The sequence below is a fragment of the Streptacidiphilus sp. MAP12-33 genome (genome assembly GCF_041261265.1).
GTDB lineage: Bacteria > Actinomycetota > Actinomycetes > Streptomycetales > Streptomycetaceae > Streptacidiphilus.
On the sequence record NZ_JBGCCA010000026.1, the window covers coordinates 1 to 114,428 of the forward strand.

At 72.0% G+C, this 114,428-nt stretch carries 94 protein-coding genes, 2 tRNA genes, 1 other RNA gene and 3 pseudogenes (1 of these 100 running past the window's edge); 22 read left to right on the forward strand and 78 right to left on the reverse strand.

The window, feature by feature from the left end; translation table 11 throughout:
* Positions 1-144: 144 nt before the first annotated feature.
* The 6 genes from ABH931_RS24315 to ABH931_RS24340 all read right to left on the reverse strand — a co-directional run bounded on the left by ABH931_RS24315 (position 145) and on the right by ABH931_RS24340 (position 6,362).
* A complete protein-coding gene (locus ABH931_RS24315) occupies positions 145-825 on the reverse strand; it encodes a phosphonatase-like hydrolase (protein WP_370116975.1) in 681 nt (226 codons plus the stop codon).
* 4 nt (positions 826-829) lie between these two features.
* The gene (locus tag ABH931_RS24320) at positions 830-1,951 is read right to left on the reverse strand and encodes a TIGR03364 family FAD-dependent oxidoreductase (RefSeq protein WP_370116978.1); all 1,122 of its coding nucleotides are present in this window, start codon (positions 1,949-1,951) and stop codon (positions 830-832) included.
* A 137-nt stretch (positions 1,952-2,088) separates the two neighbouring features.
* A complete protein-coding gene (locus ABH931_RS24325) occupies positions 2,089-2,874 on the reverse strand; it encodes a GntR family transcriptional regulator (protein WP_370116980.1) in 786 nt (261 codons plus the stop codon).
* Positions 2,871-3,704: a class E sortase gene (locus ABH931_RS24330; protein WP_370116982.1), complete on the reverse strand. Its 834-nt coding sequence runs from the start codon at positions 3,702-3,704 to the stop codon at positions 2,871-2,873. Before ABH931_RS24330 ends, ABH931_RS24325 begins: the two co-directional genes overlap by 4 nt.
* Positions 3,705-3,753: 49 nt before the next feature.
* Positions 3,754-4,791: an adenosine deaminase gene (locus ABH931_RS24335; RefSeq protein ID WP_370116985.1), complete on the reverse strand. Its 1,038-nt coding sequence runs from the start codon at positions 4,789-4,791 to the stop codon at positions 3,754-3,756.
* 296 nt (positions 4,792-5,087) lie between these two features.
* The gene (locus ABH931_RS24340) at positions 5,088-6,362 is read right to left on the reverse strand and encodes a DUF445 domain-containing protein (protein WP_370116988.1); all 1,275 of its coding nucleotides are present in this window, start codon (positions 6,360-6,362) and stop codon (positions 5,088-5,090) included.
* 110 nt (positions 6,363-6,472) lie between these two features.
* Between ABH931_RS24340 and ABH931_RS24345 the strand changes: the two genes are divergently transcribed.
* Positions 6,473-7,645: an aminotransferase class V-fold PLP-dependent enzyme gene (locus ABH931_RS24345; protein WP_370116991.1), complete on the forward strand. Its 1,173-nt coding sequence runs from the start codon at positions 6,473-6,475 to the stop codon at positions 7,643-7,645.
* Between the two features lie 96 nt (positions 7,646-7,741).
* Positions 7,742-9,865, forward strand: coding sequence for an alpha-galactosidase (locus ABH931_RS24350; protein ID WP_370116993.1), 2,124 nt, complete (start codon positions 7,742-7,744; stop codon positions 9,863-9,865).
* A 214-nt stretch (positions 9,866-10,079) separates the two neighbouring features.
* Here the strand turns inward: ABH931_RS24350 and ABH931_RS24355 are convergent, their stop codons facing one another.
* From ABH931_RS24355 to ABH931_RS24375, 5 genes are all read right to left on the reverse strand, one after another.
* On the reverse strand, positions 10,080-11,678 hold the full coding sequence (locus tag ABH931_RS24355) for a beta-N-acetylhexosaminidase (RefSeq protein ID WP_370116996.1): 1,599 nt from the start codon (positions 11,676-11,678) through the stop codon (positions 10,080-10,082).
* 64 nt (positions 11,679-11,742) lie between these two features.
* A complete protein-coding gene (locus ABH931_RS24360) occupies positions 11,743-12,867 on the reverse strand; it encodes a hypothetical protein (RefSeq protein WP_370116999.1) in 1,125 nt (374 codons plus the stop codon).
* 111 nt (positions 12,868-12,978) lie between these two features.
* Entirely contained in the window at positions 12,979-13,974 is a 996-nt protein-coding gene (locus ABH931_RS24365; protein ID WP_370117001.1) for an ATP-binding cassette domain-containing protein, read from the reverse strand.
* A 25-nt stretch (positions 13,975-13,999) separates the two neighbouring features.
* Complete coding sequence (locus ABH931_RS24370; protein ID WP_370117004.1) at positions 14,000-14,881, reverse strand: ABC transporter permease; 882 nt, start codon at positions 14,879-14,881, stop codon at positions 14,000-14,002.
* Positions 14,874-15,683 (reverse strand): ABC transporter permease, encoded by an 810-nt coding sequence (locus tag ABH931_RS24375; RefSeq protein ID WP_370117005.1) that lies wholly within the window; start codon positions 15,681-15,683, stop codon positions 14,874-14,876. Before ABH931_RS24375 ends, ABH931_RS24370 begins: the two co-directional genes overlap by 8 nt.
* 385 nt (positions 15,684-16,068) lie before the next feature.
* Here ABH931_RS24375 and ABH931_RS24380 point away from each other — a divergent pair, with 385 nt between their 5' ends.
* Positions 16,069-18,396 carry a transglycosylase domain-containing protein gene (locus ABH931_RS24380; RefSeq protein ID WP_370117008.1) on the forward strand — a complete coding sequence of 776 codons (2,328 nt, stop codon included), beginning with the start codon at positions 16,069-16,071 and terminating at the stop codon, positions 18,394-18,396.
* Here the strand turns inward: ABH931_RS24380 and ABH931_RS24385 are convergent.
* Together ABH931_RS24385 and lpdA are read right to left on the reverse strand one after the other, a co-directional pair.
* On the reverse strand, positions 18,386-18,919 hold the full coding sequence (locus ABH931_RS24385; protein WP_370117011.1) for an N-acetyltransferase family protein: 534 nt from the start codon (positions 18,917-18,919) through the stop codon (positions 18,386-18,388). The genes ABH931_RS24380 and ABH931_RS24385 overlap by 11 nt on opposite strands.
* A 95-nt stretch (positions 18,920-19,014) precedes the next feature.
* Positions 19,015-20,418: a dihydrolipoyl dehydrogenase gene (gene lpdA, locus ABH931_RS24390; protein WP_370117014.1), complete on the reverse strand. Its 1,404-nt coding sequence runs from the start codon at positions 20,416-20,418 to the stop codon at positions 19,015-19,017.
* Positions 20,419-20,583: 165 nt separating this feature from the next.
* Here lpdA and ABH931_RS24395 point away from each other — a divergent pair, with 165 nt between their 5' ends.
* Positions 20,584-21,321: a hypothetical protein gene (locus ABH931_RS24395; protein WP_370117017.1), complete on the forward strand. Its 738-nt coding sequence runs from the start codon at positions 20,584-20,586 to the stop codon at positions 21,319-21,321.
* Between the two features lie 16 nt (positions 21,322-21,337).
* Here the strand turns inward: ABH931_RS24395 and ABH931_RS24400 are convergent, their stop codons facing one another.
* From ABH931_RS24400 to ABH931_RS24410, 3 genes are all read right to left on the reverse strand, one after another.
* Complete coding sequence (locus tag ABH931_RS24400) at positions 21,338-21,691, reverse strand: hypothetical protein (protein ID WP_370117020.1); 354 nt, start codon at positions 21,689-21,691, stop codon at positions 21,338-21,340.
* A 22-nt stretch (positions 21,692-21,713) separates the two neighbouring features.
* On the reverse strand, positions 21,714-22,019 hold the full coding sequence (locus ABH931_RS24405) for a co-chaperone GroES (RefSeq protein WP_042385844.1): 306 nt from the start codon (positions 22,017-22,019) through the stop codon (positions 21,714-21,716).
* A 95-nt stretch (positions 22,020-22,114) separates the two neighbouring features.
* Positions 22,115-22,456, reverse strand: a complete 342-nt coding sequence (locus tag ABH931_RS24410) for a DUF3618 domain-containing protein (RefSeq protein WP_370117023.1) — start codon at positions 22,454-22,456, stop codon at positions 22,115-22,117.
* Between the two features lie 132 nt (positions 22,457-22,588).
* On the opposite strand from ABH931_RS24410, the gene bcp reads away from it, so the two are divergent.
* Positions 22,589-23,056: a thioredoxin-dependent thiol peroxidase gene (gene bcp, locus ABH931_RS24415; RefSeq protein ID WP_370117026.1), complete on the forward strand. Its 468-nt coding sequence runs from the start codon at positions 22,589-22,591 to the stop codon at positions 23,054-23,056.
* A gap of 59 nt (positions 23,057-23,115) precedes the next feature.
* On the opposite strand, the gene ABH931_RS24420 is transcribed toward bcp, so the two are convergent.
* Complete coding sequence (locus tag ABH931_RS24420) at positions 23,116-25,485, reverse strand: glycosyl hydrolase family 18 protein (protein ID WP_370117029.1); 2,370 nt, start codon at positions 25,483-25,485, stop codon at positions 23,116-23,118.
* A 118-nt stretch (positions 25,486-25,603) separates the two neighbouring features.
* Positions 25,604-27,166: a carbohydrate binding domain-containing protein gene (locus ABH931_RS24425; protein WP_370117031.1), complete on the reverse strand. Its 1,563-nt coding sequence runs from the start codon at positions 27,164-27,166 to the stop codon at positions 25,604-25,606.
* A gap of 364 nt (positions 27,167-27,530) precedes the next feature.
* On the opposite strand from ABH931_RS24425, the gene ABH931_RS24430 reads away from it, so the two are divergent.
* Both ABH931_RS24430 and ABH931_RS24435 read left to right on the forward strand, forming a co-directional pair.
* Positions 27,531-28,205 (forward strand): HNH endonuclease, encoded by a 675-nt coding sequence (locus tag ABH931_RS24430; protein ID WP_370117034.1) that lies wholly within the window; start codon positions 27,531-27,533, stop codon positions 28,203-28,205.
* A gap of 16 nt (positions 28,206-28,221) precedes the next feature.
* Positions 28,222-28,304: transfer RNA gene (locus ABH931_RS24435), tRNA-Leu, on the forward strand.
* A gap of 55 nt (positions 28,305-28,359) precedes the next feature.
* Here ABH931_RS24435 and rdgB read toward each other — a convergent pair.
* From rdgB to ABH931_RS24450, 3 genes are all read right to left on the reverse strand, one after another.
* Positions 28,360-28,971 (reverse strand): RdgB/HAM1 family non-canonical purine NTP pyrophosphatase, encoded by a 612-nt coding sequence (gene rdgB / locus ABH931_RS24440; RefSeq protein WP_370117038.1) that lies wholly within the window; start codon positions 28,969-28,971, stop codon positions 28,360-28,362.
* Positions 28,972-28,976: 5 nt separating this feature from the next.
* Entirely contained in the window at positions 28,977-29,702 is a 726-nt protein-coding gene (gene rph / locus ABH931_RS24445) for a ribonuclease PH (protein WP_370117041.1), read from the reverse strand.
* A 143-nt stretch (positions 29,703-29,845) separates the two neighbouring features.
* The gene (locus ABH931_RS24450) at positions 29,846-30,082 is read right to left on the reverse strand and encodes a glucose PTS transporter subunit EIIB (RefSeq protein ID WP_370117044.1); all 237 of its coding nucleotides are present in this window, start codon (positions 30,080-30,082) and stop codon (positions 29,846-29,848) included.
* Positions 30,083-30,312: 230 nt separating this feature from the next.
* Between ABH931_RS24450 and ABH931_RS24455 the strand changes: the two genes are divergently transcribed.
* From ABH931_RS24455 to ABH931_RS24465, 3 genes are all read left to right on the forward strand, one after another.
* Entirely contained in the window at positions 30,313-31,560 is a 1,248-nt protein-coding gene (locus tag ABH931_RS24455) for a PTS transporter subunit EIIC (protein ID WP_370117047.1), read from the forward strand.
* A 156-nt stretch (positions 31,561-31,716) separates the two neighbouring features.
* Entirely contained in the window at positions 31,717-32,970 is a 1,254-nt protein-coding gene (locus ABH931_RS24460) for a PTS transporter subunit EIIC (RefSeq protein WP_370117050.1), read from the forward strand.
* A 143-nt stretch (positions 32,971-33,113) separates the two neighbouring features.
* Positions 33,114-34,346 carry a PTS transporter subunit EIIC gene (locus ABH931_RS24465; RefSeq protein ID WP_370117053.1) on the forward strand — a complete coding sequence of 411 codons (1,233 nt, stop codon included), beginning with the start codon at positions 33,114-33,116 and terminating at the stop codon, positions 34,344-34,346.
* 16 nt (positions 34,347-34,362) lie between these two features.
* Here ABH931_RS24465 and ABH931_RS24470 read toward each other — a convergent pair whose 3' ends face one another.
* From ABH931_RS24470 to clpS, 8 genes are all read right to left on the reverse strand, one after another.
* Complete coding sequence (locus ABH931_RS24470; RefSeq protein ID WP_370117056.1) at positions 34,363-35,109, reverse strand: MBL fold metallo-hydrolase; 747 nt, start codon at positions 35,107-35,109, stop codon at positions 34,363-34,365.
* 154 nt (positions 35,110-35,263) lie between these two features.
* Positions 35,264-35,455, reverse strand: a complete 192-nt coding sequence (locus ABH931_RS24475) for a helix-turn-helix transcriptional regulator (RefSeq protein ID WP_370117059.1) — start codon at positions 35,453-35,455, stop codon at positions 35,264-35,266.
* Positions 35,456-35,629: 174 nt separating this feature from the next.
* Positions 35,630-36,598 carry a PLP-dependent cysteine synthase family protein gene (locus ABH931_RS24480; protein ID WP_370117062.1) on the reverse strand — a complete coding sequence of 323 codons (969 nt, stop codon included), beginning with the start codon at positions 36,596-36,598 and terminating at the stop codon, positions 35,630-35,632.
* A gap of 1 nt (position 36,599) precedes the next feature.
* Positions 36,600-36,878: a MoaD/ThiS family protein gene (locus tag ABH931_RS24485; RefSeq protein WP_370117065.1), complete on the reverse strand. Its 279-nt coding sequence runs from the start codon at positions 36,876-36,878 to the stop codon at positions 36,600-36,602.
* Between the two features lie 115 nt (positions 36,879-36,993).
* Positions 36,994-37,098: a putative leader peptide gene (locus tag ABH931_RS24490; RefSeq protein ID WP_342342530.1), complete on the reverse strand. Its 105-nt coding sequence runs from the start codon at positions 37,096-37,098 to the stop codon at positions 36,994-36,996.
* A gap of 128 nt (positions 37,099-37,226) precedes the next feature.
* Positions 37,227-37,649 carry a Mov34/MPN/PAD-1 family protein gene (locus ABH931_RS24495; protein WP_370117069.1) on the reverse strand — a complete coding sequence of 141 codons (423 nt, stop codon included), beginning with the start codon at positions 37,647-37,649 and terminating at the stop codon, positions 37,227-37,229.
* A gap of 169 nt (positions 37,650-37,818) precedes the next feature.
* On the reverse strand, positions 37,819-38,385 hold the full coding sequence (locus ABH931_RS24500; RefSeq protein WP_370117071.1) for a DUF2017 domain-containing protein: 567 nt from the start codon (positions 38,383-38,385) through the stop codon (positions 37,819-37,821).
* Positions 38,386-38,395: 10 nt separating this feature from the next.
* The gene (gene clpS, locus ABH931_RS24505) at positions 38,396-38,707 is read right to left on the reverse strand and encodes an ATP-dependent Clp protease adapter ClpS (protein WP_370117073.1); all 312 of its coding nucleotides are present in this window, start codon (positions 38,705-38,707) and stop codon (positions 38,396-38,398) included.
* A gap of 183 nt (positions 38,708-38,890) precedes the next feature.
* On the opposite strand from clpS, the gene ABH931_RS24510 reads away from it, so the two are divergent.
* The 3 genes from ABH931_RS24510 (at position 38,891) to ABH931_RS24520 (ending at position 41,529) form a co-directional block, all read left to right on the forward strand.
* On the forward strand, positions 38,891-40,204 hold the full coding sequence (locus ABH931_RS24510; RefSeq protein WP_370117076.1) for a nicotinate phosphoribosyltransferase: 1,314 nt from the start codon (positions 38,891-38,893) through the stop codon (positions 40,202-40,204).
* A 146-nt stretch (positions 40,205-40,350) separates the two neighbouring features.
* Positions 40,351-40,944, forward strand: a complete 594-nt coding sequence (locus ABH931_RS24515) for an isochorismatase family protein (RefSeq protein ID WP_370117079.1) — start codon at positions 40,351-40,353, stop codon at positions 40,942-40,944.
* Between the two features lie 327 nt (positions 40,945-41,271).
* Positions 41,272-41,529: a hypothetical protein gene (locus ABH931_RS24520; RefSeq protein WP_370117082.1), complete on the forward strand. Its 258-nt coding sequence runs from the start codon at positions 41,272-41,274 to the stop codon at positions 41,527-41,529.
* An 83-nt stretch (positions 41,530-41,612) separates the two neighbouring features.
* Here the strand turns inward: ABH931_RS24520 and ABH931_RS24525 are convergent, their stop codons facing one another.
* Together ABH931_RS24525 and ABH931_RS24530 are read right to left on the reverse strand one after the other, a co-directional pair.
* Positions 41,613-42,143 (reverse strand): RDD family protein, encoded by a 531-nt coding sequence (locus tag ABH931_RS24525; protein WP_370117085.1) that lies wholly within the window; start codon positions 42,141-42,143, stop codon positions 41,613-41,615.
* A 63-nt stretch (positions 42,144-42,206) separates the two neighbouring features.
* Positions 42,207-44,048 carry an RDD family protein gene (locus tag ABH931_RS24530; RefSeq protein WP_370117088.1) on the reverse strand — a complete coding sequence of 614 codons (1,842 nt, stop codon included), beginning with the start codon at positions 44,046-44,048 and terminating at the stop codon, positions 42,207-42,209.
* A 227-nt stretch (positions 44,049-44,275) separates the two neighbouring features.
* Between ABH931_RS24530 and ABH931_RS24535 the strand changes: the two genes are divergently transcribed.
* A complete protein-coding gene (locus ABH931_RS24535; RefSeq protein WP_370117089.1) occupies positions 44,276-44,737 on the forward strand; it encodes an SsgA family sporulation/cell division regulator in 462 nt (153 codons plus the stop codon).
* 58 nt (positions 44,738-44,795) lie between these two features.
* On the opposite strand, the gene ABH931_RS24540 is transcribed toward ABH931_RS24535, so the two are convergent.
* From ABH931_RS24540 to ABH931_RS24555, 4 genes are all read right to left on the reverse strand, one after another.
* The gene (locus tag ABH931_RS24540; protein ID WP_370117091.1) at positions 44,796-46,115 is read right to left on the reverse strand and encodes a glycosyltransferase 87 family protein; all 1,320 of its coding nucleotides are present in this window, start codon (positions 46,113-46,115) and stop codon (positions 44,796-44,798) included.
* A gap of 161 nt (positions 46,116-46,276) precedes the next feature.
* On the reverse strand, positions 46,277-47,788 hold the full coding sequence (locus ABH931_RS24545) for a cellulose binding domain-containing protein (RefSeq protein ID WP_370117093.1): 1,512 nt from the start codon (positions 47,786-47,788) through the stop codon (positions 46,277-46,279).
* Positions 47,789-48,023: 235 nt separating this feature from the next.
* Positions 48,024-49,385 carry a sensor histidine kinase gene (locus ABH931_RS24550; RefSeq protein ID WP_370117096.1) on the reverse strand — a complete coding sequence of 454 codons (1,362 nt, stop codon included), beginning with the start codon at positions 49,383-49,385 and terminating at the stop codon, positions 48,024-48,026.
* A gap of 1 nt (position 49,386) precedes the next feature.
* Positions 49,387-50,091, reverse strand: coding sequence for a response regulator transcription factor (locus tag ABH931_RS24555; protein WP_370117099.1), 705 nt, complete (start codon positions 50,089-50,091; stop codon positions 49,387-49,389).
* A gap of 74 nt (positions 50,092-50,165) precedes the next feature.
* On the opposite strand from ABH931_RS24555, the gene ABH931_RS24560 reads away from it, so the two are divergent.
* A complete protein-coding gene (locus tag ABH931_RS24560) occupies positions 50,166-50,687 on the forward strand; it encodes a hypothetical protein (RefSeq protein WP_370117102.1) in 522 nt (173 codons plus the stop codon).
* 16 nt (positions 50,688-50,703) lie between these two features.
* Here the strand turns inward: ABH931_RS24560 and ABH931_RS24565 are convergent, their stop codons facing one another.
* The 8 genes from ABH931_RS24565 to ABH931_RS24600 all read right to left on the reverse strand — a co-directional run bounded on the left by ABH931_RS24565 (position 50,704) and on the right by ABH931_RS24600 (position 59,076).
* The gene (locus ABH931_RS24565) at positions 50,704-52,068 is read right to left on the reverse strand and encodes an FAD-binding oxidoreductase (protein ID WP_370117104.1); all 1,365 of its coding nucleotides are present in this window, start codon (positions 52,066-52,068) and stop codon (positions 50,704-50,706) included.
* 26 nt (positions 52,069-52,094) lie between these two features.
* Positions 52,095-53,498 carry a M1 family metallopeptidase gene (locus tag ABH931_RS24570; RefSeq protein ID WP_370117107.1) on the reverse strand — a complete coding sequence of 468 codons (1,404 nt, stop codon included), beginning with the start codon at positions 53,496-53,498 and terminating at the stop codon, positions 52,095-52,097.
* A gap of 87 nt (positions 53,499-53,585) precedes the next feature.
* Complete coding sequence (locus ABH931_RS24575) at positions 53,586-54,497, reverse strand: hypothetical protein (protein WP_370117110.1); 912 nt, start codon at positions 54,495-54,497, stop codon at positions 53,586-53,588.
* Positions 54,498-54,592: 95 nt separating this feature from the next.
* Positions 54,593-55,165, reverse strand: a complete 573-nt coding sequence (locus tag ABH931_RS24580) for an RNA polymerase sigma factor (protein WP_370117112.1) — start codon at positions 55,163-55,165, stop codon at positions 54,593-54,595.
* A gap of 213 nt (positions 55,166-55,378) precedes the next feature.
* Positions 55,379-56,491, reverse strand: a complete 1,113-nt coding sequence (hppD, locus tag ABH931_RS24585) for a 4-hydroxyphenylpyruvate dioxygenase (RefSeq protein WP_370117115.1) — start codon at positions 56,489-56,491, stop codon at positions 55,379-55,381.
* A 180-nt stretch (positions 56,492-56,671) separates the two neighbouring features.
* The gene (locus ABH931_RS24590; protein ID WP_370117118.1) at positions 56,672-57,493 is read right to left on the reverse strand and encodes a S16 family serine protease; all 822 of its coding nucleotides are present in this window, start codon (positions 57,491-57,493) and stop codon (positions 56,672-56,674) included.
* A 78-nt stretch (positions 57,494-57,571) separates the two neighbouring features.
* Positions 57,572-58,225 carry an IclR family transcriptional regulator gene (locus ABH931_RS24595; RefSeq protein WP_370117121.1) on the reverse strand — a complete coding sequence of 218 codons (654 nt, stop codon included), beginning with the start codon at positions 58,223-58,225 and terminating at the stop codon, positions 57,572-57,574.
* A 179-nt stretch (positions 58,226-58,404) separates the two neighbouring features.
* Positions 58,405-59,076, reverse strand: a complete 672-nt coding sequence (locus tag ABH931_RS24600; protein ID WP_370117124.1) for a response regulator — start codon at positions 59,074-59,076, stop codon at positions 58,405-58,407.
* A 335-nt stretch (positions 59,077-59,411) separates the two neighbouring features.
* Here ABH931_RS24600 and ABH931_RS24605 point away from each other — a divergent pair, with 335 nt between their 5' ends.
* Positions 59,412-59,837 (forward strand): SsgA family sporulation/cell division regulator, encoded by a 426-nt coding sequence (locus tag ABH931_RS24605; RefSeq protein WP_370117127.1) that lies wholly within the window; start codon positions 59,412-59,414, stop codon positions 59,835-59,837.
* Between the two features lie 173 nt (positions 59,838-60,010).
* Here ABH931_RS24605 and ABH931_RS24610 read toward each other — a convergent pair whose 3' ends face one another.
* The 3 genes from ABH931_RS24610 to ABH931_RS24620 all read right to left on the reverse strand — a co-directional run bounded on the left by ABH931_RS24610 (position 60,011) and on the right by ABH931_RS24620 (position 64,848).
* Positions 60,011-61,333, reverse strand: coding sequence for an ATP-binding protein (locus ABH931_RS24610; protein WP_370117130.1), 1,323 nt, complete (start codon positions 61,331-61,333; stop codon positions 60,011-60,013).
* A gap of 69 nt (positions 61,334-61,402) precedes the next feature.
* Positions 61,403-63,223 carry a DEAD/DEAH box helicase gene (locus tag ABH931_RS24615; protein WP_370117133.1) on the reverse strand — a complete coding sequence of 607 codons (1,821 nt, stop codon included), beginning with the start codon at positions 63,221-63,223 and terminating at the stop codon, positions 61,403-61,405.
* A gap of 242 nt (positions 63,224-63,465) precedes the next feature.
* The gene (locus tag ABH931_RS24620) at positions 63,466-64,848 is read right to left on the reverse strand and encodes an MFS transporter (protein WP_370117136.1); all 1,383 of its coding nucleotides are present in this window, start codon (positions 64,846-64,848) and stop codon (positions 63,466-63,468) included.
* 159 nt (positions 64,849-65,007) lie between these two features.
* Here ABH931_RS24620 and ABH931_RS24625 point away from each other — a divergent pair.
* Positions 65,008-65,082, forward strand: a tRNA-Cys gene (locus tag ABH931_RS24625).
* Here the strand turns inward: ABH931_RS24625 and ABH931_RS24630 are convergent.
* The 7 genes and pseudogenes from ABH931_RS24630 to ABH931_RS24660 form a co-directional block, all read right to left on the reverse strand.
* Positions 65,051-65,944: a hypothetical protein gene (locus ABH931_RS24630; RefSeq protein ID WP_370117139.1), complete on the reverse strand. Its 894-nt coding sequence runs from the start codon at positions 65,942-65,944 to the stop codon at positions 65,051-65,053. The two genes, ABH931_RS24625 and ABH931_RS24630, sit on opposite strands and share 32 nt — an antisense overlap.
* Before the next feature lie 405 nt (positions 65,945-66,349).
* Positions 66,350-68,689: a xanthine dehydrogenase family protein molybdopterin-binding subunit gene (locus tag ABH931_RS24635; protein WP_370117254.1), complete on the reverse strand. Its 2,340-nt coding sequence runs from the start codon at positions 68,687-68,689 to the stop codon at positions 66,350-66,352.
* 1,312 nt (positions 68,690-70,001) lie between these two features.
* A pseudogene (locus tag ABH931_RS24640) lies at positions 70,002-70,470 on the reverse strand ((2Fe-2S)-binding protein); the annotation flags it as partial.
* A 41-nt stretch (positions 70,471-70,511) separates the two neighbouring features.
* Positions 70,512-71,348, reverse strand: a complete 837-nt coding sequence (locus ABH931_RS24645) for a xanthine dehydrogenase family protein subunit M (protein WP_370117256.1) — start codon at positions 71,346-71,348, stop codon at positions 70,512-70,514.
* Positions 71,349-71,769: 421 nt separating this feature from the next.
* Positions 71,770-73,368 carry a beta-N-acetylhexosaminidase gene (locus ABH931_RS24650; protein WP_370117142.1) on the reverse strand — a complete coding sequence of 533 codons (1,599 nt, stop codon included), beginning with the start codon at positions 73,366-73,368 and terminating at the stop codon, positions 71,770-71,772.
* Positions 73,369-73,466: 98 nt separating this feature from the next.
* A complete protein-coding gene (locus tag ABH931_RS24655; protein WP_370117145.1) occupies positions 73,467-73,754 on the reverse strand; it encodes a DUF3039 domain-containing protein in 288 nt (95 codons plus the stop codon).
* A 60-nt stretch (positions 73,755-73,814) separates the two neighbouring features.
* Positions 73,815-74,393 (reverse strand): YqgE/AlgH family protein, encoded by a 579-nt coding sequence (locus tag ABH931_RS24660; RefSeq protein ID WP_370117147.1) that lies wholly within the window; start codon positions 74,391-74,393, stop codon positions 73,815-73,817.
* Between the two features lie 215 nt (positions 74,394-74,608).
* Between ABH931_RS24660 and murA the strand changes: the two genes are divergently transcribed.
* Positions 74,609-75,928, forward strand: a complete 1,320-nt coding sequence (gene murA / locus ABH931_RS24665; RefSeq protein ID WP_370117150.1) for a UDP-N-acetylglucosamine 1-carboxyvinyltransferase — start codon at positions 74,609-74,611, stop codon at positions 75,926-75,928.
* Between the two features lie 78 nt (positions 75,929-76,006).
* Here murA and ABH931_RS24670 read toward each other — a convergent pair whose 3' ends face one another.
* The 6 genes from ABH931_RS24670 to ABH931_RS24695 all read right to left on the reverse strand — a co-directional run bounded on the left by ABH931_RS24670 (position 76,007) and on the right by ABH931_RS24695 (position 83,537).
* Positions 76,007-76,786, reverse strand: a complete 780-nt coding sequence (locus ABH931_RS24670) for a GNAT family N-acetyltransferase (protein WP_370117153.1) — start codon at positions 76,784-76,786, stop codon at positions 76,007-76,009.
* Positions 76,787-76,889: 103 nt separating this feature from the next.
* Positions 76,890-77,171: an HU family DNA-binding protein gene (locus ABH931_RS24675; RefSeq protein ID WP_370117156.1), complete on the reverse strand. Its 282-nt coding sequence runs from the start codon at positions 77,169-77,171 to the stop codon at positions 76,890-76,892.
* 351 nt (positions 77,172-77,522) lie between these two features.
* Complete coding sequence (locus tag ABH931_RS24680; protein WP_370117159.1) at positions 77,523-78,950, reverse strand: NAD-dependent malic enzyme; 1,428 nt, start codon at positions 78,948-78,950, stop codon at positions 77,523-77,525.
* Positions 78,951-79,257: 307 nt separating this feature from the next.
* Complete coding sequence (locus ABH931_RS24685) at positions 79,258-81,519, reverse strand: UvrD-helicase domain-containing protein (protein WP_370117260.1); 2,262 nt, start codon at positions 81,517-81,519, stop codon at positions 79,258-79,260.
* A 166-nt stretch (positions 81,520-81,685) separates the two neighbouring features.
* On the reverse strand, positions 81,686-82,810 hold the full coding sequence (locus ABH931_RS24690; RefSeq protein ID WP_370117162.1) for a winged helix DNA-binding domain-containing protein: 1,125 nt from the start codon (positions 82,808-82,810) through the stop codon (positions 81,686-81,688).
* 118 nt (positions 82,811-82,928) lie between these two features.
* Entirely contained in the window at positions 82,929-83,537 is a 609-nt protein-coding gene (locus ABH931_RS24695; protein ID WP_370117165.1) for a PadR family transcriptional regulator, read from the reverse strand.
* 64 nt (positions 83,538-83,601) lie between these two features.
* Between ABH931_RS24695 and ABH931_RS24700 the strand changes: the two genes are divergently transcribed.
* Positions 83,602-84,804: an FAD-dependent oxidoreductase gene (locus ABH931_RS24700; protein WP_370117168.1), complete on the forward strand. Its 1,203-nt coding sequence runs from the start codon at positions 83,602-83,604 to the stop codon at positions 84,802-84,804.
* A gap of 51 nt (positions 84,805-84,855) precedes the next feature.
* Positions 84,856-85,218: pseudogene (locus tag ABH931_RS24705) on the forward strand (flavoprotein); the annotation flags it as partial.
* A 235-nt stretch (positions 85,219-85,453) separates the two neighbouring features.
* Here the strand turns inward: ABH931_RS24705 and ssrA are convergent.
* The 5 genes from ssrA to ftsE form a co-directional block, all read right to left on the reverse strand.
* Positions 85,454-85,822, reverse strand: a transfer-messenger RNA (tmRNA) gene (gene ssrA / locus ABH931_RS24710).
* 114 nt (positions 85,823-85,936) lie between these two features.
* Positions 85,937-86,422 carry an SsrA-binding protein SmpB gene (gene smpB / locus ABH931_RS24715; RefSeq protein ID WP_370117171.1) on the reverse strand — a complete coding sequence of 162 codons (486 nt, stop codon included), beginning with the start codon at positions 86,420-86,422 and terminating at the stop codon, positions 85,937-85,939.
* A 61-nt stretch (positions 86,423-86,483) separates the two neighbouring features.
* Positions 86,484-87,617 carry a S41 family peptidase gene (locus tag ABH931_RS24720; protein ID WP_370117174.1) on the reverse strand — a complete coding sequence of 378 codons (1,134 nt, stop codon included), beginning with the start codon at positions 87,615-87,617 and terminating at the stop codon, positions 86,484-86,486.
* A 96-nt stretch (positions 87,618-87,713) separates the two neighbouring features.
* The gene (gene ftsX, locus ABH931_RS24725) at positions 87,714-88,634 is read right to left on the reverse strand and encodes a permease-like cell division protein FtsX (protein ID WP_370117177.1); all 921 of its coding nucleotides are present in this window, start codon (positions 88,632-88,634) and stop codon (positions 87,714-87,716) included.
* 13 nt (positions 88,635-88,647) lie between these two features.
* Complete coding sequence (ftsE, locus tag ABH931_RS24730; RefSeq protein WP_370117180.1) at positions 88,648-89,337, reverse strand: cell division ATP-binding protein FtsE; 690 nt, start codon at positions 89,335-89,337, stop codon at positions 88,648-88,650.
* 219 nt (positions 89,338-89,556) lie between these two features.
* Here ftsE and ABH931_RS24735 point away from each other — a divergent pair, with 219 nt between their 5' ends.
* Positions 89,557-89,751 (forward strand): hypothetical protein, encoded by a 195-nt coding sequence (locus tag ABH931_RS24735; RefSeq protein WP_042458925.1) that lies wholly within the window; start codon positions 89,557-89,559, stop codon positions 89,749-89,751.
* Positions 89,752-89,829: 78 nt separating this feature from the next.
* Here the strand turns inward: ABH931_RS24735 and ABH931_RS24740 are convergent, their stop codons facing one another.
* The 4 genes and pseudogenes from ABH931_RS24740 to ABH931_RS24755 all read right to left on the reverse strand — a co-directional run bounded on the left by ABH931_RS24740 (position 89,830) and on the right by ABH931_RS24755 (position 96,287).
* Entirely contained in the window at positions 89,830-90,378 is a 549-nt protein-coding gene (locus tag ABH931_RS24740; RefSeq protein WP_370117184.1) for an LPXTG cell wall anchor domain-containing protein, read from the reverse strand.
* Positions 90,379-90,570: 192 nt separating this feature from the next.
* Positions 90,571-91,680: a peptide chain release factor 2 gene (gene prfB, locus ABH931_RS24745; protein WP_370117187.1), complete on the reverse strand. Its 1,110-nt coding sequence runs from the start codon at positions 91,678-91,680 to the stop codon at positions 90,571-90,573.
* A gap of 1,105 nt (positions 91,681-92,785) precedes the next feature.
* Positions 92,786-94,066: pseudogene (locus tag ABH931_RS24750) on the reverse strand (serine/threonine-protein kinase); the annotation flags it as partial.
* 160 nt (positions 94,067-94,226) lie between these two features.
* Positions 94,227-96,287: a protein kinase gene (locus ABH931_RS24755; protein WP_370117190.1), complete on the reverse strand. Its 2,061-nt coding sequence runs from the start codon at positions 96,285-96,287 to the stop codon at positions 94,227-94,229.
* A 231-nt stretch (positions 96,288-96,518) separates the two neighbouring features.
* Here ABH931_RS24755 and ABH931_RS24760 point away from each other — a divergent pair, with 231 nt between their 5' ends.
* Entirely contained in the window at positions 96,519-99,461 is a 2,943-nt protein-coding gene (locus ABH931_RS24760) for an FHA domain-containing protein (protein ID WP_370117193.1), read from the forward strand.
* 28 nt (positions 99,462-99,489) lie between these two features.
* Here the strand turns inward: ABH931_RS24760 and ABH931_RS24765 are convergent, their stop codons facing one another.
* From ABH931_RS24765 to ABH931_RS24810, 10 genes are all read right to left on the reverse strand, one after another.
* On the reverse strand, positions 99,490-100,365 hold the full coding sequence (locus ABH931_RS24765; RefSeq protein WP_370117196.1) for a hypothetical protein: 876 nt from the start codon (positions 100,363-100,365) through the stop codon (positions 99,490-99,492).
* A 38-nt stretch (positions 100,366-100,403) separates the two neighbouring features.
* On the reverse strand, positions 100,404-101,633 hold the full coding sequence (locus ABH931_RS24770; RefSeq protein WP_370117199.1) for a hypothetical protein: 1,230 nt from the start codon (positions 101,631-101,633) through the stop codon (positions 100,404-100,406).
* Positions 101,634-101,836: 203 nt separating this feature from the next.
* A complete protein-coding gene (locus ABH931_RS24775; RefSeq protein WP_370117201.1) occupies positions 101,837-102,928 on the reverse strand; it encodes an ABC transporter substrate-binding protein in 1,092 nt (363 codons plus the stop codon).
* A 49-nt stretch (positions 102,929-102,977) separates the two neighbouring features.
* Positions 102,978-103,874 carry an ABC transporter permease gene (locus ABH931_RS24780; protein WP_370117203.1) on the reverse strand — a complete coding sequence of 299 codons (897 nt, stop codon included), beginning with the start codon at positions 103,872-103,874 and terminating at the stop codon, positions 102,978-102,980.
* Positions 103,871-104,707: an ABC transporter ATP-binding protein gene (locus ABH931_RS24785; protein WP_370117206.1), complete on the reverse strand. Its 837-nt coding sequence runs from the start codon at positions 104,705-104,707 to the stop codon at positions 103,871-103,873. Before ABH931_RS24785 ends, ABH931_RS24780 begins: the two co-directional genes overlap by 4 nt.
* 125 nt (positions 104,708-104,832) lie before the next feature.
* On the reverse strand, positions 104,833-105,747 hold the full coding sequence (locus ABH931_RS24790) for a carbohydrate ABC transporter permease (protein WP_370117209.1): 915 nt from the start codon (positions 105,745-105,747) through the stop codon (positions 104,833-104,835).
* On the reverse strand, positions 105,747-106,721 hold the full coding sequence (locus tag ABH931_RS24795; RefSeq protein WP_370117211.1) for a carbohydrate ABC transporter permease: 975 nt from the start codon (positions 106,719-106,721) through the stop codon (positions 105,747-105,749). Before ABH931_RS24795 ends, ABH931_RS24790 begins: the two co-directional genes overlap by 1 nt.
* A 171-nt stretch (positions 106,722-106,892) precedes the next feature.
* On the reverse strand, positions 106,893-108,260 hold the full coding sequence (locus ABH931_RS24800; RefSeq protein WP_370117214.1) for an ABC transporter substrate-binding protein: 1,368 nt from the start codon (positions 108,258-108,260) through the stop codon (positions 106,893-106,895).
* A 202-nt stretch (positions 108,261-108,462) separates the two neighbouring features.
* Positions 108,463-113,349 carry an NAD-glutamate dehydrogenase gene (locus tag ABH931_RS24805; protein WP_370117217.1) on the reverse strand — a complete coding sequence of 1,629 codons (4,887 nt, stop codon included), beginning with the start codon at positions 113,347-113,349 and terminating at the stop codon, positions 108,463-108,465.
* Between the two features lie 251 nt (positions 113,350-113,600).
* On the reverse strand, positions 113,601-114,428 hold the 3' portion of the coding sequence (locus ABH931_RS24810) for an aldehyde dehydrogenase family protein (protein WP_370117220.1). Its footprint extends 789 nt past the window's final position; 828 of the gene's 1,617 nt are visible here — the last part of the coding sequence; its start codon lies beyond the right edge, outside the window — the gene reads right to left on this strand; its stop codon occupies positions 113,601-113,603.

Here is a 114,428-nt window from a genome sequence, read left to right on the forward strand (position 1 = left end):
GCCGCCCACACCTCCACGGCCCCCTCCCCCCCGGGGGGGTGCGGGCACCGGTCCCCCCACTCCGTGCACCCCACCCGCCCCCCCCCCCCCCCCGCCCGGCCCCCCGGGGGGGGGGGGGGGGGCCACGTCCATGAGCGGCAGTCGTCAGAGCACCAGCGCGGGCAGGTCCGCGACGCCGGCGAGCACGTGCGTCGCGCCGTCCTCGCGCAGGCGGATCGCGTCGTGGGCGCCGCTCAGGACGCCCGCGACGATGCCGGCGCCGGAGCGCACGCCGCACTGCATGTCGTAGCCGGTGTCGCCGACGACGGCCATCTCCGTGACGCTGTCGGCCGCGGCCGTGCGCAGGAACGCGGCCAGCGCCAGGTCGGGGTAGGGGCGGCCACGGCCGGCGTCGGCCGGGCACAGGGCCAGGTCGACGAGCTTCTCCCAGCCGAGGGCGGCGATGATGCGCTGCTGCGTCGCACCGGAGAAGCCGGTGGTGAGCACGACCGTCAGGCCGGCCTCGCGCAGCTGGGTGATCGCGGCCTCGGCGCCCTCGATGGGGGCGCAGTGGCCCTCACCGACGAGGCGGTCGTAGGCGGCCTCGAAGGCGATGTTCGCGCGCTGGGCGAGGCCCTCGTCGCCGAAGAGGCGACGGAAGACGGTGATCTTGCTCTCGCCCATCGTGGCGCGCACGTCGGCGAGCATCGCCGCGTGGCGCTCGGTGCCGGCCTCGACGCCGAGGTCGCGCGCGGCCTCCTGGAAGGCGAGTTCGACCAGGCCGCCGTCGGCCACCGTCGTGCCGGCCATGTCGAGGACGACCAGCTTCGTCTGCTTCGCAGCCATCGGTCTACAGCTCCATCTCGTTCGCGGTCGCCTCGCCGATCGCGGGCGAACAGGTCATGCCACGGCCACCAGGGCCGGTCACCAGCCAGACGCCCTCGCGGACGCGCTCGCGGTGGACGACGCGGGTGGTGTCGACGCACTGGGCGTAGACGCCCGCCCAGCGGTGGCGGATGGCCGGCATGGGCCGGCCGAGCAGCTCCTCGACCACGCCGCGCAGGTAGGCGTAGGGCTCCTCGACGACGTCGAAGTTGAAGGGCTGGTCGTACTCGTGGGTGTCACCGACGGTCAGCGAGCCGTCGCGGCGCTGGACCATGAGCAGTTGCATGCGGTGCTCGTCGGCGATCGGGTGCTGCGGCTGACCGGCGTTCAGCCGCTCCAGGGCGGCGCCCTGGTAGGCGGGGTAGTAGCGGAAGCTGTCGCCGTCGGCGACGGAGGTGGTGAGCGGCACGTCCAGCGGCTCGGTCTGCATCATCTGCAGCCGCACCTTGCGGACGGGTAGCTGCGGGGCGAGCTCGCGGACCAGGCCGCCGAGCCAGGCGCCGGTGCAGAGCACGACGCGGTCACCGGTGTGCAGCTCGCCGCGGTCGTCGCGGACGGCGTTCTCGCCGACGACCTCGCGGACCTCGCGGCCGCCGAGGAAGGCGTAGCGGCCGCTCGCGCGCAGGTGCTCCTGGAGGGCGCGCTGGGCGACCCGCGGCTCGACCTGGGCGTCGTGCGGCGACCAGAGCGCGCCGAGGTACTTGCCACCGAGCGCCGGGTTGGCCTCGCGGACGGCATCCGCGTCCAGCCACTCCCAGCCGCGCCGGGCGGCGTCGGGCCGGGTGACGACCTCGGCGGCGACGGCGCGCTCCGCCTCGGTGCGCACGACGGTGAGGGAGCCCGAGGGGCGGAACCCGACGCCCGGCACCTCGGCGGCTATCTGCTCCCACAGCTCGCGTGCCCGCAGCGCGGTGTCGAGCTCGGCACCCTCGGACCGGCCGCCGACCCAGACCAGGCCGAAGTTGCGGACGGACGCGCCGCGCGCCTGCTCCTCCCGCTCCAGGTGGACGACCTCATGACCGCGCTGGACCGCATGCCAGGCATGCATGGTCCCCAGCGCTCCTGCTCCCACAACGATGACCTTCACGCCGACGACCTTCGATCTCCGCGGTTGCGCGACGGGACCTTCCCGGTGAATCCAGCATGAACAGCGGCGGCACGTTTGGACTAGACCCGTTATCGCTTTGTGATTAGAAAGCCGCCCCCTCTCTCTTGCCGGTCCGCCTACTCGGACGCCCTGAGCTCGGTGGAGAAGCTGAACCGGTCCCCGCGGTAGAGCGTGCGAACCCGCTCGAAGGACCGCCCGTTCACGTCCCAACTACGGCGGTGCAGCAGCAACATGGGCAGGGCGGGCGGCGTGCCGATCAGCAGCGCCTCGCGCGGGGTGGCCAGGACGGTCTCGATCCGCTCCTCGCCGCCGCCGGAGACCAGGCCGCCGGCGTCGCGCGCATAGGCGTAGAACGAGCCGACCGGGTCGAACTCGTCGTCCAGGCGCGGCAGCAGCGCCACGGGCGCATAGGTGCTCTCCAGGCCGACGCGCTCGTCGTCGACCAGCAGCACGCGCTCCAGATGCCAGACGAAGTCACCACGCTCGACGCCGAGTTCGTGTGCAGCCACGTCGTCCGCGGCGGCGAACCGCTCCAGCCCGATCAGGCGACGGCCGGGGGTGTGACCCTGCTTGCGGACGCCCTCGGTGTAGGAGCCGAGCGCGAGCGGCTGCTCGATCTTCGGCCCGGCGACGACGGTGCCGCGCCCCTGGCGGCGGACCCGGCCCTCCAGCAGCAGCTCACGCAGGGCCATGCGCAGGGTCTCCCGGGCGACGCCGTAGCGCTCGGCCAGCTCGCGCTCGGCCGGCAGGGTCGCTCCCTCACCCAACTCATCCAGCAGTTCCGTCAGTTGAGCCTTGGCAAGGTAGTACTTGGGCATCCGCCCGTGCTCGGGGATGCCGGCCCGGACGGGTGCGCCGGGCGCGTGGGGCAGGCGGGGCGCCTGCGAGGATGGTGGGCTCACGCCCCCACGGTAACCGGCCGCGGCTGCTCGCCTACCAGATGACCCCAGACCACCATCCGGTAGAGGGAGGTGAACGGGGGCGTGCAGGTGGTGAGCGTGATGTACCGGCCGGGCGTGCGGTACCCGTACCGACTGGAGGGGTGGTCGGTGCTGTAGGGCTCCGGCAGCACCACCGTGCCGTCGGCCGGCTCGGTCTCGGGCAGGATCGAGTCGACCTGGTAGACGTAGTCCCAGCCCGCGACCTCGACGAACACGGCGTCGCCGACCCGGATCCGGTCCAGGTGGCGGAAGGGCTCGCCGTGGGTGTTGCGGTGCCCCGCGACGGCGAAGTTGCCCTGCTGGCCGGGCATCGCGGTGCCCGGGTAGTGGCCGATGTATCCGTGGTTGAGCACGGCGTACTTGTCGACGCCCTCCGCGACGGGGAAGACCAGGTTCAGGGCGGGGATGCGGATCACCGCGAAGGCGGTGAGGTCGCGGGCCATGCTGTTGATGCCGGTCCCGCCGCCGGTCCCGCCGGTCCCGCCGGAGCCGCCCCAGCCACCGGAGCCGCCGGAGCCGCCCGAGGCCGGTGCGGGTGTGACGCCCGAAGAGGCGCCGGGCGCCGGAGCCCCGGACGGCGCTGCGGCCTGCGCCCGGGCGTGCTGCTGGGCCTGCTGGTCCCACTGGTGCTCCAGCGCGGAGACCGTCCGCGCGGCGTTGGCCTCGGCGGAGCGGTTGGTCCACCACAGCTCGTACGTCGCCAGCAGCACCATCACCAACCCCAGGGTGACGGTCAGTTCACCGAAGAGGATGAGACCGCGGCGCAGTCCCCACAGCCACCGCGGTCCCATCCCGGCTCCCCACGCGTCTCACCCCAGAGCTCTCTGACGCGCCGTCAGATTACGCCCGCAGGCGCCAGGCCGCCAGATGCGCGTCGATCTCACCCAGCAGCCCCGCCTTGCCCGCGTCGTCGAGGAAGGAGGATCGCACCGCGTTCCCGGCCAGCTCCGCGACGCCGGCCTCGTCCAGGCCCAGCAGAGCGGCGGCGACCTCGTACTCGTGGTTCAGGTCCGTGCCGAACATCGGCGGGTCGTCGCTGTTGACGGTCACCACGAGCCCCGCCTCGACCATCTGCCGGATCGGGTGCTCGTCCATCCGGGCCACGACGCGGGTGGCGACGTTCGAGGTCGGGCAGACCTCCAGCGGGATCCGGTGCTCACCGAGGTAGTCGACCAGGGCCGGGTCCTTGACCGACTGGGTGCCGTGCCCGATCCGCTCGGCGCCCAGGAAGCGGATCGCGTCCCAGACCGTCTCCGGCCCGGTGCTCTCCCCCGCGTGCGGGACGCTGTGCAGGCCGGCCGCGCGGGCGCGGTCGAAGAACGGCTGGAACTGCGGCCGCGGCACCCCGATCTCGGGCCCGCCGAGCCCGAAGCTCACCAGCCCGTCCGGCCGCAGGCCGAGCGCGAGACGCTCGGTCACCTCGGCGGACTCCAACCCCGCCTCCCCGGGGATGTCGAAGCACCAGCGCAGGGTGACGCCGAGCTCCTTCTCCGCGGCGTGACGCGCGTCCTCGATGGCCTCCATGAAGGCCTCCCCCGCGATGCCACGCTTCACGGAGCTGTACGGGGTGACGGTCAGCTCGGCGTAGCGGATGTTCTGCCGGGCCATGTCCTCCGCGACGCCGTAGGTGAGCGCGCGGACGTCCTCGGCGTCCCGGATCAGGTCGACGACGGAGAGGTAGACCTCGATGAAGTGGGCGAAGTCGGTGAACTCGAAGTACTTCGCGAGCGAGTCCGGGTCGGTGGGCACCTTGGTGTGTCCCTCGTACCGCGCGGCCAGCCCGGCAACGACGTGCGGCGAGGCCGAGCCGACGTGGTGGACGTGCAGCTCGGCCTTCGGCATGGCGGCCACGAACGCTCGGAGGTTCTCACTGATCATGGGATCCAGACTCTCACGAGGGCCAGTTGCAAGCCCCTCCAGGGGCGCTGGGCTCCACCGGTATGCGGCTCCTCCCCCAGCCTTCGGCCGGGAGGTGCCCCCTGCGGGGCACGACCATCCCCCAGCTTCCGGCCGGGGACCCCCTGCCACGACATCGAGATCCCGAGCGAACCGGGCCATCCACCTGCGGTGGGTTGCTCGCACCCACGCAGGGGGCACCTCCGGGGCACCTCCCGGCCGAAGGCCTGGGGAGGAGCCGCAGATCGGCAGAGCCTCGCGCCCCTGGGGCAGTGCAACTAGATCAACGTCGAAATGGTGTGGATCACCAACCCCGCGATCGCGCCGACCACCGTGCCGTTGATGCGGATGAACTGCAGGTCCCGGCCGACGTTGGCCTCGATCTTGCGAGAGGCCTCGTTCGCGTCCCAGCCCGCGACCGTCTCCGAGATCAGCGAGGTGATCTCGCCCCGGTAGGTGTCCACCACGTACTCCGCCGCGTCCTCGAGCCAGCCGTCGACCTTGGCCTGCATGCGCGGGTCGTCCGCCAGCCGCGCGCCGAAGCTGCGCAGGCCGTCCCGCATGCGGACCCGCAACTCGCTGTTCTCGTCCTCCGCGGCCTCCAGCACCATGCCGCGGACCGCCGACCACGCGGAGGCGATGAGGTCCTGCACCTCGGAACGGGAGAGCAGGTCGGCCTTGGCCCGCTCGATGCGCCCGATCATCTCCGGGTCCTCCCGCAGCTCCCAGGCGAAGTCCGTCAGGAAGCTGTCGATCGCGCCGCGCGCCGCGTGGCCGGGGTCGTCGCGGACCTCGGTGGCGAAGCGGAGCAGCTCGCGGTAGACGCGGGTGCCGATCTGGTTGTCGATGAACTTCGGGGTCCAGCCGGGCGCCTCCTCCGAGATGGTGCGGACGACCTGCTCGCGGTGGACGACCAGCCAGTCGTGCAGGCGGACCGCGCACAGGTCGACGACGCCGCGGTGGCCGCCCTCCTCGACGATGCGGGAGAGCATCCGGCCGATCGGCTGGGCGACCGGCTGGGCCGCGGCGCGGCGGGTGACCGCCTCGCCGACGACGGCCTGGACGTCCTCGTCGCGCAGCACGGCCAGCGCGCCGCGCAGCGCGGCCGACGCCTCGCGGGTGACCTTCTCGGCGCTGCCGGGCGCGGAGAGCCACTGGCCGAGCCGCCTGCCGACGCCGAGCGCGCGCAGCCGGGCGCGGACGACCTCGACCGAGAGGAAGTTCTCACCGACGAAGGTGCCGAGACTGACGCCGAAGGCGTCCTTCTTGGTCGGGATGATCGCCGTGTGCGGGATGGGCAGCCCGAGCGGGCGCTTGAACAGCGCCGTCACGGCGAACCAGTCGGCCAGCGCGCCGACCATGCCGGCCTCGGCCGCCGCCTGGACGTAGCCCGCCCAGGAGCCCGCGCCGGAGCGCAGCGCCCAGGTGGTGAGGATGTAGATCACCGTCGCCGCGACCAGGAAGCCCGTGGCGATCGCCTTCATCCGCCGCACGCCACGCCGTTTCACCTCGTCGGAGGCGGTGTAGCGCACCGCACCGGCCCCGGCTGGCATACGGTCTACTCGCGCGTCGGACGCTTCTTTCGGCTTCATCGGGAGCGTATCCACGGAGCAAGTGTCACCCGCCTCTCGTCAAAACGGTCGAACCGTCGGAGAGATCAACGATGGCGTCCCCCCGTTCCGTGCCCACCTCCTCCTACCCGGCTCCCGGAGCCACCGGCGGGCTGACCGGCTATGCCGAGCGCTTCGCCGAGACGGAGGGCTATCTCGACTTCGGCCGCTTCGGTCCGCCCTCGCGGGACGTGCTGGAGGCCACGCAACGGCTGCAGGAGCAGAGCGCCCGCGCGGACGCGTCCACCGTGGACGAGCTGATGCGGCAGGAGCTGCGGGCGCGTCAGGCGGCGGCGCGACTGGTCGGGGACGTGCCGGTGGAGGCGGTGGCACTGCTGCCGAACGCCAGCACCGGGCTGTTCCACGCCGCGTTCGGCCTGCCGCACGGGACCGTGCTGGTGCCCGCGCGCGAGTTTCCCGCCAACGCCTATCCGTGGCTGCGCGCCGCCCGGCTGGGCCGGGTGCGGCCCGTCCCGCTGGAGCCGGACGCGTACGGACGGGTGACGCCGGAGGTGGTCCGGCAGGCGCTGACGGCCGAGACCGTGGCCGTCTCGCTCTCGGCCGTGGACTTCCGCACCGGCTACCGGGCCGACCTGGCCGGCATCCGCGAGGTGATCGGCCCGGACCGGCTGCTGGTCGTGGACGCGATCCAGGGCATGGGCGTGGCGGACCTCCCCTGGACCGCGGCCGACGTGCTGGTGACCGGCGGTCAGAAGTGGCTGCGCTCGGGCTGGTCCACCGGCTTCCTCTACGCCTCCGCGCGGGCGCTGGAGCGGCTGGAGCCGACCCTGACGGGCTGGACCGGCGTCGTCGACGTGGGCGTCTTCGACAGCCAGGAGCACGCGCCCGCGCCGGGGGCGGCCCGCTTCTCGCTCACCAACCTCAGCCCGGTGACGGCCGGCGCGTTCGCCGCCGGGCTGGAGCTGGTGCTGCGCTGCGGGGTGGACCGGATCCAGGCGCACATCGCCGAGCGCACCGCGCAGCTGATCGACACCGTGCGCAGTGCGGGCGGCCTGGTGCTGTCGCCCGAGGCCGAGCAGGAGCGCGCGGGCATCGTGGCGTTCACCATGCCCCGCACCGAGCCCGCGCTGGTCGCGGCGAGCCTGGCCGACCACGGCGTGACCGCGACCGCCCGCCCGGACCAGCTGCGGCTGTCCGCGCACGCCTCCACGACCCTGGCCGCCGTCGACCGGGTGCACCGCGCGCTCACCTCCCTTCCGGTGTGATTCCTCGCGCCCGGCCCCTTTCGCTCACCTCGCCACGGCCCTACGCTCAGAATCACACACAGATCAACAGGTTCCAACAGCGAGGACCTCCCCTTCATGGCTGCTGCGATCGCCCACGACCGTGACACCGACACCTGGCTCCTGAGCACGCGCTCCACGAGCTACGCCCTGCGGGTCGACGACCGGGGCGTCCCCCGGCACATCCACTGGGGCGGCCCGCTGACCCTCGACGCGGCCGCCTCCCTGCCGGCCGCCGGCTCCGCCGTGCACAGCAGCTTCGAGGGCCTGACCGCCGTGGGCGAGGAGCTGACCGTGGACGGCGCCAACCGGTACGGCCCGCCCGCCCTGCGGGTCCGGTTCGCCGACGGCACGCGCGCCCTCACCTGGCGGGCCGACGGCCACGAGCAGCCGGACCGGGTGACGGTGCTGCTGCACTTCCGCGACCCGCACTACCCGCTGCGCACGACCCTCGGCTACCGCGTCCACCCGGACACCGACGTGATCGAACGCTGGACCGAGCTCGCCCACACCGGCGACGCCGACGACATCCTCGTCCTCCGCGCCGACTCCGCGACGCTCTCCATACCCCTGCGCGACGACTACCGGCTCAGCCACGCCGTCGGCCGCTGGGCCGCCGAGACCCAGCTCAAGCGCGAGGCGCTGCCGTTCGGCGAGACCGTCCTGACCAGCCGCACCGGCACCACCTCGCACCTCGCGCAGCCCTGGGTGGTACTCGACGCCGGCGACGCCACCGAGCAGCACGGACAGGTCTGGAGCGCGGCGCTCGCGTGGAGCGGCTCCTGGCAGATGACGCTACAACGCACCTCCGACAACCAGCTCTCCGTCAACGCTGGCGCGGGCCACGACGCCGTCACCGTCACGCTCCGCCCCGGCGAGACGCACGCCACCCCGCCCGTGCTGGCCCTGTACACCCCCGACGGCGGCTTCGGCACGCTCAGTCGCGCCTGGCACGCGCACCTGCGCGCCACCACGCTGCCCCACCCGGAGGAGACCCGCCCGGTCCTCTACAACTCCTGGGAGGCCACCGGCTTCGACGTCACCCTGGAGAACCAGAAGCGGCTCGCCTCGCTCGCCGCGACGCTCGGCGTCGAACTGTTCGTCATGGACGACGGCTGGTTCGGCGCCCGCCGCCACGACCACGCGGGCCTCGGCGACTGGACGCCCCACCCCGGCGCCTTCCCCGACGGCCTGAAGCCGCTCGCGGACGAGGTCCACCGGCTCGGCATGGCCTTCGGCCTCTGGGTCGAGCCGGAGATGGTCAACCCCGACAGCGACCTCTACCGCGCCCACCCCGACTGGGTACTGCACTTCCCGCACCGGCACCGGACGGAACTGCGCAACCAGCTCGTCCTCAACTTCGCCCGCCCGGAGGTCGCGGCCTGGGCCTTCGACTGGCTGGACCGGCTGGTCGGCGAGAACGACGTCGACCACCTCAAGTGGGACATGAACCGCTCGTTCTCCGAGGCCGGCTGGCCCGACGAGCCGAGCGGGCGCGGCGACCGCCTCTGGTTCGACCACGTCCGCGCCTACCACTCCCTGCTGGACCGCTTGCGCGCGGCGCACCCGCACCTGCGGGTCGAGGCGTGCAGCGGCGGTGGCGGCCGCGTGGACCCGGCGGTCCTGGCCCGCACCGACCAGGTCTGGATCTCGGACAACACCGACGCCGCGGACCGGCTGGTCATCCAGCACGGCTACACCCAGCTGTATCCGGTGCGGACGATGGCGGCGTGGGTCACGGACGTGCCCAACCAGCAGACCGGACGCTCGATCCCACTGCGGTTCCGCTTCCACGGCGCGATGAGCGGGGCGCTCGGGATCGGCGGCGATCTGACGCGGTGGCGACCGGAGGAGCTGAAGGAGGCGGAGCAGCTGGTCGCCGAGTACAAGGCCGTCCGGCACCTCGTCCAGCACGGCGAGCTGTACCGGCTGCGCCCGCCCGGCGACCTGCAGAGCCTGACGGCGGTGCAGTACCTGGCCCCGGACGGCGCGGAGGTCGCGGTCTTCGGCTGGCTCCCCCAACCCCGCTTCGGCCTGCGGCCCGCCCCCCTCCGCCTGGCGGGCCTGGCCCGCGACGCCCACTACCGCGAGCCCCGCACCGGCCGCGTCCACCACGGAGCGGCCCTGCTGGAACGCGGCCTCGACCTGCAACTCCCCCCGCAGGACTGGGCGAGCACGGTGGTGCACCTGATCCGCACCTGACGTTGCACGACCCTGGGGCGCGAGGACTTCCGCGCGATGAACCAGTTGCACGACCCAGGGGCGCGGGGGCTGCTGCGCGATGAACCAGTTGCACCATCCAGGGGCGCGGGGAACTGCGCGACAAGCCACCCACGATGGATGGTCCTCAACGCGCAGGGCCATCCGCACAGGGGGGTTGCTCGCGCAGTTCCCCGCGCCCCTGAAGTGAGTGCAACTAACTCTTCGGCCAAGGGACGCCGTCTGCCTTGGTGTACGTCCAGCCCTGGGCCGTCCACAGCGGCGCCTGCGCCGCGAGGCGGACGCGGAAGTCCGACCAGTCGCGGTCGGCCTGCGGGGTCCAGGCGACCTCGGCCAGCGCGGGGACGCGTGGGAGTTCCATGAGCTGGAGGTCCCTCTCCGTGGCCAGCGTCTCCGTCCACAGCAGGGTCTCCACGCCCGCGACCGAACCCGCCGGGGTTCCGGGGAGGACGGTGTCGGGGTTCCAGTCGTAGGCCTTCTCCACGCTGACGTGTCCGGCCCAGTCCAGACCCAGCGACGTGTTCGCGTCGTACTTCTGGTCGATGTAGGCGTGGTCCGCGGGCGACATCAGCAGCTTGGCGCCGTGGTGGGCCGCCGAGGTGATCCCGGAGTCGAGGTCGTCCGACATCTGGAACTGCGGGTGCCACACCTGGACCAGGTCGGGCTGCGCCGGGGCGGCCTCGTCCCAGGCCACGACCTGCTTGCCGTGGGCATGGCCGATCGCGATCGCGCGCTTCATGAAGGCCTGGTAGTCCGAGAGGGCGAGCGTGTTCGCCTCGTCGCCGCCGAGGTGGATGAGCGGGCCGGGGGTGAGCTCGGCGATGGCCGTGACGACGTCGTCGACGAAGCGGTAGGTCGACTCCTTCGTGGTGCAGACCCGGCTGAAGCCGACGCCGATCGCGGTGTACGGCGCGGCCGCCGGATCACCGGGGCAGGCGAGCTCCGGGTAGGAGAGGATCGCCGCGTTGCTGTGGCCGGGCAGGTCGATCTCGGGAACCACGGTGACGTGCCGGGCCTGCGCGTAGCGGACGATGGCGCTGTAGTCGGCCGCCGTGTAGAAGCCGCCGGCGCTGCCGCCCACCTCGGTGCGGCCGCCGACGGCGGTGAGCCGGGGGCGGCTGGAGACGGCGATGCGCCAGCCCTGGTCGTCGGTGAGGTGCAGGTGCAGGTGGTTGAACTTGTACAGGGCCAGCAGGTCGACGTACTCCTCGACCTGGGCGACGGTGAAGAAGTGCCGGGCCACGTCCAGTCCGGCGCCGCGGTACGCGTAGCGGGGGCGGTCCTCGACGGTGACGGCCGGGACCGTGCCGGTTCCCCGCCCTGCGGGCAGGAGCTGGCGCAGCGTCTGTCCGCCGTAGAAGAGCCCGGCGCTGTCGGCCGCGGTGACGAGCACGCCGGACGGCCCCGAGGTCAGCGAGTAGCCCTCGGGACCGGTCCCGGCCTTCGGGTCCAGACGGAGCGTGATCCCCGGCCCGCCGGCGCCCGCTCCGCCGCTGCCCGAGCCACCGCCGGTTCCGCTGCCCGGGCCGGTCGGCAGCTTCAGCTCCGAGGCCAGCAGCGCGGCCGTGGCCTGCGCCTCCGCGCCACCGCGGGCGAGGACGGGCGTGCTCGCGGTGACCGTGAAGCCCGCCCCCGACCCGAGCGTCAGCCGCGCGGGCCGCGGCACGATCGCCGGGCTGCCCTCGCCGCCCGCACCCCCGCCGTGCGGGGCCGACGAGCAGCCCGCCAGCAGTGCCGCCAACAGACCGGCCGCGGCAAGGCCACGGCCGGTCACCTGTCCCCCGTTACGCGTCATGCGGACCATGCTGCACGTGGTCTGGACCAGTTGCAACGAGCGGAACGAAGCGGAGCGGAGCAGCTCAGCTGTAGGGCTTGAGGCACATCACGAAGTCGTCGCCGGTCTGGGTGTGGGTGTACGTGGTCGTGGTGTCGCTGGGGCAGCCGGTGGTGGAGGTGGTGCCGTACAGCTTCTTCTGCACCAGGTAGACGCCGCTGGCACTCGTGCAGTCCACGATCACCAGGTTCGGGCTGGTGTCGGTGCCGAGGTTCTTCACGCACTGGCCGTCGATCGCGAGGTTGCCGGGGATACCGCCGGGGTCCGTCGAGACGGACGTCGGAGTGTCGGTCGGCGTGTCGGTCGGCGTGTCCGTCGGCGAGTCGGTCGGATTGTCCGTCGGGTTGTCGGTCGGCGTCGAGGTGTCGGTGGGGAACGGTCCCGGCGTCGGGTAGTCCGGCGTGGGGGTGCTGCCGCTCAGGCCGACGATCAGGGCCACCACGAAGACCAGGATCGCGATGGCGGGCACCGCGAAGCCGGCCGCCTGCGGGCGCTGCATCAGCGGCTTTCCGGGGTCCATCGGCTGACCCGGCGGGTACGGTGCGGGCTCCGGCAGCGCCTTGATCTTGTTGAAGGCGGAGAGGTTCATGAAGAGGTAGATCGGCACCATGATCGCCGACCCGTACGCCCACCACCCCTGCACCAGCGACTGCCCGGACATGTCGCGCACCGCGGCGGTCCCGCAGGTCTTGCAGTAGGGCCCGGGCAGGCGGGTGTACTGGTAGAAGAACCAGCGGCCCTTGAGCGAGCGCACCATGGCGTCCACCGCCGGGTACCCGCCGCAGAAACGGCAGGTGACGCCGCCCGGCGCCATCGCCGGCTGCCCGTACGGCTGCTGGTCGTATCCGGGCTGCGGCGGCTGCCCGTACCCCTGCTGCGGCGGAACCTGCGGCTGCTGCGGCTGCCCGTACCCCTGCTGCGGCGGAACCTGCGGCTGCTGCGGAGCAGCCTGCGGGTACCCGTAACCACCCTGCTGCGGAACGGCGTTACCGTACGGGTTCGGCTGCGGCTGCCCGTACCCCTGCGCCGGCGGGGCCTGCGGCGGCTGCGGCGCGTAGGGGTTGGGCTGGGGCTGGTCGTACGGGCCCGGCTGCCCGTACGGGTTCGGTGCCCCGTACGGGCTGCCGGGCGGCTGCGGCGGAGTGGCCACGGAAGAAGTCCCCCATCGAACGGTCGACGTCCGCGTCGATCTGACGCACGGACAGACGGGACTTTATCCGCACCTTACGTAACACCGTCGCCCGCCCCCTGGGGTCGACCGTCACCCGACCCGCGCCACCGCCGCGCGGGCCTCGCTCACCTCCCCGTACATCCGGGCGATGACGTCCTCGATCTCGGGCTCCCTGACCGAGAGGTCCCGCAGCTCGTAGCGGCCGGCGAGCGCCGCGACCAGCGGGGCCGCGCTGGCCGAGGCGGGAAAGGCCAGCCACTGACGGGTACCCTCCCGGCGCACCAGCCGGGTGCCCGGCAGCTCGATCGGCGGCAGCTCCTGCTCCAGGTCCACGACCAACGTCCTTTCGCTGCGGCCCTGTTCGTGCAGGCCGTCGAGGCCTCCGTCGTAGACGACGCGGCCGTGGTCGATGACCATGACGCGCGAGCAGAGCTGCTCGATGTCGGTCAGGTCGTGCGTGGTGAGCAGCACGGTGGTGCCCTGCTCCGCGTTGACCTGCGCCAGGAACTCCCGCACCCGCCGCTTGCTGACGACGTCGAGACCGATGGTCGGCTCGTCGAGGTAGAGCACCTCGGGCTGGTGCAGCAGCGCGGCGGCGATGTCCCCGCGCATCCGCTGCCCGAGCGAGAGCTGCCGCACCGGCACGTCCAACAGCTGCTCCAGCTCCAGAAGTTCGACGCAACGCTCCAGGTTGCGGGCGTAGACGGCGGCCGGGATGCGGTAGATGCGCCGGGCCAGCTCGTAGGAGTCGCGCAGCGGCAGGTCCCACCACAGGGTGGTGCGCTGGCCGAAGACGACGCCCATGCGCTGCGCGAGGCGGACCCGGTCGCGCACCGGATCGGCCCCGGCCACGCGCAGCCGGCCGGTGCTGGGCAGCAGGATGCCGGTCAGCATCTTGATGGTGGTGGACTTGCCGGCCCCGTTGGGGCCGATGTAGCCGACCATCTCGCCGCGCCGGACGGTGAAGTCCAGCCCGGCCACCGCGTCCACCACGGTCCTGGTGCGCCGGAACCGGCCGGCCTTCCGCCGCACCACGAAGCTCTTGGTGACGCCCTCGACCTCGATCAACGTCCGGTCGTCGTCCATGATCTGACCCCTCTCTGACGCTCGGTCAACTTCCGGTGCTGCGGTAGGAGCGGATCCCGGCGCGCCACAGCAGCCCGGCGCCCGCGGCGCAGAGCAGTGCGGCGAGCGGGGAGGCGAAGCGGTACCAGGACGGCAGGCCCAACGGGTCGTGGCGGCCCAGCACGTAGAGCGCGGGCAGCCAGTTGACGAAGGCCAGCGGCACTCCGTAGACGGTGCCGCGGACGATGTTGCGGGCGTAGATCGTCGGCGGGTACTGGAGCATGGTGGCGCCGCCGTAGGTGAACGAGTTCTGCACCTCGGCGGCGTCGGCCATGAAGAAGTGGCAGGCCGATCCGCCGACGAAGATCGCGCCGAAGATCACCGTCCCGCACACCACCAGTGAGACGAGCACGAGCGCCCTCAGCGGCGTCCAGGCGAGGTCGAGCCGGGTCAGCGACCAGACCAGGACGGCGCCGGACTGGGTGACCCGGCCCATCCGCCGCAGCGCGAACCGGTCGCCCGCGATCTGCGCGAGGGCCGGGACCGGACGGACCAGCACGGTGTCGACGGACCCGTCGCGCACCCGCACGCCGAGCTGGTCCATGCTGCCCACCAGCAGGTCCGCGAGCCCGAGGGTGACCCCGGAGGTGCCGTAGAGGAAGGCCACCTGCGGCAGGCCCCAGCCGCCGAGGGTGCGGGTGTGCAGGAACATCACGGCGATCACCGCGAAGTCCAGGCCGGACAGGAGCAGGTTGCCGGCGGCGGTCATCCAGAACGACGCCGGGTAGGCGAGCGCGGCCCGGATCCACATCCGCACGATGTACCCGTAGCAGCGCAGCGCGTGGCCGAGCTCGTAACGGCGGCCGAGCTCGTAACGGCGGCCGAGCTCGTGACGGCGGCCCGGCGGCTGGAGGGACGTCTCAGCCACCCTGGACCACCACCTTGAACGCGGCGCGCGCCTGCATCAGCCGGCCGAGGCCGACCAGCACGACCGCCCACACCAGCTGGAGCCCGAGCGCGGTGAGCGTGCCCGCGGTGTCGTAGTGCTGGAGGAGGATGTCGGTGGGCACCTGGAAGACGGCGACGAAGGGCAGCGCCCGGGAGATCGCCTCCAGGACCGGCGGGAAGAGCGAGACGGGCAGGAAGAAGCCGCCGAAGAACGAGCAGGCCAGGAAGTAGACGAGCTGCACGCCACGCACGTCGAGCAGCCAGAAGCCGGTGAGGGCGACGAGGTAGCGGATCGCGTAGCCGACCACGAGGGCCAGCAGCAGCGACAGCGCGAACGCGCACCAGGCTGCCGCGATCTGCAGGCCGGTGCCCTGCGGTACGCGCAGGTGGAAGGCGAGCGAGCCGACCAGGATCGGCACGGCGGCGTTGGCGAGCAGCTGGTAGCCCGCGCGGCCCAGGTCGCAGGCGAGCCACCAGGCCTGCATGTCGACGGGACGGTACAGGTCGACGGCGACGTCGCCGTTGGTGATCCGGGTCTGCAGGTCGGTCAGGGCCCCGAGGTCGTTGAGCGCGGCCACGGAGAGCAGGCCCTGGCCGATCCAGACGTAGGTGAGCGCCGAGGACAGGTCGTAACCACCCAGGTGCGGGCGGACCTGCCACAGGGCGAGGTAGGTGTAGCTGATGATGAAGCCGAAGACGGTGTTGGTGATCACCCGCGCCGCGGTGGCGGCACGGTAGGTGGCGTAGCGCCGGAAGCTGCGGACACAGACTGCGGCGTACATCACACTCCTCTCTCAGAACCTGCTCCGACCTGCCGCTGTGCTGGCACACAGGCGGCAGATGTCGACTTGTTGACAGGCGCGGCGAGGGGCCCGCACGGGCGCGCGGGAACGCCGAAATGGCCCCGTTCGTCGACACCCGGGGGGTGTCACGAAGGGGCTCGCGCTGTCGTTGTTCGGTTGTGCGCGGCTGTGACGCCGCTCTCACAGCGTAGCGAAATCGCCGCGCGGAGTGTCACAGCACCGCCACAAAGGTCCCGCGAGCGGGCCAGGAGGTTCGCCCACCACCGGACAATCCGGCACAGTAGAGCAGAATGCCCCGATTGCGGCGTTTAACGATCAAGCAGACGAGCCAGCACCACCAGACGAACCACCGGAGCACCACCGCATGGGCAGCAGCAACAAGGGCATGGACGATCCGGACAGCCTGGCCAACCCCATGGACGGTGGGACCCTCGAAGCCGAGGACCGGGCCGAAGGAGGCGGAATGGGCGCCAGCGGGCGCGATCGACGCCGTGCCAAGAAGGCGGCACGGAAGGCGAGGCGCAAGGCGCTCCCCTGGTACCGGCGGATCATCCCCACCTGGCGGATGACGCTGGGCGGCCTGCTCACCGCCGTGGTGCTCGGCGTCGGGGCCTTCGTCGGCATCTACCTCTACGTGCAGCCGCCGAACGCCAACGCCGCCGCGATCGCCCAGGCGAACATCTACTACTACAACGACGGCAAGACGGTGATCGGCCAGACGGGCGAGAAGAACCGGATCATCATCCCGCTCGACCAGATCTCCCAGGAGATGCAGCACGCCGCGGTCTCCGCCGAGGACCGTACGTTCTACTCGAACCAGGGCGTCAGCCTCACCGGCATGGCCCGCGCCGCCTGGGACACCGCCCGCGGGCAGGGCGTCCAGGGTGGCTCGACCATCACGCAGCAGTACGTGAAGAACTACTACCTGAACCAGAACCAGACGATCTCCCGCAAGATCAACGAGTTCTTCATCGCGCTGAAGGTGGACCGGACCGAGTCCAAAAGCGACATCCTGGCCGGGTACCTGAACACCTCCTACTTCGGCCGCAACGCCTACGGCGTCCAAGCCGCCGCGCAGGCGTACTTCGGCATCAACGCCTCCCAGCTCGACGCCGAGCAGAGCGCCTACCTGGCCGCCCTGCTGCAGGCGCCGAGCGCCTACGACGTGTCCGTCGCCACTCCGGCCGCCAAGCAGGCCGCGGTCAACCGCTGGAACTACGTCCTGGACGGCATGACCAAGCTCGGCTACCTCAGCCCCGCCGACCGGGCCAAGGCGACGTTCCCGGCCGTCAAGAAGACCCCGGCGGTCAAGGGCCTCGGCGGCCAGGCCGGCTACCTGATCGACATCGCCGACAACTACCTGTACAGCAACAACGTCATCACCAGGGACGAGCTGGCGCAGGGCGGTTGGAAGATCGTCACGACCTTCAGCAAGAACGATCAGAACTCCCTGGCCAGTTCGGTGCAGGACGAGCTGAGCGGCCTGAAGTCCAACTCCGCGAAGGCGAAGTACATCCGCGCGGGCGCCGCGTCCGTGGAGCCCTCGACGGGCAAGGTCGTCGCCGCCTACGGCGGTCCCGACTACGTCACCCAGCCGTACAACGACGCGCTGCGCACCGACATCGCCGAGGGCTCCACCTTCAAGGCCTTCGACCTGGCGGCGGCGCTGTCGAACCACGCCACGACGCAGGACGGGCGCACCATCACCCCCTACACGACCTACGACGGCACCAACCGCCGCCAGGTCGTCGGCCTGCCGCCGAACGTCGCCTCGTACAACCCGCCCAACGAGGACGACATGAGCTACGGCCAGATCAGCGTGGCCACGGCCATGGCGAAGTCGGTCAACTCCGTCTTCGCGCAGATGGCCGCGGACGTCGGCCTGGACCAGGTGCGCCAGGCGGCGATCAACGCCGGGCTCCCGGCGGACACGCCGGCCATGAGCGCGAGCAACGCCTCGATCGCGCTGGGCACCTCGTCCCCGAACGCGATCCAGCTGGCGGGCGCGTACGCGACCTTCGCCAACCACGGCGTGCAGATCACCCCGTGGTCGGTGCAGTCGGTCAGCCACGACGGCGAGTCCAAGACGATGCCGCAGCACACCTCCAAGCAGGCCTTCGACCGCAGCGTGGCGGACACCGTGACGCAGGTCCTGCAGGGCGTCATCAACAACGGCACCGGCTACGCGGCGCAGGCGCTCGGCCGTGACGCGGCGGGCAAGACCGGCACCACGGACGAGAACATGTCCGCCTGGTTCGCCGGCTACACCCCGCAGCTGTCGACCGCCGTCGGGCTCTTCGCCCAGCAGGGCGACGTCAAGCGGATCTCGCTCGCCGACGCGGCGGGCATCTCCCGCGTCAACGGCGGCTCGTACCCGACACAGATCTGGACCAGCTACATGGAGCAGGCCCTCTCGGACCTGCCCGACGTCAGCTTCGACCTCCAGCCGGGCAGCTACTACACCGCCCCGCAGCCGACCACGACGCCGTCCCCGTCGAACTCCGCGTCCACCAACCCGACGCCGAACCCGACGCCGACCCGGACGCTGATCACGCCACTCCCGTACCCGACGGGACAGCCGACCACACCCCCCACCACCCCGCCGACCACGCCGCCGACGACACCGCCGACGACCCAGCCGACCACGCCGACGACGAAGCCGTCGCCGCAGAACGCGGTGCCTACGCCGTAGCCGGGTCCGTCACCGGGTTCGGGTCCGGGTCCGGGTCCGGGTCCGGGTCCGGGTCCGGGTTGGCAGGGAGCGCCGAGGGCTCCAGCCGACGCTCGAAGAGCACGAGGCTGGAGCCCTCGCCGTGGTAGCCGTCGACGGGGCCGGTGATCTCGAAGCCCATGGCCCGGTGGAAGGCGATCGAGCCGTGGTTGACCGGCGAGGTCACCGCGCGCACCACGTCCCGCCCGGCGGCGGCCGCCTCGGCGAAGAACCCGCGGTACAGCCGGGCGGCGAGCCCGCTGCCGCGCAGCGCCGGATCGACGCCGACGAAGTGGATGTACGCCTCGCGCGGCAGCGAGGGCGACAGGAACGCGACCAGGAACCCGGCCAGGGTCCCGTCGGGGTGCTCCGCGACGCGGCTGGTGGCGTGGAAGTGCTCCAGGTAGAGCCGCGGCAGCGTGGCCCTGATCGGCCGCCCCCACCAGGCGTCGACGACGGCGACGATCGCGTCGTAGTCGCCGGGGACGGCGGGGCGGAGAGTCACAGGAGCAGCAAACACGTCATCGGATACGTCAGCGGGCATGTCGGAGGGCATGGAGCCATCCTGCTCCATGCCCTCCGCGGTCAGGCAGTACCGTCTCAGAAGTTGATCATGTGCCCGGCCAGGCCGTGGATGGCCTCCTTGACCGCCTCGCCCAGGGTCGGGTGGGCGTGGACGTTGCGGGCCACCTCGGTGACCGTCAGGTCCCACTGCTGGGCCAGGGTGAGCTCCGGCAGCAGCTCGGTGACGTCCGGACCGATCAGGTGGGCGCCGAGCAGCTCGCCGTGCGTGGCATCGGCGATGATCTTGACGAAGCCGCCGGGCTCCCCGATGCCGTGCGCCTTGCCGTTCGCGGTGAACGGGAACTTCGCGACCTTGACGTCGAAGCCCTTCTCCCGCGCCTGCGCCTCCGTCCAGCCGAAGCTGGCGATCTGCGGCTGGCAGTAGGTGGCGCGCGGGATCATCACGTAGTCGAGCTCCATGGTCTCCTCGTCGGCGATGGTCTCCGCCGCGATGATGCCCATGGACTCGGCGGCGTGGGCCAGCATCAGCTTGGCCGTCACGTCACCGATCGCGTAGATGTGCGGCACGCTGGTGCGGCAGCGCGCGTCCACGTCGATGGCGCCGCGCTCGGTGAGCGCCACGCCGGTGTTCTCCAGGCCGTAGCCGGTCACGCGCGGGGCGAAGCCGATGGCCTGCAGCACCTTGTCGGCCTCCAGCACCTGCTGGGCGCCGTCCTTGCCGGTGACGGTGACGCGGACCTTCTCGCCGCTGTCGTCGATGGAGTCGACCCGGGTCGAGGTGAGCACCTGGATGCCGAGCTTGCGGTAGCGCTTGGCCAGCTCCGAGGAGACGTCCGCGTCCTCCAGCGGGACCATCCGGTCGAGGAACTCGACGATGGTGACCTTGACGCCGTAGTTGTGCAGCACGTAGGCGAACTCGACGCCGATAGCGCCGGCGCCCGCGATGATGATGCTCTCGGGCAGGGAGTCGCTGAGGATCTGCTCCTCGTAGGTGACCACGCGGTTGCTCAGCTGCGTGCCCGGCAGCAGGCGGGTGGTCGCGCCGGCGGCGATGATGCAGTGGTCGAAGGTGACGGTCTCGGTACCGCCCTCGACGAGGGCGACCTGCAGGGTGTTGGCGTCGACGAACTGGCCGCGGCCCTGGAACTGGCGGATCTTGTTCTTCTTCATCAGGAAGTGGACGCCCTTGACCCGGCCGTCCGCGACCTGACGGCTGCGCTCGAACGCGGCCTTGTAGTCGAAGGACACCTTGCCGTCGACCCGGATGCCGAAGGTGTCGGCCTCGTGGGTGAACAGGTGCGCCAGTTCGGCGTTGCGCAGCAGCGCCTTGGAGGGGATGCACCCCACGTTCAGGCAGACCCCGCCCCAGTACTTCTCCTCGACGATCGCCGTCGTCAGACCCAGCTGTGCGGACCGGATCGCGGCCACATAACCGCCGGGACCGGCGCCCAGCACCACCACATCAAAGTGCTCACTCATGCCTGGGACTTTACGCCCAACCGGACCCCGTCACCTGGGCTGTGATCGACGAGACAGCACGGTGGATCTTTACCCGAACGTTGCGCTATCGCGTCGCAAGCATGCACGTGCGCTCGCGAGAATCGGCAGGCCATGAAAGATCGCTTCCAGATTCCGAGGATCCGCATGCTCGCCACCAGGGGGACCCGTACGTCGACGCGACTCGGCGTGCTCGGGCTCGCCGCCGTCGCCATGACGCTGCTGTCCGGCTGCGGGGTGGTGTCCTTCGGCACGCAGAAGACCGCGTCGGCCTCCGTTCCCAGCGTGGCGGCCTCCGCCACGGGATCCGGCTCGACCGCCCCGTCCGCCCCGTCCGCCCCCGCCACCGGCGGCACGGTCACCGGCGCCCAGGCGCAGATCCTCGCGGCGCTGCCCAAGCGCCCGGCCACGGCCAAGGCCTGGACGCTCGCCCAGGACCCCACGGCCGTCGGCCTGCTCACCCCGCAGCAGTTCATCCTGGCCGACTACACCGCTGCCGCGCAGGCCTCGGAGCTCGGCATCCAGAAGGAGCGCGGCCTGCAGTACGCGGCCCGCCAGAACTGGTTCGACCAGGCGACGGGCATCTACGTCGACACCTTCGTCATCCACTACTCGACGGCCTCGGGCGCCCAGAGCGACTACCTGATCCTGCTGAAAGGCGACAGCAAGAAGTACGACGCCCAGGGCTCGTACACCGTCCCGGGCATCGCGCAGAGCAAGGTCTTCGTCAAGGCCAAGCTGGACTCGTACGGCAACTCGATGTCGCTGGGCCTCGCCGTCGTGGGCGACAACGTGCTCCGGACCCTCATGCTCAACCCCGCCGCCCCCGACCACGCCACCCTGACCGGCCTGCTGACGGGTGAGTACAAGGCCCTCGGCCAGTGACTACATCCTGCTGCTGCTACTTCATCTGACAGGTCAGGTCGACCTTGACGGTGCCACCGCCCGTGATCCGGAACGACGCAGGCGAGCACGGGGCCCCGGCCCCGGCTACGGTCAGCGTGTACGAACCGGAGCGGAGGGTGAGTCGATAGCCCCCCGCGGCGTCGAGCCGCACACGGGCGACTTCACCGCCGGATGCATCCTTGACCACGGCGTCTCCGGACATCGGAGCGGGCGTCGCTCCGACCGGCCCGCCGACGGCGGTGGCAACCCCGGAGACGGTGCCCGAAGCCGCGGACGGCGCGGCAGGACCGCTGGCGCAGGCAGCGCACAGGAGGCCCACGGTTGCGACGGTGAACAAGCTGCGCAGCATGGTCAGGGTTCTCCCGGCGTGTCTACAGGTACAGCCCCGTGCTCGTGCCGTCCGCGTCGCTCACGCGTTCGGAGGCGACCGCGTGGATGTCGCGTTCGCGCAGCAGCACGTAGATCGTGCCGCGGACCTCGACCTCGGCGCGGTCCTCGGGGTCGTAGAGCACCCGGTCCCCCGGCTCGATGCTGCGGACGTTCTGGCCCACGGCCACCGCCTCGGCCCAGGCGCAGCGCTTGGAGAGTTCCGCGGTCGCCGGGATCAGGATGCCGCCGGTGGAGCGGCGCTCCCCCTCCGGGCCCTCGGTGCGGACCAGGACGCGGTCGTGCAGCATCCGGATCGGCAGCTTCTCGCCGAAGGAGGAGTCGTGCTTCTTCTTGCTCACAGTCGCGTCCGCGTTCACGCAGAAACCGTACAGCCAGCCGTCGGCTACTTCTTCCGGCGGAGCAGCACCAGGCCGACCACCACCGCGCCGGCCACCGCCACGACGGGGATGATCCGCTCCTTGCGCGGCTGCCCCTTCTCGTCCACGAACTGGGCGCGGACCTGCTCCACGCCACGGTTCACCGCCACGTAGGCCTGGCCGACCGTGCGGTCGACGGAGGCCTTGGCCTGGGCCTTGGCCTGGCCGACGATCGTCGAGGGGTGCACGGCCACGGCCAGCTCGTCCAGCGTGGCCGCGAGCTGCGCCCGGGTACGGGTGATATCCGCCTCGATCTGGGCCGCGCTCCGCCGGTCCCGGCTCTCGTCCCTGGTGCTGACCTCGCCCACGAGGACACCCTCTCTCGCTCGCTCGCCGACTGCTACTCCTTCTGGACAGTCTGTCAGGTCCCGCGCGCCCGCGCGCAGCGGCACCCCGCATCGCGTCCCACCACGGCGGCCGCCGGGCGGTACGGTCGCTGCATGAGTGCCCGACTTTCCCCCGGCGACGCCGCTCCCGCCTTCACCCTGCCCGACGCCGACGGCAAGCCCGTCTCCCTCGGCGACCACCTCGGCCGCAAGGTCATCGTCTACTTCTACCCGGCCGCGCTGACGCCGGGCTGCACCAAGCAGGCCTGCGACTTCACCGACAACCTGGCCGTGCTGGCCGAGGCCGGCTACGACGTCATCGGCGTCTCCCCGGACAAGCCCGAGAAGCTGGCCAAGTTCCGCGAGAAGGAGCACCTGAAGGTCACCCTGGTGGGCGACCCCGAGAAGGAGGTGCTCCAGGCCTGGGGCGCGTTCGGCGAGAAGACGATGTACGGCAAGACCGTCACCGGCGTCATCCGCTCCACCTTCGTCGTCGACGAGCAGGGCAAGGTCGAGCACGCCTTCTACAACGTGCGCGCGACCGGCCACGTCGCCAAGCTCATCAAGGACCTGAAGATCTGACCAGGCAGGCGAGAGGGCCCCGGCGCGGGTGCGCCGGGGCCCTCCCACGTGCGGGTGGGTTACTGCATGGAGCTGTTCATCGCGTTGATCAGCGAGCCGGAGGAGTCGTCACCCTCGAAGGAGAAGGCGAAGATACCGCCGAGGCCGTTGGTCGTGGCGTACTGGCCGCGGGCGGTGATCGCCTGCGGGGTGTCGCCGGTGTAGAAGTTGGTGCCGTCGTAGATCCACGAGCTCTGCGTGGTCGGGTCCCAGTGGACCGTCGAGCCGGTGGTCAGGCCCTTGGCGACCAGCTCCTTCCAGTCGGCGATGCCCGCCTCCTGGGTGTAGGTCTGGGCCGGGCTGCCGCCGGTCGCGGACTGGTAGAGACCGTAGTTGCTGCCGGCCGGGACGCCGGTCCAGCCGCGGAAGTAGAACGGGACGCCGAGGACCAGCTTGCTGGCCGGGAAGCCGCCGGTGATGCCGTAGGCGGAGTCACCCGTGGTGTAGGCCTTGATGGTCTCGTCGATGTTGTACTTCGCCGTTCCCGGAGCGATCGCGTTGCTCGGGTCGGACGCGGTGTCGTGCAGCGGGTCCTGGAAGTTGGTCGGACCCGTCGCGTCCCAGGCGCCGTGCATGTCGTAGGTCATCAGGTCGCCGTAGTCCAGGTACTTGGAGATCGCGGCGGGCTGGATCAGCGAGATCTTGTCCTGGCCGGACGGCAGGGCGGCGGTCAGCATGTAGTGCTTGCCGACGGTGGCGCCGTAGGCGTCCAGCTCGCTGCGGAACTCGCCCAGCAGCGCGGTGTAGTTGGCGGTGTCGGCGGCCGAGTAGTGGTTGCCGGTGTGGCCGCCGGCCGACGCCGGGTACTCCCAGTCGATGTCGATGCCGTCAAAGAGGCCGGCCGCCGAGCCCGTGCCGCCGGAGGCGTCACCCGCGATGTTCGTCGGCAGGTTGCCCTTGATGAACATGTCGAGGCAGGAGGAGACGAACTTCTTGCGGGACGCGTCGGTGGCGGCCACGTCGGAGAAGTACTTCGAGTAGGTCCAACCGCCGATGGAGAGGTTGATCCGCAGGTTCGGGTACTTCGCCTTCAGCTCGCGCAGCTGGTTGAAGTTGCCCTTGATCGGCTGCGACCAGGTGTCCGAGGTGCCGTCGACGGAGATGTCCGAGGTGTAGGACTTCTGGTAGTCGGCGAACGCGTCGCCCGCGCCGTCACCGGCGTTCGGGTCCGACTCGTTGGTGGAGTCCGAGGCCTTGACCGTCTCGAAGCAGTTCAGGTTGGTCGGGTCGATGTTCTCGAAGGCGTAGGTGATGACCTTCATGCCCGCGGCCGCGCCCGAGGTACCCACGTTCTTCGGGTAGTAGGCGTTGCCGTAGATCGACCACTGGTCGAAGTAGGCGGACTTCATCGCGCCCGTCGCGGCCGCACCGGTGGTGACCGTGATCGGGGTGGACTGCGCGGAGGCGTGGCCGTCCTTGTCGTAGCCCTGGACGGTGAAGGTGTAGCTGGTGTTCGGCAGCAGCGAGCTGACGGTGACGCTGGTGCCCATGGCCGTGGCCATCAGGTTGGCGCCGCTGTAGACGTAGTACGCCGGGGTGTCGCCGGTGCCGGAGCTGTCCGTGGAACCGGTCCAGCTCAGCGTGATCGCGTTGTTGGTCACCTTGGCGGAGATGCCGGACGGGGTGGAGACCTGGCCGTCGCCGCCGGGCGCGGTGCCGCCGCCCGAGGTGGAGGTGGCCGACGGGGACGGGCTCGCGGAGGTCGCGGACGCCGACGGCGAGGCGGAGGTCGCCGACGCGGACGGCGAGGCCGAGGTGGCGCTTGCGGACGGCGAGGCCGAGGTGGCGGACGCCGAGGGCGAGGGCGACGTGGAGGTCGCCGACGCGGACGGGCTGGAGGTGCCGCCGGAGCCGGCCGGGCCGGTCAGGGTGACGTCGTCCGCGTAGTAGGTGCCCTGGCCGTACCAGCCGTGCGTGTAGACCTGCACCGAGGTGGTGGACGCGCCGGTGGTGAAGCTGGTGGTCAGCTGGCCGTAGCTCGCGTTGTTCGGGGTCCAGGTGCTGGCGCTCACACCGGTGCCGGTGGCGCCGATGTAGACGTAGGCGCCCTGCACGTAGGCGGAGAGCGTGTAGCTGGTGTTCGGCTGCACCGCGACGGTCTGCGTGCACTGGGCGTCGTCACTGGAGTTGGCGGCGCCGGCCAGCGCGTGGCTGCCGCCGTGCACCGGAGTGGAGACCACGGAGTCCAGCGTGGAACAGGACCAGCCGGACAGGTTGCCGGTCTCGAAGTCGCCGTTGGTCACAAGGTTGGTGGACGCCGCGTTCGCGCCAGTGATCCCGGCGGCGAGCGCGATCGTCCCGGCCACGAGGGCGGTGGCGGCCGCCAGGGCGGTGCTGCGCTTCATCCTCCGCTCCGGGGCCGGGGGGACGGCGAGGGCACGCTGGTGCATGGTGCTGCTCCGTGGGGTTGTGGGGGTGGACATCGTGCGGTGGGGGCTTGGTGACCACCCGCGCCGGGGTGTGGGGCCCTCCGGCGCGGGTGGCGTTCTCGCGACGACCGACGTGGGGTCAGCCGTTGTACTGGACGAGGATCTTGGTGAAGTCGTACGGGTTCTGCGTGACGCTGGAGCAGGCCCCGTCGGCCCAGTTGTGTGCGACGCTCGGGTCGCAGGCGCGGTCGCGGTTGACGTCCCAGTAGGAGAAGGCCGCGGCGTGGTTGGCCTGCACGTAGCCGAGCAGGTCGGCGAAGGTCGACTGGGTGTACAGCTCGCTGGGCTGGTCGGTGTGACCGTTCATCAGCTGGACGGACAGGTGCGACCAGGCGGTGGCGGCGCTCCAGCCGTAGAGCGTCTGCAACTGCTGCGCGGTGTCGGCGGCGACGGTCTCCGCGGCCGCGGTCATGGTGCCGCCGTTCAGGCCGAAGTCGAAGTCCATCAGGTTGACCCGGTCGATGCGGGCGCCGTTGCTGATCGCCTGCTGGATCTCGTCGCGGCCGGTGAGCGGGAGGCCGACGGTGGTGGCGGGGATGGTCAGCGTGACGATCAGGTTCGGGTCCTGCGCCTCCAACTGCTTGATGGCGCCCCAGCGGACGGCCATGTTGGAGTCGAGCGCGGTGTTCTCCCAGTCGAGGTCGATCCGCTTGAGGCTGTACTTGGTGATGACCTGCTGGTAGGCGGCGGCCAGGGCGGAGCTGCTGCCGCAGGACGAGCCGAGCTCGGTCCCGTTGTACCCGCCGAAGGAGACCGCGACGTCGCCACCGGCGGCGCGGATCGCGCTGATGTCGGCGGCCACGGCGGTGTCGGAGGAGACGGGGGTGCTCGCGTTGCCGCCCCAGGCCGGGGTGCAGCCACCGGAGTCGAGCACGAAGGCGAGGTTGAACTGGTTCTCGCCGGAGCCCGCGATGATGTCGGAGACCGCCTGCGGCGAGTTGTCCAACGGCATGAGGTAGACCGGGTGGTGGAAGCCGGTGTCGACGGGCGGCGGGGTGGTGGCGGTGCTGGACGCGCTGGCGCTCGGGCTGCTGCTCGCCGAGGGGCTGCTGCTGGCGGAGGCGCTGGCGCTCGGGCTGCCGCTGGCGCTGGTCGTGGAGGTCGCGCTGGGGGTGCCGCCGCCGGCCGGGACGGGGCCCGTCAGCGAGATCGAGTCGGCGCCGAACGTCCCCTGGCCGTACCAGCCGTGGACCCAGATGGTCACCGAGGTGGTGTTCGCGCCCGTGGTGAAGGTGGTCGACAGGTTCGACCAGCTGCTCGCACCGGGGGTCCAGGTGCTGGTGTCGGTGGTGCCGGTGCCGGTGTCGCCGAGGTAGACGTAGTTGCCCTCGACCTGGCCGGAGAGCGTGTAGCTCGAGCCCGGGACGACGGCCACGGTCTGCGAGCACTGCGCGTCGTCCTGCCCGGCGGGCGTCCCGGACAGCGCGTAACTCCCGGCGGCGACAGGACTGCTGACGACCTTGTCGTTGGCCGAACAGCTCCAGCCGCTCAGATCCCCGGTCTCGAACCCGCCGTTGACCACCAACTGCCCGCTCGCCGCCTGCGCGGCCCCGCCGACGAGCGCCAGCCCGCCGACCCCGAGCAGCCCGGCGGTACACGCCGCGAGCACGGCCTTGACTCGTGTGGGATGCCTGTCTTCCATGCCTGCTGCCTCCGCGAGGGACGTCGTCTTCGTACGCCGGCCAGAACCCGTTGCAGTGTCCGCAGCCGACCTCCCCGGACCCCACACGAACTCCCGGGTAACGGCTGCGTACGCAGATAAATTGGCCTGGACCATCCCCTACCGTCAAGACCCTATTTGGCAACGTGTCACTTAAGAGCACTTAAGGTTCACGAAGTTGGCAGCTCAGAGCCATGAAGGCGGAAACTGGCCTAGTCCTATTGGTCTCAACCACCCGAGCGCCACTCCAGCCGTGTCCACGCCACGGCCAACGCCCGGGCAAGGCGTGACATCCGCTCCCCCGGCGCGTTGTTCCGTACGGGAACGACAGCGACAGGGGGCGACCATGGCCGTGCGGGTGTACACCCGGGAGTATCTGTCCGAGTTGGCGGCGGGCGGCGGTGAGCTCGACGACATGCTCCGCCGGATCGGCAAGGTTCCAACGCGCCACAACCGCAGATACCTGCGAGAGCGCCTGGTGGCCGCCGGACTTCTCTCCGGTGAGCCACGACGCACGTCCGTGTACACGCCCGAACTCCTCGCGGAGGCTGCCGCCGCCTCGTACAGCTTCGCCGGTGTCGTACGGTTCCTCCGTCTGCGCCAGGCCGGCGGGACCCAGGCCCACATCGCGCGGCGCATCCGCGCCTTCGGTATCGACACCGGGCACTTCACCGGCCAGGCCCACGCGAGAGGGCAGCGCCGCACCCGGACCTCCCCCGAGCAGCTCCTGGTGCGCCGCCCCTCCCACTCCCGGCGCGTACCGGGCCAACGGCTGCGGCAGGCACTGCGCGACCTCGGCCGAAGCGACGCCTGCGCCGGGTGCGGCACCGGCCCTCACTGGCAGGGACGCCCTCTCTCCCTGGAGGTCGACCACATCAACGGCGACTGGTGCGACAATCGCCCGGAGAATCTGCGCATCGTCTGCCCGAACTGCCACGCGACCACGGACACCTACTGCGGCCGCAACAAGGCACGGCGGTCGGCGATCACGAAGGCCGAGGACAGCCCGGTCGCCGAGTAGGTAGCATTCCTTCCATGCGGCCGTGGAGAAATGGCAGCCTCGCTGGCCTTAGGAGCCAGTGCGCGTGAGCGCGTGAGGGTTCGAATCCCTCCGGCCGCACGAGCAACGACGGGCCCCACCTCCCGATGGAGGTGGGGCCCGTGGTGCAGTGCGCTCAGCCCAGCAGCTCCCGCAGCACCGGGACCAGGGCGCGGAAGGCCTCGCCGCGGTGGCTGATGGCGTTCTTCTGGTCCGGGGTCAGTTCCGCGCAGGTGATGGCGTAGCCGTCCGGCTGGAGGATCGGGTCGTAGCCGAAGCCGTAGGAGCCGGTCGGCGCGAAGCGCAGGGTGCCGGGGAGGCGGCCCATGACGACGCGCTCCTCGCCGTTCGGGAGGGCGAGGGCCGCCGCGCAGGCGAAGTGCGCGGCGCGGTGGGGGTCGGCGATGTCGGAGAGCTGGGCGAGCAGCAGCTCCAGATTGGCGCGGTCGTCGCCGTGCTTGCCCGCCCAGCGGGCGGAGAAGATGCCCGGGGCGCCGCCGAGGACGTCGACGCAGAGGCCGGAGTCGTCGGCGACGGCCGGGAGGCCGGTGGCCTGGGCCAGGGCGTGGGCCTTGAGGAGCGCGTTCTCCTCGAAGGTCACCCCGGTCTCGGCGACGTCCGGCACCTCGGGGTAGGCGTCGGCGCCGACCAGGTCGACCTCCAGGCCGGCCGCGCCGAGGATCGCGCGCAGCTCGCCGACCTTGTGGGCGTTGCGCGTCGCGAGGACCAGCTTCCGTGGCTCGGTCACCGCGCTCACCCCTCCAGGACCTTGCGCTGGATCGCGTCGAGCTCGGCGCAGCCGAGCTGGCCGAGGTCGAGCAGCTGGTTCAGCAGGTCGCGGTCGAAGGGCGCGCCCTCGGCCGTGCCCTGGACCTCGACGAAGCGGCCGTCGCCGGTGCACACGATGTTCATGTCGGTCTCGGCGCGGACGTCCTCCTCGTAGCGGAGGTCCGTCATCGGGACGCCGTCGATGATGCCGACGCTGACGGCGGCGACCGCGCCGACGATCGGCTCGGCCTTGGCGCGGGTGATCTTCTTGGCCTGGGCCCAGCGCACCGCGTCGACCAGGGCGACGTACGCGCCGGTGATCGCGGCCGTGCGGGTGCCGCCGTCGGCCTGGAGCACGTCGCAGTCGAGCGCGATGGTGTTCTCCGACAGCGCGCGCAGGTCGATGACGCCACGCAGCGAACGGCCGATCAGGCGGCTGATCTCGTGCGTCCGGCCGCCGATCTTGCCGCGGACGGACTCGCGGTCGCTGCGGGTGTTGGTGGAGCGCGGCAGCATCGCGTACTCGGCGGTGACCCACCCCTCGCCGCTGCCGCGGCGCCAGCGGGGGACGCCCTCGGTGACGCTGGCGGTGCACAGCACCTTGGTGTCTCCGAAGGAGACCAGGACAGAGCCCTCGGCGTGCTTGCTCCATCCGCGTTCGATGGTGATGGGACGGAGCTGGTCGGGGCTGCGGCCGTCGATGCGAGTCATGACACCGACCCTACCGAAACCCCGCCGCCGCCAGCTGACCTCGAAGACACGGGCGGCCTGCCCCCGTGAGTGCGCACGGGAACAGGCCACCGGTGTCGTACCCCCGCGAGCGGGGGCAGACGCGCGACGGACCGTCAGTCCGTTCAGTCCATCATGTCCTCGATGTCGGCGGCGATCGGGTCGGCGTCGGTGCCGATGACGACCTGGATCGCGGTGCCCATCTTGACGACACCGTGGGCTCCTGCGGCCTTCAGCGCGGCCTCGTCGACCAGGGAGGGGTCGTGGACCTCGGTGCGGAGGCGGGTGATGCAGCCTTCGACCTCTTCGATGTTGGCGATGCCGCCGAGTCCCGCGACGATCTTCTCAGCCTTCGTGGCCATCTGGTCTCTCCTCTTCTGGGCCGGGAACACCAGTTTTAGACGCAGTGTCCCGTTCTGTCACGTTAACGCACTAATGGCTCAATCTCGCGAGCGAAGATCAGCAAGCCACCCGAGGATGTGCACTAACGGGCACGCCTCACACCAAATGGTCTACACCACTCAACGGCGCAGACCAAACGCGGGGGGAGGAGTCCCGACTCCGTGCCCACGAGGGAGAGGGAAGAGTCGAGATGAGTTCGGCGCAGGCTGTCGCGGGCCCCACCGGCTGGCAGACGTTCTACAGCGGCTTGCAGAAGATGGGTCGCAGCCTCCAACTGCCGGTGGCGGTACTCCCGGCCGCCGGCCTGCTGAACGGGCTCGGACAGGACGACGTCCTCGGGGCCACGGGGCTGGGCTGGGACAACGTCGCCAAGGTCTTCAACGCGGCCGGCGGCGCACTGCTGGGCGCCTACCTCGGCCTGCCGCTGCTGTTCTGCATCGGTGTCGCCATCGGCATGGCCAAGAAGGCCGACGGCTCGACGGCCCTCGCGGCCGTCGCCGGCTTCCTGGTCTACCGGGGCGTGCTGGACGCGTTCCCGACCAAGGACGGCCTGGCCAAGCACCTTCCCTACCCCGGCCAGAACCCCGGCGTGCTCGGCGGCATCCTGCTCGGCCTGATGACCGGCTACCTCTGGCAGCGGTACCACCGCACCAAGCTCCCGGACTGGCTGGGCTTCTTCAACGGCCGCCGCCTGGTCCCGATCATCATGTCCGGCGTGGGCCTGCTCCTGGCCGTCATCTTCGTCAACCTCTGGCCGCCGATCGGCACCGGACTCAACAACTTCGCCACCTGGCTGACCCATCTGGGCTGGCTCGGCTCGGGCATCTTCGGTGTCGCGAACCGCCTGCTGCTGGTGATCGGCATGCACCAGCTGATCAACACCTACGTGTGGTTCCAGTACGGCACCTGGGACTACAAGGGCCAGACCTACCAGGGCGACATCCCCCGATTCCTGCACCACGACCCGAGCGCGGGCATCTTCACCACCGGCTTCTTCCCGATCATGATGTTCGCCCTCCCGGCCGCCGCCCTCGCCATCGCGCACTGCGCGAAGCCGAGCCGCCGCAAGGAGGTGACCGGCATGATGATCTCGCTGGGCCTCACCTCCCTCGTGACCGGCGTCACCGAGCCGATCGAGTTCACCTTCGCCTACCTCGCGCCGGTTCTCTACGGCATCCACGCCCTGCTGACGGGCGTCTCGATGGCGGTCACCTGGGCCCTCGGCGCCCACGCCGGCTTCAGTTTCTCGGCCGGGCTCATCGACTACCTGCTCAACTTCAGCATCGCCACCAAACCCTGGATCATCCTCCTGGTCGGACCGGTCTTCGCGGTCGTCTACTACGGCCTGTTCCGCTACGTCATCATCAGATTCGACATCAAGACCCCCGGGCGCGAGGACGACGCGGACGAGCTGGAGTCCGCCAACATCAAGGACTGATCAAGGACCGACGGGCACACTTCCGCACGTCGCACAAGGGCCTTTGGGACTCCCGTCCCAGGGGCCCTTTCCTCTTACCTCTCCCCTACACAGGCTGTTGCATAGGTCTAGACCACATTGCCGTGGTCGCGACCCAGCCGTACCCAAGGGGACCCCATGAGCACGACCGCCGCTCCACCGGCAGCCACCAGCAGCAAGCCCAAGCCAGGCAGCGGCGTGCTGCAGGGCCTGCAGAAGATCGGCCGCAGCCTCCAGCTTCCCGTCGCCGTGCTCCCGGCGGCCGGCATCCTGCTGCGCCTGGGCCAGCCGGACGTCTTCGGCGCCCAGGGGCTCCAGTGGGACAAGGTCGCGGCCGTCTTCAACACCGCGGGCGGCGCGCTGTTCAACAACCTCCCGCTGCTCTTCTGCGTCGGCGTGGCCATCGGCTTCGCCAAGAAGTCGGACGGCTCGACCGCGCTGGCCGCGCTCGTCGGCTACCTGGTCTTCAAGAACGTGCTGACCGTCTTCCCGATGGCGGGCACCGTCACCGCGGCGCTGCCGGACGGCAAGCCGCAGGATCCGGGCGTCCTCGGCGGCATCGTGGTCGGCCTGCTGGCCGCCCTGCTGTGGCAGAAGTACCACCGCACCAAGCTGGTGGACTGGCTCGGCTTCTTCAACGGCCGCCGCCTGGTGCCGATCATCATGGCCTTCGTCGGCACCCTGCTCGGCGTCGTCTTCGGCCTGGCCTGGGGCCCGATCGGCACCGGCCTCGAGCACTTCGGCAGCTGGCTGGTGGGCCTCGGCTGGCTCGGCGCGGGCATCTTCGGTGTCGCCAACCGCCTGCTGATCCCGGTCGGCATGCACCAGTTCCTGAACACCTTCTTCCAGCAGCAGGTCGGCTCGTACACCGACGCGAGCGGGCACACCTGGGTGGGCGAGATCCCGCGCTTCATGCACGGCGACCCGACCGCGGGCCAGTTCCTGACCGGCTTCTTCCCGATCATGATGTTCGCCCTTCCGGCCGCCGCCCTGGCCATCGCGCACTGCGCCCGGCCGGAGCGCCGCAAGGCGGTCACGGGCATGATGGTCTCGGTCGGCCTGACGGCGTTCGTGACGGGCGTGACCGAGCCGATCGAGTTCTCGTTCATGTTCATCGCCCCGGTCCTGTACGTGATCCACGCGCTGCTGACGGGTGTCTCGATGGCGGTCACCTGGGCGCTGGGCGTCCACGACGGCTTCACCTTCTCGGCCGGGCTGATCGACTACGCGCTCAACTGGAACCTGGCCACCAAGCCCTGGATGATCATCCCGATCGGCCTGGTCTTCGCCGCCGTCTACTACGGGCTCTTCCGCTTCGCGATCACGAGGTTCAACCTCCCCACCCCGGGCCGCGAGCCCGAGGGCGAGCTGGAGGACGTCACCAAGGCGTAGTCGGGGTCATCCGGAAGCAATAGTTCCGGAACATCACAACTCCGACACAGGGTCTGGCGCTCCCGTAAAGCCGTGCTAAGAATGGTCTACACCACGTGGTCTAAACCACTGTGGTGTGGACCATTACTTCGTTAGGGAACACCATGAGCGCAACCACCGCCGCCCCGGTGGCCCCCGCAAAGAAGCGGGGCTCGGGCCTCTTCCAGGGCATGCAGAAGCTGGGCCGCAGCCTCCAGCTGCCGATCGCCGTCCTCCCGGCAGCGGGCATCCTGCTGCGTCTGGGCCAGCCCGACGTCTTCGGCGCCCAGGGGCTGCACTGGGGCAAGGTTGCCTCCGTCTTCGCCGCCGCCGGCCAGGGCGTCTTCGACAACATGCCACTGCTGTTCTGCATCGGCGTGGCCATCGGCTTCGCCAAGAAGGCGGACGGCTCGACCGCGCTGGCCGCGGTCGTCGGCTTCGTGGTCTACCACAACGTGCTGACCGCCTTCCCCGCCGCCGGTTCGGTCACCGCCGCGACTCCCGCCGGCACCCCGCAGAACCCCGGTGTCCTCGGCGGCATCGTGATCGGTCTGCTCTCCGCCGTGCTGTGGCAGAAGTACCACCGCACCAAGCTGGTCGACTGGCTCGGCTTCTTCAACGGCCGCCGCCTCGTCCCGATCCAGATGGCCTTCGTCGGCACCCTGGTCGGCGTGCTGTTCGGCGTCACCTGGGGCACCGTCGGCGGCGGCCTCGACCACTTCTCCAACTGGCTGATCGGTCTCGGCCCGCTGGGTGCCGGCATCTTCGGCTTCGTCAACCGCCTGCTGCTGCCGATCGGCATGCACCAGTTCGTGAACACCTTCTTCTGGCAGCAGGTCGGCACCTACCACGGTGTCCACGGCGACCTGAATCGCTTCTTCGCCGGTGACCCGACGGCCGGTCAGTTCATGAGCGGCTTCTACCCGATCATGATGTTCGGCCTCCCGGCCGCCGCCCTGGCGATCGTCCACACCGCGCGCCCCGAGCGCCGCAAGGTCGTCGCGGGCATGATGCTCTCGGTCGCGCTGACCGCGTTCGTCACCGGTGTGACCGAGCCGATCGAGTTCGCGTTCATGTTCATCGCGCCGGTGCTCTTCGTGATCCACGCGCTGCTGACCGGTGTGTCGATGGCGGTCACCTGGGCGCTGGGCGTCCACCACGGCTTCACCTTCTCGGCGGGCCTGCTGGACTACGTCCTCAACTGGCACTTCGCCACCAAGCCGTGGCTGATCATCCCGATCGGCCTGGTCTTCGCGGTGGTCTACTACACGCTCTTCCGCTTCGCGATCGTGAAGTTCAACCTCGCCACCCCGGGCCGCGAGCCCGAGGAGGAGATCGAGGACGTCACCAAGGCGTAGGCCGGGCGACGCCCCGTCAGATCTCGTACACCGCGCCCGGTCGAGCCAGCTCGACCGGGCCGTCGTATGCCTCGGCCGCGTCGGTGGCGTTGCGCTCCGGGTCCGTCCACGGCGGGATGTGGGTCAGCACGAGCCGGCGGGCGCCGGCGACCGTCGCCAGCTCGCCGGCCTGGCGGCCGTTGAGGTGGACGTCGACGAACTCCTCCTTGCCGTGGGTGTACGCGGCCTCGGAGAGGAGCAGGTCGGTGCCCCGGGCGAGGTCCACCAGCTGCCGGCAGGGGCCGGTGTCCCCCGTGTAGACGAAAGACCGGTCGCCGTGCTCGATCCGGAAGCCGTAGGCCTCCACCGGGTGGGCCACCTGGGCGGCGGTGACCGTGAACGGGCCGAGCTCGAAACTGCCCTCGCGCAGGTCGCGGAAGTCGAAGACGCCCTTCATGCCCGGGTCCTCGTCCATGTCGTAGGCGCGGGCCAGACGGGCGGCGGTGCCGCTCGGGCCGAAGACCGGGATCGGGTCCGGGCAGCCCTCGACGCGGTAGTTGCGGGCGACGTAGTAGGCGCACATGTCGACGCAGTGGTCCGGATGCAGATGGCTCAGCACCACTGCGTCCACGTCGTACAGGCCGGTGTGGCGCTGGAGCGCACCGAGCGCGCCGTTGCCCATGTCGAGCACGACCTGGAAGCCGTCGGCCTCGACCAGGTAGCAGGAGCAGGCCGACTCCGCCGAGGGAAAGCTCCCGGAGCTCCCGACCACCGTCAGTTTCATGCCGCGTGCCCTTCGCAATCTCACACCCACGGCTCCGTTGCCGTGAGGTCGTGAGGTCGTGAGCTACGAGGGTACGGCGGGGGCGGGCCGCTGCATCCGCCCGCCGGGCCGGTTGTGTCGGGAATCACCAGGATGAGGGCCCTTGCGTCCGCGCTCATTCGCGGTTGTGCGGGCGGCGTCGTACCCATGCTCGGATCGTGTCCGGATACCAGCGCGGTTGCCCGAAGGACGTGACCACGTCGGGCTGCGGCAGGATGCCCTGCCGCCGGTACGACTTCACCGTCTCGGGCTTCACCCCGATGTGCGCGGCGATCTCCCGGTAGGACCACAGGTTGGCGGAGCTCATGCGGGGCCTCCTCCGTCGGACGCGGAACTACGGCTGGACTGCGTGGAATCCAGCGTTTTCCGGCCCAACGAGAGGAAGCTCCCGGCATCGGGGGCTGTGGGCGTTCTGTAACGGTTTCAGGGCAGGAAACGGACAAAGAATCCAGGCCCGTCACAGTCTTTACAGATGGGAGCCCTATGCCCAGAGCTGACCCTGGAGCGCCTCGACGGCCTGCTCGGTCGTCTCCGCCGTGTAGATGCCGGTCGACAGGTACTTCCACCCGCCGTCCGCGACGACGAACACGATGTCCGCCCGCTCGCCCGCCGTCACGGCCTTGCGGCCGACGCCGAGGGCCGCATGGACGCTGCAGCCGGTGGAGATGCCCGCGAAGATGCCCTCCAGCTGGAGCAGTTCCCGGGTCCTGCGGACGGCGTCCGCGCTGCCGACGCTGAACCGCGTGGTCAGTACCTGGGCGTCGTACAGCTCCGGGACGAAGCCCTCGTCGAGGTTGCGCAGCCCGTAGATCAGATCGTCGTACCGGGGCTCCGCCGCGACGATCTGCACGCCGGGGACCTTCTCCCGCAGGAAGCGCCCGACGCCCATCAGCGTGCCCGTCGTGCCGAGGCCGGCGACGAAGTGCGTGACGGTCGGCAGGTCGGCCAGGATCTCCGGGCCGGTGCCCTTGTAGTGCGCGCCCGCGTTGTCGGGGTTGCCGTACTGGTAGAGCATCACCCAGTCCGGGTGCTCCGCCGCCAGCTCCTTCGCGACGCGGACGGCCGTGTTCGAGCCTCCGGCCGCCGGGGAGGAGATGACCTCCGCGCCCCACATGCGCAGCAGCTCGCGCCGCTCCTCGCTGGTGTTCTCCGGCATGACGCAGACCATGCGGTAGCCCTTGAGCTTCGCCGCCATCGCCAGCGAGATGCCGGTGTTGCCGCTGGTGGGTTCCAGGATCGTGCAGCCCGGCGTGAGCCGGCCCGCGGCTTCCGCCTGCTCGATCATGTGCAGGGCGGGACGGTCCTTGACCGAGCCGGTCGGATTGCGGTCCTCCAGCTTGGCCCACAGCCGGACCAGACCCTCCTCGTTGCCCGGCACCGTCGCAGCGAGGCGCGGCAGGCCGACGAGGGGGGTGTTGCCGACGGCTTCGAGGGGGGTCTCGTACCTCATCTCAGCGCGCGCCGCCGGCCACGGCGGGCAGGATGGTGACGCTGTCGCCCGCGGCGACCTCGGTGTTGATGCCGGCGAGGAAGCGGACGTCCTCGTCGTTCAGGTAGACGTTGACGAAGCGGCGCAGCTCGCCGCCGTCGACGAGTCGCTCGCGCAGGCCAGGGTGCCGGGCGTCGAGGTCGCTGAAGAGGGCGTCCAGGGTGGCGCCGCTGCCCTCGACGGCCTTGGCGCCGTCGGTGTAGGTGCGGAGGATGGTCGGGATGCGGACCTCGATGGCCATGGCGGGGCTCCAGGGGTGGTCTCGGTGGGAGAGGACGCGCGTGCCGAGCGCGCGGGCGTTCGCGACGTCGCCGCGGAGTCTCGAGGAACGGGCGGGCGACGCTGCGGGGCAGGGCTCAGGCGGCGCGACAGATGGCGCTGGCGAGGCGGCACAGGTCGACGTGCAGCCGCGCGACGAGGCGGATGCCGGGCGCGTGAGGGCTCATGTCGACGGAACGCATGCAGGCATCGTATAGATTCCCGCCCCCCGAACGGGATCCCCGTCCCGCCAGACGGACGATTCCGTCCCGAATACCAAGACGCCGGAGGGCCCGGCGGGCCACGCCGGGGCCTCCGGGCCACCCGCCGTTCAGCCGGAGACGACCTCCACGTCTTCCTCTGTGATCACACCGTCCACGATGCGGAACGAGCGGAACTGGAACGGGCCCTCGTCGGTGCCGCAGTCCGCGGTGGAGACGAGCACGTAGTGGGCGTTCGGCTCGGACGCGTAGGACACGTCGGTCCGGGAGGGGTACGCCTCGGTGGCGGTGTGGGAGTGATAGATCACGACGGGCTCCTCGTCGCGGTCGTCCATCTCGCGGTAGAGCTTCAGCAGGTCACCCGAGTCGAACTCGTAGAACGTGGGCGAGCGCGCGGCGTTGAGCATGGGGATGAACCGCTCCGGCCGGCCGGTGCCGACGGGCCCGGCGACCACGCCGCAGGCCTCGTCGGGGTGGTCGGCGCGCGCGTGGGCGACGATCGCGTCGTGCAGTTCGCGGGTGATGGTCAGCATGGGCCCAAGAATAGGCGGGGCGCCCAGTCGCCCTTTCCGGGGGCGCGGGGAACTGCGCGAGCAGCCCACTCGAGGCGGATGGCTCTGTCCGCTCGGGAACACAGGCCGTGGGTGGCTTGTCGCGCAGTTCCCCGCGCCCCTGGAGGGTGCAACCGCGCGAGAGCGAAAGCTACATCATCGTCTCGACGAGGGTCTCCTGGAGGCCGCCGAGCCAGAGGTAGGCCATGACCAGCGGCTTGCGCTCGTCCTCGTCCGGCAAGGAGTACAGCTCGTCGTCGTCCTCGGAGACCTCCAGGCGCGTGCCCAGCGTCAGACGGAGGTCGTTGAGCGCGCCCAGGGCGCGTCGGCAGCCCTCGTCGTCGAGGGTCAGCCGGACGTTGCCGCGCCGGTCCTCCTCCGCCGCGTCGATGGCCCGGACCAGCGCGAGCGCGTCCTCGCGCTTGCGGGCGCGCAGGTCGTTCTCGGTGTAGCGGCGGAACTCCGCCGCGTGCTCGGCGGCGTCGGGGCCCTCGGCGTAGGCGTCGGGGAAGAGACGCGCCAGCGCCGGGTCCTCCGGAGCCTTGGTGGGGCCCTCGGCGAAGAGCGCGGCGAGCGGATCCTCCGGGGTGTCACCACCCGGGCCGGGGCCGATCAGTTCCAGCATCTGCACCATGAGGTTGCGCAGGATGGACGCCTCGACCGGGTCGAGGGTGAGCTGCGCGCCGCCACCGCGGGCGCGCTTGAACAGACCGGTCATCGATTGCCCGTCACTTCTCGTGCTGCAGCGTGGCCCACAGCCCGTACCCGTGCATCGCCTGGACGTCGCGCTCCATCTCCTCGCGGGTGCCGCTGGAGACCGTCGCGCGGCCCTTGTGGTGCACGTCGAGCATCAGTTGACGGGCCTTCTCCTTGGGGTAGCCGAAGTACGCCTGGAAGACGTAGACGACGTACGACATCAAGTTAACAGGGTCGTTGTGGACGATCGTCACCCAGGGAACGTCGGGATCGGGCACCTGGAAGGGTGCCGCCTCCGACTCGGTGCGCTCGATCTCCACCGGCGCGACGCTCACGGTTGGCACTCCTGTTGCTGCTCGTCGACGACCTCTTGTGCAGACACCATGCTGCCATCCGGGCGATCTCGAAGCGATCCGGGACCCGCCCGGGTGATCCGCACTGCCCCCCGGGTGATCTGCGCTGCCTTCTGGGTGATCCACGACAGGAGAAATCGTCAAACTGACGAAATGGGGGGTACGATGCTGCGCATGGATGCTGCAACGGCGTCGACCGCCCTGCTCACCGACCGCTACGAGCTCACCATGCTGCAGGCCGCCCTGCGCAGCGGTGCGGCGCAGCGGCACTCCGTCTTCGAGGTCTTCACCCGTCGCCTGCCCGAGGGGCGCCGCTACGGGGTGGCCGCCGGGATCGGGCGGGTGCTGGACGCGGTCGAGAACTTCCGCTTCACCCCCGCCCAGCTGGACTGGCTCGCCGACCAGCAGGTCGTGGACGCCGAGACGCTCGCCTGGCTCGCCGACTACCGCTTCCGTGGCGACATCCGCGGCTACGGCGAGGGCGAGTGCTACTTCCCCGGCTCGCCGATCCTGGTGGTCGAAGGCAGCTTCGCCGAGGCGGTGATCCTGGAGACGGCGATCCTGTCGATCCTCAACCACGACTCGGCCATCGCCGCCGCCGCCTCCCGGATGGCCGCGGCCGCCGGGGACCGTCCGATGATCGAGATGGGCGCCCGGCGCACCCACGAGCACGCCGCCGTCTCGGCCGCGCGGGCCGCCTACGTCGCGGGCTTCGGCGCCACCTCCGACCTTCAAGCCGGTTTCGAGTACGGCATCCCGACCACCGGGACGGCCGCCCACGCGTTCACCCTGCTGCACGACAGCGAGCGCGACGCGTTCACCGCGCAGATCGACTCCATGGGCCGCGGCACCACCCTGCTGGTGGACACCTACGACCTGACCGAGGCCGTCCGGACCGCCATCGAGGTGGCCGGGACGGATCTCGGCGCGGTCCGCATCGACTCCGGCGACCTGCTGATGCTGGCCCACCGGGTCCGCCGCCAGCTGGACGAGCTGGGCGCGGTGAAGACCCGGATCGTGGTCACCTCCGACCTGGACGAGTACGCCATCGCCGCGCTGGCCGCCGCGCCCGTCGACGCCTACGGCGTGGGCACCTCCCTGGTCACCGGCAGCGGGCAGCCGACCTGCTCGATGGTCTACAAGCTGGTCGCGCGCGCCTCCTCGGTCGCCCCGGACGCCCCGATGGTGCCGGTCGCCAAGCGCTCGGCCGGGGCCAAGGCCAGCCGTGGCGGCGCCAAGTGGGCGGCCCGGCGGCTGGACGCGGACGGCGTGGCCGAGGCGGAGGTCGTCGGCACCGGCCCCGTCCCGGCGGAGCTGCGGGAGAACCTGCTCCACCGCGAGCTGGTGCGCGGCGGCGAGATCGTCGGCCGCGAGCCGCTGACCGCCGCGCGCGAGCGTCACCTCCGCTCGCGCAACCAACTCCCCTTGTCTGCAACCCAGTTGTCCAAGGGTGAGGCGGTCCTGCCGACGGAGTACACCGGCGCCTGAGCCGGGCTGGAGCCCGGGCGGGGGGCGCACGGGGGTTGACACGCGGAGTTCGCCACGCGGCCACCCCTCGCGCAATCCCCCGTCCCTCCCTACTCTGCTGCCAACACACATCACGTTTCGTCGAAAGGCCGAGGAGAGTCACCGCCATGCGCCGCGCACTGATCATCGTGGACGTGCAGAACGACTTCTGCGAGGGCGGCAGCCTGCCGGTCGCCGGGGGTGCGGAGGTGGCCGCCGCCATCACCGACCTGGTCGCCGAGAGCACCGGCGGCTACGACCACGTGGTGGCCACCCGCGACCACCACATCGACCCCGGCGCGCACTTCTCCGAGGATCCCGACTTCCGGGCGAGCTGGCCGGCCCACTGCGTCGCCGGCACCGAGGGCGTCGGTTTCCACCCCAACTTCGCGCCGAGCGTCACCTCCGGCGCGGTCGAGGCCGTGTTCGACAAGGGTGCCCACGCGGCGGCCTACAGCGGCTTCGAGGGCTTCAACGAGAACGGTGTGGGCCTCGGCGACTGGCTGCGCGCCCACCAGGTGACCGAGGTCGACGTCGTCGGCATCGCGACCGACCACTGCATCCGCGCCACCGCGCTGGACGCCGCGCGCGAGGGCTTCACCACGCGGGTGCTGCTCGACCTGACGGCGGGCGTGGCGAAGGCCACGACGGAGACGGCGCTGGCCGAACTCCGGGCGGCGGGCGTGCGGTTGACCGGCACGCCGGTGGTCCTGCCCGGCTGAGCGGGTGGGCCGGGGACCGACCGAGCGGGTCGACCGAGCGGATCGACTGGGGGTTGACCGAGCGGGTGGGCCGGGGACCGACCGAGCGGGTCGACCGGGGGTTGACCAGGGGTTGAGGCGGGGGCGACAGCATCGCGAACCGGGGGGCGTCAAGACCTGTGAGCCCGTGCGCCCCCCTGTGCTCCCTCCCCGGGCTAAGGGTTGGCTTACCGGCACATGCGCCGGGTATCTGCCGTACAAGCGAGTCCCCCGCTCGAACTCTCCCCCGGCGGGCCCCGATCGATCCGTGGCCGGCCCGCAGTCCCGACGCCGAAGGACGGAACAGCCATGCCACGTCTGACCGTTTCCCAGCTGGCCCTCGGCACCCTCGCCGTCGTCGGCGCCACGGTCGCCCTGCTGGCCCTCTCGGGCACGCAGAGCACGCCGGTCATCCTGCTGCTGGTTCTGCTCGGGCTCGGCGTCGGCGTCTTCGCCGCGGTCCGGCGCGCCAGGCCGCGCGGCGCGGCGGGCCCGTCCCGGGTCGTCGCCCAGAGCCAGGCGCCGGCTGTGGAGACCATCCCGGAGCCCGAGCACGTCGCGCGCTGAGCGCACGGTCGAGCACGAGAAGGTGCGGCGCCCCCTGCCCGGGGCGCCGCACCGTTCATGATCACATCTTTACCGCGCCGGGCTCAACGGGCCTCCACGACCACCGTCTTGGCGGCCTTGTCGTGGAGCGCCTGCCGGTAGGGCTGGTCCCAGGTGACCCAGACGCCGTCGATGATCCACCACAGGCAGCCGCAGACGACCGCCCCCGGCAGCCCCCAGACCGCAGCGCGCAGCCACCCCGGCGAGGAGTCCGGCGCGCTGCCGTTCGCCAGCATCGCGACGCGCAGGCCCAGCCACTTCTTGCCGAGCGTCTGCCCGTTGGACCGGGTCAGCATCAGTCCCTCGTAGACGAAGGCGACCAGCATCGCGGCGAGCGAGCCCACGAAGCTCACCAGACGGCTGTCGTGACGGTCCGCGAAGTAGGTGATCAGCGTGATCGGGACGGTGATGACGATCACGATGACGATGTCCAGGGTGCGGGCCGTGAGCCGCCGCCCCAGCGGCGCGAGGGGCGGCATGCCGCCCAGCACGTCCGTGGGCGCGCCGCCCGGCTGGGTGTCGAAGGGCGGGTGGTAGTACGGTCCGCCACCGTCCGGGGGCTCAGGCGTCGTCATAGCCAGCAGTGAACCACCCGGTCCGGACATTTTGTCGGATCTTGGTGCGTTTTCAGCGTTTCGTCACCGCTTCACGACGTAGGTACCGCCCAGCTTGTCGTGCCAGCTCTGACGGAACTTCCGATCGGTGGCACAGGGCACCAGTTCGAGGATTCCGAGGAGCAGGAAGACCAGCGTCTGGCAGAGGGCGGTCCGCAGGAAGGTGCGGGCCAGCCTCGGCCGGGACTTGGTCCGGACGTCGATCACGGTCAACCCGAAGACCGCCTTGCCCAGGGTCCGCCCCCAGACCGCGACCGGGATCGTCTCGTACAGCACGCCGACGAGGAGCAGGGCCGCCAGCAGCAGGCCGGCGTCGGCCAGCACGGTCCCGTCCACCAGCCACACCGTCTGCGGGACGCCGCTGGCGCGGGCGGCCTCCACCTTCGCCTGCAGGTGCAGCGTCACCCGCTGCACCAGGACCACACCCAGCACCCCGACGAGGGCGTAGGTCACCAGCGCATCCACGAGCCGCGCCCCGATGCGCGGGCCCAGCAGGGCCGGCCGCGTCCCCTTCGGCCTGCGCTGCCCCACGCCGGACGCCGCGCGCCCAGCACGCTCGGGCGCCGCACGGCGCGCCGACCCGGCCTCCGTCGCGCCGGCGACCTCCCGCGCCGGCAGCCCCACCCGCCGCACGGGCGGCTTCGCCTCCGGGGCCGCGACCTGCTCCGGCGGTGCGACCCGCGCGGCCGGCGCCGCCCCGTGGGACGGAACGGACGGTCGCTCCTCGGCCTGCACCGGCGCGGCCGGAGCCGCGGCAGCGGCCGTGGCCGCCCACGACGCGGGCGCGGCTCCCGTGGAAGCGTCGGCGCTGCGCGAAGGCGACACAGGTGCAGGCGCGGGTGCAGACGCGGGTGCAGATGCGGCCGTGGCCCGGACCCCGGAGGACGAGGGCTGCTCCTCCACCGCCCGCCCCGCCAGGGCCGCCCACGAGGCGGGCGCGGCAAGCGGCGGCTTCACGCCCGGGGACGGCGCCGACACCCCGTCACCGGCGAAGCCCACCGGAGCCACCGGCCCCGAGTCGGCGGCCACCCACGCCGCGGGCGCGGCCTCACGCGGCGCGACGGGCGGCGGCGTCAGGCCACGGGACGGCGCCGGGGCGGCGGCGGTCGCCCACGGCGTGGGCGCCTCGTACGGCGGAGCGGCGGTCGGCACCGCGTCGCCGAAGGGCACCGGCCGCTCCCCCGCGGACTCCTCCGGGGCCACCGGCGCCGGTGACGTCCAGGACGCGGGCTCCGCGTCGACCCGCGGGAAGGGCGGCTGCTCCAGGACCGCGGGGGGCACGGCCGGGGGCGGGGCGGGGGCCCACGTCGGTACCACGGGTGGGGTGGTCCAGGAGTCGGTCTCGTACTGGGCCGGGGGCGGGAGCTGGGCGCGCCGGGTCTGGGAGAGCGCGAGGCGCAGGGCGGAGGCGAGTTCCTCGTCCGGGTCGTCCTGGACGAGGGGCGCCTGGCCCGCGGGCTCAGGGACGGCCGGGACGCCTGGGACGCCCCAGGTGACGCTGCGCGGGACCATGCCCGTGTCCAGCAGTCCGGGCTGCGCCTGCGGGCTCGCGCCCCAGACCGACACCGCGCCCCCGTCGGGGGCCTGCCGAGCCGGAACGACCAGCTGCGCCGCGCCCGTCTCGTCCAGGAAGACCGGACCCGTCTCCTCCACCGCCGCGGGCCGCGGGGGCGGGGGCGGGGCGACACGGAGGCCGCCACGGGCGCCGGTGCGCGGCGGGGGCGGCAGCGGCGCACCGTCCTGCGGCGCGGGGCGGGCGCTGCCGGGGGTCCAGGCGTCCCCGTCCCAGTAGCGGACGAAACCGGGAATGGAGGGGTCAGGGTAGTAGCCGGGCGCGGGGCGCTCCGCGGGGGGCTGAACCGTCATTGATAGCAATCCCGCTTCATCGGTGCCGGTGCCTGCGCGGCGGCGCGTCGCGGGGAGAGATGGGGGTCCCGAACACGACGCGTCCTCGCCGTGTCACAAAGAGTAGTACCGCGCTCACGGAACTCATGCGAAAAACCTCGCGAAACCGCTGTAAGAGCGGGAAGCGAGCGCCGTCTCTCCTGGTGACCCGCCCCGAAGGGGCGCGAGCACGAGAGAGGGAGCGCCCCATGGCCGCCGCCGACCGCAACGAGCGCCACGACGACTACGCCGCCGACGTCCACGACTGCGTCGAGCAGGAGCTGACCGTGCAGCTCGTGCTCTCGCCCGAGCGCAGCCTGCCGGTGCCCGCCCTGCTGGCCTACTGCACGGACGACCCGTTCGCCGTGCACATCACCTTCCACCTGGGGCAGGACTCCCCGGTCACCTGGGTCTTCGCCCGCGAACTGCTGGTGGAGGGGGTGTTCCGCGCCTGCGGAACGGGTGACGTGCGGATCTGGCCGACCCGCGCGGACGGGCGCAGCCTGATCTGCCTGGCGCTCAGCTCCCCCGCGGGCGAGGCGCTGCTGGAGGCACCCGCGGCGCCGGTCGCCACCTGGCTGGAGGAGACGCTGCGCGCGATGCCCTCCGGCGCCGAGTCCGCGGCGCTGGACCTGGACGCGCAGTTGGCCGCGCTGCTGGGCAGCGCCTGAAACGGTCTCAGCGCCCGCCGGGCACCGCCCGGCCAGGCACCGCTCAGCCGGGCACCGCTCAGCGTCGCGCCGTGGCTCGGGGACGGCCGCCCAGGGCCGAGGCCCCGCGCCCCTGCGGCGTCTCCCACGCCGGCACGGGCTCGGCACGCAGGCGACGCACGACGCGCACGGCGACCAGGCCCAGGAAGGCCAGACCGAACAGCGGGTAGACCGACGCCATGGGCTCGAACCAGTACGACAGTCTCACCTGCCCCGCCCATGCCCGGTGCGGGACGAACCACATCGCGAAGGAGCAGAAGCACAGCGCGGTCGCGCCCAGCACCAGCCGCCAGCGGTGGCCCGCCCAGCCGGGCCGGGCGCGGCGCCGTTCGTCACGGGCCTCCGCGCCGAGCAGAACCAGCAGCGGCACGCACCAGACCCAGTGGTGGGTCCAGCTGATCGGGGAGACGAGCACCATCGTGAAGGCCACCGTCAGCCCCGACCAGGCCTGGGCCCGGGGCATCCCGGCGCAGCGCCGGTCGATCAGCACGGCCAGCGCGAGGCCGGTGACCGCGACGCCGGCGACCAGCAGCAGCGTCGAGACGCCGGTGTGCGTACTGAGCAGGAGGCGGTCCATCATGCCGCGCAGCGACTGGTTGTCGACGATGTACTCCTTGCCGACGCGCGTGGTGTCGTAGAGCTCCTTGGTCCAGAAGTCCCAGCTGGCGCCGGGCAGGACGAGCAGGCCGACGAGCACCGTGGCGGCGCAGGACGCGGCGGCGGTTGCGGCCGCGCGGAAGCGGCGGGTGAGCAGCAGGTACAGGACGAAGAATCCGGGGGTCACCTTGAGCCCCGCGGCCAGGCCGATGCCGACGCCCTTGAGCCGGCTGCTGTCGGGCAGGGTGAGGTCCCACAGCACCAGGGCGAGGATCAGCAGGTTGATCTGGCCGTACCGCAGCGTCGTCCACACCGGCTCCAGCCAGACCCCGCAACCGGTCACCAGGATCACGGCCGCCGGCCGCAGCGGCCGGCTGGGCCAGCCGACGAGCTTGCAGGACAGTGCGGCGACGACGGCGAGCTCGACCAGGTTGACCAGGGTGACCACCACCCGCAGGACCCCGAAGGACAGCAGCGACGCGGGTGCGAAGAGCATCGCGGAGAACGGGGGGTAGGTCGCGGGCAGCGCGTAGGCGCCGACGCGCAGCTGGTACAGGTCGTGGCCGTGCGCGACCGCCCCGCCCTCGGCCTGGTAGACCATCGCGTCGACCATGGAGACGTGGGAGAGGTGCCGCAGCGCCGCGTACAGCAGCAGCGAGGCCAGCGCCACGAGGGCCGCCCTCTTCGTGGTACGGCGAGGTGCCGTACGGACGGCCTCGATGACCCGATGGACGGTGGCCACGCAGAACACTCCTTCTCGTCTTCCTCGCGTGACACTAACCGAAGCACACGCCCTACACAGGACGAGGCCGGAGCGCCCCGAGTTCCCTCGGTTCACTCCGGCCCCTTCGGCACCGTGCGGATCAGCCGTGCAAATCAGCCGTACGGATCAGCCGTGCGGGATCAGCCCGCGTACGTCCCGAAGGCCCGGCTGAAGTCCAGCGGCTGCTGGGCGATGCTGCTGCAGGTGGCGTCGGCGTAGGACTTGGCCCCGCCGGAGCACTGCTGGTCGCGGGTGGCGGACCACATCGACAGCCAGGCGAGGTGCTTGGCACCCGCGAACTGCGCCAGCTGGGTCGCGTCGGCGACGGTGAAGATCTCGGTGTTGGTGTCGTTGACGCCGATCATCGGGGTCACCGCGACGTGCTTCCACGCGGTGGCGTCGTCCCAGCCGAAGATCGACTTGATCTGGGCCTGGGTCGCGGTCGCGGCGTCGATGGCGTACTGGCCCATCTTGCCGCTCGGGCTCGGCGCGGCACCGTCGCCGTAGTCCATCGCCATCACGTTGACCGCGGAGACGGCGACGCCCGCGTTCTTCGCGTCCTGGAGCAGGTCCGTGCCGGACTGCACCAGGCCGGAGGGCAGCACGGGCAGGGTGAAGGAGACGTCGAGCGCCTTGCCCTTGGCCTTGGCGGTCTGCTGGAGCTGGGCGACGGCCTGGTCGCGGCGGCTGATCCCGGCGGTGTCGGCGGCGGCCGCGCCCTCCACGTCGAAGTCGATCTTGGTGAGCCCGTAGGTGTCGATGACCTTCTGGTACGCCGCGGTGAGCGCGCTCACGCTGGTGCAGGAGTCGGCGAGCTCGGTGCCGTTGGCACCGCCGAAGGAGACCCGCACGTCCCCGCCGAGCGCGCGCAGCGCGCCGATCTGGCCGGGAACGCCGTCGTTGGTCAGCGCGGAGACGCCGCCCCACTCCGGGTTGCAGCCGCCGCCGTCGGTGACGAACGCGAGGTTGAAGTTCTTCACCCCGGTCGCCTTGGCGGTGGCCACGATGTCGTAGGCCGGGTAGAGGGAGGTATCGACGTACGGCGAGAAGCCGGCGCCGGAGGCCGTGCCGGTGCTGGACGCGGAGGGCGTCGGCGTGGGCGTCGGCGTGGTGGTCTTCGTCGCGGTCGGCGTCGGGGTGGGCGCCGGCTTCGTCGCGGTCGCGGTCGGCGCCGGGGTCGGGGTGGCCGTGGTGGGCTGGCCCGACGGGGTCGGCGCGACGCCGGTGGAGCAGTCGGCGCCGTTGATGGTGCAGTTGGTGGGCGCACCCGAGCCGCTCACGACGAATCCGACGACCGCGTGCTGGTTGGCCGCGAGGGTGCTGTCCCAGGAAGCCGGGGTGACCGTGACGTGCCGGCCGCTGGCGGTGTAGGTGGCGTTCCACAGCGAGCTGATGGTCGCGCCGGCGGGCAGGTCGAAGGCGAGCTTCCAGGCACTGATCGGGCTGGAGGTCGGGTTGCTGACGTCGTACTGGCCGCTGTAGCCGCTCCCCCAGTCGCTCGTGGTGGAGTAGACGGCGCCCACGCCCGCGGCGTTCGCACTGACCGCGAGGGCGACGCCGCCTCCGGCGAGGAGCACGGTGGCGACGGCGGACGCGACCACGGTGCGCCGGCTGCGCGGCGCTCGACGGGAACGGCGGGCGTGGTTCGACATGCGGGGGCCTCTCGCAACGGGAACATCGACCGAGGGATCACGCGGTCCGGCGCCTGGCCCCTGGTGGGAAGGGGCGTTAGCCGGGAAGCGCACGGGCGGGTTGGTTGACGCCCTGTCACCACCGGCCGCGCGATCCGTCGCCGAGGACGCTAGCCCGTTCGAAGGAGCGGAAGGCCGGTGCTCAGATGGAGGTAGAGCCCACTTAGGGACCCGTTAAGGAACTGGGGTGGTCGCGTCAGCCCCGGGCGCGGCGCCGTTGCCGCGGCAGCGGCGTGCGCTCGTGCAGCAGGCGGACGCGGATCTCCGTCCCGCCCAGGACGGACCTGCCGATGGCGACATCGCCGCCCGTGCTCTCCGCGACGCGGCGCACGATGTCCAGTCCCAGGCCCGTCGAGCCGTCCCGCTGCGCGCCGACGCCCCGCCGCAGCGCGAGCTCGGGATCGGGGATGCCCGTGCCCGCGTCGGAGACGAGGACGATGACGCCGTCGGGCGTGCCGTGCACGTCGATCGCGAAGGCCGTGCCCTCCGCGGTGTGGCGGAACACGTTGCCGAGCATGGCGTCCAGCGCCGCGGCCAGCTCGGGGGCGGCGACGGGTACGGGCACGGCCCGTTCCGCGCCCGCGAGCTGCCAGGGGCGGCCCTCGTCCTCGGCCAGCGCGGACCAGAACTCGGCGCGGTCGCGGATCACCGCCGCCGCGTCGCAGGACATCGGAACCGAAGTGCCCGCGTCGGCCGGCGCGCCCCCGCGTCCCCGCACCGCGCGGATGATCTGGTCGACCTCGCGTTCCAGCTGCGCCACCGCGTGGCGGGTCTGTTCGGCGGCGACGTCCTGGCCCAGCGAGGCCGCGTTGAGCCGCAGCACCGTCAGCGGCGTGCGCAGGCGGTGGGAGAGGTCGGCGGCGAGTTCGCGTTCCGCGGCGAGCAGCCGCACCACCCGGTCGGCCATCGCGTTGAACGCCGCCGCGGCCTCCCGCAGCTCGCGCGGACTGCCGTCCGCCTGCGGGACGCGGACGGCGAGGTCGCCCTCGCCGAGCGCCCGTGAGGCGTTCGCCAGGCGCCGCGCGGCGCCGACGATGCGGGTGCCGAGCCGGTCGGCGACCGCGACCGAGAGCAGCACGAGCGCCAGCGCGACCCCGCTCAGCACCAGCCAGGCGGTGGTGACGCCGCGCGTCAGCTCGGCGTCGGGCACGTAGACCTCGATCACGGCCACCCGCCCGTCGTTGACGGCGACCGGCTCCAGGTAGGCGTAGCCGCCGTCGACGCCCGTCGTGCCGCTGCGTCCGTTCGCCGCGGCGGACGACAGCGCCTCGGCGCCGACCCGTTCGTGGCCGAGGGTGTCGAAGCCGCCGCCGTCGCGCGGCAGGTGCAGCGCGATCAGGCCGGCCGCACCGTCCTGGGTGCTGGCGAGGGCGCGGGCAAGGGCGCCCTGGTCGGTGGTGATCGCGAGGGCGGGGCCGAGCGTCGCGGCCTGGCGCTCCGCCGCCGTGAAGGCGCGTTCGCGTGCGGTCTCGCGGACCATCAGGCCGAGCGGGATCAGGAAGGCCAGCGCGACCATCGTGGTGACGGCGACGCAGACCTTGAACAGGGCCCCTCTCACCTCACACGTCCGCGGGGAGGTCGCGCGGGTCGGGGATGTCCAGGCGGACGCCGACGCCGCGCACGGTGTGCAGGTAGCGCGGCCGGGAGGCGGTCTCGCCGAGCTTGCGGCGCAGCCAGGACAGGTGCACGTCGATGGTCTGGTCGGTGCCGTAGGGCTGGCGCCAGACCTCGGCCAGCAGTTCGCGGCGGGAGACGACCACGCCGGGCCGGGCGGCCAGGTAGGCGAGCAGGTCGAACTCGCGTCTGGTCAGGTCGAGGTCCCGGCCGTCCAGGGTGGCCTCGCGGCGCTGGAGGTCGATCCGCAGGCCGCCCGTCTGAAGCAGCTGCCCTGCGGGGCCCGCCGAGCCGGCGCGCCGCAGCACGGCCGCCATCCGGGCCGTCAGGTGTTCCACCGAGAAGGGCTTGACCAGGTAGTCGTCGGCGCCGTCGTTGAGCAGCCGGATGATCTCCGTCTCCTCGTCGCGGGCGGTGGAGATGATGACGGGGGTGTCCGTCAGTCCACGGATCATCTTCAGTGCCTCGCCGCCGTCGAGGTCGGGCAGGCCGAGGTCGAGGATCACCAGGTCGCAGCCGACCTGGGCCACCTCGCGCAGCGCTTCGAGCGCCGTGCCGACGCTGCGCACGGCATGGCCCGCGTCGCTGAGGTGACGAATCAGGGCGGACCGAACAAAGGGATCGTCCTCGACCACGAGCACTGTTGCCATGGGCGTGACGGTAGCCCATTCGGGTGTGTGGTCTGTACCTCCTGGGCGTCCTTCGAGACGTGCATACTGACCCGGTGCGAAGACTGCTGGTACAGACGACGGCCTGGGCGGCGGCCACGGGCGCGGCGGTCTCGGTCTCCTGGTTCGGGGTCCACCGGGTGCTGGCCGACGACGGCTACCAGCAGCCCAGCGCGCTGGGCCTGACCGTGGCCGGTTCGGCCTCGCTCACGCCCGCTCCGCTGCCCACCACCATCGGCACCGCGACGCAGTTGGCCGCGCCCCCGACGACGGTCACCACGCACCACGTCACCCCCGGCCGCAGCCGCAGCGCCGTGCCCTCCCCGTCGCCCACGCCCCCGGCGAGCCCCACCGGGGACCTGCACAGCTACACGCCGCCCGGCGGGCGGATCGTGGTCTCGATGGGCGCGACCTCCGCCGACCTGGTCTCGGCCACGCCCGACAGCGGCTGGGCCATGCACGTCTACACCGGCGACGAGTGGCTGCGGGTCGACTTCACCCAGGGCAGCACCGACTCGATCTTCTACGTGACCTGGAACGGCCACCCGCCCATGGTGCAGACCTGGCCGCCGCAGTAGCTCCGGTGGCCCCGGGTCAGAACAGCTTGCCCGGGTTCATGATCCCGAGCGGGTCGAAGACCGCCTTGACCTGACGCTGCAACTCCAGCCCGACCGGGCCGAGCTCACGCGCCAGCCACTCCTTCTTCAGCAGCCCGACCCCGTGCTCGCCGGTGATGGTGCCGCCCAGCTCCAGCCCGAGGGCCATGATCGCGTCGAAGGAGGCGCGGGCACGGGCCGACTCCTCCTCGTCCTTCGCGTCGAAGACCACGACCGGGTGGGTGTTGCCGTCCCCCGCGTGCGCGCAGACACCGATGGTGAGCCGGAAGTCCTCCGCGATCCGGGCCACCCCGGCCAGCATCTCGCCGAGCCGGGAACGCGGCACCGCCACGTCGTCGATCATCGTGGTGCCGAGCCGGTCCAGCGCCGGCAGCGCCAGCCTGCGGGCCTCCAGCAGCAGTTCCGACTCGCCGCTGTCGGCGGCCGGGACCACCTCGGTCGCGCCCGCCTCCCGGCACAGCTCGCCGACCGCGGCCAGGTCCGAGGCCGGGTCGAGGCTGTCGAAGCCGACCAGCAGCAGCGCCGCCGTCGAGTCCGGCAGGCCCATCTGCGCCATCGCGTTGACGGCGCGGACGGTCGTGGTGTCCATCAGCTCCATCAGCGAGGGCACGTGCCCGGCGGCCATCACCGCGCAGACCGCCGCGCAGGCGGCGTCCATGGAGGCGAACTCCGCCGCCAGCGCCAGCTGCGGCGGCGGCGCCGGCCGCAGCGCGACGACCGCCGCCACGACCACGCCGAGGGTGCCCTCCGCGCCGACGAACAGCCGTGTCAGGTCGTACCCGGCGACGCCCTTGGCCGTGCGGCGGCCGGTCCGCAGCAACCGCCCGTCGGGCAGCACGACGTCCAGGCCGAGCACGTACTCGGCCGTCACCCCGTACTTGACGCAGCACAGCCCGCCCGCACCGGTGCCGATGTTGCCGCCGACCGTGCAGGACTCCCAGCTGGACGGGTCCGGCGGGTAGCTCAGCCCGTGCCGCGCGGCCGCCCGCGACAGCTCCGCGTTGACCACGCCCGGCTCGACCACGGCGATCCGGTCGACCGGATCCAGCTCCAGGATCCGGTCCATCTTCAGCATCGACAACGCGATCGCGCCCGCGGCGGCGTTGGCCGCCCCGGACAGCCCCGTCCGCGCACCCTGCGGCACCACGGGCACCCGCAGCCGCGTCGCCGTCCGCATGACGTGCTGCACCTGCTCCACCGTCTGCGGGAAGACGACGACGGCGGGCGGGGCGGAGTCGCAGAACCCCGCCATGTCCTGCCGGTAGGCCGCGGTGACATCGGGATCGGACACGACGGCCGCCTCCGGCAGGCCCTCGCGCAGCAGCTCGACCAGATCGCTCATCCGCCAGGCCCCCTCAGCTCCGAAACTCACATCTTCGTCGGTTTGCCGGTGGAATACAGCCAGGTCGCGAAGAGCGCGTCGAGGTTCTTTCCGGACACCCCCGACGCCAGCGCCTGGAACTCGGCGGTGGTGCCGTGGCCGTGCCGGTGGCCGGCGGCCCACTTCTTCAGGATCGCGAAGAACGCCTGGTCTCCGACGGCCTCCCGCAGCTCCTGGAGCGTCATCGCGCCGCGCGCGTAGCTGGGCACCCCGAACAGGTGCGTGAGGTCGCCCGGATCGCCGGGCGGGTAGGCCCAGAGCTGGTCCGTCGCGGGCTTGGCGTACAGCTGCGCCAGCCGGTCGTGCGGGCTCGCGCCGCCGTGGGCGGCGTCCCAGAGCCACTCGGCGTAGGTGGCGAAGCCCTCGTTGAGCCAGATGTCCTTCCACTGGGTGACCGTCACCGAGTCGCCGAACCACTGGTGCGCGGTCTCGTGCACGAGGGTGTCGAGGTCCGGGGCCTCGTCGTACACCGGCCGGGTCTGCGTCTCCAGCGCGTAGCCGATGTCCTTGTCGTGCACGACCACGGCTCCGGCGGCGTCGAACGGGTAGGGCCCGAACAGGCCCTGCTCCCAGGTGATCACGTCCGGCAGCTGGTCCAGCACGTCCGCGGCGTCCTCGGCCTCGGCCGGGTCGACGGCCGTGTAGACGGGCAGGCCGGAGGCCGTCCAGTACTGGTCGACGTCGAACCGCCCGACCGTGGCCGTGGCCAGGTAGGCGGCCATCGGCGCGCTCTCGTGCCAGGCGAAGGTCGACCGGCCGCCCGCCGTGTGCTGGGTGCGCAGCACCCCGTTGCCCACGGCGGTGTACCCCTGCGGGACGGTCACGGTGATGTCGTAGGTGGACTTGTCGGCCGGGTGCCCGTTGCACGGGAACCAGGTCATCGCCCCCTGCGGCTCCCCGGCGACGAAGGCACCCTGGTCCCCGGGCAGCGCGGTCCACCCGTCGGTTGAGCCGTCGGAGTCGGTGAGGGCGTGCGGCGTGCCGCCGTAGTCGACGGCGACCTTGAACTGCCCGCCCTGGACGACGGTGCGCCCGAGGGTGATCTCCAGCTTCTGGCCGTTGCGGTCGTAGGCGACGGCCTGGCCGTCGACGGTGACCCCGCGGACGTCGAGCCCTGAGAGGTCGAGATCGAACCCGGTCAGGTCCTGGGTGGCGGTCGCGGACAGGACGGCGGAGCCGTCGAGGTGCTGGGTCCTGGGCTGGTAGGTGAGGGTCAGCGCGTAGTGGCGCACGTGCAGCCCCCCGTCTCCGGAGAGCGGCAGCAGCGGGTCCCCGACCCCGGCCGCGCCCTTCGTCCCGACGGGCGCGGGCGCGGACGGGGCCGCGGCCCCGAGCAGGCCACCGACCGTGAGGACGGTCGCGGTGGCCACGAGAATCAGACGGTTCGTCACCTGACCAACCGTAGATTCGACGGTCCGTCAGCACCCTGTCGAAGTAGCCCGAAAGGTGACGGGCGTCACACGCCGGAGGGTCGGCAGTCAGCCGATCGACAGAGCGGGGCCGGAGGAGAGGTACGTGGTCCGGGAGACGCCTCCGGCCTGCCAGAAGACCGTCTCCAGCACCTGGGCCGTGCTCGGGTCGACGATCAGGGCCTCGCTGCCGTTCTGCCCGGCGAAGGCCAGCTCGGTCCCGCTGCGGCCGGCGGCGTCCTTGGCGGCACCGACCAGCTTGACCCCGGTCAGCCTGCCGAGGGCCTTGAACAGCGCCGCCCGCAGCGCCGGGCTCGCCGGGGAGTCCGCGAGGATGCCGCCGGCCTGGCCGAAGACGTCGCGGCCGCCGGCCCGCCCGGCGGACATCATCGAGAGCAGCGTCGCCGGGTCGGTGGGCAGGGCGTCCAGACCGTTCCAGTCGACGAGCTTCGCCCCCACGCTCCAGGTGGGGGCCCCCTTCTTGTAAGTCCTGCCCTTGCTCTCGATGACGTAGCCGGTCCGCGAGACGTACACGGTCGCCGTGCTGGTGTGCGCGCCCACCACGGTCCGCAGCTGCGTCTTCCAGTAGGGCGCGGTGGCGGCGGGCTGCGTGGCGGCGACCTCGGCGACGCCGCCGAGGAAGGCCGGGGCACCGGCCGCGGCCGGCTGGTGCGCGGTCGCGGTGGGACGCCGCGACGGCGCCGGGGCGCCGCTGTTCGTCGCGACCACGACGCCCGCCGCGACGGCGGCCAGCGCGAGCACCGCCACCAGGCGGCGGCCGGTCATCGTCCGGCGCGGGCGCAGCGGGGTGACGACCAGCCCGGCGGTCCGGTTCGGCTGCCGTGCGGCCTCGGCCGACGCCGCGGTCAGCACCGCCGCGCGGGCGCGGTCCAGGGCCTGGTCGGACGGTGGGGCCACGCGACCTGCGGCCTGGAGCGTCTCGGCGCCGGGGAAGTCGAGGTACTCGGACGTCTCGTTCATGGCGGTGGGGGTTCCCTTCGAGGTCATGCGGGGCGAGCGGGTCGAGGAGAGCGGGCGCGGCGGAACGGCGGACGGCTCGGGGCGGCGGGGGCGGGTCACACCGGCTCCCCACCGGGTGTCAGGCGCGGGGCGCGCCACGAGGGCGTCAGCCGCTCGCGCATGCGGCCCCGGGCTCGGTGCAGCCGGGAGCGGGCCGTCCCGGCGGGAATGCCGACGACGGAGGCGGCCTCACTGGGCGTCAGCTGCTCCCAGGCCACCAGCAGCATCAACTCGCGCTCCTCGGTGGGCAGCTCGGCGAGGGCGCGCCGCAGCTGCGGGGCGAGCGCGGCGGCGTCGAGGCGCTGGTCGACCGCCTGCCAGGGGTCGCTGGTCTCCTGCGCCGGAGCGGCCGTGTCCCTGCTGCCGCGCCGCAGGTGCAGCAGCAGGACGTTGCGGGCCACGCCGAAGAGCCAGCCCCGCGCGGTTCCCAGGGCGGGGTCGAAGCCGCGGCGCGCGGAGAAGGCCTGGAGCCAGGTCTCGGCCAGCAGGTCGTCGGCGGCGTGCGGCACCCGGCGGGCGAAGTAGCCGTGCAGGGCGGTGGAGTGCTGCTCCACCAGCGGCGTGAAAGCCGCGGCGTCGTCGGCGGAGCGCCGCAGCAGCGCTTCGGGAGCGTGATGATCCGGTTCCACGGATCCTCCGTCTCTGACCGCCGGACGGCGGTCTCACCCCGTACTTGACGCCAGGGATGAAAGCGTTCGCGCGCCGGGCACGCAACAGGGGCGCAGGAAACCGCGCGACAAGCCACCGGCGCGCGGATGGTCCCCAGTAACAGGGCCATCCGCACGCCGTGGGTTGCTCGCGCAGTTCCCCGCGCCCCTGGCGTGCTGCAACTACCTCGTCGATCAGAGGTTGCCGCGGCGCTCCTGCTCACGCTCGATCGCCTCGAACAGGGCCTTGAAGTTGCCCTTGCCGAAGCCCATCGAGCCGTGGCGCTCGATCATCTCGAAGAAGACCGTCGGCCGGTCCTGCACCGGCTTGGTGAAGATCTGCAGCAGGTAGCCGTCCTCGTCGCGGTCCGCCAGGATCTTCAGCTCGCGCAGCTCGTCCAGCGGCACGCGCGTCTCGCCGACCCACTCGCCGAGCGTGTCGTAGTAGGTCTCGGGGGTGTCGAGGAACTCGACGCCCGCCGCGCGCATCGCGCGGACCGTCGCGACGATGTCGTTGGTGGCCAGGGCGATGTGCTGGACGCCGGGGCCGTTGTAGAACTCCAGGTACTCGTCGATCTGCGACTTCTTCTTCGCGATCGCCGGCTCGTTCAGCGGGAACTTCACCTTGCGGGTGCCGTCCGCAACGACCTTCGACATCAGCGCCGAGTACTCGGTGGCGATGTCGTCGCCCACGAACTCCTTCATGTTGGTGAAGCCCATGACGCGGTTGTAGAAGCCGACCCACTCGTCCATGTGGCCGAGCTCGACGTTGCCCACGCAGTGGTCGACGGCCTGGAACAGGCGCGCGCCGGGCTCGACGATCGGGTCCTTGGCGATGAAGCCGGGCAGGTAGGGGCCGTCGTAGCCGCTGCGGTCCACCAGGGTGTGGCGGGTCTCGCCGTAGGTGGCGATGGAGGCCAGGACCACCGTGCCGTGCTCGTCCTTGAGCTCGTAGGGCTCGACGAGCCCGGTCGCGCCGTGGGCGGTCGCGTACTCGTACGCGGCGCGGACGTCCGGGACCTCGATGGCCAGGTCGATCACGCCGTCGCCGTGCTTGGCGACGTGCCGGTCCAGGAACTCCCCGCGCTCGGTCGACGCCTTGATCACGGAGGTGAGGACGAAGCGGGCGCCGCCCGAGGTCAGCACGTAGCTGGCCGTCTCGCGCTCGCCCGTCTCGGGACCGGAGTAGGCGACCAGGCGCATGCCGAAGGCCGTGGAGTAGTAGTGGGCGGCCTGCTTCGCGTTGCCGACAGCGAAGACGATGGCGTCCATTCCCTTGACCGGGAAGACGTCGGTCGAACTGCTCATGGTGGAACACCTCCGAGGGGTGAGGCCCCGGTGAGGCCCGCTCCGGGTACCGTCCCGCCGATCAACCAGCTGCGCAACCATGACCCCTGGCGCTGCGCAAGCTGTACAGCTCACCCCCCTGCGGGGGTCCTTTGCTGTGCAGAATGCCAGTCACCACCAGGGTGAACCCGTCAGGCCGCTTCAGCACGCCGGAACGGCGGCCGCGTCCCCGCTCTGAAGGGCCTCCAGGGCCTTCACGGCCTGGTCCAGCGTGGTCACCGGGACGAGCCGGAGGCCCTTGGGGGTGTCCACCTCGGCGTCCGAGCACTCGCCGCGCGGGACCAGGAAGACCGTCGCGCCGTCCCGGGCCGCCGCCTTGGTCTTCAGGGAGACGCCGCCCACCGCGCCGACGTTGCCGGTGTCGTCGATCTCGCCGGTGCCGGCCACGACGGAGCCGCCGGTGAGGTCGCCCGCCGCGCCCTGCTTGCCGCTGCCGTTGCCGTTCAGCTCGTCGATGATCCCGAGGGTGAACATCAGGCCCGCGCTGGGCCCGCCCACGTCGGCCAGCTTGAGGTCGACGTGGACCTGCGAGGAGGAGAGCCCCAGAAAGCCCAGCGCGGCGGTCGTCGCGGACTCCTGCGACTGCTGCATGGCCTGCTGGTTGACCTGGTTGGCCTGGCTCACGGACTGCCCGGAGGGGTAGACGGAGTCACGCGGGACGACGGCCCGGTTCGGGTCGCCCCAGGCGCTGACGATCTCCGGCAGGCGCGGGCTGTAGTCGGGCAGGGTGGCCGCGATGGTGGTCATCCGCAGCTGGCCGTCGGTCTGGCGGGTCGGGTGCCCGGTGATGGTGATCACCTGGGTCCCCTGGTAGCTGCCGAGGGTGTTCACCGAGATGCCCGGCTGGAGCACGGTGTACGGCAGCGGCACGCCGAGCGCCGTCGCGATCGGGGCGGCGACCAGCACCGCGCACAGGATCAGCCGGTTGCGGCGCGGGGCGAGCCAGGAGAGATAGGAGGACACGCCCGAATTCTAGGCAGAGGCACCGGGCAACCCGGGCACCCCCGCAGGGGTGCCGCCGGCGCCCGCCGTGCGGCGCCGCTACCGCAGCGCCTCGGAGACCTCCAGCGCGGCCTCGACCACGCGCGGCCCGACCCGCTCCGGCGTCGTGCCGCCCAGCATCAGCACGCCAACGCTGCCCTCGATCCCGATCAGGCCCCGCAGCGGAGCGGCCACGCTGTTGGCGCCGGAGCGCTCCTCGGCGGAGCCGGTGACCCACTCGGGCTCGGGACGGGGCTGCCCGTAGCCGGTCGCGCGGGCCTGGAGGATGGCGCGCCCGGCCGCGTTCTCGGCGAGCGCGTGGCGCACGCCGGTGCGGTAGGCGACGTGGAAGTCGGTCCAGGTGGGCTCGACGACGGCGACGACGAGGGCTTCGGCGCCGTCCACCAGGGTGAGGTGCGCGGTGGCGCCGAGGTCCTCGGCGAGGCTGCGCAGGGCCGGCAGGGCGGCCTCGCGCAGCAGCGGGTGCACCCGGTGCGAGAGCCGCAACACCCCGAGGCCGACGCGGGCGCGCCCGCCGACGTCCCGGCGCACGAGTCCGTGCTGCTCCAGCGTGGCCAGCAGCCGGTAGACGACGGTGCGGTTCACCTCCAGCCGGGCGGCGAGCTCGGTCACGGTGAGCCCGCGTTCGGCGTCGGCGAGCAGCTTGAGCACGCGCACGCCGCGGTCCAGCGTCTGTGAGGTCTCAGCGGTCACGCGCGTCTCCTTCCAAGAGGGCGCCGAGGGATTCCGTGAGGCTTCCTTGACGCACGGCCCATCTCGGGTGGGTGCGAGGAACGTAATGAGGGTGCACCGCTCTGCGGAAGTACTCGTCCAGATTTCGGTCACCATTCGTTATCCGGGGGACCGCCGGAAACCGGACCAATCCGGCTTATTCACCCCAGGCGGAGCAGGCCCTCGCGGACGGCCGTGGCCACCGCGGCGCCACGCGTGTCGACGCCGAGTTTGGTGTAGATGCTGGCGAGGTGCCCCTTGGCCGTCGCCTCGCTGATGTACAGGCGGGCGGCGATCTGGCGGTTCGGCAGGCCCTCGCCGAGCAACTGCAGGACCTCGACCTCGCGGGCCGAGAGCGTGGGGACGTTGCCGCGGACGCGGCGCAGGACGCGGCGGACGGCCGTCGCGCCGAGGACGGTCTCGCCCCGGGCGGCCGCGCGGATGCCCGCGAGAAGCGCGCCGGGGTCGGTCTCCTTGCCGAGGAAGCCGACGGCTCCCGCGTCGATCGCGGCGAAGATGTCCGTGTCGCTGCTGTGGGCGCTGAACACGAGCACCGCCGGGGGCGTGTGCAGGGCGTCGAGGCGGCGCAGCAGGTCGAGGCCGGAGGCGGTGCCCTGGCCGAGGTCGAGGTCGAGCAGGACGACGTCGGGGCCCTGCCCGGGCGGGGTCTCCTCGATGAGGGCCAGCGCCTCGCGCGTGCTGGAGGCCTCCCCGATCAGTTCCAGGTCGAACTGGTCCTCGATCAGAACGCGGAGCCCGAGCCGGATCGCGGGGTGGTCGTCGACGACCAGGACCCGAGCTCTGTCCTCGGGATCCGGTCCACGCCCTGCCACTTCCCCATCACTCCCCGGCTGCCGTTTCGAGTGCCCAGTCTAGGGGGCAGTCTTCTGCCGCCGCAGGCTAATGGTTGGTTTCGGCCACTTACCAGTTCCCGATCGTGCCTGTCCAGGTTCGTTCGGCTGGTTTTTCTGCACCCTTTCAGTCCGGTTTGATCCCCACGAAGGGGGGATGAACCATCGTGACCGATCAGTAATGATCAGTTCATGCCGGACGGCGAGGAGGCTGCCCGGCGGTTCGCACACAACGGGCTGCACGACGGGGGATTCCGTCCGGCACCCTCCCCCGGCCGCAGACCGGGGGGAACCTCTGAAAGGTTCGGACAGGCACCATGAACAGCACGCTGCGTGGCCAGATCACGATGGAACTGGCGACCACGGCCGGCCTGAGTTACCAGATCCCGGTGCGCCTTGCCTTCCACCAGGCCACACCCTGGGCGATCGAGCTCACCTTCTTCCTCCCCGGCGACGAACCGGTCCGCTGGACCGTCTCCCGGGAGCTGCTTCTCGACGGACTCAGCACGGTCGCCGGGGAGGGCGACATTCAGGTCCGCCCGCTGGAATGGCACGACGACGATCTGGTGGCCATCACGCTGCGCTCGCCGGAGGGCGAGGCGGAGCTGATCGCACCGCTGACGGCGCTGCACGCCTACCTGCTGCGCACCGACATGATGATCCCGTTCGGCGAGGAGTTCAGCGACGAATGGCTCGACCGCGGGATCACGCGTCTGCTGATCGGCGCGGAACTGCACAACTGACCCGATCCTGACGGATTCGGGGGCCAAGGGGATCGGCGGTCGCGATGGGGCGGCCGCCGGCTCGTGTATTCGGGGATTCGTGCACGACCCGCCCGACGGCCGGCCGATGTCAGGCCGTCAGTCGTGGCGCGCCGGAAGATGCCAGGCCGTCAGTCGTGGCCGGCCGGAAGATGTCAGGCCGTCAGCCGCGCCGGGCGCGTCAGCGGCAGGTCGACGGCGATGACCGTGCCGCGGCCGACCCAGGAGGACAGCTCGAAGGCGCCGCCGACACCCTCGACCCGCGCCCGCATCGCGTCCAGGCCGACGCCCCGTTCCAACGGCTCCGGCCGCTGCGCGCCCGCGACGATCCCGGGCGGCAGACCGACCCCGTTGTCGCGCACCTCGACGTTCAGGCGCTCCGCGCCATAGCTCAGCACCACCTCGACCCGAGTCGCCCAACCGTGCCGCAGCGCGTTGTTGACGGCCTCCTGGATGACCCGCAGCATCGCGCTCTCGGTCGCGATCGGCAGCCGGAACGGCTCCCCGCGCAGCGTGTAGACCAGCCGCTGCCCGACCTCCTGGGCGATCTCCCGCGACACCAGCGTGCGCTGGACCAGCATCACGTAGCGGTCCACCGCGGACGGCAGGCCGCCCCCGTCCAGCTCGGAGAAGGCGATCCCGTGGACCATGTCCCTGGCCTGGCCGAGCGCCACGGAGTTGATCTCGGCGGCGGCCCGCAACCGGGTACGGGCCTTGTCCAGGTCCTCGACCGGCGGCATGGCCTCGTCGGCCGCCTTCAGCAGCATGGCCATCGCCGACAGGCCCTGCGCGACGGTGTCGTGCACGTCCTGGGCCAGCCGCCCGCGCTCCTCCGCCCGGCCGGCCTCCCGTTCGTCGTGCCGCTGCTCCTCGCAGACCCGGCGCAGCTCGGCGATCAGGACGCGGTCGCGGGCGCGCAGCGTCCTGATCAGCGACAGGCACCGCGCCACCCACAGCGCCAGGCTGGCCCCGACGAGCAGCCCGAGGGTGGCCAGCGGGTACGGCGGCTGGTGCACGCACAGCCGCATCAGCAGGGCGATGCTGGTCAGCCCGCCCACGACCAGCCAGGGCGCGGCAGGCAGCATCAGCAGGTAGACGAAGTAGAGCGGCACCACCAGCAGCTCGAACTCCATCCGCGTGGCCGCGAGCGACAGCCACAGCGCGGTGAGCGCGACCAGCCACAGGGCGGCCTCGGGCACGACGCGCGGCGTCGGCGCCCAGGCCCGCTCGTCGACGTCGGCACGGCGGGCGACCTCGGGAGCGAGCGCGTAGACCGCCGCGAAGACGGCACCGAGCGCGAGCACCGCACCCCGGCTCCGGCCGGGGTCGACGACCGTCCCGTGCAGCACGATCAGGGCCAGCAGACCCAGCGTGCCCAGGTGCAGCGGCGCGAGCAGCCCGCGGACGGTCCGCGCCGCCTGCCTGCCCACCCCGTCGGCGGTCCTGCCCCCTGCGGCGTTCACTTCACGAAGCCTCATCTGGCCGCTCATCCTGTGGTGGTCCGTCGTTCGCTGATACCGCCTGCCTGCCCCCACACCGCGGCCGGCTCAGTCGATCCTGGTCGCCCATTCACGGATCTTGCCGATCCGGGCCTGGAGCTGATGCGCCGTCGCCTGGGCGGTCAGCGGACCGCCGCAGACCCGGCGCAGCTCGTTGTGGATCGTTCCATGTGGCTGCCCCGTTCGGTGGTGCCACGCGCCGACCAGGCCGTTGAGCTCCTTGCGCAGCTCCTGGAGCTGCTGGTGGGTGACCACCGGCCGCTTCTCGGCCTCCATCTCCAGCAGGTCCGCCTCCTCGGCGGGCTTGGTCTTGCTGCGCTGGATCTGCCGGGTCTGGCGGCGCTGCAACAGCAGCCGCACCTGGTCCGGTTCGAGCAGGCCGGGAATGCCGAGGTAGTCGGACTCCTCCTCGGAGCCGGCGTGCGCCTGCATGCCGAACTCCGCGCCCTCGTAGAGCACCCGGTCGAAGATCGCGTCCGACTCCAGTGCCTCCCAGGGCATGTCGTCGAGCCCGCCGTCGGCCTCGTCCTGGGTCCTCTCGGCCTCGGCCAGCAGCGCGTCCTCCTCGCCGAAGAGGTCGTCCTCCTGACCCTTCTTCTGCTTGTCGAGGATGTGGTCGCGCTGCAGCTCCATCTCGTTGGCGAAGCCCAGCAGCGTCGGGATGGTGGGCAGGAAGACCGAGGCCGTCTCGCCGCGGCGCCGGGTCCGCACGAAGCGGCCGACGGCCTGCGCGAAGAAGAGCGGGGTGGAGATCGAGGTGGCGTAGACGCCGACGGCGAGCCGCGGCACGTCGACGCCCTCCGACACCATGCGCACCGCGACCATCCAGCGGTCGGTCGAGTCGGAGAAGTCGGTGATCCGCTGGGAGGCCTCCGCCTCGTCGGACAGCACGAGCGCGGCGCCCTGGCCGGTGATCTCGCGCAGCATCTTCGCGTAGGCGCGGGCCGACTCCTGGTCGGAGGCGATCACCAGCGCCCCGGCGTCCGGGATCGACTTGCGCACCTCGGTCAGCCGCTGGTCCGCCGCGCGCAGCACGTTCGGCATCCACTCGCCGTGCGGCGAGAGCGCGGTGCGCCACGCCTGGGCGATGACGTCCTTGGTCATCGGCTCGCCGAGGGTGGCGGCGAGCTCGTCGCCGGCCTTGGTGCGCCAGCGCATGTTGCCGCTGTAGGAGAGGAACATCACCGGACGCACGACGTGGTCCGCGAGGGCGTTGCCGTAGCCGTAGGTGTAGTCGGCGATGCTGCGGCGGACGCCGTCCCCGTTGTCGGCGTAGCTGACGAACGGGATCGGGTTGGTGTCGGAACGGAACGGCGTCCCGGTCAGGGCGAGTCGGCGGGTGGCCGGCTCGAACGCCTCCAGGCAGGCCTCACCCCAGGACTTCGAGTCACCGGCGTGGTGGATCTCGTCGAGGATGATCAGCGTCTTGCGGTTCTCGACCCGGTTGCGGTGCAGCATCGGGTTCACCCCGACGCCGGCGTAGGTGATGACCACTCCGTGGTAGTCCCGGGAGAGCGGCCCGCTGCTGTAGGCCGGGTCCAGCCTGATCCCTATCCGCGCGGCGGCCTCGGCCCACTGCTTCTTGAGGTGCTCGGTGGGCGCCACGACGGTGATCTGCTGGATCACGTGGTTGTGCAGCAGGTACTGCGCCAGGGTCAGCGCGAAGGTCGTCTTTCCCGCGCCCGGGGTCGCGACCGCGAGGAAGTCGCGCGGCTGCTTCTCGACGTACTTCTCCATCGCGGCCTGCTGCCAGGCGCGCAGCTTGCCGGCCGTACCCCAGGGGGCACGACCGGGGAAGGCGGGCGACAGGTGATGCGGTGCGTGGGCGGCGGTGGACGCGGCGGCGTGGGAGGGGCTGGCGGTACTCACGGTCTCCGGCGGGGTCGACGTCAGGGGCGGCGAGCCCGCGGGGCTCGATCCGACAACCCGGCAAGCTTACCGGCGCCCGCGCCGGAGGCTGGGGACGTCGAGTGTGTTGCACCATCCTCAGGCGGCGCAGCCGCCAGGGGTGCGGGGCTCCGCTCGATTGGCTGCGTGCGCGAGCGACCCACCCGAGGCGGATGGTCCTGCGCCATCGAGGACCATCCGCACGCCGCTGGCTTGTCGCGCCCCTAACGCGCTGCCCTGCCGGACACCGCGGCACCCGTGACCATCACCACAGTCATCGCCACGAACACCGCGACGAAACCCGTCGTGGTGCCCGTGCCGAGGGAGGTGAACAGCATTCCGCCCAGGGCCGTGCACACGATGTTCCCCAGCGCGTCACTCACCTGCAGCGAAGCCGAGTTCGCGCCCGCCTCCCCCGGCTCGGAGAGAGCGAACAGCAGCACGCTGATGCTGGCGATCGCCAGCCCCATGCCGCAGCCGCCCAGCGTCCACGCGGCGAAGACGAGGAACGCGGGCGCGCCGGGCTGCGCCGCCACCGCGACCAGCGCGATCGCGACGGCCCCCGCGACCAGCCCCGCGCGGACCAGGCGCAGCCGGTGCCGCTCCGCGAAGGGACGTCCCTGGAGCCAGGAGCCGACGGCCCAGAAGATGCCTCCGCCGGAGAGGGAGAGGCCGGCCAACGTCGGGGAGTAGCCGTGCTGGGTGACCAGCATCAGCGGGATGAACGCCTCGGCGGAGATGAACCCGCCCGCCGCTATGCCGCGCAGCAGGATCACCGTGGGCAGCCCGCGCGCAGCGCGGAAGGTGCCGGCCGGCAACAGGCGCAGCGCCGCCGGCGCCAGCAGCGCGGCACCCGCGAGGGCGGGCAGCAGCGACCACAGGTCGAGCCGCTGCGTGGCGTACTGGAGCAGGCCCGCCCCGGCGGCGAGCGCGAGCGCGAGGAGGAGGCGTCGGCGGTCCAGCGGCTGCCCCGCCGCGTCCCCGGCGCCGATGCCGCGCAGCTGCGGCAGCATCAGCACGAGCGGGGCCACGATCAGCACCGGGATGGACAGGAAGACCCAGCGCCAGCCGAGGTGCTGGGTGACCGTGCCGGACACCAGCGGGCCGACCACCGAGGGCAGTACCCAGGACGCGGCGAAGGCCGCGAACACCTTGGGTCGCAGCCGCTCGGGGTAGCGCAGCCCGACGACGACGTAGAGCGCGACGATGACCAGCCCGCCGCCGAGCCCCTGGGTGACCCGTCCGGCGACGAAGGTCCACATCGTGGTGGCCGTGCCCGCCAGCACCAGCCCCACCCCGAACACGGCGATGCCCGCGCCCAGCGGGACCAGCGGACCGCGCTTGTCGCACCACTCCCCCGAGACCACCATGGCCAGCAGGCTGGCGGTGAAGTACCCGGTGAAGGCGAAGGCGTACAGCCCGACACCGTGCAGGGCCGCCGCGGCGACCGGCATGGCGGTGTTGACGGCGGTCGCCTCGAAGGCGATCAGCAGGACGCAGGCCACGATGCCGATCGTGAGCATGCGGTAGGGCCGGGTCAGGATGCCGGTGGTCGCGTCCGCGTCGTTGAGTCCGGTCGGTCCGGCAAGGGTGGTCACCGACCCCATGGTAAGGGGTGGACCCGCTATTCGCTCCTGTCGTTCGTGTCGCGCGATGTCGCTTCCGTTGCCTCCTGTGAACAGTCCCCGGCCGTCGTTGACGGGCCCCGGGGACCGCCGCGTAACGTCGTTCCCGAAGCGGCAAGCCGCAGCACCAAGCAACAACCCGCCCGTGTGCCCGAGTGGTTGAGGGAACCGCCTGCAAAGCGGTTTACGCCGGTTCGATTCCGGTCATGGGCTCCACCGCACAGCGCTGCGCCGCGTGCGCCTCGAACTCCTCGGGGAACGCGGCCAGCGCGCTCAGCAGCAGCCGCGCCGCGGCGTGCGTGGCCGGATCGTCGCCGCGCTCCGCGGACTGCGTGGACCAGCGCACCACCGTGTCGAACGCGCCCGGCTCCGCGAGATCGCCCAGCGCGGCCACCACCCGGGGCACGTCCCCCCGGCAGCGCGGCGCCGCCAGCCGCAACGTCCTGGCCGTCTCGGCGACGCCGCAGCGGTCGCGCGGCAGCACGCTGATCACCCGGGCACTGCCCTCGCGGGGCTCCCACCGGGTCTCCAGCGCCCGGTGCGCGGGCAGCCACACGCCGGTCACGCCGCCGATCAGGACGGCCTTGGCGTCCCGGGCGCTGCCACCGAGGAGGGTCCGCACGGGCGTACCGGCCGCCGTCTCCACGACCTGCGGCAGCCCCGCACCGTTGTGCACGGTGCAGAGCACGCTGCCGGGCGTCTCCGGCGTGCCGATCGCCCGGAACCACGCCGAGCCGTAGCGGGCGATCAGCGCGATCTGCCCCAGCGTCTCGGCGGCCACCGCGAGGGGCTGCGCCCCGGGCGAACGGCGCAGCACGCCGTCCACCTGCCACAGCCCCTCCTCGACCAGGCGCGGCGCGCGGCGCAGCACGGTCTCGTTGTTGTGACAGGTCGGATCCCCGTCCCCGCTGATCACGAGGACGCGGCTCGCGGGTGCGTCCAGCCTCGCGGCGAGCGCGGACAGGCCCGCGTCGGCGAGCAGGGGGACGAGATCGACGCCACCGGGCGTCGGACCCTCGATCGCGTCCCGAGCGAGGAGACGCGGCAGCGTCAGCCGGTGGCTCGCGGTGGTGGTCACGGGAGGGCTACTTCTTCCGCGCGACCACGACGGTGCCGGACTTCGGCGAGAGCCGCCGCAGAGGGGCTTCGCCCGGACGCTTGCTGGCCGCGGTGAGGATCATTGTCTTGCTCCCGTCGTCGTGGTTGGTCTCCGACTACGGGTTCCACGTTGCTCCCCTGTGATGAGAGCACCATGAACGATCCATCCCATGTGCGCTGAGAGCAACCGTCAGGGGCGCGGGGCTCTGCCGGTACGCGGCTCCCCCCAGCCTTCGGCTGGGGGTGCCCTCTGCGTGGGCGCGACAAGCCACCCCGGTCAGTGAGATCCCGAGCGGACAGGGCCATCCGCCTGGGGTGGGTCACTCGCGCACGCAGTTCATCGGGCAGAGCCCCGCGCCCCCAGGCAGTGCAACGGGCCCTTCAGCTAGACGATCGCGTCGTCCGGCTGGATCGGAAGGCGGGTGACCGGCATGCCCGTGGCCGCGCGGACCGCCGCGGCGATCGCGGCGGGAGCGACGACCGCCGGCGCCGCGCCGACCGCCTTCGCGCCGAAGGGGGCCACCACGTCGCGGTCCTCGATCATCGCGGCGACGCGGATCTCCGGGGCGTCCAGCGCCGTCGGGAGGCGGTAGCCGACCAGGGAGGGGGCCAGGACGCGCCCCTCACCGACCGTCAGGTCCTCCATCAGTGCCAGGCCCAGCCCCTGCGTCACACCGGCCTCGATCCGCGCCTCGATCTGGCGCGGGTTGAGCGCGCGGCCCACATCCGCAGCCGCCGTGACCTCCACCACACGCACCGTGCCGAGGTCGATGTCCACGTCCACGACGGCCCGCATCGCGCAGAAGCCGAGGCCGACGAAGGCGTCGCCCTGGCCGGTCTCCGGGTCCAGCGGCTCGGTGGGGTGGGGGCGGCACTGGGCCGTGGCCCACAGGTCCTTGCCCTCCAGCGCTTCGAGCACCGGTACGCCCAGCACGCCGTCGTACGAGGTGATCCGGCCGTCCTTGATGCTGAGCAGCTCCGGCGACATGGCGAACCGCGCCGCCAGCGGCTGCAGCAACTGCTGGCGCACCATCAGCGCCGCGCGCTCGATCGCGCCGCCCGCGACCCACGTCTGGCGGCCGCGCGCGGACGGCCCGGCCGCCGGCTGGTCGGTGTCGACGGGCGCGATGTAGACGTCCTCGACGCCCAGGATCTCCTGGACGATCTGCTTGGCCAGGGTGGCGAAGCCGGAGCCGGGGTCGACGGCCGCGCAGATCACCGACGCCTGCGAGCCGGTGACCCGGACCGACGCCGTGGCGACCTCGTCCGCGCCCTCGATGCCCAGCATCGGCACCATGCCGACCGCGTAGCCGATGCCGCGCCGCACCGCGGCGGGATCCCCCGCGCCGCCGGGACCCTCGGGCAGCAGCCACTCCGCGTCCGGCCGGTCGACCGGCAGCGCCGGCAGCGGCTCGTCCGCGACTGCGTCGAGCAGCTCGCGCACCGGCGCCGGGCAGGTGACGGCCTGTCCGGTGGGCAGCAGGTCGCCCGTCGCCATGATGTTGCGGCGGCGGATCTCCAGGGGGCTCAGGTCCAGCGCGGCGGCGAGCCGGTCAAGCTGGGACTCGTACGCGAAGCAGGACTGCAACGCGCCCTCGCCGCGCATCCGGCCCGACGGCGGGTTGTTCGTGCGCACCGCCCAGGCGTCGACGAAGACGTGCGGCACGACGTAGGGGCCGGCCGCCAGCGCCGCGGCGGACGCCAGGACCTCGCTGGAGACGTCCGCGTAGGCACCGCCGTCCAGCAGGATCTGCGCCTCGACCTTGACCAGGCGGCCCTCGGCGTCGGCGTGGTGGCGGTAGCGCAGCAGCGCCGGGTGGCGGTGCGGGTGCGAGAGGAAGGACTCCTCGCGGGTCAGCACCATCTTGACCGGGTGACCGGTGCGGGCGGCGAGCAGCGCGAGGGTGGCCTGGAAGCCGAGGTCGTCGCGGTCGGCGGTGGCGCCGGGGACGCCGCTGACGACGAGCCGGACCCGGTCCGGCTCGATGCCGAGGCAGGACGCGATCCGGTCCCGGTCGCCGTGCGGGTCGGTCGTGGCGACGTGCAGCTCGACGCCGCCGTCCGGGCGGGGCACGGCCAGACCGGCCTCAGCGCCGATCGGCGCCGGGTCCTGACGGCCCACCTGGTACATGCCCTCGACGACGACCTCGCCGACGACCTCCGGGTCGCCGAAGCGCAGCGGCAGCTGGCGGAAGAGGTTGCCGTCCGGGTGCAGCGGCGGAGCGTGGAAGGCCTGGTCGGGGTCGGTCAGCGCGGGCAGCGGCTCCCACTCGACCAGGATCGAGGCGGCCGCCAGCCGGGCGGTGTCCGGGTGGTCGGCGGCGACGGCGGCGAAGGGCTCGCCGTGGTGGCGCACGACGCCGGCGGCGAGGATCGGCCGGTCGGCGAGGTAGGGGCCGGTCGGCGCGCCGTTCGGCGTCCCGTCCGGGCCGGGCGGCAGGTCGTCGGCGGTCAGCACCGCGTAGACGCCCGGGATCGCCAGCGCGGCGCGGGTGTCGATGGAGACCATCCGCGCGTGTGCGAACGGGGACCGGGCGAGCGCGCCCCACAGCAGGCCCTCGGCCCACAGGTCGGCGGCGTACGGGTAGACGCCCATCGACTTGGCGACCGCGTCCTCGCGCAGCGCGGAGACGCCGATGCCGAAACGCTGCGCCCGGATCGCGTCGGCGACGTCCGTGACGGGCGTGGCGGTGGGCGTGGGCGGGTTGGCCGTCGCCGTGAGCAGCCCCCCGAGGGCGGCACCGGTGGCGCTGCCGGGGGCGCCCTCGGGCACCGTGGTGAGGTTGGTCAGCGTGGTCTCGCCGTTGCCGGCGCCCGTCGTGCCGGTGGCGTCGGACGGGCTGGAGGGGGTGCTCACGAACCGGACTCCTGGCCGTGCTGGTGGGGCAGGACGTACACACCGGTCGCCGGGTCGAGCCCGCCGGGCACTCCGGTCGCACCGCCGTATTCGAACGGTTGGTCAGCCTCGTAGGGGTGGTCGCCCACCGGCCCGGCGTCGACGACCGGCATGGAGATCGTGCCGACGTGGAACGAGCCCGTCACGTCGGACGGCAGGCCCGCCGCGCTGGTCGCCGCGCCCGAGAAGGCCGTGCCGGCAGCGCCGAGCGCCGGCTCGGAGGGTGCCGGGGATGCCGCGTCCGTCTGGACACGACCCCCGCCCCCACGGCGCCGGGCGGCGGCCTGGGCCCGCATGCCCGCACCGAGGCCGGCGCCCAGACCCGCCGCCCGCGCGGCCGTCTGCTCGGGCACGGTGTGGTCCTGGTGGAGCTGGTCCTGGTGCGACCGGTCCTGGTGGAGCTGGTCCTGGTGCGACCGGTCCTGGTGGAGCTGGTCCTGGTGCGACCGGTCCTGGTGGGCGTAGTCCGCGCCGGAGTAGTCCGCGGGGTATCCCTCGGCGGTCGCCGCGTATCCCGCCCCGGTCAGGTCCGGCACGGCGAACTCGCCCGTCGCGAACTCGGCCGGAAGGCGGTACTCCCCCGTCACGGACGCGGGGGCGTCCACGACCGGGTACTCCTGGGTGCCGCCGGGCGCGGTCATCAACAAGGTGCCGACCGCCTCGCCCGTTGCCTGGCGCGCGTCGGGACCCTCGGCCTGGCTCGGGAACCGGCCGCCGAACGGGCCGCCGGGGTACGGACCCTGGGGGGGCTGCCCGTACGGCTGCTCGTAGGACTGACCGTACGTGCCGGTGGCGTACCCCTGCTGCGGGTACTCCTCCTGCGGGTAGCCCTCCTGCTGCGGATAACCGGGGACCGGGTAGCCGCCCTCTCCGTAGCCGCCCTCGTAGCCGCCGTGCTGCGGCGGGACGTCGACGTAGACCGGCAGCTCCGCCTCGACGTCGTAGCCGTCGTCCTCGGTCTGCTCGTACGGCTCCAGCTGGTCCAGCTCGTCCAGTGGCTCCACCGCGTCGTACGCGGCTCCGACCGGGACCGGGATCAGCTCCTCGACCGGGGAGGTCGCCTCGATCAGGTGGTCCACCGGTCCGTCGCCGAAGAAGGGGGTCGCGGTGGACTCCTCCTCCGGCGCGTCCTCGTCGTCCGCGCGGGCGGCCGCGACCGCCTGGACGGCGGCGAGCGCGCCCCGGTAGCCGGTGCAGCGGCACAGGTTGCCGCAGAGCGCCTGACGGGCCTCCAGCTCGCTGGGGTGGTGGTTGCGCTCCAGCAGGTCGTGCACGGCCATGGCCAGCCCCGGCGCGCAGTAGCCGCACTGCACGGCTCCGCTGTCGGCCAGCGCCTGCTGCACGTCGGAGGGCACGCCCTCCTCGGCCAGGCCCTCGACCGTACGGACCTCGACGCCGGCGGCCAGCGCGGCGGGCACCAGGCAGGCGGCGGTCAGCTGGCCGTCGACCTGCACCGAGCAGGCCCCGCACTCGCCCTGCTCACAGCCACCCTTGGCCCCGGCCAGGCCCAGCCGCTCGCGCAGCACGTAGAGCAGGCTCTCGCCGATCCACGCGTCGGCGACCGGGCGGTCCACGCCGTTGACGCGCAGGGTGTAGGAGGTGCGCGGCGAGTCGTCCGCGCCGAACTCCAGCGGGGAAGTCAGAAAGTCCGTCACTTCAGCGCCCTCCCGAGTGCGCGGCGGGCCAGTACGGACACGGTACGCCGAAGCCGCGCCGTCGTGGGCACGGGGCTGTCGGCACCCGCGTCCGGTACGCACGCGGAGGCGACGTACTCGCCGAACGCCTGCGCCACGTCCGGGTCGACGGTACGCTCCCCGTCCCAGTCGATGCAGCCGGCCACCCACTGCTCGGCCTCCAGCGGCCGCAGCGGGACGGGCGCGACGGCGCCCACGGCGCAGCGCACGGCCCGCCGGGCCGGGTCCAGCACCAGGGAGACCGAGGCGACGGCCCGCGCCGGTCCGGTGCGACCGCCCGACTTCAGGAACACCTGCGGGGCGTGCAGCAGCGGAACTCGGACAAATGCCAGCAACTCACCCGGGTGCAGGGGGTCCAAACCGGTCAGAAGGTGACTGACCGCCACTTCCCGGGCACCTTCCGGCCCCACGAGTGTCACGGTCGCTTCCAGCGCGGCCAGTACCGGCAGGGTGTCCCCCGCCGGGTGGGCGCTGACGATGTTGCCGCCCAGCGTGCCGACGTTGCGCACCTGCGGCGGGCCGACGGTGGCGGCGGCCTCGGCGAGGGCGGGGATCAGGGCCGCGAAGTCCGGCCGGGCCATGCGCGCGTGGGTGAGGCCGGCGCCCAGCAGGGCCGCGCCGTCCTGGTACTGCCAGCCTCTGAGCTCGGTGACCCGCCCCAGCCCCAACAGCGCCATCGGGCGCAGCAGGCCCGCGTTGACCGCGCCCATCAGGTCGGTCCCGCCCGCGACCGGCACCGCGCCGGGCGACTCCGCCATGGCGCGGACCGCCTCGTCCAGCGAGGCCGGGAGCATGATCGTCTGGTTCACTCGTGTCCCACCGTGCTCGGGCCGCTCACGCCGCCACCCTCCTGGCCGTACGGTACGTGGAAACGCACCCGCTGCGCACCCTCCTGGTGTGGCGAAGGGACAACCATCGCATACGCGCTGGTGGGGGGCAGGCCTCAGGTGGCACTCAGCTCAGGGGCGCGGGGGACTTCCGCGCGACGGGCCCGATGCACTCACCACAGGGGCGCGACACTCTGCCGATCTGCGGCTCCTCCCCCCAGCCTTCGGCCGGGAGGTGCCCCCTTACGTGGGCGCGAGCAACCATCGGCGTGCGGACGGCCCGGCGCGCCCCGGACCATCCGCACGCCGGAGGCGCACCCTCCGGCCGAAGGCTGGGGGGAGCGGCAAGTCGGCGGAGCTTCGCGCCCCTGGGCGGGGCAACCAAAGGTCAGCCTTCGAGTGGGCGGCCCAGGACGCCTGGGCGCTGCTGCCACGGGTGCGGCCCGGCCGCCGGGCGGTACTCGACGCCGAGGGCGTCCAGGCGGGCGTACTCCTCGGTCATCCGCCGCGCGAACCCGGCGTAGTCCCGCTCCCCCGCCTCGCGGGGCAACTCGGACCAGGCCACCTCCGCGAACGCCGCCAGCCGCGGGAACGCGTGGTAGTCCACGGACCGCGCGTCGTCCATGAACTCCGTCCACAGGTTCGCCTGAGCACCGATCACGTGCCCGGCCGCCGCCGCGTCCTGACGCAGCTCCGGCGGGACCGGCTCGTAGCGGTAGACGTCCTCGAGAGTGCGCACGTACCCGACCGGAATCGGCTCCTCGTCCAGCCCGGACTCCCGGTGGTCGAGGTACACGTGCTGCTCGGGACACATCACCACGTCGTGACCGGCCCGCGCCGCCGCGATCCCGCCCTCGTAGCCGCGCCACGACGAGACCGCCGCCCCCGGCGCCAGCCCGCCCTCCAGGATCTCGTCCCACCCGATCAGGCGGCGCCCCCGCGCCGCGAGCCAGCGGTCGAAGTGGCGCAGGAACCAGCTCTGCAACTCGTCCTCGTCGGCGAGCCCCAGCTCCTTGATCCGGGCCTGCGCGGCCGCGCTCGCGCGCCACTGGTCCTTGGGGCACTCGTCGCCGCCGAGGTGGACGAAGGTGGAGGGGAAGAGGTCGAGCACCTCCTCCAGCACGTGTTCGTAGAACCGCAGCGTGCTCTCCTCGACGTTCAGCACGTTCGGGTTGACGCCCCAGTCGGTGAACGTGCGCAGCGCGGAGGTGTCGACGACGTCGTGGTTGCCGAGCTCCGGGTACGCGGCGATCGCCGCCTGCGAGTGGCCGGGGATGTCGATCTCGGGGACGACGGTGACGTGCCGGGCCGCCGCGTAGGCGACGATCTCACGCAGGTCGTCCTGGGTGTAGTAGCCGCCGTGCGGCCGGTCGTCGCGGCGGCCGGCGTCGCGGAAGCCGACCATGGAGCGCTCGCGCCACGAGCCGACCTCGGTGAGCCGGGGGTAACGCCTGATCTCGACGCGCCAGCCCTGGTCGTCGGTCAGGTGCAGGTGCAGCACGTTGAGCTTGTGTGCCGCCAGCAGGTCGACGTACCGCAGCACGTCCGCCTTGGGCAGGAAGTGGCGGGCCACGTCCAGCAGGACGCCGCGCCAGCCGAAGCGCGGCGCGTCCTCGATCGTGACGTGCGGCAGGGACCAGCCGTCGGCCTTGATCCCGCCGCGCCGGTACGCCTCGGGGCCGAGCAGTTGCCGCAGCGTCTGCGCGCCCCAGAACAGGCCCGCCGCAGTGCCACCGCTCAGGCGGACGCCGTCGGCGTCGACGGCCAGACGGTAGCCCTCGGCGGCGAGGCTCGGGTCCAGGCGCAGACCGATGCCGCCGGCTCCGGGCAGCAGCGGCAGTCCGGTGGCGGCGCCGAGCTCGGCGCGCAGCCAGGCCGCGACCCGCTCGGTGCCGGGACCGCCGGCCAGTGCGGTGTCGGCGGTGAGCTCGTAGTGGCCCGCCCCGGCGGGCTCGGCGAGGGACAGCGGCGCGGGGATGAGGTTCATGCGCCCCATCCTGCCGCGCCACCCTGCCTAAGGACTAGACCAATGGGCCCGACCCGCCGGGCCACTCGGCCGGACCGCCGGCCGGAGCACCGGCCGGACTACTTGTCCTTGCCCTTGTCCTTGCCCTTGTCGCCGCTGCCGTCCATGCCCTCCCAGATCTCCTTGCACATGGGGCAGACCGGGTACTTCTTCGGGTCGCGGCTGGGCACCCAGACCTTGCCGCACAGCGCGACCACGGGCGTGCCGCTCAGCGCGCTCTCCATGATCTTGTTCTTGTCCGCGTAGTGCGAGAAGCGCTCGTGATCGCCGTCACCGTGGGAGGTCTGCGGGACCTCCTCGATCAGGGTGCCGGTACCGGTCGCGCGCTCGGGCTCAAGGGTGCTCATGGTGCGCAAGTCTAGTTCGGGGCCCTCCCGAACGGTCCACTCCCGAGGCGCCGCATCGGCTCAGTTCAGACTTGGGTCGTCCGCGTACGTCGCCACCAGTGCCAGCTCGCCGCGCTGGCGGCGCAGCACCGCCCGCCACAGCCGCTCGGGCGCGGTCACCGAGACGTCACCGGGCTCGGAGTCCACGACGAACCAGGCGCCCTCCACCACCTCGTCCTCCAACTGCCCTGGCGCCCACCCCGCGTACCCGGCGAAGACCCGCAGCGCACCCAGCTCGCCGACCAGGACCTCCGGCGGCGCCTCCAGGTCCACCAGCCCGATCGCACCGTGCACGCGGCGCCAGCCCAGCACATCGCCCTCCCCCTGCTCCCCGGGGACGACCGCGAGCGCCAGTGCGGAGTCCAGCCCCACCGGACCGCCCTGGAAGATCACCGGGGGCTCCCCGGCGAAATCCGCCCAGGGCTCCAGCACCGCGCCGACCTCCACCGGCGTGGGCCGGTTCAGCACGACCCCGAGCGAGCCCTCCGCGTCGTGGTCCAGCAGCAGGATCACGGTGCGGTCGAAGTTGGGGTCCGTCATGGCCGGGGTGGCCACGAGCAGACGACCGGTGAGCGAGACGGACTCCGTCATGGCAGACATGATCCCGCACCGGGCCCCGCCGCGACATGCGAACGCGCGGGTCCCGTGACCTTGCCCACAGACCGCCACCCCGATCCGGGCCCCCGCCAGGTACGGAGCACTTCCGCGGCGGGAGGGAACCGTGGACAGGACCATTACCATCTCTCAGGGTGCGTGCACCCTTGCGTACCTTCTAGACCTTCCGACTGCCCCGACCTCCCCAGGATCGCGAGAACATGACCGACGATGTCCTGATCGTCCACGGCGGAACGCCGCTGGAGGGTGAGATCCGTGTCCGCGGCGCGAAGAACCTCGTGCCCAAGGCCATGGTGGCTGCGCTGCTGGGTCACGAACCGAGCCGCCTTCGCAACGTTCCGGACATCCGTGACGTCAAGGTCGTCCGCGGCCTGCTCCAGCTGCACGGCGTGACCGTGCGCGCAGGCGAGGAGGAGGGCGAGCTGGTGCTCGACCCGACCTACGTCGAGAGCGCCAACGTCGCCGACATCGACGCGCACGCGGGCAGCTCACGGATCCCGATCCTCTTCTGCGGCCCGCTGCTGCACCGCCTCGGCCACGCGTTCATCCCCGGCCTCGGCGGCTGCGACATCGGCGGCCGTCCGGTCGACTTCCACTTCGACGTGCTGCGCCAGTTCGGCGCGGTCATCGAGAAGCACCCGCAGGGCACCGTACTGAACGCCCCGCAGCGGCTGCGCGGCTGCAAGATCGAGCTGCCGTACCCCTCGGTCGGGGCGACGGAGCAGGTGCTGCTGACGGCGGTGCTGGCGGAGGGCGTCACCGAGCTGCGCAACGCGGCCATCGAGCCGGAGATCGTCGACCTGATCTGCGTGCTGCAGAAGATGGGCGCGATCATCTCGATGGGCACCGACCGCACCATCCTCATCACCGGCGTGGACCGCCTCGGCGGCTACAACCACCGGGCCATCCCGGACCGCCTGGAGGCGGCCTCCTGGGCGTGCGCGGCGCTGGCGACGCAGGGCGACATCTACGTCCGCGGCGCCCGCCAGCTGGAGATGATGACCTTCCTCAACACCTTCCGGAAGGTCGGCGGCGCGTTCTCGGTCGACGACGAGGGCATCCGGTTCTGGCACCCCGGTGGCGAGCTCAAGGCCATCGCCCTGGAGACGGACGTCCACCCCGGCTTCCAGACGGACTGGCAGCAGCCGCTGGTCGTCGCCCTGACGCAGGCCTCCGGCCTCTCCATCGTCCACGAGACGGTCTACGAGTCCCGTCTCGGCTTCACCTCCGCCCTGAACCAGATGGGCGCGCACATCCAGCTCTACCGCGAGTGCCTCGGCAGCACGCCGTGCCGCTTCGGGCAGCGCAACTTCCTGCACTCGGCGGTGGTCTCCGGCCCCAGCAAGCTGCAGGGCGCGGAACTGGTCATCCCGGACCTGCGCGGCGGCTTCTCGTACCTGATCGCGGCGCTGGCGGCGCAGGGGACCTCGCAGGTCCACGGCATCGACCTGATCAACCGCGGCTACGAGAACTTCATGGACAAGCTGCGGGCGCTCGGCGCCCAGGTCGAAGCGCCGTAAGGGCGCAGCCTTCAGGGGCGCGGGGGGGGGGGGGGGGGCGGGGGCCCGCCCCCCCCCCCCCCCCCGCGCCCCTGATCGTTACTGCCGGGTGAAGAGGTGCATCCGGCCCGCCGGCTCGAAGCCGCGGCGGGCGTACCACTCCTGGGGCCAGTCGTCGGCGTCGGCGAGCAGGAAGACCAGGCGCGCGTCCGCCGCCCGGTGCAGGGCCGTGGTCAGTACGGTCGTGGCGTGGCCGCGGCCGCGGTGGGGCACCGCGGTGACCAGGTCCTCCAGTTGGGCGACGCCGGTCGCGCGGTCGCGGTAGAGGTCGATCCAGGCGGCCGGGGAGCCGTCCTTCGCGCGTGCGCTCAGGAAGCGGACCTCGTCGGCGCCCGACAGCCGGGTCGTGCGCCGCTCGACCAGGTGACGGACCGTCTCGTCGTCGGCGTCGGGCCAGAAGGCCCGTTCCTGCCGGAGCAGCGCCGGACGCAGCTCGTCCAGGTCCAGCTCCTCGGCGGCCGGCGCCGGCTCCGGGCGGGCGCCGCGATGGACCATCACCACGACGGTGCCCTGGCGGTATCCGGCGGCCGTCAGGAGGGGCGCACAGCGCTCTCCGAGCGGGTCGGACAGGACGGTGACCATCCGGTGCCCCAGCCCGTCCAGCAGCGCGTCCGCGTGGCCGGCGAGCAGCTCCGGGTCGGCGGCGCCGTCCACGACCACCTGGTTGTGCTCCCAGGAGCGCGCGTAGGCGGGATGCCGGACCGCGAAGCCGCCGGGGAAGTCGGCCGTCTCGGCCGCCTGACGGCGTGCGAAACCGGCCACGAAGGCGGCGGCGTCGGCCATGGCCCGGTCCGCCTGGTCGGGATCGGAGGATGACATCCGGTCAGTCAAGCAGCTCCCCGGCCGCGCGCGCCTCCGAAAAAACGCGACGAGCCGGTCACCCCGCCGTGGCGGGGTGACCGGCTCGTCAGGACGCCGGGGCTCACTTGCCCTTGGCGGCCTCCTTCAGCTTCGAGCCCGCGGAGACCTTGACGCTGTAGCCGGCCGGGATCTGGATCGGGTCGCCGGTCTGCGGGTTGCGGGCGGTACGAGCGGCACGGTGAGTGCGCTCGAAGGTCAGGAAGCCGGGGATGGTGACCTTCTCGTCGCCCTTGGCGACGACGTCGCCGACGATCTCGGCGAAGGCCGAAAGGACGGCGTCCGCGTCCTTGCGGGTCACCTCGGCGCGCTCGGAGAGCGCGGCCACCAGCTCGCTGCGGTTCATGTGTACTCCATAGTGGTCTGTCGCATTGCGGTCCTCGGCTGCCCCGGAGGACCGCCGCCTCGGCTGCCGAGCCGAGCCATCGAGCAACCGTGCTCTGGCTGCGATGGCGTCCCGACAGGCGATGGGGCTGTGCCTGAGCACGAATCCTGCCCCCATAGCCGCCGGGAAAGCGAATCCGGCACCCGCGAGAGTCACACGAACAGCGCCACGCTCCCGCGCGCACCGATGGGACTCCCGCCGGTCACTCTAGGCGGACGTTTCCCGAACTGTCGTAAACGACGCGCCGTGAGCCACCGTATCGGTTGCGGTCCGGTGGCCCCAAACGCAGGTCAGCCTCTGGTCCGAACGTGCTCAGTCCTCGGCGGGGCCGCCCTGCGGCGCCAGGGCGGTGCCGGCGGCGACAGCGGCCTCACGGACGGCCGCCGCGACGGTCTTGGCCACGTCGGCGTGGAACACGGACGGGATGATGTAGTTGGCGTTGCGCTCGTCCGCGCCCACGGTCGCGGCCAGCGCCCGGGAGGCGGCCAGCATCATGTCGGTGTTGACCGCACGGCTCTGCGCGTCCAGCAGGCCGCGGAAGACGCCCGGGAAGACCAGCACGTTGTTGATCTGGTTCGGGAAGTCGCTGCGTCCGGTGGCCACGACCGCCGCGGTCTGGCGGGCGACGGCCGGGTCGACCTCCGGGTCGGGGTTGGCCAGCGCGAAGACGATCGCGTCCTCCGCCATCGCCGCGATGTCGTCGCCGTCCAGGACGTTGGGCGCGGAGACGCCGATGAAGACGTCGGCGCCGCGCACGGCCTGCTTGAGCGAGCCGGTGCGGTTGCTGCGGTTGGTGTTCTCCGCGATCCAGCGCAGCGAGTCGTTGAGGTCGTCGCGGCCCAGGTGGACGACGCCCTTCACGTCCGCGACGGTGGCGTGCTGCACGCCGGCGGCCATCAGCAGCTTGAGGATCGCGGTCCCGGCCGCGCCCGCGCCGGACATGACCACGCGCACGTCGCCGATGTGCTTGCCGACCACCTGGAGCGCGTTCATCAGCGCGGCGAGGACGACGATCGCGGTGCCGTGCTGGTCGTCGTGGAAGACGGGGATGTCGAGGGCCTCGCGCAGCCGGGCCTCGATCTCGAAGCAGCGCGGCGCGGAGATGTCCTCCAGGTTGATGCCGGCGAAGCCGGGGGCGATCGCCTTGACGATGGCGACGATCTCGTCGCTGTCCTGGGTGTCCAGGCAGATCGGCCAGGCGTCGATGCCGGCGAAGCGCTTGAACAGGGCCGCCTTGCCCTCCATGACCGGCAGCGCGGCCTTGGGGCCGATGTTGCCGAGGCCCAGCACGGCGGAGCCGTCGGTGACCACGGCGACGCTGTTGCGCTTGATGGTGAGGCGGCGGGCGTCGTCGGGGTTCTCGGCGATGGCCATGCAGACGCGGGCGACACCGGGGGTGTAGATCATCGACAGGTCGTCGCGGTTGCGGATCGGGAGCTTGCTGGACATCTCGATCTTGCCGCCGAGGTGCATCAGGAAGGTACGGTCCGAGACCTTGCCGATGGAGATGCCCTCGATGGTGCGCAGCTTCTCGACGATCTCCTCGGCGTGGGCCACCGAGACGGCCGCGATGGTGACGTCGATGCGCAGCGACTCCAGGCCGGAGGCGGTGACGTCGAGGCCGGTCACCGTGCCGCCCGAGGACTCCACCGAGGTGGTGATCTGGCTCACCGCGTTGCCACGGGCCGGAACCTCCAGGCGCACCGTGATCGAGTTGGAGACACTGGGGACCGCCGTCATCGACGTTGCCTTCTTCCTGTACCGCGCAACTGTGGAGTTCGACCTCGATGGTCGCACCTACTTGTCGGTAGGCGGAAATTCTCTTCCACAAGCCGCAGGGGAATGCGATCGGAGGGACCTTTGTTACTCTGGCTGTGCGACACCGGCTCGATCCAAGCCCCCGGGCCCAACCTTCGTCCCTCAGAGGGACCACTTGCCGCGAGGCGAGCATGGCGGGTCGGTGTCGCACTGAGACGGAGAATCAGAAGGGGCTCCCCACCGCACCGGTGGGGAGCCCCTTCTGCATGACCGCGCGTCAGCCGTGCGGTCAGCCGTGCAGCAGCGCCGGGACGCCCGCCGAGTCCGGCAGGTCCAGCGGGCCGCTCAGCACCGTCAGGCGCTGCGTGGCGCGCGTCAGCGCGACGTAGAGGACGCGCAGGCCCGCCTCCGACTCCCCCGCGATCCCCGAGGGGTCCGCGACGACCGTGGCGTCGTACTCCAGGCCCTTGGCCTCCAGGCTGCCGAGCGCGACCGCCCGCTCGCCCAGGCCGGCGATCCAGGCGCGCGCCTCCTCGCGGCGGTCCATCGGCACCACGATGCCGACGGTGCCCTCGACCTCGCCCAGCAGCCGCGCCACCTCGGCCCGGGCGGCGTCGCCCATGGCGTCCTCGGCGGTGACCGCCGCGAAGCGCGGCTCCACCCCCGTGGAGCGGACGGCGACCGGCGGCTCCGTGCCCGGCGCGGCCTGCGCCAGGATCCGCGAGGCGACCTCGGCGATCTCGGCCGGGTTGCGGTAGTTGGTGGTCAGCGTGAAGCGCCGGCGCGGCTTGCCGGCCAGCGTCTCGTCCATCGCCGCCTGCGCCTCGGCCGGGTCGATCCAGGAGGACTGCGCCGGGTCGCCGACGATGGTCCAGGTGGCGTTGCGGGCCCGGCGGCCCACCATGCGCCACTGCATCGGGGTGAGGTCCTGCGCCTCGTCCACGATGACGTGCGCGTAGTCGCGGCGCTCGGCGGCCGCGGCGCTGCGCTGCTCCTGGTCACGGCGCTGGCGGTCACCGAAGGTGGTGACCTCGTCCAGACCGGTCAGCAGGTCCATCGGGTCGACCTCGCGCACCCGCGGCCGGTACGGCTCGCCCAGCTGCGCGTGCAGCTCGTCCAGCAGCGCCACGTCCGTCACCGAGACACCACCGCGGCCCCGGCGGTCCAGGTGCTTCCAGGAGTCCGTGAGCAGCCGCAGCTCGGCCCGGCTGAAGGAGCCCCGGGCCAGGCCGCCCAGGCGGCGCTGGTCGGCCAGCACGGCGAGCACCCGGCGCGGGGTCATCGCGGGCCACCAGGCCTCCAGGAAGTCCAGGAAGGAGTCCTCGTCGGCCACGTACTCGTCGAACGCCTCCCGCTGGCGCTGCTGCTCCTCGCGCTCGTAGCGGTCGACGGGCGTCGGGCGGCCGCGCAGCAGTCGCGTCCACAGCGCGTCGAGGAGCACCCGGCGGGCGCGCGGGCGCAGCAGGTTGACGGGGGTGCTGCCGCCCAGGACGTTGCGGCGCAGGTCGCGCAGGGCGTGCGCGTCGACCTTCAGCACCTCGCCCTGGGCCACGACGCGCAGCTCGGCCGGGGTGTCCGGGCCGTCGAGGGCGGCGCGCGCGGCGCGGCGCAGCAGCGGCAGCATCCGCGAGGAGCCCTTGATCCTGGCGGTCTCGGGGGTGTCGTAGCGGTCCGCGTCCTCGCCGTCGAGCAGGCCGCCGATGGCGCGGATCGCCACCTGGCCCTCCTCGCCCAGCGCGGGCAGCACGCCCTCGGTGTAGGAGACCAGCAGCGCGGTGGGGCTGACCACGAGGATGCCGCCCGCGTAGCGGCGGCGGTCGTGGTACAGCAGGTAGGCCGCGCGGTGCAGGGCGACGGCGGTCTTGCCGGTGCCCGGTCCGCCGGTCACCAGGGTGGCTCCGGCGGCCTGGGCGCGGATGACCTCGTCCTGCTCCTGCTGGATCGAGGAGACGATGTCGCGCATGGAGTGGCCGCGGGCCCGCCCGAGCGTCGCCATCAGCGCGCCGTCGCCGACGACGGCCAGCGGCTCACCGGAGAGGCGCGCGTCCAGGTCGGGGCGGAGCAGGTCGTCCTCGACGCCCAGCACCTTGCGGCCGCGCGAGCGGATGACCCGGCGGCGCACCACGCGGCCCGGCTGGCGCGGGGTGGCCCGGTAGAAGGGCGCGGCGGCGGGCGCGCGCCAGTCGATGACCAGCGGCCCGTACTCGGCGTCCAGCACGCCCAGACGGCCGACGTGGAGCGTCTCGGCGATGTCCGGGTCGCTGGGGTCGAGCGGGGTCTGCGAGGGGAAGCCGTCCTCCTCCGGACGGTCGGGCTGCTGCAGGTCGATCCGGCCGAACAGGAAGTCCTCGAACTCGTTCGTCAACCGCTGCAGGTGCCGTCCGGCCTGGTAGACCTGGGCATCGCGCTCGGCGAGCGCGCCGGGCGTACCGGCGTGGGACTTGTTGTTCGCGTCGTCGAGCAGGAACTCGGCCTCGGCGAGCTTCTCGCCGAGGCGCCGGTAGACCGTGTCCAGGTGCGCCTGCTCGACCGCGATCTCCCTGGCTTGCAGGGTGCGGCGGTCTATCGGGGTCTGGTCGGCTCTGTGCTCGGGCGACTGAGCGGACTTGGCGGACGGGCGGGTGGGCGAGGCCAAGGGTTCCCCTCTGGTCCATCGTGGGCTGGTGCGGTGCCCTTCCGAAAAAGGGAACTGTTGATCCTACGCCCTGGAGCCCGTCTCAGTGGAGGCGCAGGTCCCGCTCGGGCACCTGGGGTGCCAGGAAAGCCAGCAGGTCGGCGGCCTCCGCCTCGATCGCGGCCCGCACCGGGGCCGGCTGCCGGGCCAGCAGCTCGACGTCCAGCACGGCGGGCGCGCCCTTCCGCCGGGGCTTGTCGTAGGACCAGATGCCCGCGACCCGCCCGTCGATCAGCAGCGTCGGCTGGTAGCCGTTGTTGGCGGCGGAGAGTCGCTGTCGCCCCTCGTCGTCCAGGACCCGGGCCCGGTTCTGGTGGCCGAGCAGCAGGTTGTCGTAGTCGGGCAGGAACCGCGGCGGCACGGGCGTCTCCGGGTCGGGCCGGGGGGCGTCGGGCAGGTCGAAGAGCTCGCGCCCGGTCGTCGCGTCGGCGAAGACCGCGAGGCGCGGCCGCAGCCCCTCGAACACCTCGCCCAGCCGGGTCACCCCGCACCAGCTCTGCATGTCCTGCACGCTCGCCGGCCCGAAGGCGGCCAGGTAGCGCAGCGTGAGCGCCTCGACGGCGGCCGTGTCCGGCCGACGCTGGGGCCGCCCCAGCCACGCCTCCACGGTGGTCAGCGTGGGCGCCTGGCTGCGCCCCCACTCCCCGCGCGGGGTGACCTGCACCAGCGACAGCTTGTACCGCACGGCCGTGCTGAGCGCCGACGGCTCGTATCCGGGGAACGCCTGCGCGAGCGCCTTCCCGAGCGCGGCAGGCGTCATCGGCGCGTCGGCGAGGAGGGCGCGCCCGGCCTCCCACAGGGCCTCCGGCTCGATCCCGGCGAGCTGCCTGCGGAAGACGACGCGCTCGCCGAAGGGGGTCGCCTCGTGCACGGACTGGCAGAAGGCGCGCAACAGCAGGGCGTCTTCGACGTCGTGCAGGTGGATGGTGCCGCGCAGCGTGGACAGCCGCACGGTCTCGCGCTTGGCGATCAGGGTGGAGGCGTCCGCCGGGTCGAAGGGGCTGATGCGGGACCACAGGGCGGTGTACGGGTTCTGCGGGAGCTGGGACTGGAGCCCGACGAGGTGGGTCACCACGGCCAGCGGGGCGACGTCCTCCCGCGCGAGCAGGAACTGACGTGCCATCAATGCGCGGTTGAGGCGACGGTCGTCGAGCTTCGGAGCAGCCATGCGTTGCACTATCCCAGGGGCGCGGGGGACTTCGCGAGCAACCACCGGCGTGCGGTCGGATCCCGAGCGAGCAGGGCCATCCGCACGCCGGTGGTTGCTCGCGCGGTCCCCGCGCCCCTCACGGGGCTTCCTCGCCTGCCAGAGCCAGCAGCTCCTCGGGGGACCACGCGAGCCTGCCGGCGTCGAGATCCGCCAGCACCCCCCGGACCCACGCCAGCTCCGCCGCCGTCATCGTGCGCACGTACTCGCCCTCCAGCGAGGCGATCCGGGGCAGACCCGTCTCCGCCTCACGCGAGAGTTCCGCCGCCTGCCCGGCCAACGCCAGGTCCAACGCCGCGGCACGGCGCGTGAGCGCGGACCGCATCGCCTCGGGGGTCAGCAGCATCAGCAGGGACAGTGCCGCGGGGAACTCGGGGAACTCCTGCTTGGGCGTGGACAGCATCTCGTCCAGCCACCGGTGGGCGACCTCGCTGCCCGCGTCCGTCACCTCGTAGACCGTGCGCTCGGGGTACTGGGCGTCGCGCCCCGTCTCGCGGACGGCGATCAGCCCGGCCTCCAGCAGGCGGTCCATGGTCCGGTACAGGCCGGCCCGCTGGCCGACGTTGACGACCTGGTCCTTGCCCCAGTCCTTGAGCAGGCGCTGCACGCCGTACGGATGCAGCGGCTTGTAGTGCAGCAGGGCCAGCACGGTCAGGGCCAGCGGGGAACTCCGGGGCGCAGCGCTCATGCGGAGATACTACCCACCCCATGACTAGTTGACTCAAGACTAGTTGCAGTGCAACTATCGATCCATGGACATCACGACGGACAAGGTTCGCTCCGCACTGGTCATCGGCGGCGGTATCGCCGGCCCGGTCACCGCGATGGCGCTGCAGCAGGCGGGCATCGAGGCGACGATCTTCGAGGCCTACGACGGCCCGGCCGACGAGGTCGGCGGCGGCATGGGCCTCGCCCCCAACGGCTTCCAGGCCTTCGACGCGATCGGGGTCGGCGACGCGATCCGCGCGGTCAGCACGCCGATGAACGGCATCGTGCTGCAGAGCTGGAACGGCCGCAGACTCGCCGAGTTCGGCACGCTCCCGGGCATCGACCCGACGCGCTTCGTGATCCGTGCTGAGCTCTTCCGCACCCTGCGCGAGGCAGCCGAGGCCCGCGGCATCACCACCGTCTACGGCAAGCGCATCGTCGGGGCGAGCGAGGGCCCCGCGGGCGTCACCGCCCGCTTCGAGGACGGCACCACCGCCACGGCCGACGTGCTGATCGGCGCGGACGGCCTGCGCTCCACCGTCCGGCGGCTCGTCGACCCGGGCTCCCCCGACCCGCGGTTCGCCGGCACCGCCGGCTTCGGTGCCATGGTCGGCGCCTGCGACGTGCCGCCCACCGACGGCATGATGATCATGGCGTTCGGCAAGCGGTGCTTCTTCGCCTGGCAGGTCATGGCGGACGGTACGGGCATCTGGTTCGTCAACCTGCCGGTTCCGCAACCGCTCTCGGTCAACCAGCAGCGCGAGAAGGGTGGCGCGTACTGGCTGGCACACCTGCGCCAGATCTGCGAGGGCGACGCCACCCCGGCCGCGCAGATGTTCGCCGCCACCGACCCGAAGACGATGCTCTTCGCGGGGAGCACGCACACCATGCCGCGCGACGTCGTCTGGAGCCGCGGCCGCATGGTGCTGACCGGGGACGCCGCCCACGCACCGTCCTCCAGCTCCGGCCAGGGCGCCTCGCTCGCCGCCGAGAGCTCCGTCGAGCTGGCCCGCTGCCTGCGCGACCTGCCGCTGCCCCAGGCGCTGGCCCGCTACGAGGAACTGCGCCGCCCACGGGTGGAGCGGATCATCAAGGTGACCGCCCGTACCAACGCCCGCAAGGCGGCCGGCCCGGTCGCCCGGGTCGTCCGGGACGCGCTGCTGCCGGTGATGTTCAGGATGACGAAGCCCGAGCGGAACGCCTGGCAGTTCCGCTACCCGATCGACTTCGACGCGCCGGTGGGGTGACCACGCCGGGCGCACTTGCAAGATCCACCCAATTCGATGTTGGGTAACGCCATGACAGGCGATCAACCCGTCCTCTACCTGCTCGGTACCGGCGCGCAACCCGTGCTCACCATCGCCACCGCGGTGGAGCAGGCCCAGGCCGACGGTTGGCGGGTGTGCCTCGGGCTCACCCCCACCGCCGCCCGCTGGCTGCACCCCTACCTGCCCGGCCTGGAGGCCCTGACCGGCTTCCCGGTCCGCTCGCACTACAAGCTGCCGGGCCAGGAGGACGTCTGGCCCACTGCCGACGTCGTGCTCCTGGCGCCCGCGACGTTCAACAGCGTCAACCGCTGGGCGCTCGGCCTCACCGACTCCTTCGTGATCGGCTACGCGGCCGAGGCGCTGGGCCGGGGCTTCCCCACCGTCGCGCTCCCCTGCGTCAACGCGGCCCTGGCCGCGCATCCGCAGTACGCCCGGTCGATCGAGACCCTCCGCCTGGCCGGCGCCCGCATCGTCCTGGCCGGAGACGGGTACCGCCCCCGGCCAGGACGACACCCCCGGTTTCGACTGGCACCTCGCCCTCCACGAGGCACGCCTCGCGCTAACGCACAGGGAATGAAACGCGAAAAGCCGCCCGGCAACGCCGGGCGGCTTTTCGTTTACATGGGGTCGGTGGAGGTGGCGGGAATCGAACCCGCGTCCTGTGGTGCGGAACCAGAGCTTCTCCGAGCGCAGTCTGCTGTGCTTTTCTCGGCCCCGGGAGTCACGCAGACAAGCTCCCGACGGGCCCAGTCACTGTGAGATTTTCCGCACTACCCCGTGACCGGGTCGAACGGTGGAGTCCCCTTGATTATGCCAGGATCCGGGACGGGGACGCGCCCGGTCTGACAACTTCGCTACTCGCTCAGGCGGCGAGCGCGAAGTGCTCGCGCTTAGAATTGGCGATTATTTTTTTGCGACATGTGGTTAACGAGATCATTGCCGCTTCCTCGGCTCGCTTCCTCTGCCTCGACATCCCCAGTCGAAACCGATCACCCCCATGTGGGGTGCTGCTATTCAATTGTCAAGATCTCTTCGAGATCACTCGCGGCTGGTGGGGACCACCCGGAGCGTTGTCCATGCTACGGCCACGGCAACGGCAAGGTCCAGTCGATTACTGCTGGCGTCGCCGCGCGGCCGCCAGCGCGCGGGCCGTCTCACGGGTGTCCTGCTTCTCGCGCAGGGTCTGCCGCTTGTCGTGCATCTTCTTGCCCTGGGCCAGCGCGATGTTGACCTTGGCCCGGCCGTCCTTGAAGTAGAGGGAGAGCGGGACCAGGGTGTAGCCCGTCTCCTTCAGCTTCTGCTCCAGCTTCTGGATCTCGTACCGGTGCAGCAGCAGCTTGCGCTTGCGGCGCGCCGCGTGGTTGGTCCAGGTGCCCTGGGCGTACTCCATGATGTGCACGTTCTGCAGCCAGACCTCGCCGCCGGTCACGTCCGCGAAGCCGTCGACGAGCGAGGCACGGCCCTGGCGCAGCGACTTCACCTCGGTGCCGGTGAGCACCATGCCGCACTCGTACTCGTCGATGATGTTGTAGTCGTGCCGCGCCTTCTTGTTGGAGGCGACGAGCTTGTTGCGCGGGTCGTCTTTCTTCTTCGCCATAGTGCCGGACATTCTCGCACTTCGGCCGGGGCTTCGGCACGGACTTAACCAGCGGGCGGCACTACTGCCCGTCGCCGCCGCTGAGGTCGTCCAGCACGGTCAGCGCCGTGTTCTCCGCGGTCTGCGCGCTCGCGGACGCCGGCACCGGGATGTCGGGCTGGATGCCCTGGCCGTCCGGCGAGGTGCCGGACGGGGTGAGGTAGTGGCCGACGGTGTGTTCCTGCACGACGCCGTCCGACAGCGCCTGCGGCTCCTGCACGGCGCCCTTGCCGAAGGTCGGCCCGCCGACGACGACCGCCCGGCCGCGGTCCCGCAGCGCGCCGGTGACCAGCTCCGCCGCGCTCATCGTGCCGCCGTCGACCAGGACCACCAGCGGCGTCACGGTGTCACCGTGCGGCGCGGCGGTCAGCGTCTGCTCGGGGCCGTTGGCGGGGAGGTAGCGGGCGACCGGGCCGCCGTCGAGGAAGACCGAGGCGGTGGCGACCGCCTCGGACACCAGCCCGCCGGAGTTGCCGCGCAGGTCCAGCAGGATGCCGCGGCCGCCGCGGTCGGGGTGCAGCACGGCCTGCCGGACGGCGGCCTGCACCTGCTCGGAGACGCCGACCGTGAAGGCGTCCAGGCTGATCCGGGTCACCCCGGCCTCTGGGTGGTCGACGTGCACGTCGTCCTCGTCGAGCACCGCGCGGCGCAGCTCCACCTGCCACTGGCGCGAGCCGCGTTGCAGCAGCAGCGTCACCGCCGAGCCGACGCGTCCGCCGGCGCCGCCGCGCAGCAGCGCGACGACCTGGGTGACCGGGCGGCCGTCGACGCGGGTGCCGTCGACGGCGAGCAGCCGGTCCCCGGCGGCGAGGCCGGCCCGCGCGGCGGGCGAGCCGGCGAGGGTCCGGGTCACCGAGACGCTGCCTTGCGGGGAACGCGCCAGCCACAACCCGACACCGATGTAGTGCCCGTCCAACTCCTGGCTGTAGGCGGCGAACTGTTCGGGGGTGTAGTCGGCCGTCCAGCGGTCGCCCGGCGTGCCGCCGCCGACCGGTCCGCCGACCGCGTCACCGACGTGGCCGGTCCGCGGTGCGGCGCTCGTCGTGGTGCCACCCTCGCTGCCCCAGGCGCCCGTTCCGGCGCCGATCGCACACACAGCAGCGAACAGCAGCGCCAGTGTGGACTGGAGCCGGAGGGCGCGACGTGTGGGTGACATGGCTGAAGAGTCTAGAGGCGCCCGCCCCGCCGGGGTGGGTCCACCCGTCGAAAAGCCCCGGAAGCAGTATCGCTTCCGGGGCTTCTCCGATGAACATCAGACCTTCAGATACTTCTGCAGGGTCAGGAAGGCGGCCAGGGAGGACATGGCCACACCGATGACGACCAGCAGCGGCATCACCGAGACCACCGGGCCCCAGCCGATGAAGCTGATCAGGGTGATCTGCTTCTTCAGCACCATGTCGATCAGCACGTACTTGCCGATGGCGAGCATGCCGGAGGCCAGCACCGAGCCGATGGCGGCGGCGAAGGCCGCCTCCGCGATGAACGGCATCTGCACGTAGAAGTTGGACGCGCCGACGAGTCTCATGATGCCCGTCTCACGTTTGCGGCTGAACGCCGAGACGCGGACGGTGTTGACGATCAGCAGCAGCGTCACGCCGAACATGATCACCATGATGGCGACGGCGATCCACTGCGCGGTGCTCATCAGGTTGAACAGCGGCTTGAGCACGGCACTCTGGTCGTCGACCTTGGCCACGCCCGGCTGCCCCTCGACCTGGCTGGCGACCTCCTGGTACAGCTGCGGGTTCGTCAGTTTGACGCGCAGCGAGTAGTTGAACCAGTCGGGCGTCGCGTCGGGGATCAGCGGGGAGTCCGGGAACTGCTTCTTGTAGTTCGCGGACGCCTGCTCGGGCGACTCCGTGTAGACGGTCTGGACCAGCGGGTTCTTGCTCAGCTGGGTGTGGACCGCGTCTATCTGGGCCTGGGTCGCCACGCCGGAGGCGCAGTTGGGCGTGTCCTTCAGGTTGGCCTGGTTGCCCTTGTTGCAGAAGTAGATCGACACCTCGACCTTGTCGCCCCAGTAGCCCTTCATCTGGCTCACCTGGGAGTTCAGCAACATGGCCGCGCCGACCAGGGAGAGCGACAGGGCCACGGACACGATCACGGCGATGGTCATCGTCAGGTTGCGTCGGAGACCGATCCAGATCTCCGACATGACGAATTGGGCTCGCATTGATGATCCTCGCTCAGTGCTGGTAGCCGTAGACGCCGCGGGACTGGTCACGGACCAGGTGGCCCTGGTCCAGCTCGATGACGCGCTTGCGCATCTGGTCGACGATCGCCTGGTCGTGGGTGGCCATCAGCACCGTGGTGCCGGTCCGGTTGATCCGGTCCAGCAGCTTCATGATGCCGACGGAGTTCTGCGGGTCGAGGTTACCGGTGGGCTCGTCCGCGATCAGGAGCATCGGGCGGTTCACGAACGCGCGGGCGATGGCCACACGCTGCTGCTCACCACCGGAGAGCTCTCCCGGCATGCGGTCCTGCTTGCCGGCGAGGCCGACCAGCTCCAGCACCTCGGGCACGACCTTGTTGATCGTGGTGCGGGGCTTGCCGATCACCTCGAGCGCGAAGGCCACGTTCTGGCCGACGGTCTTGTTGGGCAGCAGGCGGAAGTCCTGGAAGACGGTCCCCAGCTGGCGGCGCATGTGCGGCACCTTCCAGTTGGAGAGCTTCGCCAGGTCCTTGCCGAGGACGTGCACCTCACCGACGGAGGGGCGCTCCTCGCGCAGGATCAGGCGCAGGAAGGTCGACTTGCCCGAGCCGGAGGACCCGACCAGGAAGACGAACTCACCCTTCTCGATCTCCAGCGAGACGTTGTCCAACGCTGGACGGTTCTGCTTGGGATAGGTCTTGGAGACGTTGTCGAATCTGATCACGGCTGCATCACAGTGGGCCAGTGTAGGTGGACAGGACTTGGGCGACCTTACGCGAAGCGGACGAGGGCCCGCAGGTTCGTCCCGGGAATCGTGGGGGAGTTCACGGACAGTAACGGACAAAACGGGGCAAGGGGCAGCCGGATCGCGCGTGACGTGGCACAGTGGAGGGAACCCACTCGATGGGGTTCTGCGTTGTGCACATCAGAGGAGGAGATCGCGATGACGCTCGACCGTCTGGTGTGTGCCAACTGCTCGGGTCCGGTGAGCGAGGGGCGCTGCCCCACCTGCAGGGCCAGCCGCGCGCGCATGATGGAGCAGCAGGGGCTCTTCGCCTCCCTGTCCCCCGCGACGCTGATCGCCCTGCTGGCGGCACTGATCGCCTGCGTGGTGATAGCGCGGCACGCCTTCGCCTGACCGGCGCCCCCTACACACGTCGCGGGCCGGGTCCGATCAACCGATCGGACCCGGCCCGCTTGCTGTGCGCTCCGTCACTCAGTGCTTACGACTGCTCGCCGCCCGCGGTCCGAAACGGAAGACCGCTCCGCCGAGCACGAAGGTGAAGCCGCCGGCCAGGATCATCGGGGTGTTGCTGTCACTCCCGGTCTCGGCCAGCGCCGTCCGGGCCGGCGCCTGCGTCATCGCGACGTCGCCCGAGCTCCCGCTCGTCCCGCCCGTGCCCGGCGCGGCCGAGGCGGCGGCGCTGCCGGACGCGCTCGCGGCCGTGCTGCTCGACGCGGAGCTGCTCGACCCGGCGGAGGGAGCGCTGCTCTGCGTCCCGGTCCCGCTCTGCGCGGGTGTCGCGCTCGCCGAGGGTGCCGCGCTCTGCGTCGGCGCCGCCGAGTCACCGCTCCCGCTGTCCCCGCCGAGGGCCCCGATACTGACGGTGACGGCCGGGAGCACATTCTGGTTGTCGTTCGGACCGTCCACGACCTTGGCGCTCGCGCTCGTCACGCCCGCGACCGTCAGGCCGGCTCCCGCCAGCGCGAGCCCGATGCCCGCGATGCGTATGCCGTTGCCCTTCCTGCGGTGTCCGCGTGCCACACCCGCCCCTTCCGTTATGCCCCCGAGACCTGTTCGGGCGTCAGCATGGTGTGGCAAGGGCCCGGTGGTCAACTTTCGACCACCGGGCCCTTACTGAGCACGGATCGTGCTTACTCGGCCTTTTCCAGCGACTTGCGCCACCGGATGCCGGCCTCGATGCTGCGCCGATCGTTCATCTCGGCCGGCATCTTCCTACTCTGCCTTCTCCAGCGACTTGCGCCAGCGGATGCCGGCCTCGATGAACCCGTCCAGGTCGCCGTCCAGCACCGCCTGAGGGTTGCTCACCTCGTGCTCGGTGCGCAGGTCCTTGACCATCTGGTACGGGTGCAGCACGTAGGAACGCATCTGGTTGCCCCAGGAGCTGCCGCCGTCCTTGAGCGCGTCCATCGCGGCGCGCTCCTCCTGGCGGCGGCGCTCCAGCAGCTTGGCCTGGAGGACGTTCATCGCCGAGGCCTTGTTCTGGATCTGCGAGCGCTCGTTCTGGCAGGAGACGACGATGCCGCTCGGCAGGTGGGTGATGCGCACCGCCGAGTCGGTCGTGTTGACGCCCTGGCCGCCCGGACCGGAGGAGCGGTACACGTCGATGCGCAGCTCCTTCTCGTCGATCTCGACGTGGTCGCTGGACTCGACGACCGGCAGCACCTCGACACCGGCGAAGGACGTCTGGCGACGGCCCTGGTTGTCGAACGGCGAGATACGCACCAGCCGGTGGGTACCCTGCTCGACGGAGAGGGTGCCGTAGGCGTAGGGGGCCTTCACAGCGAAGGTCGCGGACTTGATGCCGGCCTCCTCCGCGTAGGAGGTGTCGTAGACCTCGGTCGGGTAGCCGTGCCGCTCGGCCCAGCGCAGGTACATGCGCATCAGCTGCTCGGCGAAGTCGGCGGCGTCGATGCCGCCCGCCTCGGCGCGGATGTTGACCAGCGCCTCACGGGAGTCGTACTCGCCGGACAGGAGGGTACGGACCTCCATCTCCTGCACGGACTTGCGGACGGACTCCAGCTCGTTCTCGGCCTCGGTCCGCGCGTCGGCGTCCCCCTCGGCCTCGGCGAGCTCGAAGAGGACCCCGAGGTCCTCGATCCGGCCGCGCAGGGTCTCGATCTTGCGCAGCTCGCCCTGGAGGTAGGAGAGCTTGGAGGTGACCTTCTGGGCGGCGTCGACGTCGTCCCAGAGGTTGGGTGCGGCGGCCTGCTCCTCGAAAACCGCGATGTCGGACCGGAGCCTGTCCAGGTCGACGACTGTCTCGATCGACGTCATGGTCGACTCGAGCGACTTGAGCTCTTCGGAAGGATCAATGGCTGCCACAAGGGCAAGGGTAATGCAGACGCGAACCACTTAGGGGCGCGGGGAACTGCGCGACAATCCCCCGGCCTCCGGCCGGAGGCACCCCCTCCCACGGCCTTGGGATCCCGAGCGGACAGGGCCATCCGCCCCGGGTGGGTTGCTCGCGCACGCAGTTCATCGGGCAGAGCCCCGCGCCCCTGGCGGCTGCGCCGCCCGAGGGCTACCGCCCGTGGGTGTACTGGAGGCCGCCGGAGGGGGTGACCCGGAAGAGGGTGATGCCGCCGGCGTCGGCGTACGCGCCCGGGGCGTAGGAGGAGGCGGGGGCGTCCGGCAGCGTGCCGGGGGTCCACGCCGCGCCGGACGCGGTGCTCGCCGCGTAGCCGTCACCCGTCGAGAACACGTAGACCGCCCCCGAGCCCGCCTGGACGGCCTCAGGCCGCGTCGTGCCGGTGACGCCGGCCACCACCCGCGGGACGTGCCACAGGCCGTCTGCGAACTGCGTGTGCTGAACCGTTCCGGCCGAGACGGCGACGAACGCGTCGAGCCTGCCGCCGCTCTCCGCGGCCAGCGCCGGATCGCCGGTGACCTGGCCCGAGAACGGCATCGCCGCCCACACGGTCCACGCGCCGCCGAGGTAGGAGGTCGTGCCGACCTCGCCGCCGATCCGGGCCACCAGGTCGACCCGGTCGCCGGTCGCGACCGCGTCCGGCGGGGAGTCGACGCGGGTGCGGCCGTCCAGCTGGCTCCAGGGCGTCCACGTGCCGCCGGTGTAGTCGCGCTGGTAGATCAGGCCGTCGGTGCCGGTAGCGAAGAGGCGCAGCACGCCGCCCGGCAGGGCGACGGGCGCGGGCTCCCCGCTGACGTGTATGCCGGTGAGCTTGCCCCAGGGGCCGAACGCGCCGCCGCTGCGGGTCAGGTAGCGCACCGCGCCGTTCGCGTCCGTGCCGAAGACGTAGGCCGTGCCGCCGACGTGGATCGTGCGCACGCCGCTGACCAGCGGCGCGGGGACGGCGGGGGCGTCGGCCCAGGCGGCCCAGGCGGGCAGGTGGGGGGCGCCGCCCGTGGGCGTGGTGTCGTTGACGCCGGTGACCGGCGCCTTCGGCAGGCCGGCGGCGTGCGTGTGCTGGGGACCGGGCGTCGCGGCGTCCCCGGGGTTGCCGTGGCGCGGTGAGGCTCCGCCCCCGGAGAGGGCGGCGTAGCCGCCGACCGTGGCCAGCGCCAGCACGACCACCGCCGCACCGGCCACGACGAGCCGCCGACGCCGCTTGACGGCGCCGCCCGCACCGCTGCGCTGGGAGCCTCCCGGGGTGGAGCCGGGCCGCCGCGCTGCCGCCGCGCGCTGCGCGCGGGAGGCCTCGGCGAGGCCGCTGAGCTCCTCGGGGCGGGGGCGGCGCAGGTTGGTGTGGGTCTCGCGGCTGGAGTCGGGCGCGCTGCCCGGGACCAGCGGGACGGCCGAGCCGCGCCGGCGGCGCGGCGAGGCCTGCTCCTCCTCCGCCGCCTCGTCGTCGGCGTCGTAGCCGTCGTAGCCGGGCAGCGGGGTGACGGCCGGGGCGTCGGGGTGGGCGATGCGCAGCGCGGGCAGCCCGGCCAGGCCCGGCAGCAGCTCGCGCAGGCCGGTGGCCAGCTCGGCGGCGCGCAGCCGGGAGGCGGGGGCCTTGGCCAGGCACTGGGCCAGCACCTTCCACAGCGGCTCGGGCAGTCCCGGAAGCGCCGGGACGGACTCGGTGACGTGGCGGCGCAGCACCGCGCCCGTGTGACCACCGCCGAAGGGGGTGAACCCGGCGAGCAGTTCGTAGAGCACGGTGGCGAGGGCGTAGATGTCGACGGCGGCGCGCGGCTCCAGGCCCTCGATGATCTCGGGGGCGAGGTAGTCGGGCGTGCCGATGATGCGGGTGGCGCGGGTGCGGCGCGGGGCGTCGACGAGGCGGGCGATGCCGAAGTCGGAGAGCTTGGCGCGCGGGGCTCCGCCCGGGCCGGGGCCGGAGGCCTGGTCGAGCAGGATGTTCTCGGGCTTCACGTCGCGGTGGATGACGCCCTGCGCGTGCGCGGCGGCCAGCCCCTCGGCGACGTCGGCGACGACGGAGACGGCGGCCTGTGGCGTGAACGGCCCCTCGCGATCCAGGCCGGAGCGCAGGTCGGAGCCGTGGACCAGCTCCATCACCAGGGCGAGGTCGTCGCCGTCCACGACCAGGTCGCGCACGCCGACCACGCGCGGGTGGTCCAGGCTGGTGAGGACGGTGCGCTCCTGGACGAACCGGCCGACCAGGACCTGGTCGGAGGCGAGGTCCTCGCGCAGGATCTTGATCGCGACCGGGCCCTCGGGGCCCTCCCCGAGCCACACGGTCCCGGCCGAACCGCGGCCGATCACCGAGTGCGCGGTGTAGCGGCTACCGATCTTGCGTGCCAAGGCTGCTCCGTGCGCGAGGTGGGGCTGGATGACAGGCGCGCTGCGTCGGCGCCAGCGACCAAAGTACGCGGCCTGGAGCCGTTTGGGGGACAGCAGGGGGCGGACGGGCCGACAGGAGTCGACAAATCGTCAATCCGACGACCCGTGCCGAACCCCCGTGTCAGTTACCGCTCGAGGGGATTTTCGGAACGGACTTGCGCACCTTGTCCACCTGGTTCGCGGCACCGGTCACGTCGTGGTACCAGGTGACCACCTGGGCCCACCAGCCGTGGACGGTGTTCAGCCCGTGGTCGATCCAGCCGTGCAGCGGCGAGAACCGCCACACCAGGAAGCCGACCACGACGAAGAAGATCAGCACCTTCAGGCAGCCCATGCCCGGGATGCGCGGCAGCCGACGACGCGGCGGGCGGGGCGCTCGCTCGCGGGCGCGCTCCGGCGCACGGTCGTAGTCGGGCTCGCGTTCCCGCTCCGGTGCGCGGCGCACGGGCTCGGGCCGCCGCGCGGGCTCCGGACGCCGCTCCTCGTACCCGCGCTCGCGCTGCGGCCGCTCCTGGTACGGACGGGGCGCGACGGGCGGCTGCGCCTGGCGGCGTGCCTGCGAGATCTGCGGGGCCGGAGCCTGGGGCTGCTGCTGACGCTGCGGCGGCTGCGACTGCGGCTGCGGCTGCGGCTGCGGCTGCTGGTACTGGGGCTGCTGGTACTGGGGCTGGGAGCGGTACGGCGGCGGGGCGACCTGCGGGCCCGCCGCGAACGGGTCCTCGACGGCGAAGTCGCCGAGCCCGGCGACCTGCGTCTGCTCGTTGCGCTCCCGCGCCTTGCGCAGCTGCGACTCCCACGGATGCGGTCCGTCCTGCACCGGCGCGGCGGCGCCCTGGGGCGTGGCGGCCGTGGGCATCACCCGCGTCCGCTCCGGCGCGGCCTGACCGCTCTGCGGCAGCACGGCCGTCGGGTCGGCGGCGCCGTACGGCGTGCCGCCGTAGCCGCCCTGTCCCGCACCGGCGCCGAAGCCCTGGGGCGCGAGCACCTGCGTCGGATCGGCCGCGCCCACCGGATGCCCGCCGGGTGTCCCCTGCCCGGCGCCCTGCGGCAGCACCGTCGTGGGATCACCGGCGCCCGCGGGGAAGCCCTGCGCGGCCAGCACCTGGGTCGGGTCGGCCGCACCCACCGGCGTGGCGCCGCGGCCGAGCATCATCGTGCGGGCGTCCTCGGACTGGCCCGGCACCAGCGGGGTGCCGTCCGCGCCCGCCGTGGGGACGCCGCGGGGCACCGTCGGATCGTCCGAGCCCGCGCCCGGCATGTTCGGCAGGTACGCGGGCGGCGACAGCAGCACACCAACGGCGTTCGCCGCCTCGATCTGGGCCGGGGTCGCGTGCACGCCGACGCCCGCCGCGACCGTGCGCAGCGCGGTGGCCAGGGCGGTCGCGGTCGGGCGGCGGACCGGGTCCTTCTCCAGGCAGCGCTCCAGCACCGTCCACAACGGCTCCGGCACCGAGGCCGGACGCTCGGGCCGCTGCGAGAGGTGGGCGTGCAGGATCTGGATCGGGCCGTCCCCGTGGAACGGGGGCTGGCCGGTCAGCAGCTCGTAGAGCATGATCCCGGCGCCGTAGACGTCGACGGCCGGCGTCTGCTCGCGGCCCTCCGCGGACTCGGGGGCGACGTAGGCGGGCGTGCCGACGAACTCGGCGGTGCGGGTCAGGCCCGGCGAGTCGGCGAGACGGGCGATGCCGAAGTCGGTCAGCAGCGGGTGCATGACCGGACCGGCCGGGCCCTGCACCGTCGCCAGCAGCACGTTGGCGGGCTTGAGGTCCCGGTGGACCACGCCGTCGTGGTGGCTGGCGGCGAGGGCGTCGGCGATCTGCGCCATCAGCAGCGCGCCGGCCACCGGCGAGAGGGGACCGTTCTCGCGCAGGTAGCGGTACAGGTCGGGGCCGTCGACCAGGTCCATGACCAGGGCCAGCAGCTCGCCCTCCACGACGAGGTCCCGGACCCGGACGATGTTCGGGTGGACCAGGCGCAGCAGCACCGCGCGCTCGCGCAGGAACCGCATCACCACGTCGGGGTCGGTGGCGAGCTCCTCCTTGAGGACCTTGATCGCCACCACCGCGCCGGGCGTGACGGGCGCGTTCTCGGCGTCCTCCCGGACGCGGGCACGCCAGACCGTCCCGGTGGCGCCGCGTCCGAGCGGCTCCTCCAGCAGGTACTTACTGCCAACCGGGCGCACCCATGCTCCTCGTCGTACCGCAGCCCTCGTCCTGCCGCGGCGCTCTCGTGCACGCGGGGGCTCGCGTTTTCGGCAACTCTAACGGCGTTCGAAGAGCACGTCGTGCGGTGAGATCCGCGTCGCGCCCTCCACTGGTGCAGACGCGTGATCGCCGCGATACGTTCCGAAGATCATCCGATCGGGTGCCGTGCGCGAACTGTCGGCGGCAGATGGGAGGATGCATACGACACCGTGGCGACCACCATCGCGTGCGGGCTGGAAGGGGCAGGGCGCATGCAGATCCGGCTGACCGTGCTTGGGCCGCGCGAGAGCGCGCCGACGTCCGTGGCGTCGTCGCCGCATGCAGCCGCGCCCGCGGCGGACGTGCTGGTCAGCGCGCCGGTCGGCACCACGCTGGGCTCCGTCGCGGCCGCGCTGGCGGGCGCGGTGGGCGCACGTCCCGGCGCACGCGCGGGCCGCGCCGCCACGCACGTGCACCTGTACGCCCAGGGCCGCCGCCTCGACGAGCGGGCGGTGCTCGGCCACCCGCCACTGGTCGACGGAGCGGTGCTGCGCCTGGACGCCCCCGATCCCGACGACGCCGCCGAGCCCGCGGGCTCCTCCGCCGCGCTCCACGTCGTGGCCGGTCCCGACGCGGGCGGCATCCACCTGCTGCACCCGGGCCGCGTCGTCGTCGGCCGCTCCGCCGAGGCGGACGTCCCCGTGGACGACCCGGACGTGTCCCGGTTCCATCTCACCCTGGAGGTCGGCCCCGAGGGGCGGGTCACCGTCTGTGACCCGGGCTCCACCAACGGCACCGTCCTGGACGGCGCCCGGGTCGGCGCGGAGCCGCGCACGGTCGCGCCCGGCGCGCTGATCGAGCTGGGCGAGAGCGCGCTGCGCGTCGTCCCGGCGCAGCTCGGCCGCGCGGAGGTGGTGCCGGACGGCCACGGCGCCGTCCACGTCTCCACTCGCGCCACCGGATCGTCGCCGCGCCCCGCCGGGTGGGGCGAGTCCGGCTCGCCCGGCGGGGCCGTCCCCGCGCCCGCGGCGTCCCACGCCCAGGCCACCCACGGGCGCGGCTTCCGGGTCGACGCCGAGCCGCCGGAGCCGTCGCCGCGTCGTGGCGAGAGCCGTTCCGGCCTGCTCAAGCAGGCTCTCGGCCGGCGGCGCGCGGCGCCCGCCCCGGCCGCCACCGTCCCGCCGCAGGGGCCCCCGCGCGATCCGGGCCGCTGGCCCGATCCGGCCGAGCTGCTGCTCACCGCGCTCGGGCCCGGCCCGCGACTGTGGGAGCGCGGTCCCTCCCACGAGGACGCGCTGGTCCTGCGCCTGGGCACCCGCGCCCACGCGCCGGTCACCCTCGATCTGCGCACGGCGGGCAGCGCCGGCCTCACCGGCCCGCGCCCGCGCCTGCTCGGCCTCGTCCGCGGGCTGCTCGCCCAGCTCGCGGTCCTGCACGCGCCCTCCGGGCTGGAGCTCGTCCTCGTCTGCGCCGACCAGTCCCGTCCCCTCGACGAGCGCACCGACGCCTGGGCCTGGCTCCCCTGGCTCCCCCACCTCCGCCCCGCCCACGGCCAGCCCTGCCGCGCCCTGACGGCCTTCGACCCCTCCCAGGCCCTCGCCCGCCTCACCGAACTCGCCCCCGACTGGGGCCTGCCCACCACACCCCCCGGCCCCGGCCCCCAGGTGAGCGGCGGCCCGGTGGAGGCTCCGAACGCCGGACGCGGCCATGCCGCGGTGCCGCGGGGGCGGGCCACAGTCGTCGTGGTCGACGGCGATCCCGGCAGTGAGGCCGCGCGCGCGGCCGTGGCCGAGTTGGTGGCGCACGGGGCCGCGCGGGACATCCATGTGCTGCAGCTCGCCGACTATCCCGAGTCGCTGCCGCAGGGCTGCGGCGCCCTCGTCGCCGTGACCGGTGAGGTCGGCACGCTGCTCGACCTGGAGCGTCCGCTCCCCGGCAGCGCCCCGCGCGCAGCGGGCCAGCACCGGGCCGCGCCGGAGCGGGAGTTGGTGACCGGCGTCGCGCTCGACGCGGTCGGCGCCGCGTGGGCGGGCCGGCTGGCCCGCGCCCTCGCGCCGCTGCGCGAGCCCGACGCCGCCCGACGCAGCGGCGGCCGCGCCGCCCTGCCGGAGGCCGCCCGCCTGCTGGACCTGCTCGGGCTGGACCTGGTCACCCCCGCCAAGATCTCCGCCCGCTGGGCGGAACTGCGCATCGGCTCCGGTGAGATCGCCACGGCGACCATCGGCGTCACCCGGGACGGCAGCTGCGCGCTGGACCTGACCGACCATCTCCTCGTGGGCGGCGCACCGCAGTCCGGCCGTACCGAGCTGCTGCGCTCGCTGCTGGCCGCGCTCGCCGTCGCCGAACGCCCGGACCGGCTCGGCCTGCTGCTGATCGAGGGCCGTCCCCCGGCCGATCCGGCCCAGGGCCTCACTCCCGCCGTCGAGCTCCCGCACGTCGTCGGCCACGTCGCCACCACCGACGGCCCGGAGCTGCGCGAGGCCGCGCGGGCGCTCAGCGCCGAGCTGGACCGCAGGGCGGCCCTGCTGGAGGGCCGCAGCTTCGCCGCGTGGCACGCGGAACGCGCCCTCGCCCGGCTCGCCCCGCCGCGGCGTCCCGCCGACGACTACCCCGCCGCCGCGTCCGGCGCGCACACCGTCGCCGTCGAGGCGGAGCCGCTCCCGCATCTCGTCGTCGCGGTCGACGACTGGGACGCCCTGGTCGGTACCCCGCTCGCCCACGTCCTGGAGGACGCGGCCCTGCGCGGCCCCCGCCTCGGCGTCCGGCTGGCCGTCACCACCGCCCAGCCGGAGCGCACGGCGGGCACGACGGTCGACGAGGCGGCCCAGCTCCGCGTCGCGCTGCGGGTCGACTCCCCGACGGCCTCGGCGATGCTGATCCACGTCGACGACGCGGCGAACCTCGCCGGGGACGCGCCGGGCCGCGGCCTGCTGCGCCACGCGGACGGAGGCGTGACGCCCCTGCTGACGGCCCGTGTGACGGGCCGCATCCCGCGCACCGCGACGCTCCGGCCCACGGTCACCCCGCTGGACTGGGCGTCCCTCGGCGAGCCGCCGGCCTCCCGCACGGTCCGCGAGCTCGGCAACGGGCCCACGGACCTGGCGCTGCTCGCCAGCGCGTTGCAGCGGGCGGCGGAGTCCCTCGGGACGGCCCCGGTGCCGAACATCCTGTAGCGGGCGGGCCGGGGCCTCCGTCACTCCGTCAGGAGCAGGAGGGGGCCCACAGGTGCTGGGCGAAGGTGTTCCCGCCGGTGTTCCGGGAGTTGACCATGAGGTCGAACTCGGTGCCTGCGGTCGGGGTGGCCGTGAACGAGAGCGTCGCGTTGCCGTTGACGTCGGACGTGCCGGTCGCGCCCTGGGTGTAGCCGACGGTCCCGCCGTCGGTCCAGTAGTCCACCCACACCGGCATGCCCGCGAAGTCGGCGCCCCACATGTTCTTGTTGTCCGGGCCCACCTGCACCGTGATCGTCTCCCAGGGGAGCCGGCGGAACCCGCCGGTGCGGCTCCAGACGTAGCGGGCACCACAGGTGGCGGTGGCCGAGGCCGTCGAGAACGACCAGTTGCTCGCGGAGAACACGTTCGGGTTGCCCGCGGTGGCCGTGCCGCAGTTCACCACGGGCGCGGGGATGGTGACGGCGCTCTGCGGGGTGGTCGGGGAGGACCAGAACCCGGTCACCTGAAGCTTGAGCGTGTCGGCGGCGCTGGGGTTCGGGAGGGCGAAGGTGGCGGTGGCGGTCTGCCGGCTCGCGTCGAAGGCCAGCCAGGAGTTGTCGGTGTGGTCGACGACGTTGCCGGGCGTCACGGTGCTGTAGGCGATGACGAGCCCGGTCGAGGTCAGCCCCTGCCCCGGGCCGAGGTTCTCGACGTTGACCGTGATCTCGTCGGTCGGCACCCCGTTCACGGTGAGGCAGTGCTGGTCGAACCGCGTGTCGAACGGAACGTCGGTCCCGGCGTGCGCGGCCGGCGCGACGGCGGCGGACGCCGCCAGCAGGCCGCCCACGGCGGCGAGCACCGCCGACGCCGAGCGTCGACGGTGCGTGCCGCGACGAGTCCTTCTCGATCCGTTGGACTCGGACATGGTTCCCCCTGATGGATGCCGGGACGGCGCGGATGCGCTCAACGGCCCTGACGCAGGAGACCGCGCTCCGGTTGCCGCCCGCCGCAGCGCGCCGCGAACCGCGTCCACAGGACCAGGACCGCCGGCAGGGCGAAGTAGCCGTAGCGGCTCGCTGGTGCCAGGGCGAAGGCGATGGCCAGGCCCAGCGCCAGCCGGTCCGCGCAGGCGACGGAGTCCACCGGCGGGCGCTTGACCAGGGAGAGCGCCAGCAGTGCGGCGCAGACCAGCAGCAGCCCGGCCGCGACGGCCAGCCCCGGGGTGCCCAGCTTCGCGAGCAGGACGCCTGGCAGGGGGCTCTGCGCCGGCGTCGCCACCGCGCCGTGGCCGGTCGGGAAGAGGAACACCTGCTCCAGCATCGCCTTCGGCGTGCGCAGCGCGAACGGCAGCACGACCAGGCCCGCACCGGCGACCGTCACCGCCGCGCACCGCAGCGCCGCGCCCATCCCGTACAGGGCGAGGATCGCCGCCAGGACCACCGGAACCACCGGCCATGCCGTCCACTTGAGGGTGCAGGCGAAGGCCAGGACCAGACCGGCCGCCATCGGCCGTCCGCGCAGGGCCAGCGCCGGGCCGACGCAGCAGACGCCGATCAGCGGGATGTCGATGCCGCTCACGCACAGCGGCAGGGCCAGGAACGGCGAGGCGACCAGGGCGCCCATCGCGGTGCCGTACGAGATCGACCCCGAATCCGCGGCCCCCGCAGGCGACTTCAGGACCGCACGCCCGGCGGACAGGCACAGCGCCAGGAAGCCCGCGCACCACAGCCGTGCGTCCCCCAGGGGACCGAACCACCCCAGCGCGTGCGGCAGCCCGAACAGGGCCTGCCCCGGCAGGTAGGGGTTGTAGTCCGCGAGTCCGTGCGGACGGGCCGCGTAGGGGCTGCCGGTACGCAGCATCAGCTCCATCGAGCGTTCCATCACCGCGACCTCGGACTGCGCCTGACCGGTGAGTACCAGCAGCCCGAACGGCAGCACCACCGCGCCGACCAGGGCCACCAGCACCGACGCCCGGCGCCGCCCGGTTCCGGCGACGACCGCTGCCGCGAGGTAGCCGAGTGCCGCGAACGCACCCCAGGTCCGGTGGGGCGTGAGGTTGGAGATCACCAGGAAGGACCCGGCCCACCCCGCCGCGACGAGCCACCCCAGCACCCAGGTGCGTCGCTGCTCGAACCAGGCGGCCGAAGGGCCACTCCTGGGTGCCACCACCGGCGTTTGCAGCATCACGCTCATGACGTCCCCGCCCTCCCCGTCCTGTTGACGAGTCAGACGCTACGGGTACGTCGCAGTCCCCCGCGTCGCTCTCCGAAGCTAATTCCGGTGCATCCCTGGGATGACAGGCACCCGTTGTCATCCCTGCGATGTAGACGGACGCCGAAGGGCCGGGTGCGCTGTCCAGGAGCACCCGGCCCTTGTCAGGGGACGACTCGGACGGTTCAGCCGTTGGCGCCGGCCGGGGTCGTGGTGGTGGTGAAGCCCTCCAGCTTGTTCGCCGCGATGACGAAGTCGTTGGTGAACGTGGTGCCGAGGTTGACCGAGGAGGTCGCGTTGCCCGCGAGGATCTCGGTGGCCAGCGAGGTCTTCGGGCCACCGGCGGGCATGAGGCCGTCGGGCAGGAACTGACCCTTGTCCTGGGTCAGGGCGGTGATGTAGTCGTCCTTGGTCACCAGGGCGTTGGAGACGAACGCCGACGGCAGGTTGTTCGCGATGTCGGCGGCGCTGTGGGTGTTGATCCAGTGCATGGTGGCCACCAGCGCGTCGACGACCCTCTGTGCCGCGTCCTTGTGGGAGTTGACCCAGTCCGTGCGCGCCAGGACGCCGGCCGCCGGCCACATGCCGCCCAGCGAGGCGCTGGCGCCGTCGGTGGTGGCCAGGTCGATCGCGGAGTAGGCGATGTTCTTCTTCTCCAGCGCGGCGACGGTCGGCTGGGTGGTGATGGCGCAGTCGGCCTTGTGGTTCTGCAGCGCGGCGACCACGGTGGCTCCGGCGCCGGCCGCGAGGCGGTGGAAGTCGCTGGTCTTCAGGCCCTTCTGGGCGGCCAGGAACTTGATCAGGGTGTCGGTGCCGGAGCCGATGTCGGTGACGCCGATGGTCTTGCCCTTGAAGTCGGCCGCGCTGTGCACGTTGGTGCCGTTGGCGCACATCACGCGCTCGCCGGGGGCGCCGGAGAGCTGGACGATGTCCTCGACCGCCTTGCCCTTCACCTGGAAGTCGATGGTGTGGTTGTACCAGGCGCCGGCCATGTCGACCTGGCCGGAGGCCATCGCGTCCTCGGCGCCGATGCCGCCGTCGGTCTCGGTGGAGAGCTGGACGTTGACGCCGTACTTCTTGTAGAAGCCGAGGTTCTGCGCCAGCTGGTAGGGCAGGTAGATCTGCTTGTCGATGCCGCCGACCATCAGTCTGACGGTGGGGGTTCCGGAGCCGCTGGAGCCGGAACCGCCGGAGGAGCCGGAGGAGGAACACGCGGTGGCCGTACCGAGGGTGGCCAGGGCGAGGGAGGCGGCGATGACCGCGGAGCGCTTGAACATGGCGGTGCCACAGACCTTTCGAGGGTGGGGGTGCGTAGGTGCCGGTACGTCAGATGGCGTTGGACGCCTCGGAGGGAGCGGCGGGCCGCCAGGACAGCAGCCGGTGCTCGAGCTTCCCGATCAGCCACTCGGCGACCAGGACCAGGGCGGCGATGAGGAACATGGCCGCGAAGACCGTGTTGGGGTCGAACTGGTTCTGCGCGGTCTTGATGATCAGGCCGAGGCCCTGCTGGGCACCGAGAACCTCGCCGACCAGCGCGCCGACGATGGCGAAGCCGAAGGCGCTGTGCAGGCTGGCGATGATCCAGGTCAGCGCGGAGGGCACGATGACGTGGCGGGTGACCTGGAGCCGGGAGGCGCCGAGCACCTTGGCGTTGGCGAGGATGTTGCGGTCGACCTCGCGCACGCCCTGGAAGGCGTTGAAGAAGACCACGAAGAAGACCAGCACCGCGGCGAGCAGGATCTTCGGCATCGTCCCGATGCCGAAGGCCACGATGAAGATCGAGCCGAGGACGATGCGCGGGATCGCGTTGACGATCTTGATGTAGGGGCCGAGCACCTCCGCGAGGAAGCGGCTCTGGCCGAGCGCGACCCCGACGATCACACCGGCCACCGCACCGATGGCGAAGCCGATCAGCGCCTCCTGCATGGTGACCCAGATGTTGGCCCAGATCGAGCCGAACTCGGTGCCGTTCTGGAAGAGGTTGACCAGGCTCGTCCAGATGCCCGAGGGCTGCCCGTAGAAGAACGGGTCGATCAGGCTGGTCCGGGCGGCGATCTCCCAGCCGCCGAGGACGAGGACGGCGAAGCCGAACCGCCCCGCCCAGATCGAGGCCTTGCGGCGCAGCACCGCGCGCTTCGCGGCCGTCGCGGCCTCGGACTGCTCCGCGCCGGCCGGCACGGCGTCGACCGGAGCACCGGTCGTGGAGGGGGTTGCGGTGCTCATGCTGCCTTGCCTTCCTTGGTGGGGCCGCCGGCGGTGCGGGCGTAGGCGCGCTCGACCTCTTCGCGCAGGGTGTCCCAGATCTGGTGCTGGAGCTCGAGGAAGCGCGGCTCGAAGCGGATGTCCTGCACGGAGCCGCGGGGACGCGGCAGGTCGATGTCGTAGACCGCCTTGACCGTGCCGGGGCTGGAGGTCATCACGACGACCTTGTCGGCGAGGGCTACGGCCTCGTCCAGGTCGTGGGTGATGAAGAGGACCGCGGGGCGGCTCTGCTCCCACAGGCCCAGCAGCTCGTTCGACATGATCGCCTTGGTCTGCACGTCCAGGGCGCCGAACGGCTCGTCCATCATCAGGATCTTGGGCTCGTTGATCAGCGCGGCGGCCATGGCCACGCGCTTGCGCATACCGCCGGAGAGCTGGTGCGGGTAGCGGTCCTCGAAGCCGGCCAGGCCCACCCTGCGCAGCCAGTCCCGGGCGCGGGTCTGCGCCTCGGCCTTGCCGACGCCGCGGAAGATGGGCCCGAGTGCGACGTTCGCCAGCACCGTCTTCCAGGGCAGCAGCGCGTCCGCCTGGAACATGAAGCTGACGCCGTCGGTGATCCCGTCGACCACCTTGCCGCCGACCTTGACGGTGCCCTCGCTCGGCTTGTCCAGTCCGGACACCATGCCGAGGGTCGTCGACTTGCCGCAGCCCGTCGGTCCGACGACCGCGCAGAACTGGCCCGGCTCGACGGTGAAGGACACGTCCTTGATGGCCGTGAAGATGTCACCGCTGGGCGTCAGAAACCGCTTGGTGACGCCTTCGATCTCGATGCGGCCATTGTGCGTATCGGCCATGAGTCCCGCTCCTTCCACACCCCCGGTTCGAGGTATTCAGAAGGTAGGAGCGGGCCCCGTGTTACGTCTCTGTTTCCGTGGTTGTCACTTGTTAGCCGCGTATCGGCCCGTTCTGCTCGTTGTGCTCAGCCCTTGACGGAACCGGCGAGCAGTCCACGAACGAAGTAGCGCTGGAGCGAGAAGAAGACGACGAGCGGCACCACGACGGAGACGAAGGCGCCCGCCGTGAGGATCTCCCAGTGGTCGCCGAAGGAGCCGGACAGCTGGGCCAGCCGGGACGGCATCGGCGCGGACTCCGGCGCGCCGCCGGTGAAGGTCAGCCCGACCAGCAGGTCGTTCCAGACCCACAGGAACTGGAAGATGGCGAACGAGGCCAGCGCCGGCGTCGCCAGCGGCAGCACGATCGAGCGGAACACCCGGAAGTGGCTGGCGCCGTCGACCCGGGCCGCCTCGATCAGGTCGCGCGGCAGTTGGGCGATGAAGTTGTGCAGCAGGAAGACCGCGAGCGGCAGCGCGAACATGGTGTGCGCCGCCCACACCGGCGCGTAGGTGCCGCCCATGCCCAGCGCGGGGAAGATCGTCACACTGCCGATGTGGGCGCCGCCGGAGAAGAGCTGGAGCAGCGGCACCAGCGCCATCTGCAACGGCACGACCTGCAGCGCGAAGATGACGAAGAAGATCGTGTCACTGCCCCGGAACGGGATCCACGCCAGCACGTACGCGGCCATCGACGCGATGACGATCGGGAAGATCGTGGCCGGGACGGTGATCGCGATCGAGTTCACCAGGTAGGGCATCAGCCCGTCGCTGACCCCGAACCCGCCGTTGAACAGCACGTCGTGGTAGTTCGCGAGGGTCAGGTGCGGGTGCGCGAAGAAGTCCCACCAGCCGGTGTTCGCGACGTCCTGCTGCGGCCGCAGCGAGGTGACGAGCAGCCCGAACGTCGGCACCGTCCACACGACGGTGACCAGCAGCACCACGAACGACGACAGACGGCCGCTGAGCGCCTGCCGCACCCCTGTGCGTGTCGACGCGGCCATCAGCGGACCTCCCGTTCCCTGCGCAGCAGGGTGATGTTGTAGACGACCAGGGGCACGACCGCGAGGAAGAGGAGGACCGCGAGGACGCCGGCCCGTCCGTTGTTGAACTCGGTGAAGGCCTGGTTGTACATCTCGTTGGCCAGCACCTGGGTACCGAAGTTGCCCCCGGTCATGGTCCGGATGATGTCGAACAGCTTGAGCGTCGTGATCATCACCGTGGTCAGCACGACGATCACGGTGCTGCGGATCATCGGAATGGTGACGTGGCGGAACAGTCGCCACCCCTGGGCTCCGTCGAGCACGGCCGCCTCGGTGACGTCCTCCGGAATGGCCTTGATGGCGGCGGAGAGCACGACCATGGCGAACCCGGTCTGCACCCAGATCATGATGACCATCAGCAGGAAGTTGTTCAGCGGGTGCGACAGGATCCAGTTCGGCGGGTTGTGCCAGCCCAGCCAGAGGCAGATCTGCGAGAGCAGGCCGATCTGCGGCTCGGAGGGGTCGCGGTAGGCGTAGACGAACTTCCAGATGATGCTGGCGCCGACGAAGGAGACGGCCATCGGCATGAAGATCAGCGACTTGTAGATCGCCTGCCCGCGCAGCCGGTCCACGAGCAGCGCGAGCACCAGCCCGAGACCGGTGGTGACCAGAGGCGCGACGACGATCCACAGGAGGGTGTTGAGCAGCACCTGGTGGATGTCGGAGTTCCCGAAGGCCCAGGTGTAGTTGCCGACGCCGAGGAACTTCGTGCTGTCGTCGTTGAACAGGCTCAGGTAGACCGTCCGGACGGCCGGGATGACGATCCCGACCAGCAGGAGCAGGATCGCCGGCCCGAGCAGCAGCAGGATCGCGAGGCGTCGCGAGAGGCGCCCACGGGCGTAGCCGGCCAGGTAGAACAGCAGGAGCAGCAGCCCGAGGAACCCGGCGATGGCGCCGAACATGTTGCCGAACTTGATCGAAGTGTCGCCCCACATAGCCCTTCCGCTCCTAGGGTTCGTTGCAACCCGCAGGGGCGCGGGGCTCCGCCGCATGGGCGCGAGCAACCACCTGCGTGCGGATGGCCCTGCTCGTTCGGCGACTCCCCACACAGGGTGGCTTGTCGCGCACGCAGTTGATCGAGCAGGGCCCCGCGCCCCTGGGTGTGCCTACTGCGGCCAGGCGGCGTCGATGTCGGACGCGGTCTTCTGGACCGACTGGTTCTGGGCGAACCACGCCGTGAACGACTTCCACTCCTGGCCGGAGCCGATCGCGGCGACCATCAGGTCGGACGCGTCGAAGCGGAACGTCGCCGTGGGGTCCGTCAGGTACTTCGCCGAGAGCTGGTCGATCGGGTCGGTGTAGATCGACGGGTCCACGCCCGTGTTCGCCGAGACCCAGCCCGGGGCCTGCTTGATGCGGCTCGTCGCCCACTCCGACGTGGAGAGGTAGTTCTGCACGGCCTGCACCTCGGGCCGGCTGCTGAACGCCGCCACGAACTCGCCGCCGCCCTCGACCGGGGTCGCGATCGACGGGTTCACCGCGGGCAGCTTGAAGGCCCAGATGTCGCCGTTCGGGCCCACGGTCGTGCCCTTGGGCCACTGCGCCTCGTAGAACGAGGCCTGCTGCAGCATCGAGCACTTGCCGGTCAGGATCGGCGTGCCCGCGTCCTGGAAGGTCGTGGAGGCGATCGAGGAGACGTCTCCGAATCCGCCGTTGACCCAGGCGGGATTGTGCATCCAGCCCTGGACGGTGTTCATCGAGTCGATGATCTGCGGGTCGGAGAACTTGACCTGGTGGCTGATCCACTGGTCGTAGACGTCGCCGCCGTACTTGCCGAGGACGACCTCCTCGAGCCAGTCCGTGGCCGGCCAGCCCGTCGCCGTGCCGGAGCTGATACCGCCGCACCAGGGCTTGTTCTTGCCCGCCTTGGCGATCTTGTCGCTGAGCGCCATCAGGTCCGCCCACGTGGTCGGCACCTGGTATCCCGCCGCGGCGAAGGCCTTGGGCGAGTACCAGACCAGCGACTTCATGTTGGCGCTCATCGGGGCCGCGTAGAAGGTGCCGTCGACCGAGCCGTAGCTCTTCCAGATCGGGGCCCACTTGCTCTCGTTGGCGACGGTCTGCGCCGGGGGCTTGACCACCTTGCCGGTCTTCACCATCTGCGCCAGCAGCCCCGGCTGCGGGATGATCGCCAGATCCGGCGCGTTGCCGCCGGTGACGCGGACCGGGAGCTGCGACTCGAAGTCGTTGGAGCCGACGTAGGAGATCTTGATCCCGGTGCACGAGCTGAACTTCGCCCAGGACCGCTCCAGCGCGTCCGACTCGGGGCTGAGGATCGAGGCGAACATGGTGACCGTCGTGCCCGAGTGGCCCGCATAGGCCTGGAAGGGGGCGCAGTCACCGGTGAGTGTCGGCGTCGCGGAGGCGGAGCCGCCGTTGCCGCCGGCGGAGTTGGAACAGCCGGCCAGGAGGGTGAGCGCGGCTGCCGCCCCTACGGCGACGGCGCGGCGTCCGGACAGAGTGGGCCTGTGCATTGCGTGCCTCCAAGAGGGTGGACCGGGTGCGCGCCGTGCAGAGAGAGCCGTGCGGTCGTGAAAGTTCTTGCAGCAGATACAGGACCATAACCTGACGCCAACAGCTGGCCAAGGGGTCGCGTCGCATTCAGATCTTGAAGGGCCCGAAAGAGCGAGGGGCCCACGGCGGCAGCCGTGAGCCCCTCTCCGCGTCGGCGGAACGTCAGCGCATCGAACCGGTCCGCAGCAGCGTGCGGATGACCCGCATCGCGACGCTGAGGTTGGCCAGGTCGTACGACTCCGACGTCCTTATGTCGTCGAGCGTGGTCTTGGCGCGGTTGACCAGGGTCGCGTTCGCGTCGACCCAGGCCTGGAACCGCTCCTCCGGCGTCGCGCCGGGCTCGCCGTAGCCGAGCAGGTCCGCCGTCAGCGTCGCGTGGGCCGCGAAGAGGTCCTCGCGGATGGCCGCGCGGGCCATCGACTGCCAGCGGTCCGTGCGGGGCAGCTCGATGATCCGGTCGAGCAGCTCGGCGATCTGCAGACGCGAGCCGAGGTCGTAGTAGACCTCCGCCACGTCCAGCACCTCGGCGCCGTGGCGGTCGGCGGTCTCGATGATGTCCAGCGACGGGAAGACCGAGGAGAGACCGGCGATCTTGACCGCCAGCTCCTCCGGCACGCCGGCCTCCAGCAGCTCCTCCCGCACGGAGTCGTACCACTCCAGGTCGGAACCGCGCACCAGCTCCGGCACCCGGCTCCAGACCAGGTTGACCCGCTCGCGGAAGACCTCGATGGTCTCGGCGATGTCGAGCGGCTGACGCCGGTTGTTGAGCAGCCAGCGGGTGGCGCGCTCGACCAGGCGGCGGCTGTGCAGGCGCATCCTGGTCTGGATCTCGGCCGGGACCTGGTTGTCCAGGGCCTCGATCTCCTGCCAGACACCCTTGAGGTCGAAGATCGCGCGGGCCGCGGTGTGCGAGCGCACGACCTCCTCGTAGGTGGCGCCCGTCTCCTCGCGCAGGCGGAAGGCGAAGGTCATGCCGCCACGGTTGATGGTCTCGTTGACCACGACCGTGGTGATGATCTCCCGGCGCAGCGCGTGCCCGTCGATCTGCTCCTCGAACCGCTGCTGGAGCTGCGGCGGGAAGTACCGGTGCAGCTTGCCGCGCAGGTACGGGTCGTCCGGGAGGTCCGAGGCGAGGATCTCGTCGGCGAGGGTGATCTTCGTGTAGGCGAGCAGCACCGCCAGCTCGGGCTGGGTCAGCCCGCGCCCGGCCGCCGCGCGCTCGCGCATCTGCGCGCCCGTCGGCAGGAACTCCAGCGCCCGGTTGAGGTGGCCGTCGGCGACCAGACGGCGCATCAGCCGCTGGTGCACGTTGACCATGCTGGGCGCCTGCGAGGAGGCGTTGGCCAGCGCCACGTTCTGGGCGTAGTTGTTGACCAGGACGTGCTCGCCGACCTCGTCGGTCATCTCGGCCAGCAGCGCGTTGCGCTGCTTGACCGTCATGTCCCCGTCGGTGACGACCTGGTTGAGCAGGATCTTGATGTTCACCTCGTGGTCCGAGGTGTCCACGCCCGCCGAGTTGTCGATGGCGTCGGTGTTGACCTTGCCGCCCTCGCCGCCGTGGCCGAGCGTCGCGAACTCGATGCGGCCGAGCTGGGTCGCGCCCAGGTTGCCACCCTCGCCGAACACCTTGACCCGCAGCTCGCCGCCGTTGACGCGGATCGCGTCGTTGGCCTTGTCGCCGACCTCGGCGTTGTTCTCCGCCGCGGCCTTGACGTAGGTGCCGATGCCGCCGTTCCACAGCAGGTCGACCGGGGAGAGCAGGATCGCCTTCATCAGCTCGGCCGGGGTGAGCCGGGAGACGCCCGCCTCGATGCCGAGCACCTCGCGCATCTGCGGCGTGATGGTGATCGACTTGGCGCTGCGCGGGAAGATGCCGCCACCGGCCGAGATCAGCTCGGTGTTGTAGTCCTCCCACGAGCTGCGCGGCAGGTCGAACATCCGCTTGCGCTCGGCGAAGGAGCTCGCCGCGTCCGGGTTCGGGTCCACGAAGATGTGGCGGTGGTCGAACGCGGCGACCAGGCGGATGTGCTCGCTGAGCAGCATGCCGTTGCCGAAGACGTCACCGGACATGTCGCCGATGCCGACGACGGTGAAGTCCTCGGTCTGGGTGTCGTGACCCAGCTCGCGGAAGTGGCGCTTGACCGACTCCCAGGCACCGCGGGCGGTGATGCCCATGCCCTTGTGGTCGTAACCGGCCGAGCCGCCCGACGCGAAGGCGTCGCCCAGCCAGAAGCCGTACTGGTTCGCGACACCGTTGGCGATGTCGGAGAAGGTCGCGGTGCCCTTGTCGGCGGCGACGACCAGGTAGGTGTCGTCACCGTCGTGGCGCACCACGTCCTTCGGCGGCACGACCTCGCCGGCGACCAGGTTGTCGGTGATGTCGAGCAGACCGGAGATGAAGGTCTTGTACGAGGAGATGCCCTCGTCCATCCAGGCCTGGCGGTCCAGCGACGGGTCCGGCAGCTGCTTGGCGAAGAAGCCGCCCTTGGAGCCGACCGGCACGATGACGGTGTTCTTCACCATCTGCGCCTTGACCAGCCCGAGGACCTCGGTGCGGAAGTCCTCACGACGGTCGGACCAGCGCAGACCGCCTCGGGCGACCTTGCCGAAGCGCAGGTGCACACCCTCGACCTGGGGCGAGTAGACCCAGATCTCGTACGCCGGGCGCGGGGCCGGCAGGTCCGGAATGGCCTGCGGGTCGAACTTCATCGACACGTAGGCGTGCGGCTCGCCGGCCTCGGTGCGCTGGAAGAAGTTGGTGCGCAGGGTGGCCTTGATCAGCGTCAGGAAGGAACGCAGGATCCGGTCCTCGTCGAGGCTGACGACCTGGTCCAGCGCGCCGTCCAGCTCCTCCAGCAGACCCTCGGTCAGCTCGGCGGCGCTGTGCGTGTGCGCGGGCGACAGGCGGGCCTCGAAGAGGTTCACCAGCAGGCGGGTGACGTGGACGTTGTTGAGGAGCGCGTCCTCCATGTAGTCCTGCGAGTAGGCCACTCCGGCCTGGCGCAGGTACTTGGCGTAGGCGCGCAGCACCATCGCCTGACGCCAGCCCAGACCGGCGCGCAGGACCAGGGAGTTGAAGCCGTCGTTCTCGGCCTGGCCGGTCCAGACGGCGGCGAAGGCCTTCTGGAACCGCTCACGGCTCTCGTCGGTGATGGTGTCGGCGACCTCGGGACGCAGCCTCAGGCCGAAGTCGTAGACCCAGGCGACCGTGCCGTCGGCGCGGCGCAGCTCGTAGGGGTGCTCGTCGAGCACCTCGACGCCCAGGCGCGACAGGACCGGCAGCACCTCGGTCAGCGAGACCGAGCCGCCCTCCCAGTAGATCTTGAAGCGGCGCTCGTCGCCCTCGGCGTCGACCGGCTGGTAGAGGTTGAGCCGGAAGTCGCCGGCGCCCGCGAGGGACTCCAGCTGGCGCAGGTCCGCGACACCGGTGGCCGGGGTGAAGTCGGCGCGGTAGCCGTCGGGGAAGGCGTTGGCGTAGCGGCGCGAGGCCGCGGCCGCACGCTCCTCACCGCACTCGCGGACCAGCACCTCGTTGAAGCCGTCCGCCCAGGAGCGGGCGGTCTCGGCGAGCTTGGCCTCCAGCCGGTCGATGTCCTGCTCGCTCAGGTGCGGCAGCTCGGTGCCGGCCGGCACCCGGATGACGAAGTGCAGGCGGGCCAGGACCGACTCGGTGTTCCACGCGGTGTAGTCGATCGCGGAGCCGCCCAGCTCCTGCATCAGCAGGTCCATCAGACGCAGCCGGACGCGGGTGGTGTAGCGGTCACGCGGCAGGTAGACCAGCGCGGAGAAGTAGCGGCCGTACTCGTCCTGGCGCAGGAACAGGCGCAGCTTGCGGCGCTCCTGGAGGTACAGCACGGAGTGCGCGATGGAGAGCAGCTCGTCGGCGGGCGTCTGGAAGAGCTCGTCGCGCGGGTAGGTCTCCAGGATCTGCAGCAGGTCGCGGCCGTCGTGGCTCTCGGCGGAGAAGCCGGACTGCTCCAGCACCTCCTGCACCTTGCGGCGGGCGACCGGGACGCGGTTGACCGACTCGGTGTAGGCGGCGGCCGAGAAGAGCCCGAGGAAGCGGCGCTCACCGATGACGTTGCCCTGGGCGTCGAACTTCTTGACGCCGACGTAGTCCAGGTAGGACGGACGGTGCACGGTGGCGCGGCTGTTGGCCTTGGTGAGCACCAGCAGCTTCTGCTCGCGGGCCTTGGCGCGGGCCGGGGCCGTCAGGCGGCCGAAGGCGGAGGAGTCGCCGGACCTCGGGTCCGAGCGCAGGATGCCGAGGCCGGTGCCGGCGACGGCGTGCAGCGCGTCCTCGCCGTCCTCGGCCTGGACCAGGTCGTACTCGCGGTAGCCGAGGAAGGTGAAGTGGTCGTCGGCCAGCCAGCGCAGCAGGTCCCAGGTCTCCGCGACCTCCTGCTCGGCGAGGCCCGCCGGCGGGGTCTCGCGCAGCTCGTCGGCGAGGCGCAGCGCGGACTCGCGCATCTTGCCCCAGTCCTCGACGACCTCGCGGACGTCACCGAGGACACGGCGCAGGTCGGCCTCGATGGAGCGCAGGTCGTCGCGGTCGGTCTCGCGGTCGATCTCGACGTGCATCCAGGACTCGACCAGCGCGTCAGCCGGACGCTTCTTGTCGCAGGCGTCCAGGTCGAGGATCTCGATCAGCTTGCCGGTGATGTCACGGCGGACGACCATCTGCGGGTGGATCACGACGTGGATGCCGCGGTCCTGGCGGGTCAGCTCCTGAGTGACCGAGTCGACCAGGAAGGGCATGTCGTCGGTGACGATCTCCACCACGGTGTGGCCGCAGGACCACCCGTTCTCCTCGACGGTCGGGGTGTAGACCCGGACCTCGGCGGCGCCCTGCGGGCGCTTGCCCGCGAGCCGGTGGTGGGAGGCCGCCGCACCGTAGACGTCGACCGGGTCGCGGTCGAGCAGGTCCTCGGGGGCCGTGTGCAGGTAGTAGTGCTTCAGGTACGAGGCAAGGGCGCCGTTGCCGAGCGCCTCCCCCTGAGCCGCCTTGCTGAGCAGTTCGGCCTTAGCTGCGTCCAGCTGGGTCTGCATGACTATCTGGCTCCTGTCGCGCGCCGTTGCGTGACTCGGTGGGTGCGGTTGCGTGGTTCTGCATGGTGTTGCACAAGATCCACCGGGTCTGTCCCTATCCTCCCCTATGGCGAGGGATGGTCGGGTCGGCCCCTGTGGTTCCGGTCGAGCCTAACTTGGGTAAGAGACTGTGTCCCGGGCCGATTCGGTGCAGTGCGTCAGGATCTTTGGTACCGGCTGTACGAGTTGTCCAAGGGACCCTCGCACCTTCTTCACCAGATCAGGGTCTCTTCGACCGAACGCCGGGACATCCAGGGCATCAGGTACTCCTTGCCTCCCGCCTGTGCCGCGCCCGAGGGCTCGACTCCGTTGACGGCGAGCGCGTCCGCCGCACCCCGCAACCGCGCCCTGACCTGGGCGATCACGCTGCGGTCCGAGGCGATGACGGAACCGGCCGCGACGGCCGGCCGCGCGGCGGCGACCAGGTCGAGCGTCTGCTCGAACCGTGCGTCGTCGTAGACGTGGACGGCCAGCACCGGGCCGCGCAGCCCCGCGGTGAAGAGCTCCTGGCGCGGATCGGTCCCGGTGATCACGGTCGGCTCGACGAAGTACCCGATCGCGTCGTCGCTGTGCCCGCCGACCACGACGTCGAGGCTGTGCACGGTCCGGGCGCGGGCGATCGCCCCGGCGGCGCGCTCGTGGGCGTGCGCGTCGACCAGCGCCCCCATGGTGTTGGACAGGTCGGCCACGTCCCCGACCGCGAGGGCGCGGACCTCGTCGAGGAAGGCCGCCTTGACCGCCTGCCACAGGACGCGCGGGAGGTAGGCCCGCGACACCGCCGACCGCCGCTGCCCCTGGTACGCGAAGGCCCCCTGGACCAGCGCGGTCCGCAGCACCGCCGGATCTGCCCCGGGGTGGGCGAGCAGGAACCCCTTGCCGCCCGTCTCGCCGACCAGCCGCGGCCGGCTCGCACAGCGGTCGAGGTGGCGGCCCACCTCGCACCAGTACCCGTGGAAGTCCGCGGCCTCCCCCGCGAAGTGGAGACCGGCGAGGCGGGGGTGGCCGAGCGCCGCCCGGGCGAGGGCCTGCCCCTCTCCGGT

Excerpts from the sequence above, each read along its gene's own strand:
- ABH931_RS24315 (WP_370116975.1), bottom strand. The coding sequence starts at position 825 with ATGGCTGCGAAGCAGACGAAGCTGGTCGTCCTCGACATGGCCGGCACG.
- ABH931_RS24330 (WP_370116982.1), bottom strand. The coding sequence starts at position 3,704 with ATGGGACCGCGGTGGCTGTGGGGACTGCGCCGCGGTCTCATCCTCTTC.
- ABH931_RS24335 (WP_370116985.1), bottom strand. The coding sequence starts at position 4,791 with ATGATCAGTGAGAACCTCCGAGCGTTCGTGGCCGCCATGCCGAAGGCC.
- ABH931_RS24340 (WP_370116988.1), bottom strand. The coding sequence starts at position 6,362 with ATGCCAGCCGGGGCCGGTGCGGTGCGCTACACCGCCTCCGACGAGGTG.
- ABH931_RS24345 (WP_370116991.1), top strand. The coding sequence starts at position 6,473 with ATGGCGTCCCCCCGTTCCGTGCCCACCTCCTCCTACCCGGCTCCCGGA.
- ABH931_RS24350 (WP_370116993.1), top strand. The coding sequence starts at position 7,742 with ATGGCTGCTGCGATCGCCCACGACCGTGACACCGACACCTGGCTCCTG.
- ABH931_RS24355 (WP_370116996.1), bottom strand. The coding sequence starts at position 11,678 with ATGACGCGTAACGGGGGACAGGTGACCGGCCGTGGCCTTGCCGCGGCC.
- ABH931_RS24365 (WP_370117001.1), bottom strand. The coding sequence starts at position 13,974 with ATGGACGACGACCGGACGTTGATCGAGGTCGAGGGCGTCACCAAGAGC.
- ABH931_RS24375 (WP_370117005.1), bottom strand. The coding sequence starts at position 15,683 with ATGTACGCCGCAGTCTGTGTCCGCAGCTTCCGGCGCTACGCCACCTAC.
- ABH931_RS24380 (WP_370117008.1), top strand. The coding sequence starts at position 16,069 with ATGGGCAGCAGCAACAAGGGCATGGACGATCCGGACAGCCTGGCCAAC.
- lpdA (WP_370117014.1), bottom strand. The coding sequence starts at position 20,418 with ATGAGTGAGCACTTTGATGTGGTGGTGCTGGGCGCCGGTCCCGGCGGT.
- ABH931_RS24395 (WP_370117017.1), top strand. The coding sequence starts at position 20,584 with ATGCTCGCCACCAGGGGGACCCGTACGTCGACGCGACTCGGCGTGCTC.
- ABH931_RS24400 (WP_370117020.1), bottom strand. The coding sequence starts at position 21,691 with ATGCTGCGCAGCTTGTTCACCGTCGCAACCGTGGGCCTCCTGTGCGCT.
- ABH931_RS24405 (WP_042385844.1), bottom strand. The coding sequence starts at position 22,019 with ATGCTGCACGACCGCGTCCTGGTCCGCACCGAGGGCCCGGAGGGGGAG.
- bcp (WP_370117026.1), top strand. The coding sequence starts at position 22,589 with ATGAGTGCCCGACTTTCCCCCGGCGACGCCGCTCCCGCCTTCACCCTG.
- ABH931_RS24420 (WP_370117029.1), bottom strand. The coding sequence starts at position 25,485 with ATGCACCAGCGTGCCCTCGCCGTCCCCCCGGCCCCGGAGCGGAGGATG.
- ABH931_RS24425 (WP_370117031.1), bottom strand. The coding sequence starts at position 27,166 with ATGGAAGACAGGCATCCCACACGAGTCAAGGCCGTGCTCGCGGCGTGT.
- ABH931_RS24430 (WP_370117034.1), top strand. The coding sequence starts at position 27,531 with ATGGCCGTGCGGGTGTACACCCGGGAGTATCTGTCCGAGTTGGCGGCG.
- rph (WP_370117041.1), bottom strand. The coding sequence starts at position 29,702 with ATGACTCGCATCGACGGCCGCAGCCCCGACCAGCTCCGTCCCATCACC.
- ABH931_RS24450 (WP_370117044.1), bottom strand. The coding sequence starts at position 30,082 with ATGGCCACGAAGGCTGAGAAGATCGTCGCGGGACTCGGCGGCATCGCC.
- ABH931_RS24455 (WP_370117047.1), top strand. The coding sequence starts at position 30,313 with ATGAGTTCGGCGCAGGCTGTCGCGGGCCCCACCGGCTGGCAGACGTTC.
- ABH931_RS24460 (WP_370117050.1), top strand. The coding sequence starts at position 31,717 with ATGAGCACGACCGCCGCTCCACCGGCAGCCACCAGCAGCAAGCCCAAG.
- ABH931_RS24465 (WP_370117053.1), top strand. The coding sequence starts at position 33,114 with ATGAGCGCAACCACCGCCGCCCCGGTGGCCCCCGCAAAGAAGCGGGGC.
- ABH931_RS24470 (WP_370117056.1), bottom strand. The coding sequence starts at position 35,109 with ATGAAACTGACGGTGGTCGGGAGCTCCGGGAGCTTTCCCTCGGCGGAG.
- ABH931_RS24475 (WP_370117059.1), bottom strand. The coding sequence starts at position 35,455 with ATGAGCTCCGCCAACCTGTGGTCCTACCGGGAGATCGCCGCGCACATC.
- ABH931_RS24480 (WP_370117062.1), bottom strand. The coding sequence starts at position 36,598 with ATGAGGTACGAGACCCCCCTCGAAGCCGTCGGCAACACCCCCCTCGTC.
- ABH931_RS24485 (WP_370117065.1), bottom strand. The coding sequence starts at position 36,878 with ATGGCCATCGAGGTCCGCATCCCGACCATCCTCCGCACCTACACCGAC.
- ABH931_RS24490 (WP_342342530.1), bottom strand. The coding sequence starts at position 37,098 with ATGCGTTCCGTCGACATGAGCCCTCACGCGCCCGGCATCCGCCTCGTC.
- ABH931_RS24495 (WP_370117069.1), bottom strand. The coding sequence starts at position 37,649 with ATGCTGACCATCACCCGCGAACTGCACGACGCGATCGTCGCCCACGCG.
- ABH931_RS24500 (WP_370117071.1), bottom strand. The coding sequence starts at position 38,385 with ATGACCGGTCTGTTCAAGCGCGCCCGCGGTGGCGGCGCGCAGCTCACC.
- ABH931_RS24510 (WP_370117076.1), top strand. The coding sequence starts at position 38,891 with ATGGATGCTGCAACGGCGTCGACCGCCCTGCTCACCGACCGCTACGAG.
- ABH931_RS24515 (WP_370117079.1), top strand. The coding sequence starts at position 40,351 with ATGCGCCGCGCACTGATCATCGTGGACGTGCAGAACGACTTCTGCGAG.
- ABH931_RS24520 (WP_370117082.1), top strand. The coding sequence starts at position 41,272 with ATGCCACGTCTGACCGTTTCCCAGCTGGCCCTCGGCACCCTCGCCGTC.
- ABH931_RS24525 (WP_370117085.1), bottom strand. The coding sequence starts at position 42,143 with ATGACGACGCCTGAGCCCCCGGACGGTGGCGGACCGTACTACCACCCG.
- ABH931_RS24530 (WP_370117088.1), bottom strand. The coding sequence starts at position 44,048 with ATGACGGTTCAGCCCCCCGCGGAGCGCCCCGCGCCCGGCTACTACCCT.
- ABH931_RS24535 (WP_370117089.1), top strand. The coding sequence starts at position 44,276 with ATGGCCGCCGCCGACCGCAACGAGCGCCACGACGACTACGCCGCCGAC.
- ABH931_RS24545 (WP_370117093.1), bottom strand. The coding sequence starts at position 47,788 with ATGTCGAACCACGCCCGCCGTTCCCGTCGAGCGCCGCGCAGCCGGCGC.
- ABH931_RS24555 (WP_370117099.1), bottom strand. The coding sequence starts at position 50,091 with ATGGCAACAGTGCTCGTGGTCGAGGACGATCCCTTTGTTCGGTCCGCC.
- ABH931_RS24565 (WP_370117104.1), bottom strand. The coding sequence starts at position 52,068 with ATGAGCGATCTGGTCGAGCTGCTGCGCGAGGGCCTGCCGGAGGCGGCC.
- ABH931_RS24575 (WP_370117110.1), bottom strand. The coding sequence starts at position 54,497 with ATGAACGAGACGTCCGAGTACCTCGACTTCCCCGGCGCCGAGACGCTC.
- hppD (WP_370117115.1), bottom strand. The coding sequence starts at position 56,491 with ATGAGCAGTTCGACCGACGTCTTCCCGGTCAAGGGAATGGACGCCATC.
- ABH931_RS24605 (WP_370117127.1), top strand. The coding sequence starts at position 59,412 with ATGAACAGCACGCTGCGTGGCCAGATCACGATGGAACTGGCGACCACG.
- ABH931_RS24610 (WP_370117130.1), bottom strand. The coding sequence starts at position 61,333 with ATGAGGCTTCGTGAAGTGAACGCCGCAGGGGGCAGGACCGCCGACGGG.
- ABH931_RS24620 (WP_370117136.1), bottom strand. The coding sequence starts at position 64,848 with ATGGGGTCGGTGACCACCCTTGCCGGACCGACCGGACTCAACGACGCG.
- ABH931_RS24645 (WP_370117256.1), bottom strand. The coding sequence starts at position 71,348 with ATGCTCCCGGCCTCGCTGGACGAGGCGGTCCGCGCCATGGCGGAGTCG.
- ABH931_RS24650 (WP_370117142.1), bottom strand. The coding sequence starts at position 73,368 with ATGAACCTCATCCCCGCGCCGCTGTCCCTCGCCGAGCCCGCCGGGGCG.
- ABH931_RS24655 (WP_370117145.1), bottom strand. The coding sequence starts at position 73,754 with ATGAGCACCCTTGAGCCCGAGCGCGCGACCGGTACCGGCACCCTGATC.
- ABH931_RS24660 (WP_370117147.1), bottom strand. The coding sequence starts at position 74,393 with ATGTCTGCCATGACGGAGTCCGTCTCGCTCACCGGTCGTCTGCTCGTG.
- murA (WP_370117150.1), top strand. The coding sequence starts at position 74,609 with ATGACCGACGATGTCCTGATCGTCCACGGCGGAACGCCGCTGGAGGGT.
- ABH931_RS24670 (WP_370117153.1), bottom strand. The coding sequence starts at position 76,786 with ATGTCATCCTCCGATCCCGACCAGGCGGACCGGGCCATGGCCGACGCC.
- ABH931_RS24675 (WP_370117156.1), bottom strand. The coding sequence starts at position 77,171 with ATGAACCGCAGCGAGCTGGTGGCCGCGCTCTCCGAGCGCGCCGAGGTG.
- ABH931_RS24680 (WP_370117159.1), bottom strand. The coding sequence starts at position 78,950 with ATGACGGCGGTCCCCAGTGTCTCCAACTCGATCACGGTGCGCCTGGAG.
- ABH931_RS24690 (WP_370117162.1), bottom strand. The coding sequence starts at position 82,810 with ATGGCTGCTCCGAAGCTCGACGACCGTCGCCTCAACCGCGCATTGATG.
- ABH931_RS24695 (WP_370117165.1), bottom strand. The coding sequence starts at position 83,537 with ATGAGCGCTGCGCCCCGGAGTTCCCCGCTGGCCCTGACCGTGCTGGCC.
- ABH931_RS24700 (WP_370117168.1), top strand. The coding sequence starts at position 83,602 with ATGGACATCACGACGGACAAGGTTCGCTCCGCACTGGTCATCGGCGGC.
- smpB (WP_370117171.1), bottom strand. The coding sequence starts at position 86,422 with ATGGCGAAGAAGAAAGACGACCCGCGCAACAAGCTCGTCGCCTCCAAC.
- ABH931_RS24720 (WP_370117174.1), bottom strand. The coding sequence starts at position 87,617 with ATGTCACCCACACGTCGCGCCCTCCGGCTCCAGTCCACACTGGCGCTG.
- ftsX (WP_370117177.1), bottom strand. The coding sequence starts at position 88,634 with ATGCGAGCCCAATTCGTCATGTCGGAGATCTGGATCGGTCTCCGACGC.
- ABH931_RS24735 (WP_042458925.1), top strand. The coding sequence starts at position 89,557 with ATGACGCTCGACCGTCTGGTGTGTGCCAACTGCTCGGGTCCGGTGAGC.
- ABH931_RS24765 (WP_370117196.1), bottom strand. The coding sequence starts at position 100,365 with ATGTCCGAGTCCAACGGATCGAGAAGGACTCGTCGCGGCACGCACCGT.
- ABH931_RS24770 (WP_370117199.1), bottom strand. The coding sequence starts at position 101,633 with ATGAGCGTGATGCTGCAAACGCCGGTGGTGGCACCCAGGAGTGGCCCT.
- ABH931_RS24775 (WP_370117201.1), bottom strand. The coding sequence starts at position 102,928 with ATGTTCAAGCGCTCCGCGGTCATCGCCGCCTCCCTCGCCCTGGCCACC.
- ABH931_RS24780 (WP_370117203.1), bottom strand. The coding sequence starts at position 103,874 with ATGAGCACCGCAACCCCCTCCACGACCGGTGCTCCGGTCGACGCCGTG.
- ABH931_RS24785 (WP_370117206.1), bottom strand. The coding sequence starts at position 104,707 with ATGGCCGATACGCACAATGGCCGCATCGAGATCGAAGGCGTCACCAAG.
- ABH931_RS24790 (WP_370117209.1), bottom strand. The coding sequence starts at position 105,747 with ATGGCCGCGTCGACACGCACAGGGGTGCGGCAGGCGCTCAGCGGCCGT.
- ABH931_RS24795 (WP_370117211.1), bottom strand. The coding sequence starts at position 106,721 with ATGTGGGGCGACACTTCGATCAAGTTCGGCAACATGTTCGGCGCCATC.
- ABH931_RS24800 (WP_370117214.1), bottom strand. The coding sequence starts at position 108,260 with ATGCACAGGCCCACTCTGTCCGGACGCCGCGCCGTCGCCGTAGGGGCG.
- ABH931_RS24805 (WP_370117217.1), bottom strand. The coding sequence starts at position 113,349 with ATGCAGACCCAGCTGGACGCAGCTAAGGCCGAACTGCTCAGCAAGGCG.